This window comes from Streptomyces sp. XD-27 (genome assembly GCF_030553055.1).
In the GTDB taxonomy this organism is placed as follows: domain Bacteria; phylum Actinomycetota; class Actinomycetes; order Streptomycetales; family Streptomycetaceae; genus Streptomyces.
The window spans coordinates 1,608,730-1,722,991 of the sequence record NZ_CP130713.1 but is presented as its reverse complement, the minus strand read 5'-3'; the positions used below and the strand labels follow the sequence as shown (position 1 = coordinate 1,722,991).

Here is a 114,262-nt window from a genome sequence, read left to right as displayed (position 1 = left end):
GCGTACACGTCCCCGGCCTGGTTGCCGACCCAGCAGCGGTCCTCGCTGATGTGGATGCCGAAGGCGGCGGCGCCGGTGCGGAAGCGCCACAGCACCGGCGCGACGGCCCGCGCGGTCGACGGGGCCGAGGAGACCTGGCGGCGGGTGACCGGGCGGGCCGCGCGCCGCCCCTGGACAGCCGGGGCGTAGCCCTTGCGCACCTTCTCGCTGACCTTCTTGTCGGCCGCGGCCCGCGCCCTCGCGGCGGTCGGGAACGTGGAGGTCTGCACCTGCCCCGCCGCGCCGATCCGGCCGTAACGCACCGACACGGTGACGCCGTCCACGGTCACTTCGTAGAACTTGTGCGCACCGCTGCCCTCTTGCGACAGCTCCAGATACGTCTTCGATCCGGACACGGCAAGCCCCTCCCAAGGTGTCGGTGGTGGGTGACTCCCACTGATCAACACCGTAGGGCCGACCACTGACAACGGCCGGGCAAGCTCGGACTCCCCGGCGCCGGACACCGGACCCGCCGCGGTGTTCCCGATGAGTGGCGTCAGCCCCGGCGCTGTCCGCCGCAGTAGACGTCACAGACGGGTGAGCTTGCGCAGTCGTGGGAAGCGCTCCCGCTGCTCGCGCGCGCTGCGGTCCAGCTCCTCCATCAGGCGCGTCGTACGGTGCTCCAGGTCCAGCTCGTCCAGGATCCGGTCGACCTCCGACAGCAGCGCCCCGTGCAACTGCCACTGCTGGGGATGCTGCTGGACGCGCTGGAGCAGCAGACGCGCCGCGTGTTCGCGGCTGATGGCCGCCTCCTCCAGTTCGCTCGACAGCCGGGACTCCGCCTCTTCGGCGTTCTTGCTGATCTGGGTGGTGACCAGCATCGCGAAGCTCTCCACCGCTTTGGCGATGTGCGTGAACAGCTCCTGCAGCGCGTCGGCCACATCCGGCGGGAAGAGGGGCTCGTCCCTGCGGTGCTTGGCCAGGTCCGTAAGGCTGCGTGCCAGCACGCGGAGGACCACCGTGCAGATCTCCAGGGTGTCCAGGCCGGTGCGCAGGACGACCCGGTGGAGCAGGCCCTCCTTGACGCGGGGATTGAGGCGCAGACTGTCCTCGGCCTGGCGGAGGGCCGCGTCCACCTGGGCGACGTCGTTGTCCAGACGGCGGGCCTCGTGGAGGCGGGCGGCGGCGCGCTCGACGGGAGTGTGGGCGCCGAGTTCCTCGCCGATGAGGACCAGCAGGTCGCGCAGGCGGCGGGCGAGGTCCTGGATGGACTCGCCCGCGGTGTGCACCCACACCGGCGGGGCGAACAGGAGGTTGAACAGCATGCCCACCATGGCGCCGATGAGCGTCTCCAGGACCCGGTCCCAGGCCGTGTCCGCCACCTGGGTCACGCCGAGGACGAGCATGGCGCTGATCGCCACCTCGGGGACGAACTCGTCCACCCGCACGAGGTGCCCGGCGGCCAGTGACGCGAGGATGATCAGGCACAGGCTCCACCACGTCAGGCCCACCAGGGCGCTGAAACCGATGGCGATGAGGACTCCGGCCACCACCGAGTTCACCCTGCGGATGCCCGTGGTCAGTGTCGAATAGAGCGTCACCTGGACGACGAGCAGCGCGGTGAGCGGAGCGGTCAGCGGGGCCGGTTCGCTGCTGAGCTGGAGCGCGACGACGTACGAGATCGTCGCGGCCACGGTGGAGCGCAGCGCCTGGACGACGACGGGCTGGCGACCGCGTTTCCTCACCAGCTCGGTCATGGGCTCGGTTACATCACGCACCTTCTGCCCATTCCCGCTCCTGGGCGGGGGCAGACACCGCGAGCCCGGGCTGACACCTGCCTGGCGGTGCCTTCCACCCCTCGGCCGTTCAGGCGGCGTCGGCCAGTGCGAGCAGCTTGGTGACCGTGTTCCAGTTCCGCGCGGTGACCGTGACGCCCAGACGCATGCCGTTGATCTTCGCGGCGAGCTTGGAGCGGCCGACCCCGTTCGGGCACCAGAGGTAGATCTCCCGGCCCACGAGCCGGAACCGGTCCGGAGCGAAGGACGCCATGTCGAGCTCGTCCAGCGGGGCGGTGTCGGCGGGCACGTCGGACAGGAACACGACATGCAGCGTCTTCGGCTCGGCCGCTGCCTGCGGATACGGGTTCGCCGCCACCACCGCGGCGAGCTCCTCGCGCGTGCGCACCATCGCGGAGACCCGGAAACCGAGGTCGGCGGCGGTCCGCTCCTCGATGGCCCGGACGGTCTCCTCGGGCGGGGTGCCCGGGTCGGCCAGCACGATGTTGCCCGTCTGGAGGTGGACGGTGACCCGCTCGTACCCCAGGGCCCGCATCAGGTCGCGCTGCTCCGCCATGGAGAACTTGCGGTGGCCGCCGACGTTGATGCCACGCAGCAGGACGATCTGGGCTGCCATTTCTTCGGTCTCCTCGGGAGGAAGGGCGCGGCCCGGGGCCGGAAGCGCGCTGCATGGACAGGCATGATGGGGGAGTGCGGTGGGAGGCGATCACCTGGGAACGGCTGAGCGAGGTCCTCGCGGACCGTGTCACCGCTGCACGGACCGCCGACGGCGGCTCCTGGCTGCGCGTGGCCGTCGACGGCGCGCCCGCCGCGCGCACCGGCGACCTGGCCGAACGGCTGTCGCAGACCCTGCGTACGCGCGGCCGACCCGCGCTGGTCGTGGCGGCCCGCGGCTTCCTGAGGCCCGCCTCGCTGCGTTACGAGTACGGACGGCAGGACGTCGACTCGTACTACTCCGGGTGGACGGACACCGGTGCGCTGTGGAGGGAGGTCTTCACGCCGCTGGAGCCGGGCGGCACCGGCCTTGTGCTGCCCGACCTGTGGGACCCGGTCGCGGACCGGGCGACGCGCAGCCCGTACACCCGACTTCCGCCGGGTGGCGTGCTGGTGCTGCACGGACCGCTGCTGCTCGGCCACTGGTTCCCCTTCGACCTCTCGGTACATGTGCGGCTGTCCCCGTCCGCGCTCGCCCGGCGCACGGACGACGGCGAGCGGTGGACACTGCCCGCGTTCGCGCGCTACGAGGACGAGGTGCGGCCTGCCGAGACCGCCGACATCGTGGTGCGCGCCGACGACCCCCGGCATCCGGCGTGGAGCGGCACGGCTCGGTGAGCGGCGCGCGGGCGCAGTGGAGCTCTCAGAACAGCGGCTGCGGCAGGACGCCCTCCAGGGCGAGCAGGCGCCGCTTGGTCTCCAGGCCGCCGCCGAATCCGCCTATCCCGCCGTCGCTCTCCACCACGCGGTGGCAGGGGACGACGACCGGCAGCGGATTGCTGCCCATGGCTGTGCCGACCGCGCGGGCGGCGCCCGGCTCGGACACCCGGTCGGCGAGGTCCTGGTAGCCCACGACGGCCCCGTACGGCACATGGTCGGCGAGTTCACGCAGCACGCGGCGGTTGAAGCCGGCGCTCAGCGACCAGTCGAGGGGCGTGGTGAACACGCGCAGCTCCCCGCGGAAATACGCTTTCAGCTCGCGTATCGCCATGTCGAGCAGGTCCCGGCAGTCCGGGCCCGGAGCGGCGCCGAAGCGGCGCGTGAGCCGCGACACGGCCTCCGCCGCGGTCGCGTCGTCGGCGTGGAACACGACCTGGACCAGGCCACGGTCGGTGGCGGCGAGCAGCAGCGGCCCGATGGGGGTGTCCAGCACCGCCCAGGACCACGGGCGCGCCCCGTGCTGCTCAGCCGACTCGTTCGGCTCTGTGTTCGTCACGTGTTCAGACTAGGCGCGGGCACTGACAACGGGGCGTCGAGAGCTCGGGGCACGGGGAGCGCGGGGCACCGGGAGCGCGGGCGGCGCCGAGGGAAGGGAGCGTCCGCCCACCCCCGGCGCGCCGTCCCGCGCTGCCCGGCCGTCCCGGCGTCGTCAGCGCCTCATCGGGAACCCGCCATGACCGCGTGCCCGGCGTCCTCCAGGGCGTCGCGCACGACATCCGGCGTATTGGTGATGATGCCGTCCACGCCCATCCGCGCGACCTTGACGGCGGTGGGGGCGTCGTTCACGGTCCATGTGAAGACCTCGAACGGCTTGCCGTGCGCGCCGTTCACGGCGTGCACCGCCGCGACGTAGGCCTCGTCGATCGTCTTGTGACTCGGGTTGATCTGGTCGGCGAACTCCGCGTACTTCGGCAGGTCGGCGACGGACGGGGTGCCCAGGAAGCCGGTCTTCACATCGGGGCGCAGCTTGTGGACCGTCTCCATGGAAGTGGCGTTGAAGCTCTGCACGATCAGCCGGTGCTTGACATGCTGGTGGTTCAGCCAGCCCTGCCTGCGCAGCTGGCGCAGCGTCTGGCTCTCGATGCCGGGGTAGAGCTCGGGGGCCTTGAGCTCCATCAGCAGGCTCTGCCGGTTGTGCGAGACCCGCCTGATGTACTCCTTGAGCGTGGGCACCCGCTCGTTCGCGAACTCGGGACCGAACCAGCTGCCCGCGTCCAGCCGCTTGATCTCGTCGAGCGTGAAGTCGGCGATCTTCCACGGGGCCCGGCCGGGGAAGAGCTGCTCGACGTCCGTGGTCCGGTTCAGCGTGGTGTCGTGCATGACGATCAGCTCACCGTCCTTGGTGCGCTGGACGTCGTTCTCGACCCACTTGATCCCCAGGTCGTCGGCCGCGTCGACGGCCGCCAGGGTGTTCTCGGGGGCGTAGGCCGAGGCACCGCGGTGGGCGATGGTGATCGTTCTCTGTGGCTCGTCGGCGGCCTGTGCCGCCGAGGTGGGGAGGAAGAGCGCGGGCATTCCCAGGAGCGCGCCGGCGAGGGCAGCGGCAGTGCGGATGTGCATACGGACTCCTCGCATCGTCTGTCACGGCAGGTCGGTCACGGAGCATTTGTCACACAGCGTCTGTGACACAGCGTGGGCGATGGATCCTCTTCGGACGCGCTGAGGGTGCCAGCCGAGGTGCACCGGGGGATAGACATCGGACAGACAGATGATGAAATGACAAAGTCGCGGGCGTTCGGCCGATCGGGTCACGGGCGCCGTCTGTCAGTGGTCGGTCGTACGGTGGACCCATGCGGCCCGTATCCCAGATCGAACGCAAGGTGGCGCCCTTCGAGGTCGTCAGCCCCTACCAGCCCAGCGGCGACCAGCCGACGGCCATCACCGACCTCGAGCGGCGCATCCGCGCCGGTGAGAAGGACGTCGTGTTGCTCGGGGCGACCGGCACCGGCAAGTCCGCGACCACCGCGTGGATGATCGAGAAGCTCCAGCGGCCGACCCTCGTGATGGCGCCCAACAAGACGCTCGCCGCGCAGCTCGCCAACGAGTTCCGCGAGCTTCTGCCGAACAACGCGGTGGAGTACTTCGTCTCGTACTACGACTACTACCAGCCCGAGGCGTACGTCCCGCAGTCGGACACCTACATCGAGAAGGACTCCTCCATCAACGAGGAGGTCGAGCGGCTGCGCCACTCCGCCACGAACTCCCTGCTCACCCGGCGCGACGTCGTCGTGGTGGCCTCCGTCTCCTGCATCTACGGCCTGGGCACACCGCAGGAGTACGTCGACCGGATGGTGCCGCTCAAGGTCGGCGACGAGATCGACCGCGACCAGCTGCTGCGCAGATTCGTGGACATCCAGTACACGCGCAACGACGTGGCGTTCACCCGCGGCACCTTCCGGGTCCGCGGCGACACCATCGAGATCTTCCCGGTCTACGAGGAGCTCGCGGTCCGCATCGAGATGTTCGGCGACGAGATCGAGGCCCTGTCCACGCTCCACCCGCTGACCGGCGAGGTCATCTCCGACGACCAGGAGCTGTACGTCTTCCCGGCCACCCACTACGTCGCGGGACCCGAGCGCATGGAGCGGGCCATCGCCGGGATCGAGCGCGAGCTGGAGGAGACGCTGGCCCGGCTGGAGAAGCAGGGCAAGCTCCTCGAAGCCCAGCGACTGCGGATGCGGACGACCTACGACATCGAGATGATGCGCCAGATCGGCACCTGCTCCGGCATCGAGAACTACTCGCTGCACATCGACGGCCGCGAGTCCGGGACCCCGCCGCACACCCTGCTCGACTACTTCCCCGAGGACTTCCTCCTCGTCATCGACGAGTCGCACGTCACCGTCCCGCAGATCGGCGCCATGTACGAGGGCGACGCCTCCCGTAAGCGCACGCTGATCGAGCACGGCTTCCGGCTGCCCTCCGCCCTGGACAACCGCCCACTCAAGTGGGAGGAGTTCCTGGAGCGGGTCGACCAGACCGTGTACCTGTCCGCGACGCCCGGTCCGTACGAGCTCTCGCGCGGCGACGGCTTCGTCGAGCAGATCATCCGGCCCACCGGACTGGTCGACCCCGAGGTCGTGGTCAAGCCCACCGAGGGACAGATCGACGACCTCATCCACGAGATCCGCACGCGCACCGAGAAGGACGAGCGCGTCCTGGTGACCACCCTGACCAAGAAGATGGCCGAGGACCTCACCGACTACATGCTGGAACTCGGCATCCAGGTGCGCTATCTGCACAGCGACGTCGACACGCTGCGCCGCGTGGAACTGCTGCGCGAGCTGCGCGCCGGCGAGTACGACGTCCTGGTCGGCATCAACCTGCTGCGCGAGGGCCTGGACCTCCCGGAGGTCTCCCTGGTCGCGATCCTGGACGCCGACAAGGAAGGCTTCCTGCGCTCCGGGACCTCGCTGATCCAGACGATCGGACGTGCCGCCCGTAACGTCTCGGGCCAGGTCCACATGTACGCCGACAAGATCACCCCGGCGATGGAGAAGGCCATCGACGAGACCAACCGCCGCCGGGACAAGCAGATCGCCTACAACAAGGCGAACGGCATCGACCCGCAGCCGCTCCGAAAGAAGATCGGCGACATCGTCGCCACCATCGCGCGCGAGGAGATCGACACCAAGGAACTGCTGGGCAGCGGCTACCGGCAGCAGGAACAGGGCGGGGTCAAGGGCAAGGGCCAGGCCAAGGCGCCGGTGCCCGCGCTCGCCGCGCACAAGCAGGGGGCGAAGGGCGGCAAGCCGACCGACCGGCCCGCCACCGAACTCGCCGAGCTCATCGAGGAGATGACCGAGCGGATGCGCGCCGCGGCGGCGGAGCTGCAGTTCGAGGTCGCGGCCCGGCTGCGCGACGAGGTGGGGGAGTTGAAGAAGGAGCTCCGGCAGATGCGGGAAGCCGGGCTCGCCTGACCTCGGGGACCGGACACGCATGCGGTGTGTTGCAAGAACGACACAAAGCCGCCGCCGATTCCCGGTCCGCCCGCGGCAGTGCATAGGGTTTCAGGAAGGGCCGCACCGACGGGCGGCCGCGGGGATTCGAGAAATGAGAGTAGGGACAGCACGTGACGGTCAACATGACCAAGGGCCAGTCCATCAGCCTGCAGAAGGCCGACGGCGGAACCCTGACCGCGGTGCGCATGGGACTGGGGTGGCAGGCCGCCGCGCGCCGCGGGCTGTTCGGGTCCCGTACGCGGGAGATCGACCTCGACGCCTCGGCTGTGCTGTTCGCCGGACAGCAGCCGACGGACGTCGTCTTCTTCCGTCACCTGACGAGCGACGACGGTTCCGTCCGGCACACCGGTGACAACCTCGTGGGCGGCGTGGGCCAGGGCGGCGACGACGAGGCGATCCTGGTCGACCTGCAGCGCGTGCCGGTGCACATCGACCAGATCGTCTTCACCGTCAACTCCTTCACCGGCCAGACCTTCGCCGAGGTGCAGAACGCGTTCTGCCGTCTGGTGGACGAGACCAACGGCCAGGAACTGGCGCGCTACACCCTCACCGGCGGCGGTCAGTACACCGCCCAGATCATGGCGAAGGTGCAGCGTGCGGGGAACGGCTGGCAGATGAAGGCGCTCGGCGAGCCCGCCAACGGCCGCACCTTCCAGGACCTCATGCCCTTCATCGCCCCGCACCTGTGAGTGGTGCCGGCGGCCGGCTGACCGGCCGCTCGGCCCACGACATGTGACGGCCCGGCGGCGACGCGCCGCCGGGCCGACGGGTACACGCAACGATCGACGTAACAAGGGAGCGCACGCGATGACGGCCGAGCTGGTCCGAGGGCAGAACCACCCCCTGCCCCAGACCCGTTTGGAGGTCCGGGTCTCGGCCGGCGAGCCGGTCGTGGCCGGAGCGACACTGGGCGATGAACAGGGCACGGTCCGCGGAGCGGAATGGGTCGCGCACCCCGCCGCCCCCCAGCTCCCCGGCGTAGAGGTCTCCAAACAGGCCGCGGCCGACCACCGGCTCGCCGTCGACCTGGACGCGCTGCCCGACGGCGTCCACCGGGTCAATGTGCTGCTCGCGCTCCCGGTGGGGGTGGGCGGACCCGTCCGGTTCGGCGCCCTGCCCGCGCCGTTCATCGTGGTCACCGGCCTCGACGGAGCCGGGATCGCCGGGTACACCATCACCGATCTGGACTCCGAGTCCGCCGTGGTCGCCCTGGAGCTCTACCGCAGGCAGGACGTCTGGAAGGTGCGCGCCGTAGGCCAGGGGTACGCGGGCGGACTGGCCGCCATGCTCCAGGACCAGGGGCTGCCCGAGGCCGCCGAACTCGCCGCGCGGATCAACGATGCCGTCGCCCTGGGCATGGCGCGCTCCGTGGCCCAGCCCCCGCCCCGCTCCGGCGACTCCGGCCGGGTACGTACGGCGACGGCGGGCGGCAGTGCCCCGGCTCAGGGCGGGCCCGCCGCGCAGCCGTCCGGAGGTGCCCCGCAGCCCCCTGCCCAGTCGGGCGGATCCGTCAACTACCAGCACCCTGGCCGCCGTACCACGGCGCCGCCCACCCCGGCTCCCGTCGCCCCGCCCGCGCCTCCGGGGCAGCCCGCCGTGCCCGTCGCGGGCGACGCCTCCGGATGGACCATGGACGAGCGGCTCTACAACCAGGTCTGGGGCATGTTCGAGGACCTGGCGCGTACGACCGCCGCCTATCGCAGCGCCGTCGACTTCGCGGACTCCCGTATGGAGCAGGAGCTGGACCGGGTGCTGTCCGACCCGAGTACCCGCGTCGGGCCGGCCGCCGACTCCGCGCGCGCCGAGGCCCGGGCCAAGCACACCCAGCTCGTCGAACAGGCCCGAGTCGTCCTGGACCGGGACGTGGCGCAGCTGACGGCGGAGGCCGAGGTCGTCGAGCCCGCGCTGCCGCCCGCCTACGCCCGCTGGGACAACCCGGTATGGCAGGGCTACCAGGTGCCGATGGAGATGCCGATGGCGCTGCGCCTCGGCGACCTGCACCTTCCCGAGAGCACGGGGCTGCGCATTCCGATGCTCCTGCGGCTGCCGCTCGAACGCGGGCTGTGGATCGACAGCGGGCGCGACGGCTCCTCGGACGCCGCGCTGCTGGACTCCGCCGAACTGCGCCGCAAGGCCATGGACACCGCGGTCGCGCACGCCGCCCGGCTGCTCGCGGTCTATCCCGCGGGGGAGTTCACGGTGCACGTGATCGACCCGGCGGGATCCGCCGCGTCCTCACTCGCGCCGCTGACCCGCTCCGGTGTGCTGCGGGAGCCGCCCGCGGCGGGCGCGCAGGGCGTGAACGCGGTGCTGGCAGGGCTGACGCAGCGCGTCGACCTGGTGCAGATGGCCATCCGCAGCGGTGCCGCCGATGCGCTGCCGCCGGATCTGGACACCGCCCAGCAGCTTCTGATCGTCCATGACTTCCCGCACGGCTTCGACGACAGGGCGGTCACCCAGCTGCGCTACCTCGCGGACGAGGGCCCGGCCGTCGGTGTCCATCTGATGATGGTGGCCGACCGGCAGGACGCGCGGGCGTACGGGCCGGTGCTCGATCCGCTGTGGCGGGCGCTGCTGCGGATCACGCCGGTCCCGGACGACCACCTGGCCGACCCGTGGGTCGGCCATGCGTGGACGTACGAGCCGTCGCTCGCCCCGGTGGGCAGTCAGGTCCTCGACCAGGTCCTCTCGCAGGTGGCGCAGGCGCGGCGGGCCTATGGCAACTGACCCCATCTGACCAGGGGATTTACCCTTCTCTTTACTATTCCATGGGTGTTCCTGTACTCTCCTTCGTGCGGAGGGGAGTACTCCCGCTGCGACGTACCCGTCAATACGGGCCGGCCCGTGCCGGTCCCGGGGCGTCGGCCCGTGGTGCTTTCGCGGGTGGAAGAGACCTCCGGCAGCGACGACGCTGAAATTTGCCGTACGAATGCCGGAGGACCAGTGGATGTTTCTTTGACGTTGTGGGTGCTGACGATCGTCGGTCTGTGCGCCCTCATCGCCCTCGACTTCTTCATAGGCGGCCGCAAGCCGCACGAGGTCTCCCTCAAGGAGGCCGGGATCTGGACCGCGGTCTGGATCGCGCTGGCCGGGCTCTTCGGGCTCGGACTGCTGATCTTCGGCGGCGGCCAGCCGTCGGGCGAGTTCTTCGCGGGATTCATCACCGAGAAGTCGCTGAGCGTCGACAACCTCTTCGTCTTCGTCCTGATCATGGCGAAGTTCGCGGTGCCGTCGATCTATCAGCAGCGTGTGCTGATGGTGGGCGTGCTCATCGCGCTCGTCCTGCGCGCGGGGTTCATCGGCGCCGGTGCCGCGATCATTGCGAACTTCGCCTGGGTGTTCTACATCTTCGGCGCGTTCCTCATCTGGACGGCCTGGAAGCTCATCCAGGAGGCGCGGGCCGATGAGGAGGACGAGGAGTTCGAGGAGAACCGCTTCCTGAAGATGGTCGAGAAGCGCATCCCGTCCACCGACGCGTACCACGGCACCAAGCTGTTCATCGTCGAGAACGGCAAGCGCCTGATGACCCCGATGCTGATCGTCATGCTGGCGATCGGTACGACCGACGTCCTGTTCGCGCTGGACTCGATACCCGCGATCTTCGGCCTCACCCAGGACCCGTACATCGTCTTCACGGCCAACGCGTTCGCGCTGATGGGTCTGCGGCAGCTGTACTTCCTCATCGGCGGACTGCTGAAGAAGCTGGTCCACCTCTCCTACGGCCTGTCGGTCATCCTCGGTTTCATCGGGGTGAAGCTGGTGCTGCACGCGCTGCACGAAGGCGGCGTCCACGTCCCGGAGATCAGCATCCCGGTCTCGCTGGGCGTCATCTGCGTGGTGCTCGCCGTCACCACGGTCACCAGCCTGTACGCCTCGAAGAAGCAGGCCGCCGCGGAGGGCTCCCAGGAGACCGCTCAGAGCGGGGCCGACAGCAGGGAGAAGGACAGCGTCGAGGCCTGAGGGAACGCCGCCCCTCCTCGCAGCCGTCGCCGGCCGCGAGGAGGGGCGGCACCATGGTCACCAGCCGCGTTCGCGCCACTCGGCCAGGTGCGGACGCTCGGCGCCGAGCGTGGTGTCGTCGCCGTGGCCCGGGTAGACCCAGGTCTCGTCCGACAGGGCCTCGAAGAGCTTGGACTCGACGTCGTTGATCAGGCTGGTGAACGCGGCGGCGTCGTCATGGGTGTTGCCGACCCCGCCCGGGAACAGGCAGTCGCCGGTGAACACGTGCGCGTGGCCGTGCGGGTCGTCGTAGATCAGGGCGATGCTGCCCGGGGTGTGCCCGACCAGGTGCCGGGCGGTCAGCTCCACGCGGCCGACGCGGATCGTGTCGCCGTCCTCGACCGGCACCTGCGTCGGCACCGGAATGCCCTCGGCGTCGTACCGTCCGGCGTAGGTCGTGGCGCCGGTGGCGTCCACCACCTCACGCAGCGCGCCCCAGTGGTCGGCGTGCCGGTGGGTGGTGACCACGGACGCGATGCCGTCCTCGCCGATCAGGGTCAGCAGGGTATGGGGTTCGGCGGCGGCGTCGATCAGCAGCTGCTCATCGGTCGCGCGGCAGCGCAACAGATAGGCGTTGTTGTTCATGGGACCGACCGCGACCTTCGAGATCATCAGGTCGGGCAGCTCGTGCGTCTCCGCAGGCCCGCCGACCTTCACCGCTCCGCTGTACGTCATGGCCTCAGCCTAGCGGCGGGACGGTGGGCAGCGGGGTGTCGGAGGACAGTCCGGAGCCGTCCGCCCGCCCGGTGAGCCAGCCCAGCAGTCCGCCGGGGTGGCCGCTGACGGTGAGCCGCGGCCCCTCCGCACGGCCCGTCTCCCACACGCGGTCGCCGTCCGTGAGCCGCAGCGCGGGCAGCTCCGGGTGCCCGGCGAACTTCACCGCGGTGAGGAACGCCAGATGCTGCTCGACGAACGCGTCGGGCAGGTCCGCCATCGTGTAGCCGATGCCCAGGTCGACGTGGTGCAGCTCGACCTCCACCAGGCGCCGGAACGGCAGCCGCTCGGCACGCTCCGTGACGCCGTTGCGCATGGTCACCTCGAAGGTCCAGCGGTCCCGCGGGAGGGCCGCGGCCGCCGCGTTGAACCGGAAGGCGCTGGTGCGCAGATCGTCGAGGTGCACGGGCAGCGGGCGCGCGGCGTCACGCTCGATGTCGCGGTCGCGGGCGTCCTCGCTCGCGTACATAGGGGTCTCCTCGCCGGTGCGTGCCCAGGTGAGGAGATTGACCAGGGCGTCGGCGTTCCGGGCCAGGTGGGCGAGCACATGGCCGCGGGTCCAGCCGGGCAGCAGGGACGGCTGGTCGGCCGCCGCCTCGTCCAGGGCGGCGACCGCGGTGAGCAGCCGGTCGGTGGCCCCCTGGACCGCGGAGGCATCGCGTGCGTAGTCACTCATGTCCTGACCGTAACTCCTTGGCCACTCATTCGGGTGAAGGCGGCGGACTTCGCCCGCAATTCGAATGTGCGTGCTATAGGCTCGGAGTGCTGCATCCTTGAAGACAACGCCGTTCCGCCCCCTACCCTGGGTCGGGGGCATGCTCCGCTCCGCCTCTGCTCGTCAGCCTCCGCTGGTGAGACCAGCGAGACAGAGGATCCGAGAAGCAGAGACCGGCGCACCCCTCACTTCCTCACGAAAGGTGCCGACCGGCGTGGCCGACCGTCTCATCGTCCGTGGCGCTCGCGAGCACAACCTCAAGAACGTCTCGCTCGACCTTCCCCGGGACTCCCTGATCGTCTTCACCGGGCTTTCGGGATCGGGCAAGTCCTCCCTCGCGTTCGACACGATCTTCGCCGAGGGGCAGCGTCGCTACGTCGAGTCGCTCTCCTCCTACGCCCGGCAGTTCCTGGGACAGATGGACAAGCCCGACGTGGACTTCATCGAAGGGCTGTCCCCCGCCGTCTCCATCGACCAGAAGTCGACCTCGCGGAACCCGCGCTCGACCGTCGGCACCATCACGGAGGTCTACGACTACCTCCGGCTGCTCTTCGCCCGGATCGGCAAGCCGCACTGCCCCGAGTGCGGCCGCCCGATCGCCCGGCAGTCGCCGCAGGCCATCGTGGACCGGGTGCTGGAGCTGCCCGAAGGCAGCCGCTTCCAGGTGCTGTCGCCGCTGGTCCGCGAGCGCAAGGGCGAGTTCGTCGACCTCTTCTCCGACCTCCAGACCAAGGGCTACAGCCGGGCCCGGGTGGACGGCCAGACCATCCAGCTGTCCGATCCGCCCAAGCTGAAGAAGCAGGAGAAGCACACCATCGAGGTCGTCGTCGACCGCCTCACCGTCAAGGACAGCGCCAAGCGCCGGCTGACCGACTCGGTGGAGACCGCGCTCGGGCTCTCCGGCGGCATGGTGATCCTCGACTTCGTGGACCTCGACGAGGACGACCCGCAGCGCGAGCGGATGTTCTCCGAGCACCTCTACTGCCCGTACGACGACCTGTCCTTCGAGGAGCTGGAGCCCCGCTCCTTCTCCTTCAACTCGCCGTTCGGCGCCTGCCCGGACTGCACGGGCATCGGCACGCGGATGGAGGTCGACCCCGAGCTGATCGTCCCGGACGAGGAGCGCTCCCTGGACGAGGGCGCCATCCACCCCTGGTCCCACGGGCACACGAAGGACTACTTCGGCCGCCTGGTCGGGGCGCTCGCCGACGCGCTCGGCTTCCGTACCGACATCCCCTGGGCCGGGCTGCCCCAGCGGGCCAAGAAGGCGCTCCTCAACGGCCACAAGACGCAGATCGAGGTGCGCTACCGCAACCGGTACGGCCGGGAGCGGGCCTACACCACGGCCTTCGAAGGCGCCGTGCCGTTCGTCAAGCGGCGCCACTCCGAGGCGGAGAGCGACTCCAGCAGGGAGCGCTTCGAGGGGTACATGCGCGAGGTGCCCTGCCCCACCTGTGAGGGCACCCGCCTCAAGCCGATCGTCCTCGCGGTCACCGTGCAGGGCCGGTCCATCGCGGAGGTCTCCGCGATGTCGATCAGCGAATGCGCGGACTTCCTGCGGGGGATGAAGCTGAACGCCCGCGAGAAGACGATCGCCGAGCGCGTGCTGAAGGAGGTCAACGAACGGCTGCGCTTCCTGGTCGACGTCGGGCTCGACTACCTCTCGCTGAACCGGGCGGCGGGCACGCTGTCCGGCGGTGAGGCCCAGCGCATCCGGCTCGCCACCCAGATCGGCTCCGGCCTCGTCGGCGTGCTGTACGTGCTGGACGAGCCGTCGATCGGCCTGCACCAGCGCGACAACCACCGGCTCATCGAGACCCTGGTGCGCCTGCGCGACCTCGGCAACACGCTGATCGTCGTCGAGCACGACGAGGACACCATCAAGACCTCGGACTGGGTGGTGGACATCGGCCCGGGCGCGGGCGAGCACGGCGGCAAGGTGGTGCACAGCGGCCCCTTGAAGGAACTGCTGAGCAACAAGGACTCGATGACCGGGCAGTATCTGTCCGGCAAGAAGGCGATCGCGCTGCCGGCGTCGCGCCGGCCGGTGGACCGGGAGCGGCAGCTGACGGTGCACGGCGCCCGCGAGAACAACCTGCAGGACATCGACGTCTCCTTCCCCCTCGGTGTCCTCACCGCCGTCACCGGCGTCTCCGGATCGGGCAAGTCCACGCTGGTCAACGACATCCTCTACACCCACCTGGCGCGCGAGCTGAACGGCGCGCGGTCGGTGCCGGGCCGCCACACGCGGGTGGACGGCGACGACCTCGTCGACAAGGTCGTGCACGTCGACCAGTCGCCCATCGGCCGTACGCCCCGCTCCAACCCGGCGACGTACACCGGCGTCTTCGACCATGTGCGCAAGCTCTTCGCGGAGACGATGGAGGCCAAGGTCCGCGGCTATCTGCCCGGCCGGTTCTCCTTCAACGTGAAGGGCGGCCGATGCGAGAACTGCGCCGGTGACGGCACCATCAAGATCGAGATGAACTTCCTACCGGACGTGTACGTGCCGTGCGAGGTCTGCCACGGCGCGCGCTACAACCGGGAGACCCTGGAGGTGCACTACAAGGGCAAGTCCATCGCCGAGGTGCTGGACATGCCGATCGAGGAGGCGCTGGACTTCTTCGAGGCGGTGCCCACCATCGCCCGCCATCTGCGGACGCTCAACGAGGTCGGACTGGGCTATGTGCGGCTCGGGCAGTCGGCGCCGACGCTCTCCGGCGGCGAGGCGCAGCGGGTCAAGCTCGCCAGCGAGCTGCAGAAGCGCTCGACAGGGCGCACGGTCTACGTCCTGGACGAGCCGACGACCGGTCTGCACTTCGAGGACATCAGCAAGCTGATCGCGGTGCTGTCGGGCCTGGTCGACAAGGGCAACACGGTGATCGTCATCGAGCACAACCTCGATGTGATCAAGACGGCGGACTGGGTCGTGGACATGGGCCCGGAGGGCGGCAGCGGCGGTGGCCTGGTGGTCGCCGAGGGCACTCCGGAGCAGGTGGCCTCGGTGCCCGCCAGCCACACCGGCAAGTTCCTGCGGGAGCTGCTGGGGGAGCGGGTGAGCGACGCGGTGGTGCCCGCGGCCCGGCGGGGCAACGGGGCGGCTGCGGGGAGGAAGCCCGCCGCGAAGAAGGCCGCGGTGAAGAAGGCGAACTCCACCACGGTGAAGAAGGCCGCCGGGGCGACCGTGCCGGCCGCCGCCGCGGCCAAGAAGACGGCACGGGCGCGCCGGGCGTGACGCGGGCGGGCGACCGCCGCGTGGCGGTCGCCCGTCAGGAGCCGGTCCCGCCCTCCGGCGGATGTCGGACGGCGGCCGGGACCGGGTGGCTCGTTCGCCGGGCGCGTCGCCGTGTCACGTGAGCTCCGACGCGTACGGTGGCTGCGCGCCCGGGCGGGAGCAGGTGATCGCCGCGGCGCGGGCCGCGAAGCGCAGGATGTCCTGCCAGGCGGTCTCGTCCAGCGTCGCGGCCGCCGTCGGGGACAGCGCGCCGTGGGCGGCCAGCCGGTGTAGCAGCGCGGCGTTGACCGTGTCGCCCGCGCCGATGGTGTCGGCCACAGCGACCCGTTCGCCCGGTACGGTCACCGAGCCGCCCGCGCGGGTCAGCACGGTCAGCCCGTCCGCGCCATGGGTGAGGACGACCGCTGCCGGCCCCTCGGCCAGCCACTCCCGCGCTCGCGTCGGCACGGCGTCGAGGTCGCGGTCCGCGGTCCCGCCGGCCAGCCAGACGGCGTCCTCGACCGACAGCTTGAGCAGGCTCACGGAGGGCAGCCAGGACCGGAAGCGGGCGCGGTAGGCGTCCGCGTCGGCGATGAGACCGGGGCGGATGTTGGGGTCGAGCGCCGTGAACAGGCCCCGCGCGGCCTCGCGCCGCAGCAGCGCCTCGTAGGCGCTCGCGCCCGGCTCCAGCACCAGGGAGCAGGTGCCCACGGAGACGGCCGTGACCGACTCGGGCAGGGAACCGGGCAGCGCGAAGCGCCGGTCCGCGGTGCCCTCGGCGTAGAAGCCGTACCCCGCCGACCCGTCCGAGCCGATGTCGGCGACCGCGAGCGTGGTGGGTTCCGGTCCGCGCTGCACCAGCGTGGTGTCCACCCCGTCGGCGCGCAGTCCGGCCAGCAGCGCCTCGCCGAAGGCGTCGGTCGACACACGGGAGCAGAACGCGGTCGGAGAGCCGAGCCGCCCCAGCGCCACCGCGGTGTTGTACGGACCGCCGCCCCGGCGCGGCAGCAGGGCGGGCAGTCCGCCGCCCGTCCTGGCGCGGTCCGGCACGAGATCGATCAGGGCCTCTCCGGCAACGACGATCACGAGGGCCGGTCCTTTCGTCGGTCGTTCATCCCCCCCCCGGAGCGCCGGGCCACATCCACCATCGTCGTCGCCCGTCCCCCTTCGACGCCGAAACGTATCCCATCACCCCACGCGGCATAAGCGTTCGCGTCGGTGCTCGCGCGAACGTTCGCGTACGCCCGGCCACCGCCGTCCGAACGGCGCGCTCTGTGCCGGTATCGTCGGCCACGCACGCCCCACGCACAGGAGTCCCCATGAGCAGCCAGCCCGCCACCCGCCGAACAGTACTGCGAGGGGCCGCGCTGGCCGGTGCCGCCGGGTTCGGCGTCGCCGCCTGCGACCCCGGTGACGGCGGCCCGAAGGCCCCACCGACCCCGACCGCGCCGATCGACCTCGGCGCGCCCGGCGACGTCCCCGTGGGCGGGACCAAGCTCTACCGCGAGGACCGGGTCGTGGTCACGCAGCTCGCCAAGGGCGAGTACAAGGCGTTCGGGGCGGTCTGCACGCACGCCGGGTGCGTGGTGAGCTCGGTGGAGGACGAGCGGATCAAGTGCGCCTGCCACGGCAGCGAGTTCGACGCGCGGACCGGCAAGGTGCTGACGGGGCCGGCGGTGGCGCCACTGCCGGCCGTGCCCGTGCGCACCGAGGGCGGCAGGTTGATCGTCGGCCCGGAGGCCTGACCGCCGCCGACCGCCGCAGCGCACCGGGGCCGGCGGCATGACCTCGGAGGGCTGGACGCGGGCAGCCGTGGCGTGACGGTACGGGCGCCCCGGCGCCCGGCCGGTGCCGGCGGGGCCCCGGCCCCCGTACCCGCCGCTCCGCGCGCTCAGTTCCAGTCCCAGGCGATCCCCAGGATTCCCGGCCGCACATCGTGCTCGGCCACGTGCACCACCCGGTGCTGGCCGCTCAGCGTCAGTTCCCGCTGCCCGCCGCGCGGGGCGCCCGCCGAGGCGCGCGCGAAGCGGCGACAGCGTACGGGCAGTGCTGCCGCGTCGAACCGCACCTGGAGCACGTACTGCCCGCTCGCGAAGGGGAAGCCCCGCTCGTACTCCGTGCTCTGGCCGCCGGTGCCGTCCTCGAAGCCGTAACTGAAGAGGTACGTGTCCCCAGCACGCAGCCGCGCGTCGAACAGCAGCTCCGCGACGACCAGGTTGGCGGCCATGTCCCAGCGAACCCGCCCCAGGCGGCAGTTCTCCCAGGCCCGGACCGCGACCTGGGAGGGGTCGCCGCCGACCTCCCCGTGGTGGATGGCGATGTAGCGGTCGACGCCGTCCCGGTGCGCGCGGACGACGTGCTGGGAGTCGCGCCCCTGGAGCTCCCGGCGCGGGCCGATGCACACCCGCTCCATCTGGCAGACGGTGTGCAGCCCGCCGTCGGCCGGTGCCTCCAGCTCGGCGAGTATGCCCTCCAAGGCGCCGGAGTGCTCCAGCAGCGTGCGGTACGTGCGCGCGGCGGGGCGTTCCGCCTGGGGGCGGAAGCCGGGATCGAGCAGCCGGGTCAGCGCCTGGGCGGGCAGTTCCAGTACGTCCTCCAGGGCCCGTACCGCCCGGAGCGACTCGGCCCGCTGCGGCCGCCGCGCGCCCTGCTGCCAGTAACTGAGGCTGGTGACCCCGACCTTGATGCCGCGCTGGGCGAGCCGGTGCTGCACCCGGTGCAGGGCCAGGCCGCGGGCGGCCAGCGCCGCCCGCAGGGCGAGATGGAACGGGCCGGTGCGCAGGGCTTTCGCCAGTTCCGCTTCGGCCGCGTCCGCGTGAGCGGTGGTCTGCGCCATCAGCGAACTCCTCTGTGAACATTCACGATCGGACGCAGAGCACCACGTCCTCAAGAACGCCATGTTCCAGCGTTCAAGGGCACGCGTCGTTCACATCCGGTCCGGATCGTTCACATCGCGATGTCACCTCGCATTGAAGCGTGTTGACCGGATTCGAACAACACCTGATGCTCCAGACCAGCGTCCGGACGCGCTCCTCACCCCCCACGCCGGCCTCTTGGCGCCGACACCCCACGTCGGCCTCCCGCGCCGGCACCCCCCCCACGTCGGCCTCCCCACGCCGACACCCCCCACCCCACACCCCCCTCATCCATCGGCTCATTCGGGAGGAACGTCCATGTCTCTCGTTTCCCATGCATCGCGTATACGCGGAAGGCGCGGCAGACGGCTGTCCGTCGCCGCGCTGGCCGCCGCCGCGCTGCTCGCGCTGCCCACGGCGACCGCGAGCGCGGCACACGCGCCCGGCAGCGGCACCAAGGACACCAAGGCCGTCGCCGCGGAGGACCTCTACTACAACCAGCTCGACATCACCATGCAGGCGCAGCAGAAGACCAACTGGTGCTGGGCCGCGTCGGGCAACACCATCGCCACCTGGTACGGCCGCAACTACAGCCAGAACCAGTTCTGCAACGCCGCGTTCGACCGCGCCCAGGGCTACGACTGCCCCAACTGGCAGGCGACTCTCGGTAATGTGCAGACCGGGCTGAGATGGGCCGGTATATCCCCCGGCTCCTACGTGAACGGATGGCTGCGCTACTCCACCGTCGTGAGCGAGATCGACGCGGACCGTCCGATCGAGACCCGTATCCAGTGGTCGTCGGGAGGTGGGCACATGCACGTCGTGTACGGCTACGACGACGAGAACAGCCTGGTGTACTGGGGTGACCCGTGGCCGTCCAGCAACCGCTACAACTGGGCCTCTCACAGCTGGTACGTGAACAACAACCAGTTCTCCTGGACCCACTCGCTCTACCGGATCGGGGCGTGACACCGTGACCTTCGTCAACGCAACCCGCGCCCTCGCCGGTGGCGCGCTCGTCGCCGCCCTCGTCGGAGTCGCCGCGCCCGCGGCCCAGGCCGATCCGGCCCCGGTGGCCCCCGAGGCGCCCGCCGCGACGGCGGTCAGCGCCGCCCGCGACGCCGCGACCGCCCCCGCCACGCTCGACACCCTCTCCCGCTTCTTCACGCGGGACGGAGCGGCCGCCAAGGGGGACGGAAAGGCCGGCGCCAAGCGGACGGCCGCCCCGCGCATCGAGGGCGCCACCGTGCCCGTCTACATCCTCTCCGCCGCGTTCGTGGCAGCCGACCCGGCGGCCCGCGACGCGCTGCGCACGCCCGTCGCCGAACTGGAATTCCTCGCCAGCAAGGCCGTCTCCTCGGACGGCCAGGCGGCGTCGGTGTGGACCGTACGCCAGGGCGGGTCCTGGCAGGTCGTGAACATCGCGACCGGCGACGACGAGACCCGGTACGCCGCCAAGGGCGCGAAGAAGCTCAAGGGCGGCACCGTCTTCCGCGAGCCGCAGATCGACGCCTGGTACGTCCAGCGGGGCGACCGCGTCCTGCCGCTCGACGCCGACGCCACGCGCGCGATCGGCTCGGACGGCACCACGGTCCGCGCCTACCAGAAGCGGGTCCACACGGCGTACGGGGACAAGCTGCCCGGGTCGGCGTACGCCAAGAAGGGCAAGGCCGGCGGATACGGCCCGCAGCCGAAGCAGGAGCAGGAGCAGCAGGCGGCCGGCGGCAGCGGCGACGGGCTGCTCACCGCCACGTCCACCGTCGCCGGCGCCGGCGCGATCGTCGCGCTGGGCCTGTGCGGGGCCGCGGCCCTGCGCACCCGCCGCCGCGGGACTCTGTAAACGCGGGACTCTGTAAAAGAGGAAGCCCGCCGGCAGGCACCAGGAGAGCAGCCGCGGCCGTCCGGCCCCGGAGGGGGAATCCCCACCGGAGCCGGACGGCCCGGCCGCCGCCGCGGGACCGCGTCGTCTGCGGGACCGCGTTGTCACTGTCCGCCAGTAGGGTGGTGACCATGGCCGACCCCAGCAGCTACCGACCCAAGCCGGGACAGATCCCCGACTCGCCGGGGGTCTACAGGTTCCGGGACGAGCACGGCCGGGTGATCTACGTCGGAAAGGCGAAGAGCCTGCGCCAGCGGCTCTCCTCGTACTTCCAGGACCTGGCGAACCTCCACCCGCGCACCCGCACCATGGTCACCACCGCGGCGTCCGTGGAGTGGACCGTGGTCTCCACCGAGGTCGAGGCGCTGCAGCTCGAGTACTCCTGGATCAAGGAGTTCGACCCCCGGTTCAACGTCAAGTACCGGGACGACAAAAGCTATCCGTCCCTGGCGGTCACCATGGGCGAGGAGTTCCCCCGCGTCCAGGTGATGCGCGGCCCCAAGAAGAAGGGCGTGCGCTACTTCGGCCCGTACGCCCACGCCTGGGCCATCCGCGAGACCGTCGACCTCATGCTGCGGGTCTTCCCCGTACGGACCTGCTCCGCCGGGGTCTTCAAGCGTTCCCACCAGATCGGCCGGCCCTGCCTCCTCGGCTACATCGGCAAGTGCTCCGCCCCGTGCGTCGGCCGGGTCACCGCCGAAGAGCACCGCGAACTCGCCGAGGAGTTCTGCGACTTCATGGCCGGCCGCACCGGCACCTACCTGCGCCGCCTCGAACAGGAGATGCACCAGGCCGCCGAGGAGATGGAGTACGAGCGGGCGGCCCGGCTGCGCGACGACATCGAGGCGCTCAGGCGCGCCATGGAGAAGAACGCCGTCGTCCTCGCCGACGCCACCGACGCCGACCTGATCGCCGTCGCCGAGGACGAGCTCGAAGCCGCGGTCCAGATCTTCCACGTGCGCGGCGGCCGGGTCCGCGGCCAGCGCGGCTGGGTCACCGACAAGGTCGAGGCCGTGGACACCGCGGGCCTGGTCGAACACGCCCTCCAGCAGCTCTACGGCGAGGAGAAGGGCGACGCCGTGCCCAAGGAGGTCCTGGTGCCCGCCCTGCCGGACCCCGTCGCACCGGTCGCCCAGTGGCTCACCGAGCGCCGCGGCGCCCGCGTCGACCTGCGGATACCGCAGCGCGGCGACAAGAAGGACCTGATGGCGACGGTGCAGCGGAACGCCCAGCAGGCGCTCGTGCTGCACAAGACCAAGCGCGCCTCGGACCTGACCACCCGCTCCCGCGCGCTGGAGGAGATCGCCGAGGCCCTGGACCTGGACTCCGCGCCGCTGCGCATCGAGTGCTTCGACATCTCGCACTTCCAGGGCGACGACGTCGTGGCCTCCATGGTCGTCTTCGAGGACGGCCTGGCGCGCAAGAGCGAGTACCGCCGCTTCCAGGTCAAGAGCTTCGCAGGGCAGGACGACGTCCGCTCCATGCACGAGGTCGTCAGCCGCCGCTTCCGCCGGTATCTCCAGGAGAAGCAGAAGACGGGGGAGTGGCAGGAGGAAGACGCCACCGACGTCACCGAGGCGAACGGCGGGCCCATCGGCGAGGACGGCAGGCCGAAGAAGTTCGCCTACCCGCCCCAGCTGGTCGTCGTCGACGGCGGCGCGCCGCAGGTCGCCGCCGCCAAGAAGGCTCTGGAGGAGCTCGGCGTCGACGACGTCGCCGTCTGCGGCCTGGCCAAGCGCCTCGAAGAGGTCTGGCTGCCCGGCGAGCACGACCCCGTGGTGCTGCCCCGCAGCAGCGAGGGGCTCTACCTCCTCCAGCGGGTCCGCGACGAGGCCCACCGGTTCGCCATCACCTACCAGCGCAGCAAGCGCGCCAAGACCATGAAGGCCGGCCCGCTCGACGCGGTGCCGGGCCTGGGCGGCACCCGCCGCCAGGCGCTGCTGAAGCACTTCGGCTCGGTCAAGCGGCTGCGCGCGGCCACCGTCGACGAGATCTGCCAGGTCCCCGGCATCGGCCGCAAGACGGCCGAGACCGTCGCCGCGGCCCTGGCGCAGGCGGCTCCGGCCGCCCCGGCGGTCAACACCGCCACCGGCGAGATTCTCGACGGAGAAGAGGGCTGACATGGGACGCCGCCCGCGGGCGGGCCGCGGACGGGCAGACCACCCCCGCGGAGGTAGGACTATGGAAGGCGAGGCCGCAGCGGCGGCGTCGCCACTGACACGGGGGACAGCAGGATGAACGCGCATGACACCGACGGAGACGGAGCACAGGTGAGTACGGGCACGAACGGGGACACGGCCGAGACCTCGGCCATCCCCGAGCTGGTGATCATCTCTGGCATGTCCGGGGCGGGCCGCAGCACCGCCGCCAAGTGCCTGGAGGACCTCGGCTGGTTCGTCGTGGACAACCTGCCGCCCGCCCTGATCCCCACCATGGTGGACCTCGGCGCCCGCTCGCAGGGGAACGTGGCCCGGATCGCCGTCGTCGTGGACGTGCGCGGCCGCCGGTTCTTCGACAACCTCCGCGAGTCCCTGGCCGACCTGGAGGCCAAGCACGTCAAGCGCCGTGTGCTGTTCCTGGAGGCGTCCGACGACGCGCTGGTGCGCCGGTTCGAGTCCGTACGCCGCCCGCACCCGCTCCAGGGCGACGGGCGGATCGTGGACGGCATCGCCGCCGAGCGCGACCTGCTGCGCGAGCTGCGCGGCGACGCCGACCTGGTGATCGACACCTCCAGCCTCAACGTGCACGAGCTGCGCGCCAAGATGGACGCCCAGTTCGCCGGCGACGAGGAGCCGGAGCTGCGCGCCACCGTCATGTCGTTCGGCTACAAGTACGGCCTGCCGGTCGACGCCGACCTCGTGGTCGACTGCCGCTTCCTGCCGAACCCGCACTGGGTGCCGGAGCTGCGCCCCTTCACCGGGCTCAACGAGGAGGTGTCCGGCTACGTCTTCAACCAGCCCGGCGCCAAGGAGTTCCTCGACCGCTACGCCGAGCTGCTCCAGCTGATCGCCACGGGATACCGGCGCGAGGGCAAGCGCTATGTGACCATCGCCGTCGGGTGCACCGGCGGCAAGCACCGCAGCGTCGCGATGTCCGAGCGGCTCGCCGCCCGGCTCGCCGCCGAAGGCGTGGAGACCGTCGTCGTCCACCGCGACATGGGGCGCGAGTGAGCCTTCCGCCCTTCCGCACCCGGCGTCTGCGGCGGCTGGTCGGCGGCCGCTCGGGCCGTGGTGCCCAGCCCAAGGTCGTCGCGCTCGGCGGCGGCATGGGCCTGTCCGCCTCCCTCGCGGCGCTGCGCCGCATCACCGGAGACCTCACCGCCGTCGTCACCGTGGCCGACGACGGCGGCTCCAGCGGCCGGCTCCGCGACGAGCTGGGCGTCCTGCCCCCGGTGACCTGCGCAAGGCGCTGGCCGCACTGTGCGGCGACGACGACTGGGGCCAGACCTGGGCCCGGGTCATCCAGCACCGCTTCGCCAGCGAGGGCGAGCTGCACGGCCACGCCGTGGGCAACCTGCTGATCGTCGCCCTGTGGGAGCAGCTGGGCGATCCCGTCAAGGCGCTGGAGTGGGTCGGCAGGCTCCTGGGGGCGCACGGCCGGGTGCTGCCCATGTCCGCGGTCCCGCTGGAGCTCCAGGCGCTCGTACGGGGGCACGACCCGGACCGCCCCGACGAGATCTCCACCGTCCGCGGCCAGGCCACCGTGGCGCTGACCCCGGGCGAGGTGCAGTCCGTGCACGTGGTCCCGGAGGACCCGCCCGCCGTGCCCGAGGCCGTCGCCGCGGTGCTCGACGCCGACTGGGTGGTGCTCGGCCCGGGCTCCTGGTTCTCCTCGGTCATCCCGCACCTGCTGGTCCCCGAGCTGCTCGACGCGCTCGTCGAGACCAAGGCCCGGCGTGTCCTGTCGCTGAACCTCGCCCCCCAGCCCGGTGAAACCGAAGGCTTCTCCCCGCAGCGTCATTTGGAGGTTTTGGCCCGACACGCCCCTAAACTCGCCTTCGACGTGGTGCTGGCCGACGCCGCAGCGGTGCCCGACCAGAGCAGCCTGTGTGACGCCGCCGAGCGGTTGGGCGGCACGGTCGAGCTGGCCCCTGTGGCTGCGCCCGACGGGGCTCCCCGGCACGACCCGGAGCTGCTGGCCGCCGCGTACGACCGTATTTTTCGGATGCATGGAAGGATCGGCCCATGGCGATGACGCCAGCGGTGAAGGACGAAATCTCCCGGCTTCCCGTCACCCGGACGTGCTGCCGGAAGGCGGAAGTCTCGGCGATCCTGAGGTTCGCGGGTGGCCTGCACCTGGTCAGCGGACGCATCGTGATCGAGGCCGAACTGGACACCGGCATCGCCGCCCGGCGGCTGCGCAAGGACATCCTGGAGATCTTCGGGCACGCCTCCGACCTGGTGGTGATGGCCCCGGGCGGGCTGCGCCGCGGCAGCCGGTACGTGGTCCGGGTGGTCGCCGGCGGTGACCAGCTGGCCCGCCAGACCGGCCTGGTCGACGGCCGCGGCCGTCCCATCCGCGGCCTGCCCCCGCAGGTCGTCTCCGGCGCCACCTGCGACGCCGAGGCCGCCTGGCGCGGCGCCTTCCTCGCCCACGGCTCGCTCACCGAGCCCGGCCGCTCCTCCTCGCTGGAGGTCACCTGTCCGGGCCCCGAGGCCGCCCTCGCGCTGGTCGGCGCGGCCCGCCGCCTCCAGATCGCGGCCAAGGCGCGCGAGGTGCGCGGCGTGGACCGGGTGGTCGTCCGCGACGGTGACGCGATCGGCGCGCTGCTGACCCGGCTCGGGGCCCACGAGTCGGTCCTGGCCTGGGAGGAGCGGCGGATGCGCCGCGAGGTGCGGGCCACCGCCAACCGGCTGGCCAACTTCGACGACGCCAACCTGCGCCGCTCGGCGCGGGCCGCCGTCGCCGCGGGCGCGCGGGTGCAGCGCGCCCTGGAGATCCTCGGCGACGAGGTGCCGGAGCACCTCGCGGCGGCCGGGCGGCTGCGTATGGAGCACAAGCAGGCATCCCTGGAGGAGCTGGGGGCGCTCGCCGACCCGCCGCTGACCAAGGACGCCGTCGCGGGCCGTATCCGCCGGCTGCTGGCCATGGCCGACAAGCGCGCACAGGACCTCGGGATCCCCGGTACGGAATCCAGCCTGACCGAGGAGATGGCCGAGGGCATGGTCGGCTGACCCGGGTGGCGCCCCGCGAGCCGTCGGCCAGGCATGCCGAACGGGCAACCCCGCCTGTACGACGATCCGATGACCGACCGTGCGGCGCCTGGACGGCTGACGCGGCGGCCCGAACCACTCGATGGTGGTCGCGGGCCGCCGCCGCCAATGTCACGTAGGTCCCGTGCAGGCGGTAGGGTCGGAGGCGGTCGGGGACAACCCATACGCTCGCCGGCGTCCTGGCCGGCACACCAACGAGGAGATCGGTTCGTGACGATCCGCGTAGGCATCAACGGCTTCGGCCGCATCGGCCGCAACTACTTCCGCGCGCTCCTGGAGCAGGGCGCGGACATCGAGATCGTCGGTGTCAACGACCTGACCGACAACGCCACCCTGGTCCACCTCCTGAAGTACGACACCATCCTGGGTCGGCTGAAGCACGAGGTCAGCCACACCGACGACACCATCACCGTCGGCAACCAGACCTTCAAGACCCTCGCCGAGCGTGACCCGGCGAACCTTCCGTGGGCCGAGCTGGGCGCCGACATCGTCGTCGAGTCCACCGGCATCTTCACCAAGCGCGACGACGCGGCCAAGCACCTGGCCGCCGGCGCCAAGAAGGTCCTGATCTCCGCGCCCGCCAAGGGCGAGGACATCACGATCGTGATGGGCGTCAACCAGGACAAGTACGACGCGGCCAACCACCACGTCATCTCCAACGCCTCCTGCACCACCAACTGCGTGGCGCCGATGGCCAAGGTTCTCGACGAGAACTTCGGCATCACCAAGGGCCTGATGACGACCGTCCACGCGTACACCAACGACCAGCGCATCCTGGACTTCCCGCACAGCGACCTGCGCCGCGCGCGGGCCGCCGCGCAGAACATCATCCCGACCTCGACGGGTGCCGCCAAGGCCACCGCCCTGGTCCTGCCGCAGCTCAAGGGCAAGCTGGACGGCATCGCCATGCGCGTCCCGGTCCCGACCGGCTCGGTCACCGACCTCGTCCTGGAGCTCGACCGCGAGGTCACCAAGGAAGAGATCAACACCGCCTTCCAGAAGGCCGCCGAGGGCCAGCTCAAGGGCATCCTCGAGTACACCGAGGACGCCATCGTCTCGTCCGACATCGTCAACTGGCCGGCGTCCTGCACCTTCGACGCCTCGCTGACGATGGCCCAGGGCAAGCAGGTCAAGGTCGTCGGCTGGTACGACAACGAGTGGGGCTACTCCAACCGCCTGGTGGACCTGACCGTCTTCGTCGGCGGCCAGCTCTGAGCCTGATCCGGCACTGAGCGGCAATTCGATGTGAGCGACGGGGCTCGCACAGCGCACGCACAACGCGCAGGCGAGCCCTGTTGCTTGTCTCGACTCTAAGGAGAGTCCACAGTCATGAAGACGATCGCCGACCTCGAGGTCGCCGGTAAGCGGGTCTTCGTCCGCGCCGACCTCAACGTCCCGCTCGACGGCGACACCATCACCGACGACGGCCGGATCCGGGCCGTCGCGCCGACCATCGCCAAGCTGGCCGAGGCCGGTGCCAAGGTGATCGTCGCCTCCCACCTGGGCCGTCCCAAGGGCGCCCCGGACCCGCAGTTCTCGCTTCAGCCGGTCGCCAAGCGGCTCGGTGAGATCCTCGGCAAGCCGGTCGCCTTCGCGACCGACACCGTGGGGGACAGCGCGAAGGCCACCGTCGCCGCTCTCGGCGACGGCGAGGTCACGCTGCTGGAGAACCTCCGCTTCAACGCCGGCGAGACCAGCAAGGACGACGCCGAGCGGGCCGCCTTCGCCGACCAGCTCGCCGCGCTCGCGGACGTGTACGTCGGCGACGGCTTCGGCGCCGTGCACCGCAAGCACGCCTCGGTCTACGACCTCCCGGCCCGGCTGCCGCACGCCGCGGGCGACCTGATCGCCACCGAGGTCGGCGTCCTGAAGAAGCTCACCGAGGACGTCAAGCGCCCGTACGTGGTCGTGCTCGGCGGCGCCAAGGTCTCCGACAAGCTCGCCGTCATCGACGAGCTGCTCGGCAAGGCCGACCGCCTGCTGATCGGCGGCGGCATGGCGTACACCTTCCTCAAGGCCAAGGGCTACGAGGTCGGCATCTCCCTCCTTCAGGAGGACCAGATCCCGGCCGTCACCGAGTACATGGAGCGGGCCGAGCGGAACGGCGTCGAGCTGGTCCTGCCGGTCGACATCCTGGCCTCGGCCGACTTCCCGGACCTGAAGACGAAGGCCCCCGCGGACTTCGTCACCGTCGACGCCGACAAGATCCCCTCCGACAAGGAGGGCCTGGACATCGGCCCGAAGACCCGCGAGCTGTACGCGTCCAAGCTCGCCGACGCCGCGACCGTCTTCTGGAACGGACCGCTCGGTGTCTTCGAGCACCCGGACTACGCCGGTGGCACGACCGCCATCGCCCGGGCGCTCCTCGACACCGACGCCTTCACCGTCGTCGGCGGTGGCGACTCGGCCGCGGCCGTCCGCACGCTCGGCTTCGACGAGACCGCTTTCGGCCACATTTCGACCGGTGGCGGGGCCAGCCTCGAATACCTTGAGGGCAAGACCCTCCCCGGCCTCGCCGCACTGGAGGACTGAACACAGTGAGTGACCGCATCCCGCTGATGGCGGGCAACTGGAAGATGAACCTCAACCACCTCGAGGCCATCGCGCACGTCCAGAAGCTCGCCTTCGCGCTCGCCGACAAGGACTACGAGGCCGTCGAGGTCGCGGTCCTGCCGCCCTTCACCGACCTGCGCTCGGTGCAGACGCTGGTCGAGGGCGACAAGTTGAAGATCAAGTACGGTGCCCAGGACCTCTCGGCGCAGGACTCCGGGGCGTACACCGGCGAGGTCTCCGGCCCGATGCTCGCCAAGCTGAAGTGTGCCTACGTCGCCATCGGGCACTCCGAGCGGCGGCAGTACCACGCCGAGACCGACGAGCTGTGCAACGCCAAGGTGAAGGCCGCGTACCGGCACGGCCTCACCCCGATCCTGTGTGTCGGCGAGGGCCTGGACGTCCGCAAGGCCGGCAACCAGGTCGCGCACACCCTCGCGCAGGTCGACGGCGCTCTGAAGGACATCCCGGCCGAGCAGGCCGAGACGATCGTGATCGCCTACGAGCCGGTCTGGGCCATCGGCACCGGCGAGGTCGCCACGCCCGAGGACGCCCAGGAGGTCTGCGGTGCGATCCGCGGCCGGCTGGCCGAGCTGTACAGCCAGGAGCTGGCCGACAAGGTCCGCATCCAGTACGGCGGCTCGGTGAAGGCCGGGAACGTCGCGGCGATCATGGCGCAGCCGGACGTGGACGGCGCGCTGGTCGGCGGCGCGGCGCTGGACGCCGACGAGTTCGTCAAGATCGTCCGGTTCCGGGACCAGTAACGGCCCGCGGACACCGCGACGAGCTGCAGCTATGACGACGGGCACTCCCCGTCGTACGCTGTCGGGGCCGGGACCGGCGCACACGCGCCACCCGGCCCCGACGCTATTGTTCGCTGTTGTCTGGGTTTTTCGTCAGTTTTTGCACCCGAGAGAGTTGGTCCAGCCGTGGTCATGGGGTTCTCGATCGCCCTCATCATCTTCAGCGTTCTGTTGATGATGCTGGTGCTCATGCACAAGGGAAAGGGCGGCGGCCTGTCCGACATGTTCGGCGGCGGCATGCAGTCCTCCGTGGGTGGTTCTTCGGTCGCCGAGCGCAACCTCGACCGGATCACCGTCGTGGTGGGCATGCTCTGGTTCGTCTGCATCGTGACGCTCGGCCTGCTCATGAAGCTCGACTGATGTCCGCCAGCTGACGTACCGTCGTCTGTCCGGCCTATCATGGAGCTGGCGTCCTCGGGGGCGGGCGGTGTAACTCCTGCCACTGGACGCGCGTTGGGCCTTACGTAGACTGGGGCGCCCGCAGCGGAGCTGCTTACGACGCTTCGCGGCACCATCACGCAGGGAGTTACGACCGTGGCAAGTGGCAACGCGATCCGAGGAAGTCGGGTCGGAGCGGGGCCGATGGGAGAGGCCGAGCGAGGCGAGTCCGCGCCGCGTCTGCGCATCTCCTTCTGGTGCTCGAACGAGCACGAGACTCAGCCGAGCTTCGCCAGCGACGCGCAGATCCCGGACACTTGGGACTGCCCCCGCTGCGGCCTCCCGGCCGGCAAGGACCGGGACAACCCGCCGGACGCGCCGCGTACCGAGCCGTACAAGACGCATCTGGCGTATGTACGGGAGCGGCGGAGCGACGCCGACGGCGAGGCCATCCTCGCTGAGGCCCTCGCCAAGCTCCGGGGCGAGATCTAGCGGAACCCGATTCCGGCACAGCGGTAACACGGCCCGTCCGGGCACCCGTCGCGGGTGCGCGGACGGGCCGTTGTCAGTGCCCGGCCCTATGGTGACGTGAGGGTGATCCGCGGGACGTGGACGGGGGTGGCATGACCGCGCTGGAAGCAGGCGAGCCGGGCGCGCAGGGCCCGCGGGGCGGGCGGCGTGCCTGGCTCGGGGGCGCCGGGCCGGGAGCGGGCGGAGGCTTCGGGCGGCTGTGGTCCGCGGCCGTCGTGTCGCGCTTCGGCGACGCGCTGCGGGGCGCCGCGCTGCCGCTGCTCGCGGTGTCCCTGACCGACTCGGCGCTGCTGGTGTCGCTGGTGACCGCGTGCGGCTTCCTGCCGTGGCTGCTGTTCGGGCTGCTGGGCGGGGCCCTCGCGGACCGGGTGGACCAGCGGCGGGCGATGTGGGCGGTGGACGCCGCCCGCGGGGTGCTGATGGCCGGTTTCGCCGTCATGGTGTGGCTGGGCCAGGCCACGATCGCCTGGCTGATCGTGCTGGCCTTCGCTCTGACCACGCTCCAGACGCTCTTCGACAACGCCGCCACGGCGCTGCTGCCGTCCGTGGTGCCGCGCGAGTCGCTGAGCCGGGCCAACGCCCGGCTGATGACCGGCCAGGAGATCGCGGGCCGGTTCGTCGGGGCGCCGTTGGTCCCGGTGCTGCTCGGGCTCGGGGTGGCCATGCCCTACGCGGCCGATGCCGCCACCTACGGCGTCGCCGCCGTGCTCGTCGCGTCGCTGCGGGCGGACCCGCCGGAGCGCGAACCCCGCGCCGCGGGCGGCACGATACGACGCGACATCGCCGACGGCCTGCGCACGCTGTGGCGGGACAGGACCCTGCGAGCCCTGTGCGTCTCCACCACGCTGTGCAACGTCGGCATCGGCGGGCTCATCGCCACCCTCGTCCTGATGGTCACCGGCTGGCTGGGCGCCGGCGAGGCCGGTTACGCGGCCGTCATCACCGTCTACGGCATAGGCAGCGTCCTCGGCGGGCTGGCGGCACCGCGTGTCGTGGAACGGCTGGGCCAGGCCCGCGCGCTCGCCGTGTGCGGCACGGCGCAGGTCGGGGCGCTGGCCGCGCTCGGGTCGGTCCGCAGCCTGCCCGTCGCCGTCGCCGCCCTCGGTGTCTTCGGCTTCGCCGGAATGATCTGGAATGTCACGGAAGTGACGATGGTGCAGGAGCGCAGCCCGGCGGAGACCCTCGGCCGGGTCAGCGCGGCGTTCCGCACGATGTCGATGGGCGGCGCACCGCTGGGCGCGCTGCTCGGCGGGGGAGCGGCCGCGGCCTGGGGAGGCGGCGCCCCGGCGCTGCTGTGTGCGGTGACCATCCTGCTCGGCGTGCTGGCGATGGTTCCCGGCCTCAGGGGCGTCGCCGGCGGGTCTCCCGGGAAGCGACCGGCCACCTGACGGCCTTAAGGTTGGTGGCGGCGGGGTGCAGGCACGAGAAGAAGTGGGCTGATGTCCGAGATGAACAAGGAAGGCCGCGGCAGGCTGGACCAGATGCCTGAGTGGCACGCGCTGGCCAAACACCGTCAGGAGCTCGGCGGGACCCATCTGCGTGAGTTGTTCGCCGACGACCCCGACCGCGCGAGCCGGTTCACCCTCCGGGTCGGTGACCTCCATCTGGACTACTCCAAGCACCTGGTGACGGACGAGACGCTGCGGCTGCTGCGCGAGCTGGCCGCGGCCGCCGGGGTGGCCGAGCTGCGGGAGGCGATGTTCCGCGGGGAGCGGATCAACACCACCGAGGACCGCGCGGTGCTGCACACGGCCCTGCGGGCACCGCGGTCGGCGGTCATCAAGGCCGGTGGCAAGGACGTGGTGCCGGACGTGCACGCCGTCCTCACCAAGATGGCGACGTTCGCCGACCGCGTGCGTTCGGGCCAGTGGACCGGCCACACCGGCAAGCGCATCACGACGGTGGTGAACATCGGGATCGGCGGCTCCGACCTCGGCCCGGCGATGGCGTACGAGGTGCTGCGCGCCTACACCGCACGCGACATGGACTTCCGTTTCGTGTCCAACGTGGACGGCGCCGATCTGCACGAGGCGGTGCACGACCTCGACCCGGCCGAGACGCTGTTCATCGTCGCCTCCAAGACGTTCACCACCATCGAGACCGTCACCAACGCCATCTCCGCCCGCAATTGGCTGCTGACCGGGCTGGGGGCGGGCCCCGAGGCCGTCGCCAAGCACTTCGTGGCGCTGTCGACGAACGCCGAGAAGGTCGCGGAGTTCGGTATCGACACGGCGAACATGTTCGAGTTCTGGGACTGGGTCGGCGGCCGCTACTCGTACGACTCGGCGATCGGCCTGTCGCTGATGATCGCCATCGGCCCCGACCACTTCCGGGAGATGCTGGCGGGCTTCCACGAGGTGGATGAGCACTTCCGGTGCGCTCCCCCGGAGGAGAACGCGCCGCTGCTGCTCGGCCTGCTGGGCGTCTGGTACAACAACTTCCACGACGCGCAGTCGCACGCGGTCCTGCCGTACAGCCACTACCTGTCGAAGTTCACCGCCTACCTCCAGCAGCTGGACATGGAGTCCAACGGCAAGTCGGTGGACCGGCAGGGGAATCCGGTGGCCTGGCAGACCGGGCCGGTGGTCTGGGGCACGCCCGGCACCAACGGCCAGCACGCCTACTACCAGCTGCTCCACCAGGGCACCAAGGTCATCCCGGCGGATCTGATCGGCTTCGCGAACCCGGTGCCGGGCCTCCTTCCGGGGCTGGCCGAGCAGCACGACCTGCTGATGGCCAATCTCTTCGCGCAGGGCCAGGCGCTGGCGTTCGGCAAGACCGCCGAAGAGGTCGCCGCCGAAGGCGTGCCCGCCGAGCTGGTGCCGCACAAGACGTTCCGCGGCAACCACCCGACGACCACGATCCTGGCCAAGGAGCTCACCCCGTCCGTGCTGGGCCAGTTGGTCGCGCTGTACGAGCACAAGGTGTTCGTCCAGGGCGCCGTCTGGAACATCGACTCCTTCGACCAGTGGGGCGTGGAGCTCGGCAAGGTGCTGGCCAAGCGAGTGGAGCCGGCGCTGACCGAGGGCGCGGACGTGCCGGGCCTGGACGCCTCCACGGCCGGACTGGTCGCCGCGTACCGCGAGATGCGCGGCCGCTGACCTCTGACCGCACCCGGAGACGCGACGACGCCCGGCCGGATTCTCCGGCCGGGCGTCGTCGCGTCAATCGGGCGTGAACACGGATCCCGTGGGCGGCCTCAGGGTGACGCCGGCGGGTACAGGCTCCGCGGCAGCCCCGCGGCGGCGGCCTGGTCGAGCAGCCACAGCGTCCTGCTGCGGCCCTGGGCCCCCGCCGCCGGGGCCTGGATCTCGCCGGCCCCCGACAGCGCGATGGTCACGGCCTTGGCCTTGTCCTCGCCCGCCGCCAGCAGCCACACCTCGCGGGCGGCGCGGATCGCGGGCAGCGTCAGCGAGATCCGGTTCGGCGGCGGCTTCGGCGCGCCCCGCACCCCGACCACGGTCCGCTCCGTCTCCCGTACCGCGGGCAGTTCCGGGAAGAGCGAGGCCACATGGGTGTCCGGCCCGACGCCCAGCAGCAGCACGTCGAAGGACGGCACCGACGAGCGGTTCTCCGGTCCCGCCGCGGCCGCCAGCTCGGCGGCATACGCCTCGGCGGCGGCCTCCGCGTCGCTGCCGAAGGGGCCGTTGGACGCGGGCATCGGGTGCACGCGGGCCGGGTCGAGCGGCACCGAGTCCAGCAGTGCCTCCCTGGCCTGGGTGGCGTTCCGCTCCGGGTGGCCCTCCGGCAGGTACCGCTCGTCGCCCCACCACAGGTCCAGCCGCGACCAGTCCACGGCGTCCCGCGCGGGCGCCGCGGCGAGCGCGGCCAGCAGGCCGTTGCCGTTGCGCCCGCCGGTGAGGACCACGGAGGCGGAGCCCCGTGCGGCCTGGGCGTCCACGATCTTCGTGATCAGCCGGGCGGCCGCGGCCTGCGCCATCAGCTCCTTGTCCCGGTGCACCACGATCTGAGGGGTGGTCACTTCGCCGCCTTCTTGGCCGTCGTCTTCTTGGCGGTGCCGGAGGCGGTGTTCCCGGAAGCAGGGCTCCCGGAACTGCCGGTGCCGGCCTCGGAGGCATCCGCACCGGATATGGCGGTCGCGGACGGCGTCCCCTCAGCGGACGCCCCCTGGCTCCTGGCGAGCTTGGCGACCCCGAACTTCACCGCGGACGCGTACGTCTCGTCCGGGTCCAGCCGGCGCAGCTCCTCCGCGATCAGCTCGGACGTGTCGCGCCGGTGCAGCGCGACATGGCGGTCGGGCTGCCCCGGCATCGCCAGCTCGGCCAGCGAACCGTCCGCCCGGTCCAGGCAGATCGTGCCGTCGGCCGTCTGCAGCCGCACGGCGGTCAGCCCGGGACCCCGCGAGACCTGGCGCTCGACCGGCACCCGCAGCCGCTCGGCGAGCCACAGCGCGAGCAGCTCGCTGCTCGGGTTGTACGCCTCACCCTCGACGACGGCGGACGTGATGGCCGAGTGCTTCTGGTCGAGCGCGGCCGCCAGCACACTGCGCCAGGGGGTGATCCGGGTCCAGGCCAGGTCGGTGTCGCCCGGCGTGTACGCCTGGGCGCGCAGGCCCAGCGTCGCCACCGGGTCCTCGGTGGCCTGCGCGTCGGTGATCCGGCGCGCCGCGAGCTGTCCGAGCAGGTCCTCGCTGGGGTTGTCGGGCGCGTCCTCCGGCCACCACACGACCACCGGGGCGTCCGGCAGCAGCAGCGGCAGGACGACCGAGTGGTCATGGTTGGCCAGTTCGCCGTGGAGCCGCAGCAGCACCGTCTCACCGGTGCCGGTCTCCCCGCCGACCCGGACCTCCGCGTCCAGGCGGGCGATCTTGCGGTCGCGCGGCGAGCGGCCCGGCCGCTTGATGACGACGAGGATGCGGGACGGATGCTCCTTGGACGCCTCGCTGGCGGCCTTGAGCGCGTCGTAGTGGTTTCCCTCGTCGGTCACGATGACGAGGGTGAGCACCATGCCGACGGCGGGCGTGCCGGTCGCCCGGCGGGCCCGCACCAGAGCCGCGTTGATCTGGCTGGACGTGGTGTCCGTGAGATCGATGTTCATGGCCGGCGCCAGCTCCGTCCGTCTCGTGCGAGCATCTCGTCCGCCGCCTTCGGCCCCCAGGTCCCGGCGGTGTACTGCTCGGGCTTGCCGTGCTTGTCCCAGTACTCCTCGATCGGGTCGAGGATCCGCCAGGACTCCTCCACCTCCTGGTGGCGCGGGAAGAGGTTCGCGTCGCCCAGCAGGACGTCCAGCAGCAGCCGCTCGTACGCCTCCGGGCTGGACTCGGTGAAGGACTCGCCGTACGCGAAGTCCATCGTCACGTCCCGGATCTCCATCGAGGTGCCGGGCACCTTGGAGCCGAACCTGATCGTGATGCCCTCGTCCGGCTGCACCCGGATGACCAGGGCGTTCTGCCCCAACTCCTGGGTGTCGGTGGTGTCGAAGGGGGAGTGCGGGGCGCGCTGGAAGACCACCGCGATCTCGGTGACCCGGCGGCCGAGCCGCTTGCCGGTGCGCAGATAGAAGGGGACGCCCGCCCACCGGCGGTTGTCGATCTCCAGCTTGATGGCGGCGAAGGTGTCGGTCTTCGACTGCGGGTCGATGCCCTCTTCCTCCAGGTAGCCCAGCACCTCCTCGCCGCCCTGCCAGCCGTGCGCGTACTGTCCGCGCACGGTGTGCTTGCCCAGCTCCCGCGGCAGCTTGACGGCCTTGAGGACCTTGAGCTTCTCGGTGACCAGGGCCTTGGCGTCGAAGGAGGAGGGCTCCTCCATGGCGGTCAGGGCCAGCAGCTGGAGCAGGTGGTTCTGGATGACGTCGCGGGCGGCGCCGATGCCGTCGTAGTAGCCGGCACGGCCGCCGATGCCGATGTCCTCCGCCATGGTGATCTGCACATGGTCGACGTAGGACCGGTTCCACAGCGGCTCGAACATCGTGTTGGCGAAGCGCAGCGCCAGGATGTTCTGGACCGTCTCCTTGCCCAGGTAGTGGTCGATACGGAACACGTCGCTGGGCGGGAAGACCTGGTGGACGACCTGGTTGAGCTCCTGGGCGCTGGCCAGGTCGTGGCCGAAGGGCTTCTCGATGACCGCGCGCCGCCAGGAGTCGCCCGGCCCGTCCGACAGGCCGTGCTTCTTGAGCTGCTGCACGACCGTGGGGAAGAACTTCGGCGGGACCGAGAGGTAGAAGGCGAAGTTGCCGCCGGTGCCGCGCGCCTTGTCGAGGTCCTCGATCGTCGCCTTGAGGGTCTCGAAGGCCTCGTCGTCGGAGAACTCGCCGGGGACGAAGCGGAAGCCTTCGGCAAGCTGCTGCCAGACCTCCTCGCGGAACGGCGTGCGGGCGTGTTCCTTCACCGCGTCGTGGACGACCTGGGCGAAGTCCTCCTGCTCCCAGTCGCGGCGGGCGAAGCCGACGAGCGAGAAGCCCGGCGGCAGCAGGCCGCGATTGGCCAGGTCGTAAACGGCCGGCATCAGCTTCTTGCGTGACAAATCGCCCGTGACGCCGAAGATCACCAGGCCCGACGGCCCCGCGATGCGCGGGAGCCGACGGTCCTGGGCGTCACGGAGCGGGTTCGCCCCGTTGACGAAAGAAGACAATTTCATGCCTCCGAAGGAGCGAGGCGCTTGAGCTCCGCCTCGGTGGACTCCAGCAGGTCGTTCCAGGACGCCTCGAACTTCTCGACGCCCTCGTCCTCCAGCAGCTGCACGACGTCGTCGTAGGAGACGCCGAGCTTCGCCAGCGCGTCGAGGTCGGCCTTGGCCTGCTCGTACGTGCCGCGCACGGTGTCGCCGGTGATCTGGCCGTGGTCGCCCGTGGCCTGGAGCGTGGCCTCCGGCATGGTGTTCACCGTGCCCGGGGCGACCAGCTCGTCCACGTACAGCGTGTCCTTGTAGGCCGGGTCCTTGACGCCGGTCGAGGCCCACAGCGGACGCTGCTTGTGGGCGCCCGCCTTGTCCAGCGCGGCCCAGCGGTCGCCGGAGAACACCTCCTCGTACGCCTGGTAGGCCAGCCGGGCGTTGGCGAGTGCTGCCTTGCCGCGCAGCGCCTTCGCCTCTTCGCCGTCGATCTTCTCCAGGCGCTTGTCGATCTCGGTGTCCACGCGGGACACGAAGAAGGACGCCACGGAACGGATCTTGGTCAGGTCCAGGCCCGCGGCCTTGGCCTTCTCCAGACCGGCCAGGTAGGCGTCCATCACCTCGCGGTAGCGCTCCAGCGAGAAGATCAGCGTGACGTTGACGCTGATGCCCAGGCCGATCACCTCGGTGATCGCGGGCAGGCCCGCCTTGGTGGCCGGGATCTTGATCAGGGTGTTCGGCCGGTCGACCAGCCAGGCGAGCTGCTTGGCCTCGGCGATCGTCGCGGCGGTGTTGTGCGCCAGCCGCGGGTCGACCTCGATGGAGACCCGGCCGTCCTGGCCGCCGGTGGCGTCGAACACCGGGCGCAGAATGTCGGCGGCGTCCCGGACGTCCGCCGTGGTGATCATCCGGACGGCCTCGTCGACGGTGACCTTGCGGGCCGCGAGGTCGGCGAGCTGCTGCTCGTACCCGTCACCGCCGGAGATCGCCTTCTGGAAGATCGACGGGTTGGTCGTGACGCCGACGACGTGCTGCTGGTCGATCAGTTCGGACAGGTTGCCGGAGGTGATCCGCTTGCGCGAGAGGTCGTCGAGCCAGATCGCGACGCCTTCTTCGGAGAGGCGCTTGAGTGCGTCGGTCATGAAATCTGCAACTCCTACTTGTTCTTACGAGTGTCAGCGCTCGGCGGCGGCGAGAGATTCCCGAGCGGCCTGCGCCACCGCGTCGGCGGTCAGCCCGAACTCACGGAAGAGCACCTTGTAGTCGGCGCTCGCGCCGAAGTGCTCCAGCGACACGATGCGGCCGGCCTCGCCCACGTAGCGGTACCAGGTCAGGCCGATGCCGGCCTCGACGGCGACGCGCGCCTTGACCGACGGCGGCAGCACGCTGTCGCGGTACTCCCGGTCCTGCTCCTCGAACCACTCGACGGACGGCATCGACACCACCCGGGTCGGCACGCCCGCGGCCTGGAGCTGCTCGCGCGCCTCGACGGCGAGCTGCACCTCGGAGCCGGTGCCGATGAGGATGACCTGCGGCTCGCCGCCCTCGGCCTCGAACAGGACGTAGCCGCCCTTCGCCGCGCCCTCGTTGTACTCGTACGTCGGCACGTTCTGGCGGGTCAGCGCGATGCCGTGCGGGGCCGGGTTCGCGCTGTGCCGGCGGACGATCTCGCGCCAGGCGATCGCCGTCTCGTTGGCGTCGGCCGGGCGGACCATGTTCAGGCCCGGAATGGCGCGCAGCGCGGCGAGGTGCTCGACCGGCTGGTGCGTCGGACCGTCCTCGCCCAGACCGATGGAGTCGTGCGTCCACACGTACGTGACCGGCAGCTTCATCAGCGCGGCCAGCCGCACGGCCGGGCGCATGTAGTCGGAGAAGACCAGGAACGTGCCGCCGTAGACCCGGGTGTTGCCGTGCAGCGCGATGCCGTTCATGGTCGAACCCATGGCGTGCTCGCGGATGCCGAAGTGGATCGTGCGGCCGTAGGGGTCGGCCTCCGGCAGCGGGTTGTCCTTCGGCAGGAAGGACGACGACGGGTCGATGGTGGTGTTGTTCGAGCCGGCCAGGTCGGCGGAGCCGCCCCACAGCTCGGGCAGCACCCCGCCCAGCGCCTGCAGGACCTTGCCCGACGCCTTGCGGGTCGCGACGTCCTTGCCCGCCTCGAAGACGGGCAGCGCCGCCTCCCAGCCCTCGGGCAGCTCGCCCGCGCTGATCCGGTCGAACTCGGTGGCGCGCTGCGGGTTGTTGTCCCGCCACTCCTGGAGCTGCTTCTCCCAGGTGGCGCGGGCCTCGCGGCCGCGGTCGACGACGGCGCGGGCGTGGGCCAGCACCGCGTCCTCGACCGGGAAGTCCTGCTCGGGGTCGAAGCCCAGCACGCGCTTGGTGGCCGCGACCTCCTCGGCGCCGAGCGCCGAGCCGTGCGACGCCTCGGTGTTCTGCGCGTTCGGCGCGGGCCAGGCGATGATCGTGCGCGCCGCGATGATCGAGGGGCGCTCGGTCTCCTCCTGCGCCGCCTTGAGCGCCGCGTACAGCGCGTGGACGTCGAAGTCGCCGTTCTCGCCCTGCTCGATGCGCTGGACGTGCCAGCCGTACGCCTCGTACCGCTTGAGGACGTCCTCGGACAGCGCGGTGGCGGTGTCGCCCTCGATCGAGATGTGGTTGTCGTCGTACAGCGCGACGATGTTGCCCAGCTTCTGGTGGCCGGCCAGCGAGGACGCCTCGGCGGAGATGCCCTCCTCCAGGTCGCCGTCGGAGACGATCGCCCAGATGGTGTGGTCGAACGGGGAGGCACCCTCGGGCGCCTCCGGGTCGAACAGGCCACGCTCGTACCGCGCGGCCATCGCCATGCCCACGGCGTTGGCGATGCCCTGGCCCAGCGGCCCGGTCGTCGTCTCGACGCCCACGGTGTGCCCGTGCTCCGGGTGGCCGGGGGTCAGGCTGCCCCAGGTGCGGAACGCCTTGAGGTCGTCCAGCTCCAGGCCGTAGCCCGACAGGAACAGCTGGACGTACAGCGTCAGGCTGGTGTGGCCGGGGGACAGGACGAACCGGTCGCGGCCGACCCACTGGGCGTCCGACGGGTCGTGCCGCATCAGCTTCTGGAAGAGCAGGTACGCGGCGGGCGCGAGACTCATGGCCGTGCCAGGGTGGCCGTTACCGACCTTCTGCACGGAGTCCATGGCCAGGACGCGGGCGGTATCGACGGCCCGCTGGTCCAGTTCGGTCCACTCGAGGTCTGTGGTGGTCGGCTTGGTGCTCACCCTGGGTCAGGGCTCCTCTCCACATGTCGAATGCCGGTGACGATGTGCACACCGGGCGCTTTGAGCCTACCCCTGGAATCACGGTCATTTTTTCGAGCGCCGAATGCCGGACATGCGGCCATTCCATTGAGCGGCACGCCATTCCTATGAGCGGAGCGTGAGCGCCATGTCATTCCATTGAGCGGCGGCGCGTCGGACATTCCCAGCGTGCCGGGGGACGCCCGACTTCGCCTCCCGGAACGGCTGCCAACACGACCCACCCCCGCGATGGGCCGGGTACCCGCTACGTCTAGAGTGGCGTGGTACGCGCAAGTCTTTATCGGACGTTCACGTCCCGGGCTTGCTGGTTCTGCTGCTTCCACCAGGGGTGTGCGTGACGGCCGTCGAATCCCGTCCTGCGGGGTGCTCGCTGCGAGCCCGAGCTCCGGCCACCGGCCGTTCGGGGCCCGTGTCAAGGCGTTCGTGGCCCTGACCAAGCCCCGCGTCATCGAGCTGCTGCTCATGACGACGATCCCGGTGATGTTCCTGGCCGCCGAGGGCGTCCCCGACCTGTGGCTGGTCCTGGCCACCTGCGTCGGCGGCTACCTCTCCGCCGGTGGCGCGGGCGCGTTCAACATGTACCTCGACCGCGACATCGACGCGCTGATGGACCGGACGTCGCAGCGCCCGCTGGTCACCGGCATGGTCAGCCCGCGGGAGTGCCTGGTCTTCGCCTACGCACTGGCCGTCGTGTCCACCGTGTGGTTCTGGACGCTGGTCAACCCGCTGTCGGCGATGCTGTCGCTCGGCGCGCTGCTGTTCTACGTCGTCGTCTACACGATGTGGCTCAAGCGGCGGACCGCGCAGAACATCGTCTGGGGCGGCATCGCCGGCTGCATGCCGGTCTTCATCGGCTGGTCGTCGGTGACCGACTCGGTCTCCTGGGCCGCGGTGGTGCTGTTCCTCGTCATCTTCTTCTGGACGCCTCCGCACTACTGGCCTCTTTCCATGAAGGTGAAGGACGACTACGAGCGCGTGGGCGTGCCCATGCTCCCGGTCGTCGCGGGCAACAAGGCCGTGGCCCGGCAGATCGTCGCGTACAGCTGGGTCATGGTGGGCGTCTCGCTGCTGCTGTGGCCGCTGGGCTACACCGGCTGGTTCTACCCGGCGGTCGCGGCGGTGCTCGGGGCGTTCTGGCTCAAGGAGGCGCACGCGCTCCAGGCGCGCGCCAAGGCCGGGGTGACGGGCCCCAAGCTCAAGGAGATGCGGCTGTTCCACTGGTCCATCACCTATGTGTCGCTGCTCTTCGTCGCCGTCGCGGTGGACCCCTTCCTGCGGTGATCAGCGGACCCCTCTTCCGTTGAGCGGCTGACCCTTCCTCCGTTGATTACCGACGGGTAGCATCGGCCTTATGGCAGACACGAAGCAGGCGGACGCCGTCCAGCAGCCCGGCACGGACAAGCGCGCCGAGAAGCGCGCCAAGCGCCTCGCCGACCAGATCACGGCCTTCGCCAAGAGCCACGGCGGAAGCGCCGAGGGCCAGCTCGCGCACATCGCCCGCGGCAGCACCCGGATCGCCCTGGTCGGCGCCAACGGCGAGTGGGGCAACCTCGTCGCTCCCTCGTACGAGACCGCCCAGCGCGCCGCCGAGCTCGCCGGACTCACCCTCCAGGACGACTTCGACGGCGAGCTGGCCGCCAAGGTGCGCACCGGCCCGTACGAGTGGACGCGCATGGCCGGGATCCAGATCGGCGGGCCCGGCAACGGCTGAGCCGACGGCCGACACCTGACGGCGTCCGGCCCGTTAGACCCCACGAGGGGCCGGACGGGCAGGGAGACGCGGATGAGCTGCGGCACGGACTCCGGAACGCCCCTGCCGCCGCTCGTCGACCAGCACAGCCACGGAGTGCTGCACACCGAGCTCGGGCTGGGGTCGTTCGAGACCCATCTCGCCGCTGCCGCCGGAGCGCGCGGCACGACGGCGCCCACGGGCACCACGTTCTTCGACAGCTGGACCGGGCTGGCGGTGCGCCGCTGGTGCCCGCCGCTGCTCGGCCTCGAGGCCCACTGCCCGCCGGTCCGCTATCTCGCCCGGCGCCGGGAACTGGGCGCGTACCGCGCCGGACGTCTGCTGCTGCGCGGCGCGGACATCGGCACCTTCCTCCTGGAGGCCGGCACCTTTCTGCTCGATTCCGGGGCCCCGGGCGAGCTGACCTCGGCCGCCGAGCTGGCCGCCGCCGCGGACGGCCGCGGCCACGAGATCGTCCGGCTGGAGCCGCTGGCCGGGCAGGTCGCGGACACCTCCGGCGGGGTCGACGCCTTCATGGGGAACACCGCCGAGGCGCTGTACGCCGCCGCACAGCACGCCACCGCCTTCGCCTGCGGCGTCACCTTCGCCGACGGCGCTCCGCCGGACCCGCGCCAGGTGCGGCGGGCGGCGGGGGACTGGCTGAGCGGCCGCCCCACCGGCGCCCGGCCGACCGACCCGGATCTGCTCCGCCATCTGCTGTGGAGCGCGGTCGCGACCGGCCTGCCGGTACAGCTGCACTGCGCCGACCCGCGGTCGCTGGCCGGCTTCCTGCGAGCCACCGTCGGGCTCGGCACCGACCTGGTGCTGCTGTCCCGCGAACCGCACCACCGCCACGGCGCCCAGCTGGCGGCCGCCTTCCCGCACGTGTACGCCGACGTCGGGCCGCGTCCGGAGGAGACCCTGCGCCGGGCCCCGTTCGGGAAGCTGCTGTTCTCCACAGGGGCGCGGGCCCTGCCCGAGCTCTACGTGACCGGCGCCCGGCTGTTCGTACGGGCGATGTCCCGGCTGGCCGCCGAATGGATCGCCGACGGGGTCTGCTCACCGGCCGAGGCGCGGCGGATCGCCGGCCTGGTCGCGGCCGGCACGGCCCACCGCGTCTACCGGCTGGACGCGGACGCCTCGACCACCGGGGCCGCCGACTCCACGGCCTGAACCGCCTCGTGCTCGCCGCCCGGCCCGGGCACGGCGGGCAGCTCGACGCGCTCGCGCTGGGCGAGGAACACCCGCAGCACGGCGATCCACACCAGGCACGAGCCGAACATGTGGGCGCCGACGACGATCTCCGGCAGGTGCGTGAAGTACTGGACGTAGCCGATCACGCCCTGGCAGAGCAGCACGCCGAACAGCTCCAGCACGGGACGGCGGGTGGCCGCCGGAGCGCCCACGGCCCGCAGCGCGAACCACAGCGCGACGGTCAGGCCCACCACGACGTAGACGAAGTCCACGTGCAGCTGGGTGATCTCCTGCCAGTCCAGCGGGATGCGGTCCACCTTCTTCGCGTCGCCCGCGTGCGGCCCGGCGCCGGTCACCACGGTGCCGATCACGATCAGCGCGGCGGACGCGGCGACCAGCAGCCAGGTGAGCTGCCGGAGGGGCCGGGCGACCAGGTCGCGGACCGGGGCGTCGCCCTCCCGGGCGCGCTGCCAGGTCACCACGGCCACCGTCAGCAGGGCCGTGGAGAGCAGGAAGTGCGAACTGACGATGTACGGGTTGAGCCCGGTGAGCACGGTGACGCCGCCGACGACGGCGTTGCCCATGACGATCCAGAACTGCACCCAGCCGAGCCGGGTGAGGCTGGTGCGTACGGGCGTACGGGCGCGGGCGGCGACGATCACCAGGCCGACGACGGCGCACAGGACGTACGTCAGCATGCGGTTGCCGAACTCGATGACACCGTAGATACCCATCTCGGAGGTGGGCGTCAGACTGTCGTCGGTGCACTTCGGCCAGGTCTCGCAGCCGAGCCCGGACTGGGTCAGCCGCACCGCGCCGCCCGTCACGACGATGACGACGGCCATCACCACGGAGGCGAGCGCGGCCTGCCGCACGAAGCGCGCGGAGGGCTGCCAGCGGCGGGCGATGAGCTCGAAGGGATTCAGCGAATTCGGCACGGGCACCATCGTAGGCCGGAGCTTGTGCAGCTTTTCACGAGGGGTCTGGGCCCGCGGCGCCAGCCGCCGATCACATCACTCCCAGCGGAAGAACCGCGCCGCCGCGCCCAGCCCCAGGACCGCCCACGCCGCGAGGATCCCCAGGTCCGCCCACGGCGTCCCGGCGCCGTCGCGCAGCACGTCCCGCAGCCCGTCCGACAGCGCCGCGATGGGCAGCAGCTGGAGCACGCTCTGCGCGGCGTCGGGGAACTTCTCCAGCGGCACCATGACCCCGCCGCCGACCAGGAGCAGCAGGAAGACCAGGTTGGCGGCGGCCAGGGTCGCCTCCGCCCGGAGCGTGCCGGCCATCAGCAGCCCGAGCCCGGAGAACGCCGCCGTCCCCAGCACCAGCAGCAGGCCGACGGACACCGGATCGCCGTGCGGCGACCAGCCGAGCCCGAACGCGATGCCGATCAGCAGCGCGACCTGCAGGACCTCGGTGACCAGGACCGAGGCGGTCTTCGCGGTCATCAGTGCCCAGCGCGGCAGCGGCGAGGTGCCCAGCCGCTTGAGGACGCCGTACCGCCGCTCGAAGCCGGTCGCGATGGCCTGCCCGGTGAAGGCGGTGGAGAGCACGGCCAGCGCGAGCACGCCGGGCGCGAGGAAGTCGACCGCCTCGCCGTCGCCGGTGTCGATGACGTCGACGGTGCTGAAGAGGACGAGCACGAGCGCCGGGATCACGACGGTCAGTAGCAGCTGCTCGCCGTTGCGCAGCAGCATGCGGGTCTCCAGCGCCGCCTGGGCGCGGATCATCCGGGGCAGCGGTGCCGCGCCGGGCTTCGGGGAGAAGGTGCCGGTGGCGGTCATGATCGCAGCTCCTTGCCGGTGAGCTCGAGGAAGACGTCCTCCAGGGTGTGCCGTTCGACCGAGATCCGGTCGGGCATGACGCCGTTCTGCGCGCACCAGGAGGTGACGGTGGCCAGCAGTTGCGGGTCGACCCTGCCGACGACGCGGTACGAGCCGGGGGTCAGCTCGGCGGCCGCGGTGTCGTCGGGCAGCGCCTTGAGGAGGGAGACGAGGTCGAGGGCGGGGCGGCCGGTGAACCGCAGGGTGTTCTCGGCGCCGCCGCGGCACAGCTCCTCCGGGCTGCCCTGGGCGATCACTCGGCCGCCGTCGATGATGGCGACGTCGTCGGCGAGCTGCTCGGCCTCGTCCATGTGGTGGGTGGTGAGGACGACGGTGACGCCGTCGTCGCGCAGGTCCCGCACCAGGTCCCAGGTGGCGCGGCGGGCCTGCGGGTCGAGGCCGGCCGTCGGCTCGTCGAGGAAGACCAGCTCGGGGCGGCCGACGACGGCCATGGCCAGCGCGAGCCGCTGCTGCTGGCCGCCCGAGAGCCGCCGGTAGGTCGTACGGCCGCAGGAGCCGAGGCCCAGGCGCTCGACGAGCATGCCGACGTCCAAAGGATGGGCGTGCAGCGTGGCGGTGTGCCGCAGCATCTCCTCCGCGCGGGCGCCGGAGTAGACCCCGCCGGACTGGAGCATCACGCCGATGCGCGGGCGCAGGGCCGCGGCGTCGGCGACCGGGTCGAGGCCGAGGACGCGCACGGTGCCCGCGTCCGGCCGGCGGTAGCCCTCGCAGGTCTCGACGGTGGTGGTCTTCCCCGCTCCGTTGGGGCCGAGTACGGCGGTCACGGTGCCGCGCGCGACGGTGAGGTCGAGCCCGTCCACCGCGGTCTTCGTTCCGTACCGCTTGACCAGGCCGACGACCTCGACCGCGGGCTCATTACGCATGCCGGGCAGTCTACGAAGCGTGGGGCACCGCCGGGGCGGCAGGGCGGAAAGAGGCCGCTCCCGTGATCGTTTCCGCAGGTCAGGTTAGGTGTACCTAAGTGATGCACCCCACCGTTCACCTCTTCGATCACGGCTTGTATCCGTTCCGAGAATTACGCAACAATGGCGTTGTGAAATACGCGAGCGAGGATCAGAAGGAGCCCGCGACCGAGTCGGCCGCGCGTCCCGCTCTGCCCGCGCCCGCGGGGGCGTCCGCCGCACACGACGAGCAGCACGGCACCCGCAGCCGCGTGGCCCGCTCCATTCTCGACCACGGCCCGTCCACCGCGGCCGAGCTCGCCCTCCGGCTGGAGCTCACCCAGGCCGCGGTCCGCCGCCACCTCGACGCGCTGGTCGCCGACCGAGTCGTCGAGCCGCGCGAGAAGCGGGTCTACGGAGCACGCAGCCGCGGCCGTCCCGCCAAGGTCTTCGCGCTCACCGACTGCGGGCGCGACGCCTTCGACCAGGCATACGACAAGCTGGCCGTGGACGCGCTGCGCTGGATCGCGCAGAGCGCCGGCGGCGGCGAGCAGGGCGAGGCGGCCGTCGCCGCGTTCGCCCGCGCCCGGTTCGCCGCCCAGGCCGAGGCGTACCGCGAGGCGGTCGAGGCGGCGGTCCCCGAGGAGCGGGCGGAGGTACTCGCCAAGGCCCTCACCGCGGAGGGGTACGCTGCCACCGCGCGCAGCGCGCCCGGCCCCCGATGGGGCGAACAGCTCTGCCAGCACCACTGCCCGGTCGCCCATGTCGCCGAGCGGTATCCGCAGCTGTGCGAGGCGGAGACCGAGGTCTTCTCCCGCCTGCTCGGAACCCATGTGCAGCGTCTGGCCACCATCGCCCACGGCGACGGGGTGTGCACGACGTTCATTCCGCGCGGCGGAGCGCAGCACAGAACCACCCATCAGACCAGCACAGCACCATCTACCAGCACGGCCGGGAGGAACCCCGAATGACTCTCCCCACGGAGACTGCTCACCCTGAGCTCGAGGGGCTGGGCAACTACGAGTACGGCTGGGCCGACTCCGACGCGGCCGGTGCCGCGGCCAAGCGCGGCCTGTCGGAGGAGGTCGTCCGCGACATCTCGGCCAAGAAGTCCGAGCCGGAGTGGATGCTCAAGCTGCGTCTGAAGGGCCTCAGGCTCTTCGACAAGAAGCCCATGCCGACCTGGGGCTCGGACCTGACCGGCATCGACTTCGACAACATCAAGTACTTCGTGCGGTCCACGGAGAAGCAGGCGGAGTCCTGGGAGGACCTGCCCGAGGACATCAAGAACACGTACGACAAGCTGGGCATCCCCGAGGCGGAGAAGCAGCGCCTCGTCGCCGGTGTCGCCGCGCAGTACGAGTCCGAGGTCGTCTACCACCAGATCCGCGAGGACCTGGAGGAGCAGGGCGTCATCTTCCTCGACACCGACACCGCGCTCAAGGAGCACCCGGAGCTCTTCAAGGAGTACTTCGGCACGGTCATCCCGGCCGGTGACAACAAGTTCGCCGCGCTGAACACGGCCGTGTGGTCCGGTGGCTCGTTCATCTACGTGCCGAAGGGCGTGCACGTGGAGATCCCGCTCCAGGCCTACTTCCGGATCAACACCGAGAACATGGGCCAGTTCGAGCGGACGCTGATCATCGTCGACGAGGACGCCTACGTCCACTACGTCGAGGGCTGCACGGCGCCGATCTACAAGTCGGACTCGCTGCACTCCGCGGTCGTCGAGATCATCGTCAAGAAGGGCGCCCGCTGCCGTTACACGACCATCCAGAACTGGTCGAACAACGTCTACAACCTGGTCACCAAGCGCGCCGTGGCGTACGAGGGCGCGACCATGGAGTGGGTCGACGGCAACATCGGCTCCAAGGTCACCATGAAGTACCCGGCCGTCTACCTGATGGGCGAGCACGCCAAGGGCGAGACCCTGTCCATCGCCTTCGCGGGTGAGGGCCAGCACCAGGACGCCGGCGCCAAGATGGTCCACATGGCCCCGAACACCTCCTCCAACATCGTCTCCAAGTCGGTGGCGCGAGGCGGTGGCCGGACCTCCTACCGGGGTCTGATCGAGATCGGCGAGGGCGCCGAGGGCTCCAAGTCCAACGTCCTGTGCGACGCCCTGCTGGTGGACACCATCTCGCGCTCGGACACCTACCCGTACGTGGACGTCCGCGAGGACGACGTGTCCATGGGCCACGAGGCGACCGTCTCCAAGGTCAGCGACGACCAGCTCTTCTACCTGATGAGCCGCGGTATGACCGAGTTCGAGGCCATGGCGATGATCGTGCGCGGCTTCGTGGAGCCGATCGCCCGCGAGCTGCCCATGGAGTACGCACTGGAGCTCAACCGGCTGATCGAGCTGCAGATGGAAGGCGCGGTCGGCTAACGCCGGTCCGCATCCCGTTCCGCGACGACGTTCCCCAGAAAGCGAGCAGTACGACAGCCATGGCTGAAACCATTCCGGCCGGCAGCACCACAGACGGTGCGATCGAGGTGGGCCAGCCCGCCGACGCGCGGGTCAGTGCCCCCGCCTCGTACGACGTGGCCGACTTCCCGGTCCCGCACGGGCGCGAAGAGGAGTGGCGCTTCACTCCGCTGGAGCGCCTGCGCGGTCTGCACGACGGCACCGCCGTCGCCGACGGCGGCATCAAGGTCGAGGTGACCGCCCCCGAGGGCGTCGCCGTCGAGACCGTCGGCCGCGACGACGCGCGCCTGGGCAAGGCCGGCAAGCCGGTGGACCGGGTCGCGGCCCAGGCGTACAGCTCCTTCGAGAAGGCGTCGGTCGTCTCCATCGCCAAGGACGCGGTGCTCAGCGAGCCGGTGCGGGTCTCCGTGCACGGCGAGGGCGGCACCGCCTTCGGCCACCTGGTCGTCGAGGTCGGCGCCTTCGCCGAGGCCGTCGTGGTCATCGACCACACCGGCGACGCGACGGTGGCCGCCAACGTCGAGTACCTCATCGGCGACGGCGCCAAGCTGACCGTGGTCTCCGTCCAGGACTGGGACCGCACGGCCGTGCACGTCGCCCAGCACACCGCGCTGGTCGGCCGCGACGCCACCTTCAAGTCCGTCGTGGTCACCTTCGGCGGCGACCTGGTCCGGCTCCACCCGCGGGTCGTCTACGGCGCCCCGGGCGGTGAGGCCGAGCTCTACGGCCTGTACTTCACCGACAACGGCCAGCACCAGGAGCACCGGCTCTTCATCGACCACGACACCCCGCACTGCCGCAGCAACGTCGCCTACAAGGGCGCGTTGCAGGGCCAGGACGCGCACGCCGTCTGGATCGGCGACGTCCTCATCCGGGCCGCCGCCGAGGGCACCGACACCTACGAGCTCAACCGCAACCTCGTCCTCACCGACGGCGCGCGGGTCGACTCCGTGCCGAACCTGGAGATCGAGACCGGCGAGATCGTCGGCGCCGGCCACGCCTCGGCCACCGGCCGGTTCGAGGACGAGCAGCTGTTCTACCTGATGGCGCGCGGCATCCCGGCCGACGAGGCCCGGCGCCTGGTGGTGCGCGGCTTCTTCGCCGAGCTGGTCCAGCAGATCGGCCTGCCGGACGTCGAGGAGCGTCTGCTCGCCAAGATCGAGGCAGAGCTGGAGGCGTCCGTAGCATGACCGCAGCCTTTGTCCGCGTCTGCGCGCTGAGCGAGCTGGAGGAGGACACGCCCAAGCGTGTCGAGATCGACGGCACGCCGGTCTCGCTCGTCCGCACCGAGGGCGAGGTGTTCGCGATCAACGACATCTGCTCGCACGCGAACGTCTCCCTCTCCGAGGGCGAGGTCGAGGACTGCGCCATCGAGTGCTGGCTGCACGGCTCCAGCTTCGACCTGCGCACCGGCAAGCCGTCCGGCCTGCCCGCGACGCGCCCCGTCCCCGTTTACCCCGTAAAGATCGAAGGGGACGACGTGCTCGTCTCCGTCACCCAGGAGTCCTGAGGCACCCATGGCAACGCTTGAGATCCACGACCTGCACGTCTCCGTCGAGGCCGAGAACGGTCCGCGCGAGATCCTGCGCGGCGTCGACCTGACCGTGAAGCAGGGCGAGACCCACGCCATCATGGGCCCCAACGGCTCCGGCAAGTCCACCCTCGCGTACTCGCTGGCGGGTCACCCGAAGTACACCGTCACCGGTGGCACCGTCACCCTCGACGGCGAGGACGTCCTGGAGATGTCCGTCGACGAGCGCGCCCGCGCCGGCGTCTTCCTCGCCATGCAGTACCCGGTCGAGGTGCCCGGCGTCTCCGTCTCCAACTTCCTGCGCACCTCCGCCACCGCCATCCGCGGCGAGGCCCCGAAGCTGCGCACCTGGGTGAAGGAGGTCAAGGAGGCCATGGAGCGTCTCCACATGGACCCCGCCTTCGCCGAGCGCAACGTCAACGAGGGCTTCTCCGGCGGTGAGAAGAAGCGCCACGAGATCCTCCAGCTGGAGCTGCTCAAGCCGAAGATCGCGATCCTCGACGAGACCGACTCCGGCCTGGACGTCGACGCGCTGCGCATCGTCTCCGAGGGCGTCAACCGCGTCCGCGAGACCGGCGAGGTCGGCACCCTGCTGATCACCCACTACACGCGCATCCTGCGCTACATCAAGCCGGACCACGTCCACGTCTTCGCGGCCGGACGTATCGCCGAGTCCGGCGGCCCTGAGCTCGCCGACAAGCTGGAGGCCGAGGGCTACGAGGCATATGTGAAGGGCGGCGCAACCCTGTGACAAAGCTGCCGGGCCTCCTCGACACCGAGGCGATTCGCAAGGACTTCCCGATCCTGGACCGCGTGGTCCACGACGGCAAGAAGATCGTGTACCTGGACAACGCGGCGACCTCGCAGAAGCCGCGCCAGATGCTCGACGCGCTCAACGAGTACTACGAGCGGCACAACGCCAACGTCCACCGCGGCGTGCACGTCCTCGCCGAGGAGGCCACGGCGCTGTACGAAGGCGCCCGCGACAAGGTCGCCGCCTTCATCAACGCGCCCAGCCGCGACGAGGTGATCTTCACCAAGAACGCCTCGGAGTCGCTCAACCTCGTGGCGAACATGCTCGGCTGGGCCGACGAGCCGTACCGGGTGAACCACGAGACCGAGATCGTCATCACGGAGATGGAGCACCACTCCAACATCGTTCCGTGGCAGCTGCTCGCGCAGCGCACCGGCGCGAAGCTGAAGTGGTTCGGCCTCACCGACGACGGCCGTCTCGACCTGTCCAACATCGACGAGATCATCACCGAGAAGACCAAGGTCGTCTCGTTCGTGCTGGTCTCCAACATCCTGGGCACGGTCAACCCGGTCGAGGAGATCGTGCGCCGCGCCCAGGAGGTCGGGGCGCTCGTGGTCGTCGACGCCTCGCAGGCCGCGCCGCACATGCCGCTGGACGTCCAGGCGCTCCAGGCCGACTTCGTGGCCTTCACCGGCCACAAGATGTGCGCCCCGGACGGCATCGGCGTGCTGTGGGGCCGCCAGGAGCTGCTGGAGGACCTGCCGCCGTTCCTCGGTGGCGGCGAGATGATCGAGACCGTCTCGATGCACTCCTCCACCTACGCCCCGGCGCCGCACAAGTTCGAGGCCGGTACGCCCCCGATCGCCCAGGCCGTCGGCCTCGGCGCGGCCGTGGACTACCTCACCGCGATCGGCATGGAGAACATCCAGGCCCATGAGCACGCGCTGACGGAGTACGCCGTCCGCCGCCTGCTGGAGGTCCCCGACCTGCGGATCATCGGCCCCACCACGGCCGAGGACCGCGGCGCCGCGATCTCCTTCACGCTCGGCGACATCCACCCGCACGACGTGGGCCAGGTGCTCGACGAGCAGGGCATCGCGGTCCGGGTGGGCCACCACTGCGCCCGGCCGGTCTGCCTGCGGTACGGAATTCCGGCGACCACGCGAGCGTCTTTCTATCTGTACTCCACGCCGGCCGAGGTGGACGCCTTGGTCGAGGGCCTGGAGCACGTACGGGACTTCTTCGGGTAGGGGCTGCTTCGTGAAGCTGGATTCGATGTACCAGGACGTCATCCTGGACCACTACAAGCACCCGCACGGGCGCGGTCTGCGGGATGGCGACGCCGAGGTGCACCACGTCAACCCGACCTGCGGCGATGAGATCACGCTGCGTGTCCGGCTCGACGACGGCACCATCGCGGACGTCAGTTACGAGGGCCAGGGCTGCTCCATCAGCCAGGCCAGCGCCTCCGTGCTGAACGAGCTCCTGGTCGGCAAGGAGCTCGAGGAGGCGCGCAGGATCCAGGAGACCTTCCTGGAGCTGATGCAGTCCAAGGGCCGGATCGAGCCGGACGACGCGATGGAGGAGGTGCTGGAGGACGCGGTCGCGTTCGCCGGCGTCTCGAAGTACCCCGCACGCGTGAAGTGCGCGCTGCTGAGCTGGATGGCCTGGAAGGACGCGACCGCCCAGGCGCTGGGCGAGAACGCTGCGAGGAAGAGCGCATGAGCGAGAACGTAGACGAGACGGTGGAGACCACCGTGGACGCCACCACCACGACCAAGCCCGCCAGCGAGGACGAGATCCGCGAGGCGCTGTACGACGTCGTCGACCCCGAGCTGGGCATTGACGTCGTCAACCTCGGCCTGATCTACGGCGTCCATGTCGACGACGCCAACATCGCCACCGTCGACATGACGCTGACCTCCGCGGCCTGCCCGCTGACCGACGTCATCGAGGACCAGGCGAAGTCGGCCACCGACGGCATCGTCAACGAGCTGCGGATCAACTGGGTCTGGATGCCGCCGTGGGGCCCGGACAAGATCACGGACGAGGGCCGCGAGCAGCTGCGCGCGCTCGGCTTCAACGTCTGAGACAGGCTGCGACGCCTGAGACAGCCTTCGACGCCTGAAGACACGGCTGAACGCCTGGGCCCCCGGCACGCGCCGGGGGCCTTCGCGTGCCCGCGGACGCGTCGGCGTGCCCGGTCGGCGAGACCGGTTCGCCTGATCGGGGGCACTCCGGTTAGCGTTCGGACATGACCGACGCAGCAACCACCACCCCTGACACCCGCACCACCGGCGCCGTCGCCGCAGGGCTCGCCACCCTCGCCGCCGACGGCACCGTTCTGGACACCTGGTTCCCGGCCCCCGAGCTGGTCGCCGCACCGGGCCCGGCCGGGACCGAGCGGCTCGACGCCGAGCGCGCCGCCGAACTGCTGGGCGAGGCCGCCCCGCGCGCCCTGGGCCCCGACCCGCGCCGCGGAGTCGAGGTCGTCGCCGTCCGCACGGTCATCGCCTCCCTGGACGACAAGCCGCTCGACGCGCACGACGCCTACCTGCGCCTGCACCTGCTCAGCCACCGCCTGGTGCGGCCGCACGGCCAGAGCCTCGACGGCATCTTCGGGCTGCTGGCCAACGTCGCCTGGACCAATCTCGGCCCCGTCGCCGTGGACCAGGTGGAGCGGGTCCGGCTCGCCGCGCGCGCCGAGGGCCTGGCCCTGAACGTCACCAGCATCGACAAGTTCCCGCGCATGACCGACTACGTCGCCCCGGCCGGGGTGCGGATCGGCGACGCCGACCGGGTCCGGCTCGGCGCCCACCTGGCGTCCGGGACCACCGTCATGCACGAGGGCTTCGTCAACTTCAACGCCGGAACGCTCGGCACCTCCATGGTCGAGGGCCGGATCAGCGCGGGCGTCGTGGTCGGCGACGGCTCCGACATCGGCGGCGGCGCCTCGATCATGGGCACGCTGTCCGGCGGCGGCAAGCAGACCATCTCCATCGGCGAGCGCTGCCTGCTCGGCGCGGAGGCCGGCATCGGTATCTCGCTCGGCGACGACTGCATCGTCGAGGCGGGCCTGTACGTCACCGCGGGTACCCGGGTCACGCTGCCGGACGGCCAGGTCGTCAAGGCGGTGGAGCTCTCCGGCGCCACCAACCTCCTCTTCCGCCGCAACTCGACCACCGGCGCGGTCGAGGCGCTGCCGCGCAGCGGTTCGTGGGGCGGTCTCAACGAGGCCCTGCACAGCCACAACTGAGCCCGGCGCCCCGCGCACGTGGAAAGGCCCGCACCACACTCCGGCGCGGGCCTTTCCACGTCTCCCCGTCAGCCGGCGCCGACCAACTCCCGGTAGGCGCGGACGAGCCCGTCGGCAGTCTCCTGGCCCGCGGGCCGCAGCGGGGCCCGGACCGGGCCCGCGGGAAGGCCGAGCGCGCCCAGCAGCGCCTTGGCGGTGACCGTCCCCGGCAGGCCGTCGGCCATCATCCGCCGGGTCAGGGGCATCAGGAGCCGGTGCAGCCGGGCCGCCTCGGCGTTCGCGCCCCGGTCGTGGGCGTCGAGGACGGCCCGCGCCCGCGGACCGGCGACGTTGGCGACCGTGCTGACGAATCCGGCGCCGCCCACCGCGTACAGCGGCAGGTTCATCTCCTCGCAGCCCGAGTAGAACGCCAGGGAGGTCCGCTCGATGACGGTGGCGCTGTGCAGCAGGTCGTAGGCGCAGTCCTTCACCCCGGCGATGCGCGGGTGGTCCGCCAGCGCCAGCATCGTCTCGGTCTCGATGCGGGTGCCGGTGCGGCCGGGGATGTCGTACAGCATGACGGGCAGGCCGACCGCGTCGGCGACGGTGCGGAAGTGCTCCGCCACGGCCTCCTGGGGCGGGCGGCTGTAGTACGGGGTGACGACCAGCAGGCCGTGTGCGCCCGCCTTCTCGGCCGCCAGGGCCAGCTCCACGGTGTGCGCGGTGTCGCTTGTGCCGACCCCGGCGGTGATCACGGCGCGGTCGCCGACCGCCTCCACCACCGCCCGGACCAGCGCTTCCTTCTCGGCGTCGGTCGTCGTCGGCGACTCGCCGGTGGTCCCGCTGAGGACCAGGCCGTCGCAGCCGCCGTCGTCGACGAGCCGGGTGGCCAGCGCCTGCGCGCCGTCGAGGTCGAGCGCGCCGTCGGTGGTGAACGGGGTGATCATTGCGGCGGCCGTACGGCCGAACGGGCCCAGAGACATGACGTCATTCTGGGCCCGCTCACAGGTCACGTCCAGGTAAATGTTCTGGCGGTGACCCTTTAGCAGCGCTACGGCTTGATGCGGACGACCTGCGGGTCGTGGTCGCTGGCCTGGTCGGCGAACTCCGCGTTGACGTGCACGATGTCGTAGTCCGCCCGCCGGATGTGACGGCTCGTCAGCATGTGGTCGAGCACCTGGGCGTTGCCGTTGAAGACGTAACCGTAGCGCTCGGCGCGCGGCAGCCTGTCGACCAGGTCGGTCAGCACCCCGCCGTCGGTGAGCGTCTTCAGCGCGGGCGAGAACTGGTAGTCGTTGAGGTCTCCGGCGACGACCACGTCGGCGCGCGGGTCGGCCGCCAGCAGCTCCTTGACGAAGGTGTTGACCGCCTTCGCCTGCTCGCCGCGCTGCTGCTCGGAGCTGCGGGCGGGCGGCTGGAACCGGCTGTCCAGCGCCTGGTCCCCGCCCTTGGAGTTGAAGTGGTTGGCCACGATGAAGACCGGGTGGCCGCGGAAGGAGAACTGGCCGGCCAGCGGCTTGCGGCTGGTGTGCCATGCGGCGTTCGCCGGGTCGATCCGGCCCGGCGAGGCGGACAGCGCCGCCCGGCCGCCGTCGCCGACGACCCGTACCGGGGTGGTGGCGTCGCCGCCGGGGACGTCGGTGAACGAGACCCGCTCGGGGTTGAAGAGGAACGCCACCCGGATGTTGCCGCCCGGCTGGCCGCCGTCCTGGTCGTCGGCCGGGTCGATCTGCCGCCACTGGTAGGCGGGGCCGCCCGCCGCCGCGATGGCGTCGGTGAGCTTCTTCAGCGTGGCGTCGGCGCTGACCACCGCGTCGTTGGTGGGGCCGTTGTCGTCCTGCACCTCTTCCAGGACCACGACGTCGGGCGAGGCCAGGTTGGTCACCAGCGCCGAGGCGAGCCGGTCGAACTTCGCCTGCGGGGTCTTGGGGGAGAGGTTCTCGACGTTGTAGGTCGCCACGGACAGCTCGTCCGAGGACTGCTTGCGGGTCGTCTCGCGCGGCAGCTTCCGGTCGTTCAGCTCGCCGAGCTCGGTGGCCTGGATCTCGTAGCCGCCGAAGTTGTCGTAGTCCAGCGGCCCGGCGGTGGTGCCGGTCAGCTCGTCGCCCACGTTCGCCACGGGGAACGGGCGCTGGGCGTACGGGATGAGGGAGGCGACCTTCACCCGGCCCGGGTTCGGGTCGCGGTACGAGCCGTAGAGCACGCCGCCGCGCTTGGTGCGGTTGTGGCCGGGCTCGGCGGTGACCCACAGCTCGTTGTGCTCGCTGGTCGCACCGGTCACCGGGGCGTCGGTCACGGCGACCCGCATGCCCTCCACGGACTCGTAGCGGTCCAGCGCGTAGGAGCCGGGACGCAGCCGCAGCCCCTCGATGCTGCCGCCGCCGGCGTCCGGGGCGTAACGATTCGGCACCGTCGACGGCTTGAGGGCGAAGGCGGCCGGGAGCGGGTTGCCCGAGGACGTCACCGTCCATGTGGCCTTGGTGATCTGGGTGACCGACTGCAGACCGCGGTCGGCGCCACCGGGGTAGTACTCCGCGACGGTGCCGGAGACCGTCACCGCGTCGCCGACGGCGACCTGCGGGGTGGTCGAACCGGTGTAGACGAAGATCCCTTCGCTGGTCGCCGGGTCGTTGTCGGGCCGGGCGTCCTGGATCCAGAAGCCGCGGGCCGACCCGAAGGCGCGGATCGCGGTGACCGTCCCCGGTACGTCGCCGACCTGCTTCCCGGCCAGCGGGGAGACCCGGGTGCGGCCCTGGATGTCGTGGACCCGGACCTCGTCGGCGGCCGCGGACTGCGGGACGGCGAGCAGTCCGGCCGCGACCGCGGAGGCGACGACGGCGGTGACGGCGGCGGATCTGCGCAGCGCGCGTGGGGACATGGAATGGCCTCCGAGGAGTGTGGGGAGTGGTGGATATGTCATGTCTACGCGCGTGAATCTCTTGCTTGGGCATGGACATTGTCAAGAGGCGCCGGGTGAACGCTCCCTGAAAGTGATCTACGGAACGCGGCCAACCCTGAGGCGCGGAGGAAGCGCGCCGGGGCCGCCTCGGCACCTCCTCGGCACCGCGCCCGGCGGCAACCGCCACAACGGGACGAAACCGTCGTGGCATTCCGTCTACGCTTGGACACAGTCCGTCCGTGACGACGAGGAGCTGAACGCCCACATGCCCGCAGACCGTCCCACCATGCCGCCGGTGCGGCTGCACACCGACGCGGAACTCGCTCGGGACGCGCTCGCCGCGCCGCTGTTCGCCGACGCGGTGCGACTGGCCCGCTGGACCGCACCGCACAGGGAGGTCGGGGCGGACGGGGAACTGCCGGACGACGCCCTGCGGGAAGCCGCCGCGCACCTGGACCTCGCGGACTCCGAGGACGGGCCCGGATACGCGGAGGAGGCCTGGCAACTGGCCCTGGACACCGGCCTGGTCGAGTTCACCGAAGCGCATGGCGACGGCGCCGATGCGGAGGGCGCCGCGGGGACCGCCGGGGGACCGGAGGCCGCCGCGGAGTCCGGGACCGCCGACGTGGTGTCGGAGGCCGCCGCGGGGATCGCGACGCCCGGTGAGGAGCTGCGCGCCGTCACCGGCGGCAGCCCGCAGGACGTCCTCGACATCTGGCTCGCCGGACTGGAGACCGTCCTCGCCGACGCCGCCACCCCCGACCTGAGCGAGATCGCCGACCGGATCAGCGCGGGCGGCGAGGTCGACCTCGACGGGCTGGAATGGAATCCCGAGGAGGAGGCCGACTTCCTCGACGGAGTGCTGGGCAACCTCTACCTGCTCACCGCCCTGGACCCCGACGCCGGACGCGCGGTGCCGCTGCCCGCGCTCGCCGCCTCCGTGATCGTCCCCGAGGACATGGACGAACCCACCGACGATGTCCTCGAAGAGGTCTCGGAGGCGATGATGCGCCTCGACGACCAGTTCCGGATGCTGGCGCCCACCGGTCTCGTCGAGTACCAGCCGGTCGACGAGGCGCTGATCGAGGAGGTCGACGGCGACGGGGCCGACGGGGCGGGGGCCGACGGCGGGGGAGCCGACGGCGGGGTGGCCGATGCCGCGGGCGGGAACGGTGAACCGGGCCTCCCGGCCGCCGACCTCGACGAGGAGGACGTCTCCCGCTACGGCCTGGTGCGGCTCACGCCGCTCGGCGTCTACGCCGTACGGGCCCGGCTGCTGGACGCGGGCGTCGACGCCCCGGCCGTCGGCGACCTGTCCGACAAGGGCGCGGACGCCCTCCTCGACGCCCTGCCCGGGCACCCCCGGCACGCGGCCCGCGCCGAGGCCGAAGCGTGGCTCGCGCGCCGCGCCCCGGAGGCCGCCGCCCGCGAACTCCTCGCCGCCGCCCACGGCGACGACGAGCACGCGCCGCTGCGCCGGCTGATCTGCCAGCAGACCCTCACCCTGCTCGGCCCGGAGGCCGAGCCCGCCCTGCGCGAGGTGCTCGACGACCGGCAACTGGGCGGGCTGGCGCGGGTCTGGCTGGCCGAGCACGGCGCGGCCGAGGTGCCGGAGCCGCCGGAGGACATGGTCTTCTGGCTGACCATCGACACCATCGCGGCACAACTCGCCGCCGACGGCGACTCGGCGGAGCTCCGCGACCTGGTGGCCGGGCTCGTCGGCCGCTCGGAGGGCTTCTTCGACACGGCCTGGCGTGTCGACCACCCGGCCACCGCCGAGGTGCTGGAGGCGATGGGCCGACTGCACCCGGACAAGAAGACCGCCAAGGAGGCCCGCAAGGCGGCGTTCAAGGCCCGCTCACGCGCCTGACGAACCGGGCCCCGGGGGCGGGCGCCGGGTGGTCCGTGACCGAACCGGATCGGACCGGGCGCCGGGTGGTCCGCCCCCCGGTGGCACCGGGTGCGGCTGGGCGGGGCGGCGATGGTCGGCGGTTCGCCCGCCCGATGGCGCTGGGGGCGCGCCCGACCGCCGACCGCCGCCCGGGGCAATCCGCTCTTCGATGTCGCGCCGCGTTCAACTCCTGTTCGGCCGGAGGCGGGACCGTATGGCCGCACTCGGACGACCCGTTCCGGCCATCCAGGAGATGACAATGCCGCTCAGCCGCAGAGACTTCGCCAAGCGTTCCGCGTACACCGGGGCCGGGGTCGCCCTCGCCGGGAGTGCCGGCGTGCTCGCCACCGCGCCCGGTGCGATCGCCGGGGACGACGCCGACTCCGGCGGGCAGGACCTGGCGCACGGCGGCCACGGGTTCGGCTACGGGCCGCTCGTGCCGGACCCGGACGGCATCCTCGCGCTGCCGGCCGGGTTCTCGTACCGCGTCATCACCCACTCCGGCGTCACCACCCTGGAGTCGGGCGAGTCCACCCCCTCCAACCACGACGGCACCGCCACCTTCGAGGGCCCGCGCGGGACGACGCTGCTGGTCAACAACCACGAGTTGAAGGGGCCGCGGTCGAAGTGGAAGCACCCGGTGCCGCTCGCCGAGGGCCTGGTGTACGACCCGGCGGCCTCCGGCGGCTGCACCGTCGTGGAGGTCTCCAAGCACGGCGACCACGTCACCGAGTGGGTGGGCATCGCCGGCACGTCCACCAACTGCGCGGGCGGCCGCACCCCCTGGGGCACCTGGCTGACCTGCGAGGAGAACGTGGACCGGGCCGGGCAGAACGGCATGACCAAGGACCACGGCTACGTCTTCGAGGTCGACCCGCACGACCGCCGCGCCAACCGCGACCCCAAGCCCATCAAGGCACTCGGGCGCTACGAGCACGAGGCCGTCGTCGTCGACACCAGGCGCGGCCACCTCTACCTCACCGAGGACGCCTCCGGCCCCAACGGGCTGCTCTACCGCTGGACCCCGCCGCGCGACTTCGAGCACGGGCGCGGCAGGCTGCGCGGGCTCGCCGACGACGCGGGGGTCCTCAAGGCGGCCCAGTGCTTCGACTCCGGGGGCAACTTCGTCGACGACCTGTCGCGCGCGACGAAGACCGGCACCGTCTACGGCGTCGACTGGGTGGAGGTCCCGGACCGGGACGCGAAGACAGTGCCGGTGCGCAAGCAGTTCGGCGAGGGCGAGGTCACCCGCGGCCGCAAGCTGGAGGGCATGTGGTGGGCCGACGGCGGCGCGTACATCGTCTCCAGCTACGCCCGTGAGGAGAGCCCGGTCGCCCACGACGGCCAGGTGTGGTTCTACGACCCCAAGCGGCGCACCCTCACGCTGAAGGTGCTGCTCAAGGTCAACGCCGACCCGGCGAAGGACGGCGCGCTCGACGGCCCGGACAACATCACCGTCTCGCCGTACGGCGGCCTGATCATCGCCGAGGACGGCGAGGGTGTCCAGCACCTGTTCGGGGCCACCGGAGACGGGCGCACGTACCCGATCGCGCGCAACGACCTGAACATAGGCACCGCGGAGGAGCCGGAGTACAGCGAGTTCACCGGGGTCGTGTTCTCGCCCGACGGGGCGACGCTGTACGCCAACATCCAGGACCCGGGGATCATGGTCGCGATCACCGGCCCGTGGCGGCGGCAGCGCACCCGCGGCTGACGCCTACTCCCGTACGCACGGGGAGTTCCCGCAGCTCGCCCCGGCCGGGACGGTGCGCCGCCGTCCCGGCCGGAACCGGCTCTTCCGTAAGGCCGGTCAAGGCCGGTCAAGATCGGTCAGAGGGCCTTGCCCGCGGGCTTGACCATGCCGCGCACGGTGCGCGAGTCCACGTACTCGCCCATCGCGGTCATCTCCCACTCGCCCGAGAACTGGCGGATCAGCTTCGCCATCATCACGCCCGTCCGCGGCTCCGCTTGGGTGAGGTCGAAGCGCACCAGTTCTTCGTTGGTCCCGGCGTCCACCAGGCGGCAGTACGCCTTGGCGACCTCGGTGAACCGCTGGCCGGAGAAGGAGTTGACGGTGAAGACCAGGCCGGTGACCTCCGGCGGCAGGCCGCCGAGGTGCACGGTGATCACCTCGTCGTCGCCACCGCCCTCGCCGGTGAGGTTGTCGCCCGAGTGCTGGATCGTGCCGCCCAGGATGCTGAGCTTGCCGAAGAAGCAGTTGTCGATCTTCTTGCGGTCCACGCCGAAGGCGATCACGGACGCGTCGAGGTCGATGTCCTTCCCGCGGAACGCGGGCTCCCAGCCCAGGCCCATCTTCACGGAGGTCAGTAGCGGCTTGCCGCCCTTGACCAGGGAGACCGTCTGGTTCTTCTGGAGGTTCACCCGGCCCTTGTCGAGATTGATCTTGCCCGCGCCGGCGGCGGGGGCGGGGGCCGGGGGAGCGGCGGGCGGCGCGGGCGGGGTCTGCGGGGCCTGTACGCCGCCGGGCGCGGGCAGCGGGGCCGCCGGGCCGGTGGGCGGGGCCATCTGCGGCGCGGCCGGGGCGGCGGGCGCGGCGGGCTCCTCGACGCTCACCCCGAAGTCGGTGGCGATGCCCGCCAGACCGTTGGCGTACCCCTGCCCGACGGCGCGGACCTTCCAGGCGCCGCCACGCCGGTAGATCTCGACGACCACGAGGGCGGTCTCGGTGCCCAGCCGGGGCGGGGTGAAGGTGGCGATGACGGCGCCGTCGTCGGCGCCGCGCACGGTGGCCGTCGGCTCCGTGCCGGCGAAGGTGGCGCCCGGGGCGTCCAGGCTCGCGGTGACCACGACCTTGTCGATGTCCGCGGGCACGGCGGCCGTGTCGACGGTGATCGTGTCCCCGCCGCCGGGAGCCGAGGCGGAGTGGGCCACACCCGGCCCGGTCGGCTGGTTGTAGAAGACGAAGTCGTCGTCGGAGCGCACTTTGCCGTCGGCGGTGAGGAGCAGGCCCGACACGTCGAGCCGCACCGGGGCGGTGACGTCCACCGCCACGCGCGCGACGGGGAGCGGGAGGTTCGAGCCGGGAGTCATAGCGGTCATGTTCGGGCTAACGAACGACCACGGTTTGCGGTTCCTTGACCGTAGGTCACCGAGGTGGCAGGCCGCAGGGCGCCAGGTCGCCGACCGCAGGTCCCTCCGGCTCTACCGCGCCGGACTCGCCTCCGGCCAGGACCTGGGCGGCGAGGTGCGCGGCGCGCTGGAAGTCCTTGATTCGCAACGGTGGGATGAAGCGCCGTCAGACGGAGAACAATAGGGAGTGTGGGCGCCGCGCCCACGTACGGTCCGTACGCCGCCCGAAGACCGGGAGGCCGGGCGTTACCTGGCCCCGCCCGGCCTCCCTTCCCTGACGTGCGGCGCCACCCCGAACAGGGGGAGTGGTTCCAACTCGTGGACGCGAACCGGCCACCGCGCGGCCGCTCGCGCGTAACATGTGCCCCACGCAGAACGCGAGCGCACGGCACCCCTCGCCGCACTGACAGGAGCTGCCATGAGACGCCGCCGCCGTTACCGTGGCCGCCATCGCAAGGACCGTACGCTGCCGCTGGGCACGATGGTCATCGTGGCGTCGGCCGCCGCGGGGGTCTATCTGACGACCGCTCCCGGCGGGGCGAACGCCGCGTCCACCACCGTGTACGTCGCGACCGCCGGCAGCGACAGCGCCGCCGGTACCCGCGTCGCCCCGTACCGCACCCTGGAGAAGGCGCTCTCCGTCGCCGAGGCGGGCACCACCATCACCGTGCGCGGCGGCACCTACCGCCCGTCCGCGCCGCTGACCGGCCGCACCGACGGCGCCGCGGACGACCGCGTCGTCCTCACGGCGTACCGTTCGGAACCGGTCACCGTGGACGGGTCACGGCTCCCTTCCGGTTCGCCGCTGCTGACGGTGCGCGCCGACTATTGGACCGTGCGGGGCATCGAATTCCGCAATGCCCCGGGCGACGGTGTCGTCTGCGCCTCCTGTACCGGCGCTGTCTTCGAAAACATCAGCACGCACGGCAATGGCGGCCGCGGTCTGACGCTGCGCGGCGGGGACACCCGCACCAATGTCGTCCGAAATGTCGATGCCTATGGCAACGGGCGCTAAGTCCCTCGTGGATGGGGTCAGTTGAGCCCGGCTGTCCAGTGCCGGGCCGGTGTTGGAGTGATCTCGTAATACACCGTAAACCTGATCGATTCCTCTGGCGAGCACAATTCAGCTCAAGCCCGCCCGCCGTCATCGAGGATTCGAGGAGCAGCGCGTGTCACGACACATTGTCGACAAGCCGCACATGCCGCCCGCAGCAGCGTCCAATGGAATCGACCGGTTCTTCCGGATAACAGAACGAGGGTCGGATTTCGGCCGGGAGATACGCGGCGGACTCGCCACGTTCTTCACCATGGCGTACATCCTCGTCCTCAACCCGATCATCCTGGGCGGCGCCGAGGACAAGTACGGTCACCATCTCTCGCACACCCAACTGGCCACCGCCACCGCGCTGGTGGCCTGTGTCATGACGGTCATCATGGGCGTCGCGGGCAACCTGCCGCTGGCCCTCGCGGCCGGTCTCGGCCTGAACGCCGTCGTGGCCTTCCAGATCGCCCCCCAGATGAGCTGGGACGACGCCATGGGCGTGGTGGTCCTGGAAGGGCTCATCATCTGCGTCCTGGTGCTCACCGGTCTGCGTGAGGCGGTCATGCACGCCATTCCGCAGCCGCTGAAGCAGGCCATCAGCGTCGGCATCGGACTGTTCATCGCGTTCATCGGCTTCATCGACGCCGGGTTCGTCACCCGCATCCCGGGCGCGATCGGCGAGAGTTCCGTCCCGGTCCAGATGGGCGGCGACGGCCAGCTGTCCGGCTGGCCGGTGCTGGTGTTCTGCCTCGGCGTGCTGCTGACGATCGCGCTGATGGCCCGCGGCCTCAAGGGCGCCATCCTGATCGGCATCGTCACCACCACCGTGCTCGCCATCGCGATCAACGAGATCGCCGACATCAAGCCCGCGGCCTGGGGCCTGACCGTGCCCAAGATGCCGGACGACGTCGTCGCCTCCCCCGACTTCGGGCTGCTCGGCGACTTCGACCTCTTCGGGGCCTGGAACGAGGTCGGCGCGCTCACCCTGGTGCTGATCATCTTCACGCTGATCCTGTCCGACTTCTTCGACACCATGGGCACGGTCGTCGGCGTGACCAACGAGGCCGGGCTGCTGGACGCCCAGGGCAACGTCCCCAACCTCGGCCGCGTGCTGTTCATCGACAGCGTCGCGGCGGTCGCGGGCGGCGCGGCCTCCGCCTCGTCCAGCACCACGTACATCGAGTCCGCGGCGGGCGTCGGCGAAGGCGCCAGGACCGGTTTCGCCAACCTCGTCACCGGCGGCCTCTTCGGCCTCGCGCTGTTCCTCACCCCGCTGGCGACGGTCGTCCCCGCGCAGGCGGCCGCCCCCGCCCTGATCGCCGTCGGCTTCCTGATGATGAGCCAGGTGCGGCACATCGAGTGGGAGCGCTACGAGATCGCCATCCCGGCGTTCCTCACCGTCTCCGTGATGCCGTTCACGTACTCCATCACCAACGGCATCGGCGCCGGGTTCGTCTCCTACGTCGTCATCAAGCTGGTGCTGGGCAAGGCCCGCGAGGTGCACTGGCTGCTGTGGGGCACCGCCGCCCTGTTCCTGGCGTACTTCGCGATCGACCCGATCGAGCAGCTGCTCACCTGAGGCCGGGCACCGGGTCCACTACGGGGGGCCCGGCCCCGGGCGGCCCGATCACCCCGGCGTCACGAATCCGCATTCGTACGCGGTGATCACCGCCTGGGTCCGGTCCCGGACCCCCAGCTTGGCCAGGACGGCGGCCACATGGCTCTTCACCGTGGCCGCCCCCACCGCCATCCGCTCGGCGATCTCGGCGTTGGACAGCCCCGCGGCCATGTGCCGCAGCACCTCGGCCTCCCGGTCCGAGAGCCGGCCCCTCAGCGCCCGCGCCGCGTCCTCGTCGGCGCGGGCGTCCGCGTGCCGGGCGGCGAGCGCCCGCACGGCGGCGGGGAACAGCAGCGAGTCGGTGCGGGCCACCAGCCGCACCGCCTGCACCAGTTCGTCGGCGCCCGCCCGCTTGAGCAGGAACCCGGCGGCGCCCACGCGCAGCGCGTCGTACACGTAGGAGTCGTTCTCGAAGGTCGTCAGGACCAGCACCCGGGGCGGCTCGTCCATCGTCCGCAGGATCTGCTCGGTGGCCCGGATCCCGTCGATCTCCGGCATCCGCACATCCATCAGCACCAGGTCCGGGCGCAGTTCGCGGACCAGCGGCACCACCTGGGCGCCGGTCCGCGCCTCGCCCACCACCTCCAGGTCCGGCTCGCACGACAGGATCGCCCGCACCGCCGTGCGCACCATCTGCTCGTCGTCGGCGAGCACGATCCGCAGCTTCACCGGGGCCCCTCCGCGCTCAGCGGGATACGGACCACCAGCCGCCATGTGCCGCCGTGCGCGCCCCAGTCGGAGCTGCCGCGCAGCAGGGCCGCCCGCTCGGCGATGCCCCGCAGGCCGCGGCCGCCGCCGGACCGCCGACCGCGCGTCGCCTCGCGCACCGGGTTCTCCATCTCGATCTCCAACTCCTCTTTCCTGGGTACGGCGATCCGCAGCCGCACCGGGACCTGCCCGGCGTGCCGCAGCGCGTTGCTGAGCCCTTCCTGCACGATGCGGTACGCCTCGCGGGAGACCACCGGCGGCAGCCGGTCCAGTGCCCCGGAGCGCGACAGTTCGACGCCGACGCCCGCCGCGCGCGTACGGGACAGCAGCCCGTCCAGGTCGGCCAGGGTGGGGGTGGGGGCGGCGGTCCGCCCCGGGGCGCCTTCGCCGTCCACCCGCAGCAGGCCCAGCACGCTGTCGAGTTCGCCGACGGCGGCGCGGGTGGTCTCCTCGATGGCGGTCAGCGCCTGCCGGGCGAACTCCGGGTCGGAGTCGAGCACCCGCCGCGCCGCCGAGGCCTGGAGCGACACGGCGCTGAGCGCGTGCCCCACCGAGTCGTGCAGTTCGCGGGCGAGCCGGTTGCGGGAGGCCAGGGCGGCGGCCCGGGCCTCGGCGGCGGCCAGCCGGTCGGCGGGCGCGGGCCCCAGCAGCAGCGGCGCGCACCGGGCCAGCAGCGCGCCGGCGGCAGCCGTCACCAGCACGACCAGGGCCGCCACGGCGACGCCGAGGACCGGCCCCAGCGGGGCATGCCGCCCCACGGCCTTCATCCACCCCGGATCGCCGTCACCCGGTGCCCCGATGACCGGCAGCAGCATCAGGTAGGCGGCGAACGGGTAGAGGGCGAGCGTCGCCCCGCTGACCAGGCCGCCGACCCCGAGGTGGAGGGTGAACCACTGCGCCGTACGCGTGCGCGCGTCCCAGGACGCGGCGGGCTCGGCGGCCAGCTCGGCGTCGTCCGGCAGCCCGCACAGCGAGCGGGCCGCCGTCGCCGACAGCGGGCGGACCAGCGGGAAGAGCGCGGTGGCGGCGGCGAGCGGCAGCGCCGTCAGATAGGCGATGAACTGCCAGAGCAGCGACCGGAACGGATCGGTGCCCCGGTCCAGGGAGGCGATCAGCACGCTCGTCAGGAGGAAGTACGGCATCAACAGCGCGCCGCCGAGGACGAGATGGATCCAGCGGCGCCGGGACCGCTGCCCCAGCAGCGCCCGGAGCCGGCGGCGCACCACCGCCGACGCGACAGCGGACGTCACCGGGCGGCCTGCCCGTCGGCGCGTACCGCGACGAGTCCTCCGGTGTGCTCAGGGCCGGGCCCCGCGGTGTGCGACGTTGCAAGCTGCCCGGCGCGTTCGGCGAAGAAGAACGCGCCGACGGCGACCAGAAGACCCCCGATGATCATCTGTACAGCGTAGGTCAGATCCACGACCCGGCCCGGCGCGTCGGGGTCGTCCGGAGCCACGCCCAGCGCCGCCAGCGTCATCCAGCCGCCCCAGCAGGCGGGCGCGCCCGAGCCGAGCCAGCCCAGCGCGAGCGGCACCCGCAGCGGGACCCGGCGGCCCAGCCGGAAGGCGACCATGAGCACACCCGCCGCGGCCGCCGCCGAGAACAGGGCGTACACCACGTCCAGACAGGCCATGTCGCTCGTGTGCTCCTTCGCCTGCTGCTCGCCGAGTCCGGCCGTCACCCCCGACGCCCACATCAGGTGCATCACGACGGGCAGGACGGCGAGCAGCGCGGTCACCGCCGCCACCACCCGGTACGCCGGGCCGGTGGCGCCGTCGGGCAGCTCGCCGAGCCGCCCGCGCCACAGCGGGGCCCAGCGGTCCCGGGCGTAGAGGACGAACAGGGCGCCCAGGGCGAGCCCCTGGACGATGAATCCGCCGTAGACGACGCCGTACACCCACTCGTCCAGGAAGGGTTCGGCGTCGTCCGCGTCCTTCCTGGTCGACCCGCCGAGCGCCCGGACCAGCAGTTGCAGCGGGAAGCCGGTCATGATCGGGGCGAGCAGCCCGGTCGCACCCCACATGGGCAGGGCCAGCAGCCAGGCCGGGACCCGGCGGCCCCAGGGCTGGGTGAGCAGCAGTGCCAGGACCACCACGGCACCGTCCAAGAGGACCGTGGCGGCGTTGACGAGCGCCATCCCGACGCCCGCGTCGCGCAGTTGGCTGCCCTCGGGGATACCGACGTGGCTGCCGCAGATCCAGGCGGCCTTGAGGGTGAGATACGGCAGGCAGGCGGCGATGGCCACGGCGCGCAGGACGGGGCGCGGTGCGATGCGGCGCGGGGCGATGGTGCGGAGTGACATGCCTCAACCTTCCCGGCCGCGCGCCGGGTGCGCCTCGGCCACGGCGACGATCCGGCTCCGCCGCACGGCGGAGCCGGCCACCCCGGGCGGAGGACCTGGCCAGGGCCTAGAGGCGGCGGGTCGCGAGCGCGAGCCGGTCCCGCGCGTCGAACAGCGCGTCCTTGATCGTCTGCTCGTGCGCCGGGGTCAGCCGGGCCACCGGCACCGAGCAGCTGATGGCGTCCCGCGCCGGGGTGCGGTAGGGGATCGCGACGCCGAAGCAGCGCAGCCCCAGGGTGTTCTCCTCGCGGTCCACCGCGTACCCCTGCTCGCGGACGAGGTGCAGCTCCTCGATGAGCTGTTCGCGGTCGGTGATGGTGTGTTCGGTGAGCGCGTCGAGCTTCTCCGGCAGCATGGCGCGGACCTGCCCGTCGGTGTACGTGGCCAGCAGCGCCTTGCCCAGCGAGGTGGAGTGGGCGGGCAGCCTGCGGCCCACGCGCGTGAAGGGCCGCAGATAGTGCTGCGACTGGCGGGTCGCGAGGTAGACGACGTTGGTGCCGTCGAGCCGCGCGAGGTGGATCGTCTCGGTGGTGTCGTCCGAGAGCCGGTCCAGCGTCGGGCGGGCGGCCGCCACCACCTCGTCGCCGTCGATGTACGAGGTGCCGACCAGCAGCGCGCGCACCCCGATGCCGTACCGGGTGCCGGTCGCGTCCGTCTCCACCCACCCCAGCTCCACCAGGGTGCGCAGCAGCATGTACAGGCTCGACTTGGGGTAGCCGACGGCTTCCTGGACGTCCGCCAGGCTGTGCATGCCCGGCCGCCCGGCGAAGAACTCCAGCAGTTCGACCGTGCGGACCGCCGACTTGACCTGCGCTCCCCCTGCCTCGGCAGCTGCCATCGCCCTTGACCCCTCTGTTCGATCAGCCATACAGTCCCGGAGAAAGTTCACTACCAGGAACATTGTTCAGCATATCGAACAGCGGGCCGCGGGGCGCAAGCCGCGACCTGGCCATGTTGTCGACCTGAGCGCGAGCCGTCAGGAGGACCCGCCGTGCCGGCACCAGTCTGGAGCGTCGACCCCCGCACCGGGAAGCAGCGGGAGCAGGTCGCCGTCGAAGCGACCGCCGAGGACGTCGACCGCGTCGTACGCGCCGCGCACGCCGCCCGCGGCACGCTCGCGGACCGCACCGTACGCGCCGCCCTGCTGCGCACCGCCGCCGAACTGCTGGAGGCGGAGACCGAGAAGCTGGTGGCGACCGCCGACGCGGAGACCGCGCTCGGGACCGCCCGCCTCACCGGCGAACTCGGCCGCACCACCTACCAGCTGCGGGCCTTCGCCGACCTCGTCGACGACGGCGGCTACCTCGACGTCCGCATCGACCACGCCGATCCGACTCTCGCCCCGCCCCGCCCCGACCTGCGCCGCTACAAGGTGCCGCTCGGCGTCGTCGCCGTCTACAGCGCCAGCAACTTCCCGCTGGCCTTCTCGGTGCCCGGTGGCGACACCGCCAGCGCACTGGCCGCGGGCTGCCCCGTCGTGGTCAAGGCGCACCCCGACCACCCCGCCACCTCCGAGCTGGCCGCCGCCGCGCTGCGCGCCGCCGCCGAGCGCGTCGGACTGCCCGCCGACGTCGTCGGCCTGGTCCACGGCTTCGAGGCGGGCGTCGCCCTCGTGCGCCACGAACTCGTCGCCGCCGCCGGCTTCACCGGCTCCATCCGCGGCGGCCGCGCCCTGTTCGACGCGGCGGCCGCCCGCCCGCGGCCCATCCCCTTCCACGGCGAACTCGGCAGCCTCAACCCCGTGGTCGTCACCGCCGCCGCGGCCGACGAGCGGGCCGAGCAGATCGGCGCCGGGCTCGCGGCGTCCATGACCCTGGGCACCGGCCAGTTCTGCGTCAAGCCCGGCCTGGTCCTCGCCCCGGCGGGGGAGTCCGGCGACCGGCTGGTCGCCTCCCTGGCCGAGGCGGTCGACGCCACCGCCGACGGCGTCCTGCTCGACAGCCGGATGCGGGACGCCTTCGTCGCGGGCGCGCGGGAACGCGCCGAGCTTCCCGGCGTCGAGGCACCGGTGCCGCCCGGACCGGGCGGCGAGCACACCGTCAGCGCCGGTTTCCTCACCGTGCCCGCCGCCCGGCTGGCCGAGGGCGGGCCGTACGACCTGCTGCTGGAGGAGTGCTTCGGACCGGTCACCGTCATCGCCCGCTATACCGACGACAGCGAGGTCGGCGCGGCCCTCGGCCGCCTCGCCGGCAACCTCACGGCCACCGTCCAGCTCGGCGCCGACGAGTGCGCCGGGACCGACGCGGCGGGGCGCGGCGCGCGGCTGCTGGCCGACCTCACCCCGCTCGCCGGGCGGCTGCTGGTCAACGGCTGGCCGACCGGCGTCGCCGTAGCGCCCGCGCAGCACCACGGTGGCCCGTACCCGGCGACCACCTCCACCTCCACCTCGGTCGGCGGCACCGCCATCGAACGCTGGCTGCGCCCGGTCGTCTACCAGGACACCCCCGACGCGCTGCTCCCCGAGGAACTCCGCGAGGCCAACCCCCAGGGCCTGCCCCGCCAGGTGGACGGCGCCCGGGAGGACGGCTGCCAGGCCGTGCAGGGGTGGGCAGGCGCCTGAGGCGGAGGCGGACGCCACCGGCTAGGCGCGGCGCGCCACCAGTTGGATCCGGGTGACGGTGTGGCCGTCGAGGGTGGGGACCTCGTCCCGCCGCTCCTCGGCCACCTCGAACCCGGACCGCTCCAGCAGCCCGCGCAGCCGCTCCGGGTCCTGGTGCCGGAACACCCCGCCGTCGGCGATGGCGAAGACGCCGTACGCCGCGCCGTCCGGCCGTGCCTCCCGGTAGCGCGCCAGGTGCCGCTCGTCGCTCTGCAGCGGTACGTCGCTGAGATACAGCGCCCCGCCGGGGCGCACCAGCCGGGCCAGCTCCGCCACCGTCGCGGCCTGCGTCTCCTCCTCGGGCACGCACGTCAGCACGGCGAACAGCAGCGCCGCGTCGAACGACCCGTCCGGGAACGGCAGCGGCAGCCCCTCCACGGCGGACAGCCTCAGCTCCGGACGCATCGAGCGCCCCCGCGCGACGAGCGCCGCCGACAGGTCCACGCCCTCCACGTCGCCGTACCCGAGGTCGGCCAGCTCCGCCACCAGCCGGCCGTACCCGCAGCCGTAGTCCAGGATCCGCGCGTCGGCCGGCACCCGGCGGGCGAGCAGCTCGCGGTCCAGCGGATGCGTGAACGTGTGCGCCGCGCCGGTGGTCTCCCAGTACTCCCGCAGCCCGTGTGAATGTGTCATGAACGCACGTTACCCGCGGTCCGCCGAGACCACATCGCCGCAGTTCACGGCCGACGTATAAGCATCGCTTGAAGCAGGACTCCACGGATGTACGATGGACGCGGCGATCATCCACGCCCATAGTGGATGGGCATGGAGAGCCTCGCAGGGGCGGAGTTCACGCCCAAGACGACGTACCTCAACACCGCATCCGCCGGTCTGCTCCCGGCACGCGCGGTAGCCCTCATGAAGGACACTCTCGACGCCGCCGCGTCCGGAGGCGGATACGTCGACGCCGCCTTCGCGTCGGTGGAACAGGCCCGCGCCACCTACGCCGGACTCGTGGACCTGCCCGTGCGGCGCGTCGCGGCGGGCGCCTCCGTCGCGGTGTACGCCGGACTGATCGCCGCCGCCCTGCCCTCCGGCGCGGAAGTCCTCGTCGCCGAAGGGGACTTCGCCTCCCTGGTCAACCCCTTCGCGGTCCGCGGCGACCTCCGGCTGCGGAGCGTCCCGCTGGCCGAGCTGGCCGAGGCGGTACGCCCCGAGACGGCGCTGGTCGCCGTCAGCGCCGTCCAGTCGGCGGACGGCCGGCTCGCCGACCTCGACGCCATCGCGGCGGCGGCCCGCGCGCACGGGGCCCGTACGCTCGTCGACACCAGCCAGTCCGCCGGATGGCTGCCGCTGCGCGCCGACGCCTACGACTTCACCGTGTGCGTGGCCTACAAGTGGCTGCTGTGCCCGCGCGGGGTGGCCTTCATGACCGTCCCCGACGATCTCGGCGAGCTCACCCCGATCTTCGGGGGCTGGGTCGCGGGCGAGAAACCGTGGGACAGCTGCTACGGGCCCGTCACCGAACTCGCGCACTCCGCCCGCCGCTTCGACGAGGCCCCCGCACTCCTGTCGTACGTCGCCGCCGACCACTCGCTCGAACTGGTCGCCGAGCTCGGCCCGGAGACCATCGGCGCGCACGACCGCGCCCTCGCCGACCGCTTCCGCGCCGGGCTCGCCGACCTGGGCCACACACCCGTGGCCGCGCCCGGCTCCGCGATCGTCGCGGTACCGGGACTCGGCCACGCGGCCGAGCGGCTCGCCGAGGCGGAGGTGCACGTCTCGGCCCGCGCGGGCAACCTGCGCGCCGCGTTCCACCTGTACAACACGGCGGCCGATGTGGACCACCTGCTGGAGGTGCTCGCCGGCCTGCCCGGCTAGGGCCGCCGCGGGTGTGCGACCGGCCGGGGCCGGCATGAAGCGTGCGGGAGGAGCCGGGGCGACGCGGCCCGGCTCCTCCCGCACGGCTGTGTCAGGACCTCACCGCACCGGTGTGAAGTCCCGCGCCCCGATGAACTCCGGCCGCGGGACCGGTGCCGCGAACGGCTCCACCGCCGCGTTCTCCACGCTGTTGAAGACGATGAAGACGTTGCTGCGCGGGTAGGGCGTGATGTTGTCCCCGGACCCGTGCATGCAGTTGCAGTCGAACCAGGTCGCGGAGCCGGCCGGGCCGGTGAACAGCCGGATGCCGTGCCGGTCGGCCAGGTCGGTGAGGGCCTTGTCCGACGGGGTGCCCGCCTCCTGCATCTTCAGCGACTGCTTGTAGTTGTCCTTCGGAGTCTCGCCCGCGCAGCCGAGGAACGTCCGGTGCGAGCCCGGCATGATCATCAGGCCGCCGTTGGTGTCGTGGTTCTCCGTCAGCGCGATGGAGACCGACACCGTGCGCATCCGCGGCAGCCCGTCCTCCGCGTGCCAGGTCTCGAAGTCCGAGTGCCAGTAGAAGCCGCTGGCACCGAACCCCGGCTTGACGTTGATCCGCGACTGGTGGACGTACACGTCCGAGCCCAGGATCTGCCGGGCCCGGCCCACCACCCGCGGGTCGCGCACCAGGGCGGCGAAGACCTCGCTGATGCGGTGCACCTCGAACACCGACCGCACGTCCTGCGACGTGGGCTCGATGATGGAGCGTTCGTCGGCCCGTACCGCCGGATCCGCGATCAGCCGGTCCAGCTCGGCGCGGTAGACCGCGACCTCGTCCGGGGTGATCAACCGGTCGACGGTGAGGAAGCCGTCCCGGTCGAAGTCCCGCAGCCCGGAGGGGGCGATGGGGCCTTCGGCGCCGGGCGCGGACCACACCACCGGATCCTGGCGCGGGGTGATCACCTCGGCGGCGCCCCGGGTGGGGTACAGGTCAGTGATCGAGGTCATGGTCAGCCCTCCTCCGTCAGCAGCGGGTAGACGCCGTTCTCGTCGTGGTCCTCCCGTCCCGTGACCGGCGGGTTGAACACGCAGATGCAGCGGAAGTCCTCCTTGACCCGCAAGGTGTGCCGCTCGTGCCCGTCCAGCAGGTACATGGTGCCGGGCGTGATGGCGTGCTTCTCGCCGGTCTCGTCGTTGGTCAGCTCGGCCTCGCCCTCGGTGCAGACGACCGCCTCGATGTGGTTGGCGTACCACATCGACGTCTCCGTGCCCGCGTAGAGGACGGTCTCGTGCAGGGAGAAGCCGACGCGCTCCTTGGCGAGCACGATCCGCTTGCTCTCCCAGGTGCCGGACTTGGCCTTCACATGCCGGTCGGTGCCCTCGATGTCCTTGAAGGATCGGACGATCACGGTGAGTTCTTGCCTTTCTCTTATACGGAAGGGGTGGTGGCGCGGTCTGTGGGACCGGGTGTTACGCGGTCTTCCGGCCCGGGGTCACGCGGTCTCCCGATCGGGGGTCACGCGGTCTCCCGGACCGCGCGGGCGAGGGTCCGCAGGCCCTCGTCCAGCTCTTCCTGGGACACGGTCAGCGCCGGCAGCAGCTTGACGACCTCGCCCTCCGGGCCCGAGGTCTCGATCAGCAGACCCAGCTCGAACGCCCGCTTGGCGATGCGGCCCGCCCGCTCCTTGTCGGCGAACTCCAGGCCCCAGACCAGGCCGCGGCCGCGGTACTCGGCGCCGAGCGCGGTGTGCTCCTCGCAGATGGCGCGCAGCGCCGCCTCCACCTGCTCGCCGCGGGCCAGCGTCTGCTTCTCCATGCCGCCGTCGGCCCAATAGGTGTCCAGCGCGGCGGTGGCGGTGACGAAGGCCGGGTTGTTGCCGCGGAAGGTGCCGTTGTGCTCGCCCGGCTCCCAGAGGTCCAGCTCGGGGCGGAACAGCGTCAGGGACATCGGCAGCCCGTAGCCTCCGATGGACTTCGACAGCGTCACGATGTCCGGGGTGATGCCCGCCTCCTCGAAGGAGAAGAAGGCGCCGGTGCGGCCGCAGCCCATCTGGATGTCGTCGACGATCAGCAGCATGTCGCGGCGCCGGCACAGGTCGGCCAGGCCGCGCAGCCACTCCGGGCGCGCGACGTTGATGCCGCCCTCGCCCTGGACCGTCTCGACGATGACGGCCGCCGGGTGGTTGAGCCCGGAGCCCTGGTCCCCCAGCAGCCGCTCGAACCACAGGAAGTCCGGGACCTGGCCGTCCAGGTAGTTGTCGAACGGCATCGGCGTGCCGTGCACCAGCGGGATGCCGGCGCCCGCCCGCTTGAACGCGTTGCCGGTCACGGCGAGGGCGCCCAGCGACATGCCGTGGAAGGCGTTGGTGAAGGAGACGACCGCCTCCCGGCCCTTGACCTTCCGGGCCAGCTTCAGCGCGGCTTCGACGGCGTTGGTGCCGGTCGGGCCGGGGAACATGACCTTGTACGGCAGGTCGCGCGGGCGCAGCACGGTGTTCTGGAACGACTCCAGGAACGCCCGCTTGGCGGTGGTGCCCATGTCGAGGCCGTGGGTGACGCCGTCGCGCTCGATGTAGTCCAGCAGGGCGCGTTTGAGGACCGGGTTGTTGTGGCCGTAGTTGAGCGCCCCGGCACCGGAGAAGAAGTCGAGGTACGTGTGGCCGTCCTCGTCGTACATGTAGCTGCCCTGGGCCCGGTCGAAGACGGCGGGCCAGCCACGGCAGTAGCTGCGCACCTCGGACTCCAGGGTCTCGAAGACACTCAGGGCGGGCGGGGTGATGGTCACAGCATTCTCCTGGGAGATGAGTGGCAGGGGGGTGAGGAGTGATGAACGCGGTGGTGCTGGTGGATCTGGTGGATCTGGTGGATCTGGTGGATCTGGTGGGGGTGGTGGGGGTGGTGGTTCTTGTGGGGGTGCGGACGGTGGACCCGGTCGGGCGTCATGCGCCCAGGGGGCCGATGCGGTACAGCACCTCGGGCTCGTGCCCGCCGTCGGGGAACAGCCCGCCGTCGAACAGCACCTCGCGTTCGACGGCCGCGCCGTGCCGGTCGGCGAAGGAGGTGAACAGCCGGTTGGACGCGGTGTTGTCCGGCGTGATGGTGGTCTCGATCCCCTCGATGCCCGCACTCTTCGCGACCCGGGCGGTCAGCCCGTCCAGCAGGGCCGCCGCCAGTCCCCGGCCGCGGTGCGCGTGGTCGACGGCGACCTGCCAGACGACCAGGATCCGGGGGCGTTCGGGGCGGATGTAGCCGGTGACGAAGGCGACCGGCGCTTCCTGGGAGTCGCGCGCCACCACCGAGGTGGCCGCGAAGTCGCGGCACCACAGCAGGTAGCTGTACGACGAGTTGAGGTCCAGGGCCTTGGAGTCGCGGGCTATGCGCCAGATCGCGGCTCCGTCCGCCACCCGGGGGTGTCCAGCCGCAGTCCCTCCGGCATTTCTGTGAATTCGTTGCGGGCACGTGCAAGGTCTGCTTGTGCGGGGGTCATGGAAATTGAATTTACCCAGCAGGGCTTTGGATTGCATCGTCGGAGGGGGTTACGTGGGAAGGGGGAGTTGTGTTATCGCGCGGGCCGCGCGTGCGTGCGAGCCGACGCCGAAAAGGTGCGATTTGACCGGCACTTATGGGGCAAATTCATGGAGTGTGTGGAGTGTGTCACATCTGTGTAACGTCGGCGAGGCCGGCTCGAATTACCCTCCTCGGGGCTAACAAAATCTTGGCGTTTAAGAATCGCGAAACCGGGCAGACGAATATGGGAAGCTGCAATGAAAAGGCCGTGAATAACCCCGGAATTTAATCCCGGAACTACGCGTGCGGGCCGGACCCGGCGCGGACCGGCCGGCTGCCGCTCCGGGCTCCCGCCGCCTGCCCCTCCGGTCTCCCGGAGGGGCTCGTACAGTGCGGACCATGACTGAGAGCGCGGTGCTGCACATCAAGGGACGGGTGCTGGTCGGGCCGGACCCGGAGGAAGGGGTGCGTGACGAGCTGTGGGTGGTCGGCGGGCGGATCTCGTACGACCGGCCCACCGGGGTCCCGGCCCGCGACGTCACGCGCATCGAGGGCTGGGTGCTGCCCGGCCTGGTCGACGCCCACTGCCATGTCGGACTCGACGCCCACGGCCCGGTCGAGGCCGCGGTCAGCGAGAGCCAGGCCCTGCGCGAGCGCGAGATCGGCGCGCTGCTGCTGCGTGACGCGGGGTCACCGTCCGACACCCGCTGGATCGACGACCGCGAGGACCTGCCGCGCGTCATCCGCGCCGGCCGCCACATCGCCCGTACCAAGCGCTACATCCGCAACTACGCCCACGAGGTCGAGCCGGAGGACCTCGCGGCGTACGTCGCCCAGGAGGCGCGGCGCGGCGACGGCTGGGTCAAGCTCGTCGGCGACTGGCTGGACCGCGACACGGGCGACCTGGGGTTCTGCTGGCCGCGCGGCGCGGTGGCGGCGGCCATCGCCGAGGCGCACCGGCTGGGCGCGCGGGTCACCGCGCACTGCTTCGCCGAGGAGTCCCTCGCCCCGCTGGTGGAGGCGGGCATCGACTGCGTCGAGCACGCCACCGGCCTCACCGAGGAGACCATTCCGCTGTTCGCCGAGCGCGGCGTGGCGATCGTGCCGACCCTCGTCAACATCGCCACGTTCCCCACGCTGGCGGTCCGCGGCGAGGGCAAGTTCCCGCGCTGGGCCGACCACATGCGCAGGCTCCACGCGCGCCGTTACGACACCGTGCGCGCCGCGTTCGACGCGGGGGTCCCGATCTACGCCGGTACGGACGCGGGCGGCTCGCTCCCGCACGGGCTCATCGCGCGGGAGGTCGCCGAGCTGACCAAGGCGGGCATTCCGGCGTCGGCCGCGCTGTCGGCGGCGACCTGGGGCGCCCGGGACTGGCTCGGCCGCCCCGGACTCACCGAGGGCGCCTCGGCGGACTTCGTGGTCTACGACGCCGACCCGCGGGCGGACGTCCGGGTGCTGGAGGACCCGCGCCGGGTGGTGCTGCGGGGGCGCGTGGTGAGCTGATCGCAGTGTGCTGATCATTTCTTCGAACGGGACGGTTGAAGCTCACTCGTTGGTGTGAAGCGGTCCCCAAGTGGCTGTTGGTTCACCCTCCGTAGGTCAACGATGGCGGAGTCGAGGCCGTCGGCGCCCGTGATGTCCCCCGTGGCGATGCGTCGGCGGCTCCAACTCTCTTGTGGGGGTTCCACACTCGTGTCCTGTTCCACCAACTCTGTGTTCGGCGTGCCCGCGCGCCGACTGGCCGCCGCCGCTGCTGTCACCGCCACCACGGCGGTGCTGCTCGGCGCCGCGCCCGCGCACGCCACCGGCAGCGCGAACGGCTCCACCGCCGCCACCGGTCAGAAGGGCACCGCCGACGCGGTCGTCCTCCGTGCCGGGCTTGATGTCTCGCTCCTGAACAAGAAGGTCAACGCGCCGCTGGACGCCGTGCTCAACGAGGTCCACGCGCCGGCCAACGCGAACAAGACCGCGCTCAGCGTCACCCTGGACGGCGTCGACGGGGGCCGCCCCGTCCAGGTGGCGCGGGCCGACGTGGCCAACGCCCGCGCCGCGGTCGACGGGAAGAAGTCGGAGGGCAGCGCCAAGCTCCTGCACGCCAAGGTCTACGTGCCGGGCCTGCCGCTCGTGCCGCTGATCGAGGTCGACCAGGTCACGGCCAAGGCGACGTGCGAAACGGGCAAGCGCCCCAAGGCCGCCGCCAGCATCCCGGGCAGCGTGACCGTGCTCGGCAAGAAGGTCACGCTCAGCTCGTCCGGTACGACGAAGGTCAACGTGCCCGGACTCGGGGACGTCAAGCTCGACCTGGCCCGCACCGCCACCACGGCCCGCACGGCGGCCGCGACCGCGCTCGACCTGAAGGTCGCGGTCAACCCGCTCAAGCTGAACGTGGCGGAGGTCGAGGGGCGCGTCACGCTCGTCGAGGCGAACTGCCGCACGGCGGGCTCGGGAGCGGCCGAGCCGGGCCCGGGCAAGCCCGGTGGCGGTGAGCAGCCCGGCGGCGGCGAGAAGCCGGGCGAGAAGCCCGGCGAGGGCGGCGACTCGGCCAAGGGCGGCTCGGGCACCGGCGTCCAGGCGGGCAAGGGCTCCGGCCCGGGCTCGGAGAACCTCGCCGAGACCGGCGGCAGCTCCACCACCCCGTACATCGCGGGCGGCGCGGCCGCACTGGTCGCCGCCGGCGCGGGCGCGCTCGTCCTGGCCCGCAGGCGCAAGGCGGCCGCGCAGATCGACTAGCGCCTGCTGCGGGCGGGAGCCTGCGGCGCGCGGGTGATCCGCGGGAGCCTTGCACCTGCGGGTGCGGGTGTCCCGCGGGGGCCCGGCGGCGCGGGCGGTCCGTGGAAGCCTGCGGGTGTGGGTGGCCCGCGGGTGGTCCGCGGCGCGCGGTGGTCCATGGTGCGGGCCGGTTGGTGGGGGTGACCTCCGGTCCGCGGCCCGCGCCGCGGACCTTCCCTCCCGGGGCCTCCAGAGATCCCGGAGCCCATGGGCTACCGGGACTCCACGGGATCCGCGAGCTCACGGGGCACTGTGCGCCCCATCCCGTACGCCGGGGTACGGCGGTCGCGTGTATCGGTCGTGACCGCCGCACCCCGGCGTATCCGCGTTACAGGTCCGCGAGAACCTTCGCCAGCGCCTCCGTGAAGCGGTCCGTCGTCGCGCGGTCCCGGACGGCGATCCGCAGCCAGTCCGGGCCGAGGCCCGGGAACGTGTCGCCGCGGCGCACCGCGAATCCGCGGTCGCGCAGCCGGGCGCGGACCGCGGCCGCCCGGGGAAGCCGGATCAGCAGGAACGGCCCCGCCGCCGGCCCGCACACCCGTATCTGCGCGAACTCCGCCAGCCGGCCCAGCAGATGGGCGCGGTCCGCGCCGATCTGCGCGGCAGCCGCCTCGGCCTCCGCCAGCGCCTCCGCCGAACAGCACGCCTCCGCCGCCGCCAGGGCGGGCGTCGACACCGGCCACAGCGGCTGGGCGTGTTCCAGCGCCGCGATCGTCTCGGGGCCGGCCAGCACGTACCCGATCCGCAGACCCGCCAGCCCCCACGTCTTCGTGAGGCTGCGCAGTACGACGAGCCCCGGCAGGTCCGTCACGGAGGCGAGCGACTCCCGCTCGCCGGGCACCGCGTCCATGAACGCCTCGTCCACCACCACGGTGCGCCCGGGGCGGGCCAGCGCGGCCAAGTCCGCGGCGGGGTGCAGCACGGATGTGGGGTTGGTCGGGTTGCCGACCACCACCAGGTCGGCGGCCTCGGGCACCCGCTCCGGGCGCAGCCGGAAGCCGTCGCGCTCGTCGAGGAGCAGCCGTTCGACCGGCCGCCCGGCGTCGCGCAGCGCCGCCTCCGGCTCGGTGAACTGCGGATGCACCACGACCGCCCGCCGGGCGGGCAGCGCGCGGGCGATCAGGACGAACGCCTCCGCCGCGCCCGCCGTCAGCAGCACCCGGCCGGGCGGCAGCCCGTGCCGCGCCGCGACCGCCTCGCGCGCCGCCCGCCCGTCCGGATAGGCGGCGAGCCCGTCGAGGGAGTCGGTGATGCGGGCCTTGAGCCAGGCCGGCGGCGTGCCGGTGCGGACGTTGACCGCGAGATCGGTCAACGCCGCGCCGGGGCCCCGTACTTCGGCGTCACCGTGGTGCCGCAGGTCGAACTCGGTGGGTGTTCCGGCAGGCGGCCCGGCAGGCGATGCGGCGGGCATGGGCGCACGTGGGGGAGCGGCTGGGCGTTTCCCGGTGGATGCGGGCGTGCCCGGTGACCCGGCTGGGCGTCTCTCAGCGGACATGGGCGGGTTCCCCCGTACCGCGGACGCAGCGGCAGTCGCAGGCCGCGTCCGTGCGCGGTGCGGCCTCACCGACCAGCTCCGCGTACCGCTCCATGACCGTCTCCACCAGCTCCGCCACCGGCCCGACGGGCCGCGCGCGCACCACCGCCACCTCCGGGTGCGCCAGCGACCAGCCCTCGGCCTGCTGCCACGCCCGGTCGGTCAGCGCCCCCGCGAACAGTTCGTACGGTGCGACGACGACCCGGCGCGCGCCGAGCCTCGCGCACCGGTCGAGGCCCGACGCCACGTCGGGGGCGGCCAAGGAGACGAACGCCGTCTCCACGCCCGCGAACCCCCGGCCCTCCCACAGCAGCCGGGCGGCGCGGTGCACCTCGGCGTTGGCGGCCGGGTCGGTCGACCCCTTGCCGACCAGCAGCACCGTCGTCCCGGCCCGGTCGGAGGGCCGGCGTGCGACGTTGCCCAGCGCCTCGTCCAGGCGCTGTTCGAGTGCGGTGAGCAGCTTGGGGCGCGGGCCCAGCGGACCCGCGTAGGCGTGCCGGAGACCGGGGTGCCGCGGCAGCGCGTCGGCCAGTTCCGCCGCGACCGCGCGCTCCGCCCGCGCGTCCCCCACCAGGCTCACCGAGACGACCGCCAACCGCTCCGCCCCGCGCCCGGCGAGCCGGGCCACCGCGTCCGCGATCGAGGGCGCCCCCGGCTCGATCAGGCCGCCGGCGACGGGGACATGGGGGTGCTGGGCCGCCACCTCCTCGATGAAGGAGCGGAACACCGCGGCGGCGGAATCGTCTTGGGTGCCGTGGCCTGCGAGGAGCAGCGCGGGCGGCGTGGTCACGGGATCTCCCTGTACGTGGTGCGGGTGGTGCCGGACGGAAGCGGGGCGCGGCGGCGTGGGGCTGTGGGGGCGCCGGGCCGTCGTCCCTCCGAGACGTTACTGACGCCCGCCGTTGTAGGGCCACGCGGGGTGACCCGGGCCACCGTTGTTTCGGCCACGAGCCTCAGGCCGGCGGGCCGGAGCGGAGCGGACTGCGAACGCCTCGTGCGCGGAGCACGGGCCCGGCGCGTGGGCGCGGGCCTGGGGGCGTATGCCCGTCGTGACGGACTGCCGGTCACTGCGGAGTCGTCCCGGCCGCCCTGTTTCGGCCACGAGCGCAGGTCAGTGGGCCGGACCGGGGGTCGCTGATCCGTTGTGCGCGGCGCGCCCGGCGCGTCAGTCGCCCGGCGGCTGCGGCACCGGTCGTGCCGACGCGTCGGCGGTTTGGCTCGGGGCGGCTCCCCAGGCGCCCTCCCATGGGCGGGCCGCATGCCTGCTGAGGCGGGGAGGCTGCCGCCAGGGGGCGCCGAGGTGCGGCCTTCGCATCGCGCCGACGGGGGCGAGGCCCGGTCACCCGAGTGGGGCGGGCCCGACGGGGCCAGGGGCCGGAGGCGTTCGGCGGCGGGCCACCGCGCAGGTTGCCATCGCGGGGCGGCCGCCGCGTCCTTCGGACTTCCGTTTCGGTACGAGCAGTTCGCCGCTCGCCGCGCCGGCCGCCAGCAGGGCGGCGGCCTCCGCCACGCTCGGCGTGCCGAGGGCCGCGTGCGCCGCGGTGGACGGGCCCGGTACCGGGACGGCCGCCAGCGCCCCCGGCTCGTACGCCACCAGCGGTACGCCAAGATCGGCCGCCGCCGCCACCAGGCCCGGCTCCGCGGCCTTCGGCGCGGCGGTCGCCAGGACGACGACGTCGGCGGCGGACAGGTCCGCGTCGGCGAGCGTGCGCCGGATGAGCCCGAGGACCTCCTGGGCGGTCGCGCCACGGCGCGCGCCCACCCCCACCGTGAGGCCCTCGGGGCCAGGGTCGACCGGGGCCGGAGCGGTCTCGGCGGAGGCGGTCTCGGGCGGGGCGGTGTCGGCCGGGGCCGGAGCCGGCCCGGCGCGTTCGCCGCGCCGTGGAGTCTCGGCCGGGGCGGTGTCGGCCGGGGTCGTGCCGTCCGGGGCCGCGGCCGTGCCGCCCAGGACTGGGGCCGGGGCCCTGGGCATCGGCGGCAGCCCGCTCACGTCTGGCACGCGGCGGCGAACCGGGCCGCCGTGGCAGGCGTCGCCGCCCAGTGCACGTGCAGGTACGACGCGTGCACCGCGCCCTGGACGAACCCCTCGACCCGGCGCTCGGGGTGCACCAAGCCCCAAGCGGGCTCGGCGCCCGCGCCCGGTTCCACGGTCGTGCGGTGGAACTCGTGCCCGCGCGTCCGGGTCCCCGCGGCGGCCAGCGCGTTGTCCGTCAGCGCGACGCCCTCCCGGTAGCCCAGCGTCAGCCGCTCCGTCATCCGCGCCCGCGCGGGCAGCACCCCGCACATCGGGTTGCCGTCCAGCGACCGCGCCAGATACAGCAGGCCCGCGCACTCGGCGGCGATCGGCGCACCGGACGCGGCCAGCCGCGCCACGGCGGCCCGCAGCGGCTCGTTCGCGGACAGCTCGGGGCCGTACACCTCGGGGAAGCCGCCGCCGATCACCAGACCGCCGGTGCCGGGCGGCAGCTTCTCGTCCCGCAGCGGGTCAAAGCCCACCACCTCCGCCCCCGCGGCCGCCAGCAGCTCGGTGTGCTCGGCGTACGAGAACGTGAACGCGGCACCGCCCGCGACGGCGACCACCGGTCGCCGTGCCTCCGGCCGCTTCCCGCTCGGCTGTTGCTCGTCCGGCTGCTGCCTCTCAGCGCCGCGCGCCTCAGCGCCGCGCGCCTCAGCGCCGCGCGCCTCCGCGCGGCGGCCCTCCGCGTGGCGCACCTCCTCCGCCGGGTCCCACGCCGCCCCCGCCAGCGGCGGCGCGCTGCGCGCCAGCGCCAGCAGCCCCTCCAGGTCGCAGCCCGCGCGCACCTGCGCCGCCAGCGCGGCCACCGAGTCCACCGCGTCCGCCCGGCGTTCGGCCACCGGTACCAGGCCCAGGTGCCGACTGGGCGCGCGCACCGCCTGGACGCGCCGCAGCGCGCCCAGCACCGGGACGCCCGAGCCCTCCAGCGCGTCCCGCAGCAGCGCCTCGTGCCGGTCCGAGCCGACCTTGTTGAGGATCACCCCGGCGAGCCGGACCTCCGGGTCCCAGGACGCGAAGCCGTGCACCAGCGCCGCCACGGAACGCGACTGCGACGACGCGTCGACCACCAGCACCACCGGCGCGCGCAGCAGCTTCGCCACATGCGCCGTGGACGCCAGCTCGCCCAGCCCGCTCGCCCCGTCGTACAGCCCCATCACGCCCTCGACCAGGGCGAGATCGCAGCCCGCCGCCCCGTGCAGGAACAGCGGCGCGATCCGCTCGGGGCCGCACAGATAGGCGTCGAGGTTCCGGCCGGGCCGCCCGGTCGCGAGCGCGTGGTAGCCCGGGTCGATGTAGTCCGGGCCCACCTTGTGCGGGGACACCGCGAGACCCGCCTCGGTGAACGCGGCCATCAGCCCCGTGGCGACGGTGGTCTTGCCGCTGCCGGACGCCGGGGCGGCGATGACCAGACGGGGGACGTTCATCGCGCGCTCACCACTCGATGCCCCGCTGGCCCTTCTGGCCGGCGTCCATCGGGTGCTTGACCTTGGACATGTCGGTGACCAGATCGGCGAAGTCCAGCAGCGGCTGCGGCGCGTTGCGGCCGGTGATGACGACGTGCTGGGTGCCCGGGCGGTCGCGCAGGACCGAGACCACCTCGTCGGTGTCCACCCAGCCCCAGTGCATCGGGTACGCGAACTCGTCGAGCACGTACAGCTTGTACGTCTCCTCGGCCAGGCAGCGCTTGACCTGCTCCCAGCCCTCGCGCGCCTTCTCCTCGTTGGACATCTCCCCGTCGCGCTGGATCCAGGACCAGCCCTCGCCCATCTTGTGCCAGTCGACGGTGCCGCCCTCGCCGGAGGCGCCCAGCACCTTCAGCGCGTTCTCCTCGCCGACCTTCCACTTCGCCGACTTGACGAACTGGAACACCCCGATCGGCCAGCCCTGGTTCCAGGCCCGCAGCGCCAGTCCGAACGCGGCGGTCGACTTGCCCTTGCCGATGCCCGTGTGCACCAGCACCAGCGGGCGGTTGCGGCGCTGGCGGGTGGTGAGCCCGTCGTCGGGGACGGTGGTGGGTTGTCCTTGCGGCATTACGCGGCCCTCCTGGTCTGCTGAGCGGTCCGTACATCCCGTACCAACGCGGTCACGTTGTCCGCGCGGAGTTCATCGAGGGTGAGCGCGGTGGCGCCCAGCCCGCGGGCCAGCTCCGCCGCCAGCCCCAGTCGTACCGGGCCCGCCTCGCAGTCCACGACCACGGACGCGACGCCCTCGCCCGCCAGCAGCCCGGCGGCCTGCCCGGCCCGCGCGACCGCGCCCCGGCCGCCGGTCGCCCGACCATCGGTCACCACGACCAGCAGCGGGCGGCGCGCCGGATCCCGCATCCGCTCGATCCGCAGTACCTCGCGGGCCCTGAGCAGGCCGGCGGCCAGCGGCGTGCGGCCGCCGGTGGGCAGCTTCTCCAGCCGGGCCGCGGCCGCGTCCACCGACGAGGTGGGCGGCAGCGCCAGCTCCGCGTCCGAGCCCCGGAAGGTGATCAGCCCGACCTTGTCCCGCCGCTGGTAGGCGTCCAGCAGCAGCGACAGGACGGCGCCCTTGACAGCGCTCATCCGCTTGCGGGCCGCCATGGAGCCGGAGGCGTCCACGACGAACAGGACCAGGTTGCCCTCGCGGCCCTCGCGCACCGCCTCCCGCAGATCGTCCCGGCGGATCACCAGACCGGGGCCGCGCCGACCGCGCGCCCGCTGGTGCGGGGCGGCGGCGTGCACGGTCGCCGACAGGTGCAGCGCCGTCAGGGAGCCGCGCGGGACGCGGGCGCCGGTGGTGCGGCCGTGCGCGGTACGGGCGCGCGAGCGGCGCCCGGCCGCCCCCTCGCCCAGCCCCGGGACGTCGAGCTTCCGGGCCTTGAACGGGGCCGCCGCACCGACCGCGCGCTGCTCGGGCGCGGCACCGGCGGGCGGGACACCGGCGCCCTGACCGTCCCCTCCGTCGGCCGCCCCGGCCGGGGTCTCCGTGCTCGTACGCGGGCCCGGTACGGACGGGTCCGGCGCGCCCTCGGAGATCTCACCGGACGGCGGTGCCTGGTCCGGCGTCCGTCCGTCGGGGCTGCCCCCCGGGCCGCCGCCGGGACCGCCGTCCGGGCCCCCGTCCGGATCGTTGCCGGGACCGCCGTCCGGATCGTGGTCCGGATCGCCGTCCGGCCCCTCCGGTTCGGGGTCCGGCTCCGGGCCCTCGTCCTCGTCGGCGAACTGCCGCAGTGTCTCGTCGAGCTTCTCCTCGTCCAGCCCCGGCGCGTCGAACGGGTTGCGCCGCCGCCGGTGCGGCAACGCCAGCAGCGCCGCCTGCCGTACGTCCTCGGTCGTGACGTCCGTACGCCCCGCCCAGGCGGCCAGCGCCGTCGCCGTACGCGCCGTGACGATGTCCGCGCGCATGCCGTCCACCTCGAACGCCGCGCACACGGCGGCGATCTGGCGCAGCGCGCCGTCGCCGAGCCGCACCTGCGGCAGCAGCGCGCGGGCGGCGGCGATCCGCTCCCGCAGCTCGCTCTCGTCCGCCGCCCAGCGCGCCCGGAACCCGCCCGGGTCCTCGTCGTAGGCCAGCCGCCGCCGCACCACCTCGACCCGCTCGTCCGGCACCCGCGACGCCGCGACCTCCACGGTCAGCCCGAAGCGGTCCAGCAACTGCGGCCGCAGCTCGCCCTCTTCGGGGTTCATCGTGCCGACCAGGAGGAACCGCGCCGCGTGCCGCACGGAGACGCCTTCGCGCTCCACGTAGGACGCGCCCATGGCCGCCGCGTCCAGCAGCAGGTCGATGAGATGGTCGTGCAGCAGGTTGACCTCGTCGACGTACAGGATGCCCCGGTGCGCGTCCGCCAGCAGCCCCGGCTGGTACGCCTTGACGCCCTCCGACAGCGCGCGCTCGATGTCGAGCGCGCCCACGAGCCGGTCCTCGGAGGCGCCCACGGGCAGCTCCACCATGCGCGCGGGGCGCGCCGTCCCGCTCCCGGGCTCGTGCGGGCCGTCCGGGCAGCCGGGGTCCGGCGCGGCGGGGTCGCACGAGAACCGGCAGCCTGGGACGGTGCCGATGTCCGGCAGCAGCGCCGAAAGCGCCCGCACCATGGTGCTCTTGGCGGTGCCCTTCTCGCCGCGTACGAGCACACCGCCGATCGCCGGTGAGATGGCGTTCAGCAGCAGGCCGAGCCGCATGTCGGCCATGCCGACGATCGCGGTGAACGGATAGGGGGTGGGGCTCATACGGTCGTACCTCCAAAAATCCAGCCCGTCCTGGGGGTACCTCCCATGCGCGAAGCGCTATGGGGGAGCTTGAGGACGAAGCGAGAAGGTGGGGGTCCCCCCACGCCCCCAAGGGCGTAGGGGGAGGGTAGGGGAACAAGCCTCGGGTGCCGCGCGACGCACTCGCTCACGGCGCCCCCGGTGGAACGAAGCGCAGCCCCGGCGGCACGCCGTCCTCGATCAACCGCAGCAGCGCGTCCGTGTCCGCGTGCTCCTCGATCAGATCGCCCAGCCGGTCCAACTGCTCCTCGCGCAGCGCGCCGAAGGACGTGTCGGGCGCCGGGACGAAGGCCCGGCCCGCGTCCGCCGCGACGCGCCGCAGGAACGCCCGGCGGAAGCCGTCGCTCTCCAGCGAGCCGTGCCAGTGCGTCCCCCACACCGGGCCGACCCGGCAGCCGTCCAGGAACTCCTCGTCGCCGCCGCCCACTTCCGCGACGCCGTGGTGGATCTCGTACCCCTCCACCGGCTCGCCCAGGGCCTCCCCGACCGGCCGCGCGAGGGTCTTCCCGGCGGCGAACCGGATCCGCGCCGGCAGCAGGCCGAGCCCGTCGACCGTCCCGGCCCGCGACTCGACGTCGTCCTCGATCCGTTCGGCGAGCATCTGGAAGCCGCCGCAGATGCCCAGCACCGGCCGCCCCTCGGCGGCGCGCCGTACGACCGCGTCGGCCAGGCCGCGCTCCCGCAGCCACGCCAGCGCCCGTACGGTGCCGCGGGTGCCCGGCAGCACCACCAGGTCGGCGTCGGCCAGCTCCTCCGGCCGGTCCACGAACCGTACGATCACGCCGGGTTCGGCGGCCAGCGCGTCCACGTCCGTGAAGTTCGACATCAGGGGGACGGCGGCGACCGCGACCCGCAGCACGTCCGCGCCGTGCGGCGGCGCGACGACGCTCTCCCGGACCGCCCCGCGCATCGAGACGCGCAGCCCGTCCTCCTCGTCGATGCCGAGCCCGTGCGCGTACGGCAGTACGCCGAGCGTGGGGCGCCCGGTCAGGTCGCGGAGCATGTCCAAGCCCGGCTCCAGCAGCGTCACGTCGCCGCGGAACTTGTTCACCAGATAGCCCGCCACGTGCCGCTGGTCCTCGGCCGACAGCAGCGCCGTCGTACCGAAGAAGGACGCGAACACCCCGCCCCGGTCGATGTCGCCCACGACGACCACGGGCAGCGAAGCGGCCCGCGCGATGCCCATGTTGACGATGTCGGTGCGCCGCAGGTTGATCTCGGCCGGGCTGCCCGCCCCCTCGCAGATCACCGCGTCATGGGTGCGGCGCAGCTCCTCCAGGCACTCGGTGACGGTGCCGAACAGCGCCTCCTGGCGCCCCTGGTGGTAGCCGCGCGCGCTCAGCTCGCCCACCGGCTTGCCCAGCAGCACCACCTGGCTGCTGCGGTCGCCGCCCGGCTTGAGCAGGACGGGGTTCATCAGGGCGCTCGGCTCCACGCGCGCGGCCGCGGCCTGCATCGCCTGCGCCCGCCCGATCTCGGCGCCGTCGCGGGTGACGAACGAGTTCAGCGACATGTTCTGCGCCTTGAACGGCGCCACGGACACGCCCTTGCGGGACAGCCACCGGCAGATGCCCGCCGTCACCACGCTCTTGCCCGCGTCCGAGGTCGTCCCCGCGACCAGCAGGCCACCGCCGAGGCGGCTTCGGCCGCCGCTCATAGGGTCCCCCTTCCCGCGGCCGCCGGCCGCGCTGTGTGCGGGGCGCCGCCCGCGGTAGACCATGCCCGGCGCGGCATCGCGGCACGCGGCCCGGACGCGTACTGCGTGAGCGCGGCGTTCGCCTGCGCGGCGCGCGTACAAGAGGCGTACGGCGCGTGCGAGGCGTACGGCGCGCCCCACTGCGCGGGGCGCCTGGGTCGGACGGCGCGAGCGCGCGGAGCGCGCCGCGCCCCGTTGCGGGCGGACCATGAGGCCGCCCGCGCCCGCGCATACGCGTTGGCCGACGGGGCGGCGTACGGCCTGCTCCCGGCGCCTGTGCGGGGCTCGGGACGGCACCGCGCCGCATCGCCGGGGCCGCTCGGGCCGCGTCCTTCCCGGCGGCCGCTCGCCGCCACCTGCCGTGGCCGGGCGACCGCTCCTCGCGGTCGCCGCGTCCGTCGGGAGAGGCACGCCCCGCCGGACGCCTGCCCGACGCGGGCGCCGGTGCTCTGGCGCGCGTCCTGGTGCGCGTGGCCGCTCATCCGGCGGCCCCCGGTCCAGCCGCCTTCGGCCGTACCGTTCGTCGGCCGCCGTCCGAGAGGGCCGACCGCAGGGCGCAGACCGCCAGCCGTCCCGCGACGGACGTGGCCAGCGCCAGCGCTCCCACCCGGCGCGACAGTCGGGCCGCGCGCGCGATGTCGGGGACCTCCACCGGCCGCCCGTGGGCGTTCAGTACGGGCCGGTGCTCCACCCGGCCGCCGTAGGCGAGGGTGCCACCGAGCCGCACCCCCAGCGCGCCCGCGAAGGACGCCTCCACGGGGCCCGCGTTGGGGCTCGGGTGCGTGCCGCCGTCCGCGCGCCACACGCGCCGCGCGCCGCGCGGGTCCGGCCCGGCGACGGTGGCCAGCGCCGCGGTGAGCCGGGCGCCCGGCCACCCGGCGACGTCGTCCAGCCGGGCCGACGCCCAGCCGAACCGCCGGTGGCGCGGCGACTTGTGGCCCACCATGGCGTCCAGGGTGTTGACGGCGCGGAAGCCCACCAGCCCCGGTACGCCGCCGATCGCCCCCCACACCAGGGCGCCGACGACCGCGTCGGAGGTGTTCTCGGCCACCGACTCCACAACCGCGCGCGCGATCTGCTGCCCGTCCAGCGCCTGCGGGTCGCGCCCGCACAGGTGCGGCAGCCGCGCCCGGGCGGCGGCCAGGTCGCCGGCGGCGAGCGCGTCACCGATGGCGAGGGCCTCGCGGCGCAGCGACGTGCCGCCCAGCACGGACCAGGTGGCGGCGGCGGTCAGCGCGATGTCGGCGGCCCGGGACAGGGACCGTGCGGCGGGGGAGGAGGAAGGGCCGGGGGTGGCGGTGCGCCCCGGTCCGGTGGCGGTGCGGGCCGGTCCGGCGGCGGGCAGCCGTACGGTACGGGTCAGCAACGCGGCACCGGCGGCCGCCCCGCCCGCGCACAGCAGCGTGTGGAGCGCCCCGTAGCCCCGGTGGTCGTGCCAGAGCCGCCGCTCGACGGCGGCGGCGGCCCGTCCGAAGGCGGCCACGGGATGGCCGCGGCGCGGATCGCCGAAGGCCAGGTCGCACGCGAAGCCGAGGGCGGCGCCGCTCGCGAAGGACACGGCGTGGTCGGCGCGCATCGCCTCAGCCCGCCGTCACGCCTCGGTGGGCCGCTCGGCAGGAGGCGGCGCCGGATACCAGGGGCGTGAGGACCGCGGCGGAGAGAGTCCCGGTCGGGAGGTCCGCGGTCGTGAACGCCGTGGCCGGGAGCGCCGAGGTCGGGAAGCCCGAGGCCGAGAAGGCCGCGGTCGGCGGAGCCGCGCAGGCGGGCGGCGGCATGACGGTGCCGGGCATGGCGTTGTGTCCTCACTCAGGGTCCGCGCCCTGGCTCGACGTAACCGGCGGTGAGAGTCTCCTGGCTCCCGGATCGGCGCTTCCCCCGGCCTTCCGGCCCGCGTGACGCGGACCGCGCGTGGCGGTCCCGTAACGACGAGCCGTGACCTGTGGCCTGTGACCTCGGCTCACGGTGGGGGAGCGCTCCCCGGTGACAGTGGCGGGACCGCGCCGGACTCGCACCGGCTTCCTCTCCTGCCGCCGTTTGGCCTCGGCAGTCCACCATGCTGCGGGAACGGCCGTCAACTCACTCTTGACCTGGGCATCTCGCCCGCGGCCCGGCATGCGGGTGTGCCCCGGGACGGGTGTCCCGGGGCACGAGGGGCTGCGGCGCGGGTGGCCGTCAGCCGTTGACGATGAGGTTGATGCCGTAGGCGACGACCGCCGCGCACACCGCGTAGCAGGCGTACCCGAGGGTGCGTGCGACGGCGGACGTGCCGGCGGAGCCGGAGGTCGCGGCCACCGCGCCCTCCGGCTGCCCTTCGCGCTGCGGCGTGCGGGAGGTGCCGACGATGCCGAGGGTGAAGACCCCGACCATCGCCACGGTCACCACGAGGCTGACGCCGAAGACCTGGCCGAGAGCCGCCCAGTCGATGTTCATGGAAGCTTCCTTACCTTGCCGAGGGGCGTCAGGCCGTCGCCTGCGCGGCGGGGGCGGGAGAGACCGGCTCGGCGGGTGCCGGGGCCTCGGACGGCTGGTCCGCGGCGGCCGGGGCCACCGGCCCGGCCGGCGGCGGGGCGACCGCCTGGAGCGCGGTGGTGACGACGCCCGCGGGCTCGGCCGCGTCCACACCGGTGTCGTTGACGTTGGTGTGGTCCACCGGCTTGCGGCGCGAGGCCACCCAGATCGCGGCGCAGGCGGCGCCCGCCAGGATCGCGACGGCGGTGACGCCCCAGTCGCCCTGCTTCGCCAGCAGTGCGGCCGCGGCACCGACCAGACCGGCGGCCGGCAGGGTCAGCACCCAGGCGGCGGCCATCCGGCCCGCGGTCGACCAGCGCACCACACCGCCCTTGCGGCCGAGCCCCGCGCCCATCACGGCGCCGGAGCAGACCTGGGTGGTGGAGAGCGCGAACCCGATGTGGGAGGAGGCCAGGATGGTCACCGCGGCGCCGGACTGGGCGGCGAAGCCCTGCGGCGGCTGGATGTCCGTGATGCCCTTGCCCATCGTGCGGATGATCCGCCAGCCGCCCAGGTACGTACCGAGCGCGATGGCGATACCGGCCGAGGCGATGACCCACAGCGGCGGGTCCGAGTCCGGGGCCAGCGCGCCGCCGGTGATCAGCGCCAGGGTCATCACACCCATGGTCTTCTGCGCGTCATTGGTGCCGTGGGCCAGGGAGACCAGCCCGGCCGAGGCGATCTGCCCGGCCCGGTAGCCCTTTGCGCTGGCCTCGGGGTCGGTCTTCCGGGACGCGGCGTAGGTCAGCCGGGTGGCCAGCAGGGTGGCGAGGCCCGCCACGACCGGCGCGGCGACGGCCGGGATCAGGACCTTCATGACGACCTCGTCGCCGTGCACGGCACCGAAGCCGACCGAGGCGACGGTCGCGCCGATCAGACCGCCGAACAGTGCGTGGGAGGAACTGGAGGGGAGCCCCGCGAGCCAGGTCAGCAGGTTCCAGATGATCGCACCCACCAACCCGGCGAAGATCACTTCGGGCTGGATCCCGGATTCGTCGATGATGCCCTTGGAGATGGTCGCGGCGACTTCGACGGACAGGAAGGCGCCGACGAGGTTCAGCACCGCCGACATCGCGACCGCCGTCTTGGGCTTGAGCGCGCCCGTGGAGATGGTGGTGGCCATGGCGTTGGCCGTGTCGTGGAAGCCGTTCGTAAAGTCGAACACCAAGGCCGTGATGATCACGATCCCGATGAGAAGCGTGATGTGTTCCATTCACCCAGGCAATCGTTCGGTGTCAGTGGCACGGCGACCGTAGGGATACAGGGTGAACGGAAGGTGAACTGGGTCGGGCCTGGTGGTGACGCGGCCGAGGGGGCGTGCGACAGATCACGTGCGCCTGCGGTAATCCGGGGCGGAAGTGACGCATGTGACATAGGTGACGGCGCCTCGCGGGCCGGGCGGAGCCTGACGATCCTGGCGGGTCTGACTGGCCGGGCGGGCCGGTGCGCGGTCCCGGCGCGCGGTCCCGGTGCCCGCGGCGTCACCCGCGCGGGGACGTCGAGCGCCCCGTACGGCCGAAGCCGGTGGCGAGACCGCGCCGTCACCCGCGCGGGGACGTCCGCTGGCCGCTTCCCCCGTCCGCGCCCACACTGATGTGGTGCGCCTGCGTACCGCGGCGGCCGCGGCCGCCACCACCCTGATCGGTGCCGGAGCGGCCGCGCTGGCGGCCGGACGGTACGCCGGCGACGCCGCGCTCAGGCCCACCCCGGACCGGCCCCTGCCCCACGACCCGCCGCTCACCGTGCACGCCGCCGGTGACGGCCGGATCACCCTGACCCGCAGCTTCGCCGCGCAGCGCCCCGGGCGCTACGGGATCACCGGGCAGGACGTCCACGCCGTCGTCGGCCCGGTCCTCACCGACGTCCCGCACCCCGTCGACTGCGTGGTCCGCCGCCTGGAGCGGATCACCCACGGCGCGCTGGCCCCCGGCGCCCGGGTGCGGCTGACCCCGCAGGTGTACGCCGGCAACCCCCGCGACGCCCTCGGCCTGGACCACGCCGACGTCGACGTCCCCGGCGAACTCGGCGCGCTGCCCGCCTGGTTCGTCCCCGGCGCCCGCGCCACCTGGGTGATCACCGTGCACGGCCTGGGCGCCACCCGCGAACACCCCATGGTGGTCCTGCCCTTCCTGCACCGGCACCGCTTCCCCGTCCTCGACCTCGCCTACCGCGGCGACCCCGGCGCCCCCCGTACCTCCCAGGGCGCCGGCTACCTCGGCGACGCCGAGTGGCACGACGTGGACGCCGCCGTCCGCTACGCCGTGCGGTACGGCGCCCGGCGCGTGGTCCTCTACGGCTGGTCCACCGGCGCCTCGATGGCGCTGCGCACCGCCGCCGACTCCGCGCTGCGGCACCGGATCACCGGGCTGGTGCTGGATTCGCCGGTGCTCGACTGGCAGGCCACCGTGCGCGCCCTCGCCGCCTACCGGGTCCCCACCGCGCTGCTGCCGCTGGCGGTCCGGGCCGCCCACGGGCGCCTCCGGCCGCGGGGCCGCGCCGGGCACGCGGGCCCGCAGCCCCCCGGCTCCGACCACGTGGACCCCGGGCAGCTGTCCGTGCCGACGCTGATCCTGCACGGGCCGGACGACACCCTCGCGCCCTGGGGTCCGTCGCGCCAACTGGCCCGGCTCCGCACCGACCTGGTCACCCTTCACACCGTTCCGCACGCTCCGCACGCCGCCATGTGGAACGCCGACCCGCCCGGCTACGAAGAGACGCTGAGGCGGTTCCTGACACCGCTGATGTAGCGTGCGCGAACCGCGGGCGCGGCCGGCGCGCACACGGGCCCGGCGCGGCGACCGCGGATCGGCCGTAGCGTCCCGGCGGCGGCCGGGAAATCCGCCGGACGGGTTCCGATTGGGCTTTCGGGCCGTCAGCGGCGAGACTGAGCCCGTGACGTCCCGTACTCCGCGCGACTCCCGGCTCCGACTCGTCCCCCACCAGCCGATCGCCGCTGCCCGCCGGGGCATGGCACCCCGCGGCGCCAAGCGCCCGGCCCCGCGCCCGCCCGAGGGCACCCCGCTGCCGGGGGAACTCGCCCGGCAGGCCCGGGCGCAACTCGCCGGTGCGGTACGGGTCGCCCGCTGGGCCACAGAGCGGGGCGCGCCCGGCACGCTCTCCGCCGAGGCCGCCGAACGGGCCGCCGCCGCCCTGGGCGGCACCCCGGAGCAGGTGCGGGCCGAGTGGGACCGCGCCCGGCTCGTCGGGCTCGTGGAACCGCACGGGAACACCGCCCGCCCCGGCTGGCGGCTCCGGGCGTGGGACCGCGACGACACCGCCGTGCTGCGCGGCTGGGTGGCGCTCCTGGACGCCTGGTCCCTGGCCCGTCCCGCGCCGGAGGACGCCGAACCCGCCGCGGTGGCGGAAGTGGTCGAGGCCGTACCGCAGTTGCTCTCCCTGCTCCAGTTGTCGGCGGGCCCGGTACAACTGCCGGTCCTGCTGGACATGCTGGAACAGCGGGTCGCGGAACTCCGTACGGAGCGCTGCGAGGTGCCGTACGCCGCGGCTCCCGCACCCGGCGGCGAGGGCGGCGAGGGCGGCAGGGCGGGCGCCGAAGCCGCGCCGGCCGCGGCCCCCCGCGCGGGTGACTCCCCGGCGGCCCCGCGCCCGGATGGCGGTGAGCCCGCGGCGCCCGGTGACGCGGCCGGAACCCTGGCCGCGCTCCTGGACTGGGCCCTGGACGCGCTGGCCTCCGTCGGCTCCCTCGTGGTCCGCCCGGTCCCCGGCCCCGGCACGGCCCATGATCGGCGCGAGGCCGTGCTCACCCCGCTCGGCAACTGGGCGGTGTGGGTCAAGCTGGAGCAGATCTGCGTCGCCGCGCAGAGCCCCGCCGGAAACATCGAGCAGTCCGCCGCCGACATGCTCCGCGGCTGCGCCCGGCTCACCCCGGGCCCCGCCCGCGCCGAGTACCGGGCCTGGCTCGCGGCCCGCCCGGCGGGCAGCGCCGTCACCGAGCTCCTCGACGCCGCGCGCGGCGATGACGCGCTGCTGCGCGGCCTCGCCTTCGAAGCGCTGCGTGTGGTCGGCGCGCCCGCCGAGCCCGCCGTGCGCGCCGTCGTCGACGAGCCGTTCCTGCGCCCGTACGCGCTGCTCTGGCTCGCCGAGCTCGAAGGCGGCGACCCGGAGGACACCCTGCGGGTGCTCACCCGCGAGGAGGCCACCTGGCTGTGGGTGGACACCGCGGCGGCCGTCGCCGACCACGGGGAGAGCCCGTTGCTGGTCCGGCACCTGGAGAGCGCCGTGCAGGGCACCGTCCCCGCGCTTCTGGAGGAGGTACGCGCCGTCGGCCACCCGCGCACCGTGCAGGTGCTGGTGGCCCTCGCCGCCGCGCACCCGGACCCGGTGCTCGCCAAGGCGGTCCGCCGCGCGGCGTTCCAGGTGCACACCGGCGGTTCCTGACACGCCGGCCACCGGCCCCTTGTGATTCGTCCCACATCGTCGAGCGGGGGGCCGGACGTGACCTGGGGGTGGCCCCGCCGCCCAGAAAATCTGCTTGCCCGCCCCGGTAAACTGCTCCGTATGGCAATTCTCCTCGTGCATTAGGCGGCGTGGCCCGCGTCCCGTCAGTCCGTCCCGCCGTCCATCTGCCCAGGAGTAATTCCCGTGATCACCGCCTCCGGCATCGAGTTGCGCGCCGGCGCCCGCGTCCTCATCGAGTCCGCCTCCTTCCGTATCGCCAAGGGCGACCGCGTCGGTCTCGTCGGCCGCAACGGCGCGGGCAAGACCACCCTCACCAAATGCCTCGCGGGCGAGGGCATCCCGGCCGCCGGCACCATCACCCGCTCCGGCGAGGTCGGCTATCTGCCGCAGGACCCGCGCACCGGCGACCTCGACGTGCTGGCCCGCGACCGCGTCCTGTCCGCGCGCGGCCTCGACACCGTGCTCCGCAAGATGCGCGAGAACGAGGACCGGATGGCGAACGGCAAGGGCGCCACCCGCGACAAGGCGATGAAGAAGTACGAGCGCCTGGAGACCGAGTTCCTCACCAAGGGCGGATACGCCGCCGAGGCCGAGGCCGCGACCATCGCCGCCAGCCTCGGCCTGCCCGACCGGGTCCTCGGCCAGCCGCTGCACACCCTCTCCGGTGGTCAGCGGCGCCGCGTGGAGCTGGCCCGGATCCTCTTCTCCGACGCCGACACCCTGCTGCTGGACGAGCCGACCAACCACCTCGACGCCGACTCGATCTTCTGGCTGCGCGACTACCTCAAGACCTACCGCGGCGGCTTCATCGTCATCTCCCACGACGTCGACCTGGTCGAGACGGTCGTGAACAAGGTCTTCTACCTCGACGCCAACCGCTCGGTCATCGACATCTACAACATGGGCTGGAAGCTCTACCAGGCCCAGCGCGAGGCCGACGAGAAGCGCCGCAAGCGCGAGCGCGCCAACGCCGAGAAGAAGGCCGCCGCGCTCAACTCCCAGGCCGACAAGATGCGGGCCAAGGCCACCAAGACGGTTGCCGCGCAGAACATGGCCCGCCGGGCCGAGAAGCTGCTGTCCGGCCTGGAGGCGGTGCGGGCCTCCGACAAGGTCGCCAAGCTGCGCTTCCCGGACCCCGCCCCGTGCGGCAAGACCCCGCTGACCGCCGAGGGGCTGTCCAAGTCCTACGGCTCGCTGGAGATCTTCACCGATGTGAACCTCGCCATCGACAAGGGCTCCCGGGTGGTCATCCTCGGCCTCAACGGCGCGGGCAAGACCACCCTCCTGCGGCTGCTCGCCGGCGTCGAGAAGGCCGACACCGGCGAGGTCGTCCCCGGCCACGGCCTCAAGCTCGGCTACTACGCGCAGGAGCACGAGACGCTCGACGCCGACCGCACCGTCCTGGAGAACATGCGCTCCGCCGCGCCGGACATGGACCTGGTCGACATCCGCAAGACGCTCGGGTCGTTCCTGTTCTCCGGCGACGACGTCGACAAGCCCGCCGGCGTGCTCTCCGGCGGCGAGAAGACGCGGCTCGCCCTGGCCACCCTCGTGGTCTCCTCGGCCAACGTCCTGCTCCTGGACGAGCCGACCAACAACCTCGACCCCGCCAGCCGCGAGGAGATCCTCGGCGCGCTGCGCACCTTCTCCGGCGCCGTCGTCCTCGTCACCCACGACGAGGGCGCGGTCGACGCTCTGCAGCCGGAGCGCATCATCCTGCTCCCGGACGGTGTCGAGGACCTGTGGGGCGAGGACTACGCCGATCTGGTCGCGCTCGCCTGACCCCCTGATCAAGCCGGGTGATCACGGTGCGGTGGATCATTCGGCCGATGCGTGATCCATCATCTGAGTGAGAACGGCTCGTACCGCGGCGCGCCGCACCCACCCGGCGCACGCCGGGTGGCACGCGCCGCCCGGAGCCCCGTGCCCGCCGTGGGGCCCTCTCTGACCTGCCGCTTCGTCCGCGATACCGGACGAAAGAGCGGACGGAACGCGCTGGAATCTCGCGTTCCGGAGCCGCGCGGCCCGTCATTTCGGGGAAGTCTCCTCCCACGGACCTTGTCGAATGGGTGGCCAGGAACGCGCGGAGGGGTGATCATGAGAGTCCAGAGCGCACTTCCCATGAGGAGGCACGGGTGGCCGAGACTCTGAAGAAGGGCAGCCGGGTGACCGGCGCCGCGCGCGAAAAGCTCGCGGCAGACCTGAAGAAGAAGTACGACGCCGGTGCGAGTATCCGGGCGCTGGCCGAGGAGACCGGCCGGTCGTACGGGTTCGTCCACCGGATGCTGACTGAATCCGGCGTGGTGCTGCGTGGCCGCGGAGGAGCGACGCGGGGCAAGAAAGTCGCCGCGGCCTGAGCCGTCCCACCGACGGGTAAGGGCAGTGCCACCCGGTTGATCAGCCGGTCGGCCGGGTGGTTACTGTGCAGTCAACTTCACTTGACTGCGGCCGACCGGAGGCTCCCTGTGACCCTGCTCGACAAGGACGGCGTACACCTCACCGTCGACGACGCGGTTGCCACCGTAACCCTGTCCAACCCCACCAAGCGCAACGCTCAGACGCCGGCGCTGTGGCGGGCACTGGTCGAGGCCGGGCAGCTGCTGCCCGGCAGCGTACGGGTGGTCGTGCTGCGCGGCGAAGGGAAGTCCTTCTCCGCCGGACTCGACCGTCAGGCATTCACGCCTGAGGGCTTCGACGGCGAGCCGTCCTTCCTGGACCTGGCCCGCGGCTCGGACGCCGACCTGGATCGCACGATCGCGGAGTACCAGGACGCGTTCACCTGGTGGCGGCGGAACGACATCATCTCCATCGCCGCCGTCCAGGGACACGCCATCGGCGCCGGGTTCCAGCTCGCGCTCGCCTGCGATCTGCGGGTGTGCGCGGACGACGCGCAGTTCGCGATGCGCGAGACCAGCCTCGGGCTGGTCCCGGACCTCACCGGCACGCATCCGCTGGTCGGCCTGGTCGGATACGCGCGCGCCCTGGAGATCTGCGCCACGGGCCGCTTCGTGCACGCGGCCGAGGCCGAACGCATCGGACTGGCCAACCTGGTCGTGCCCACCGCGGAACTCGACGCCGCCGTCGCGGACCTGTCGGCGGCGCTCCTCGCGGCGCCCAGGAGCGCGGTGATCGAGACCAAGGCGCTGCTGCGCGGTGCCGTCGACCGCACGTACGAGGACCAGCGCACCGCCGAACGGGCAGCGCAGGCGCGCCGCCTCCGCGACCTGGCGGGCCTGTCGGACTGACCGCCCGCCACCCACGCGCCGCCGCCCCGGCGGCCTTTCGCCCCGCTGGTCCGCGTGCGCGGGGCCGGGTCCGCGACCCGACTGCTTCCGCCCACGCCGCGGAGCCGCACATCGACGCAGCGGGAAGGGGCGGGCTAAGGCAGACGGACGTCTGTGACCAGCACCGCCACCGTCACCGGCGCCGAGACGGTCCGCGCCACCGCCGCGCGTACGGCACAGGCCACGTCCAGCGCGCGGTGGCCCGGTGCCACCGCCACCTGCACCTGGACGTGGCGACCCGCCGGGGCGCCGTCCGGGGTGGCGCGGTCCTCGATCCGTACCGGCTGCCGTGATCCGCCGAGCGCGGACGTGAGCGCGGCCACCCCGGGGACGGCATGTGCCGCGGCGGCGGCCGCCACCGCGCCCGGAGGCAGATCCGGGCCCTGCGGACCGTCGTCCGTCCGGCTCTCCAGCCGGTCCTCCGCCCCTTCCTCCGCCCGGCCGTCCATCCGGTCGGGCTCTTCCGCGGCACCGCCCTCCGGCGCGGGCGGGACCTCCGCCGCATCCGCGGACACCGGCTCGTCGAGCAGCGCCGTCACCCGTACGTCGACCGCCTCGATCAGCAGCCCCAGCCGGTCCCCCGCCGCCCCGGCCAGCGCCGTCCGCAGCGCGTCGGCCACCAACGGCAGCGGCTCCCGGGTCGCGGCGGCCGCGCAGGTCGCCTCGATCCGCAGCCGGCCCGGCGGCAGGGCGCTGGGCGGTGGCGGCACCTCGGGCCGCGCCACCGCCGCCGGATCGGCCAGACCGATCCGCAGCGTGGCCAGCCGCGCGTCCGGCACCGCCGCCGCGGCGCGCCGCAGCACCCGGTCCGCCGCACGCTCGGTGAGCCACGCGCCGTCCCCGGGACCGCCCAGCGGGAGCAGGCGGCCGAGCCCCAGTTGCTCCCGTACCGCACGCGCCAGCCGGTCCACGACCACAGCCGTCTCCCCTTCGTCCTCGGTCTGTCCAGCCTGCCGCATGTCCCGGCGGCGGCGCCGTACGACCCACCCGACCCGGCGCGATCGGATCGCCGCGTCGCACATCTGCCCCGCTCCGCAAGCGGCAGCCCAAAGAGCTCCATAAAGTAATAAATGAGCCGAAAGTCACTCCACCGTCCGGAAAGGATGATCGGCGATGACGGAGACCACACAGCGGGGCCGGACCGAAGCCGTCACGACGGAGACGGAGCGGAAGCCCTCCGGAACCCGGCGCGGCGGTGGAGAACCCGGGGTCCGCGGCCGGACCACCATCGCCGACGGGGTCGTGGAGAAGATCGCCGGGCTGGCCGCCCGGGACGTGGTCGGCGTCCACGCCATGGGCAGCGGCTTCGCCCGCACCTTCGGCGCCGTACGCGACCGGGTCCCCGGCGGCCGCGTGGCCGCCGCCACGCGCGGCGTGAAGGCCGAGGTCGGCGAGGTGCAGACGGCCCTGGACCTGGAGATCGTCGTCGACTACGGGGTGTCGATCGCCGACGTGGCGCGCGCCGTACGGGAGAACGTGGTCGTTGCCGTCGAGCGGATGACCGGCTTGGAGGTCGTCGAGGTCAACATCGCCGTCAGCGATGTGAAGCTGCCCGACGAGGAGGAAGAGGAGCAGGAGCTGCGGGTCCAGTAGCGCCGGGCAGGGCTCGGCAAGGCCGGGTTCGGCAAGGCCGGTCGGCCGGGGCCACGTCCACACCCATACGGAGCATGCGACAAACGGAGTGCGCGATGAGCAACGCGGTCATCGGACTGATCGCCGGTATGGGGCTCGCCTTCGCCGGCTACTTTGGCGGCTTCGGGGCCTTTCTGTTGGTGGCGGCGCTGGGCGCCATCGGGTTCGTGGTCGGCCGGTTCCTCGACGGCGACCTGGACCCCGGCGACTTCCTCCGCGGCCGCGACCGCGGCGAGCGACGGCGGTGAGCGTGCCGGTCGAGCCCGCCGAGCGCGGCGCGATCCGGATCGCGGACCGCGTCGTCGCCAAGATCGCCTCGCAGGCGGCGTGGGAGGCGCTGGCCGGTGCCCCGGGCCCGGGGAAGCGGCGCCGCCCGCGCGCCGTGGTCGCCGTCCGCGACCAGGCCGTACGGGTCCGGGTAGCGGTCGAACTCGACTATCCGTCGGACATCGGCGCCCAGTGCGGCGCGGTCCGCCGCCGCGTCGGGGAGCGGGTCACCGGGCTGGCGGGCATGGAGGTCCCCGCCGTCGCGGTCACGGTCGAGCGCCTGCACTTGCCCCACCTGACGGACACCGGGCGGGTGGGTCCTCCACGCCCTCAAGGGCGTAGGGGGCGGGTGCGGTGAGCGACGCCGAACCGGGCACGGGACCGCCCTCCGAGCCGCCCTCCGGATCAGACTCGGGACCGCCCTCCGAGCCGCGCCCCGGACCAGACTCGGGTCCGCGCCCCGGACCGCCTGCCTCACGCGTGGACCTGACGAAGCCGACGAGGCCGACGCCCCCCGGCGCGGTGCGAGGCTCGGAGGCGGCCCCCGCCCCGTCCGGGCCGGCCGGCGGCGTACCGTACGAGCCCGCCGCCGGAGCCGGGGACGCGCCGGAGCAGGCCGGTCCGCACGCCCACGCGGGCCGCTTCTGGTCCGTGCGGCGGGTCCCCGCGGGCATCGTCGCCGCCGTGCTGCTCGGCGCGACCGGGCTGCTGCTCTACGACGTCTCCGCGGTCCGCGCCGACCAGCCCGCGATGCGCTGGCGGCGGCGGCTCGCCGACGAACTGGCGACCCGGCCCCTGGACGACACCTGGGTGATCGCGGGCGCCGCGGTGGCGATGGCCCTCGGCCTCTGGCTGCTGGTCCTCGCCGTGACCCCGGGCCTGCGGCGGGTGCTCCCCATGCGGCACGACGGCGCCGACCTGCGCGCCGGGCTCGACCGGTTCGCCGCCGGGCTCGTGCTCCGCGACCGGGCCATGGAGATCGCCGGGGTGCGCTCCGTCCGCGTCGACGTGGGCCGCCGCAAGGTCGTCGCCCGCGCCCGGTCGCACTTCCGGGACCTGGACGAGGTGCGGGACGACCTGGACACCGTGCTGCGGGACGGTGTCCGGCGGCTGGGCCTGGCCCGGCAGCCCCGCGTCTCGGTCTCCGTACGCCGCCCCCCGAAGGGGTGAGCGCGGGTGCTGCGGACCGTCAACCGGGTGCTGCTGGCGCTGACCGGCCTGGCGCTGCTCGCGCTGGGCGGCGCGGTGCTGGTGCCCGGCCTCGACCTGCCGCGCCACTGGGGCTTCGACCTGCCGTCGTGGTGGCCGTTCGATGGGCCGCGCGACGTGCTGCTCACCCGCGCCGACCGGCGGCGTTGGCGCGACGAGGGCTGGTGGTGGCCGACCGTCCTCGCGGCCCTGGCCGTGCTCGTGCTGCTCATGTTGTGGTGGCTGCTGGCCCAAGTGCGGCGGCGCAGGCTCGGCGAGGTGCTCGTGCCGAACGGCGACGGGGTGGAGGCGGCCCTGCGCTGCCGCGCGCTGGAGGCGGCCCTGGAGGGCGAGGCGGAGTCGCTCGACGGCGTCGACCGGGCCTGGGCGAGGCTGCTCGGGCGGCGTACCGCGCCGGAGGTGGAGATGGGGCTGCTGCTGGCGCCGCACGCGGAGCCGGCGGTGGCGCTGGAGCGGATCCGCGGCGAGGTGCTGGAACACGCGCGCGGCTCGGCGGGCCTGGCCCGGCTGCCGGCCGAGGTACGGCTGCGGGCGGTGCGGCACGAGGCGGAACGGGTGAGCTAGGCGATGCCCCGGCGGATTCCGCCCCGCACACCGGTCCAGCGGAGAAGGGGGCGGGGCGGAGGGGCCGTCAGAAGCCGTGCAGCGCCCCGCCGTCCACCGGCAGCATCAGCCCGGTGAGATAGGACGCCGCAGGCGAGAGCAGGAACGCGGCGGCCTTGCCGAACTCCTCGGGCGAGCCGTAGCGGCGCAGCGGGATCGCCTCGCTGTGGCGGCGGCGGGCCTCGTCCACGTCACCGGACAGCGCGTCGAGTTCGCGGACCCGGTCGGTGTCGATACGGGACGGCAGCAGCCCGACGACGCGGATCCCGCGCGGTCCCAGCTCCACCGAGAGGGACTTGGCGAGGCCCGCCAGGCCGGGGCGCAGCCCGTTGGAGATGGTCAGGCCCGGGATCGGCTCGTGGACGGAGGCCGAGAGGACGAAGCCGATCACCCCGCCGGAGTCGAGCGACGCGGCCGCCGCGCGCGCCATGCGCACCGCGCCCAGGAAGACCGCGTCGAACGCCGCCCGCCACTGCTCGTCGGTGTTGTCCGCGAGCAGCCCGGCCGGCGGGCCGCCGACGCTGATGAGGACGCCGTCGAAGCGGCCGAAGCGCTCGCGGGCGAGGGCGATCACCCGGTCGGAGGTGGTGGGGTCGGCGTTGTCCGCGGGGACACCCACGGCGTTCGGGCCGAGTTCGGCGGCGGCCCGCACCACGGCGTCCTCGTCGCGGCCGGTGATCACCACCTTGGCGCCGTCGGCGACCAGTTCCCGGGCCGCCGCGTGGCCCAGCCCGCGGCTCGCTCCGGTGATGACGTACACACGGTCCTTGAGTCCGAGATCCATGGGATCAGTCTGCCGTGGCGGAGTCAGGCCGTCGTGGCCGGGGTGAACAGGGTGCAGGCGGCACTGACCAGGGCGATGTGGCTGAACGCCTGCGGGAAGTTGCCCAGCAGCCGACCGGCCGCCGGGTCGTACTCCTCGGCCAGCAGCCCCACGTCGTTGCGGAGCGCCAGCAGCCGCTCGAACAGGTCGCGGGCCTCCTCCGCCCGACCGGTCAGCCGCAGGGCCTCCACCAGCCAGAACGAGCAGGCGATGAAGGCGCCTTCGGTGCCGGGCAGGCCGTCGACCCGGGTGCCGCCGCTGTAGCGGCGGATCAGGCCGCCGCAGTCCAACTCGCGTCGTACCGCCTCGACCGTGCCGGTCACCCGCGGGTCGTCGGGCGGCAGGAAGCCGAGGCGGGGGATGAGGAGGGCCGCCGCGTCGAGTTCGGCGGAGCCGTAGGACTGGGTGAAGGTGCGGCGGGCGCTGTCATAGCCGCGGGCGCAGACCTCCTGGTGGATGGCGTCGCGCGTCGCCCGCCAGCGCGCGGCGTCCCCGCCCAGGCGCGGATGAGTCTCGACGGCCCGCACCGCCCGGTCGGCCGCTACCCAGGCCATCACCTTGGAGTGCACGAAGTGGCGGCGGGGGCCGCGCACCTCCCACAGCCCCTCGTCGGGGTCGCGCCAGGCCGACTCCAGGAAGTCCATCAGCGCCCGCTGGAGGTTCCAGGCGTGCGGTTTGGGCGGCAGGTCGTGGCTGCGGGCGACCTGGAAGGTGTCGAGGACCTCGCCGTAGACGTCGAGCTGGAGCTGGCCGACGGCGGCGTTGCCGACCCGGACGGGAACCGAGTCCTCGTAGCCCGGCAGCCAGGGCAGCTCGTACTCGGGCAGCCGCCGCTCGCCCGCCAGGCCGTACATGATCTGGAGGTCGGCGGGGTCCCCGGCGATGGCCCGCAGCAGCCAGTCGCGCCAGGCGGCCGCCTCCGTGCGGCAGCCGGCTTCGAGCAGGGCCCGGAGGGTGAGCGAGGAGTCGCGCAGCCAGCAGTAGCGGTAGTCCCAGTTCCGCACCCCGCGGATCTCCTCGGGCAGGGAGGTGGTGGGGGCGGCGACGATGCCGCCGGTGGGGGCGTAGGTGAGGGCCTTGAGAGTGATCAGGGAGCGGACGACGGCGTCGCGGTGGGGGCCGTCGTAGCGGCAGCGCGCGGTCCACGCCCGCCAGTCGCGCAGGCTCTGCGCGAGGGCGTGGTACGGGTCCACCAGCGGTGGCCGGGCCTCGTGGGAGGGGTGCCAGGTGAGGACGAAGGCCACCCGGTCCCCGGCGGCCACGGTGAACTCCGAGCGGGTGCTGAAATCCCTCCCGTAGGTGTGGACGTCGGGCTCGGAGCGCAGCCAGACGGAGTCGGGCCCGGCGACGGCGACCCGGTGGCCGTCGCTGCGGCGCACCCACGGCACGACGTGTCCGTAGTCGAAGCGCAGCCGCAGCACGCCGAGCATGTCGACGCGGCCCGAGACGCCTTCGGCGATCCGGACGACATCGGGGGTGCGGTCGCGCTGCGGCATGAAGTCGGTGACCTTGACGGTGCCCGAGGCGGTCTCCCAGACGGACTCCAGGACCAGGGTGCCGGGGCGGTACACGCGCCGGGTGCAGGCTCCGGCCCCGGCGGGAGCGAGCCGCCAGTGGCCGTTCTCACGGTCCCCGAGCAGCGCGGCGAAGCAGGCGGCGGAGTCGAAGCGGGGCAGGCACAGCCAGTCGATCGAGCCGTCCCGGCCGACCAGAGCGGCGGTCTGGTGGTCGCCGATGAGCGCGTAGTCCTCGATGCGTCGTGCCACGTCGGACGTGTGCCCCCGGCGGCCGGGCGCTAGTCCGGGGCGGCAGCCGTCCGGGCGATGTCGCGGTCGTCGGTACCGGCCGGCTCGGCGGGGTCCGTGGCGGGCGCTGCTTCGGCGGGATCCGCGGCGGCGGGGTCGGCAGCCGCCTCGGCGGACTCGGATGCGGTCTTCGCGGACGCGGACGCGGACGCGGACGCGGACGCGGGCGTGGCCTTCGCGGACGCGGGCGCGGACGTGGGCGCGGTCTTCGCGGGCGCGGCCTTCGCCTTCGCCTCGGCCTCGGCCCGGTCGCGGCGCTCGCGGCGGACCAGGACGATCCAGCCCGCGGGCACGCCCGCGGCGAACAGCCACCACTGGATCGCGTACGCCATGTGCGGGCCGATGCCGCTGTGGTCCGGGGCGGCCACCGGTGTCGGCTGCCCGGTGCCCTTCGGGGACGACGACGTCAGCTCGATGTAGCCGCCGAGGACCGGGCGGGAGAGCGCCTTCGCGGTCTGGGCGCTGTTGATGAGCATGACCTGGCGGTCGGGCAGGCCCTTCTTGTCCTTGATGCCGCTGCTGCCGGTGGTCTCGTCGGCCCGCAGGCGGCCGGTGACGGTGACCTCGCCGCCGGGGGCGGCCGGCACCTTCGGGAACCGGGTGAGGTCCTCGCCCGCGGGGATCCAGCCGCGGTTGACCAGCACCGCCTTGCCGTCAGAGGTGAGCAGCGGGGTCACGACGAAGTAGCCGACACGTTCGTCCGCGCCGGTGCGCTGCCGGACCACGACCTCGTGCCCGGTGTCGTACCGGCCGGTGGCGGTCACCGTGCGCCAGGTGGCGTCGCGGGGGACGGCGCGGGCGGGAGCCGTGAGCGTGCCGACCGGGACGGCCGGGGCGTTCAGGCTGTCGGCGATCAGCTTGTTGTGCGCTACCCGGTCTTCGTGGCGGTGGAGCTGCCAGAAGCCCAGCTTGATCATGACAGGGATCAGGACGAGCCCCAGGAGCGTGAGGATCACCCACTGCCGGGACAACAGGAAGCGGTACACCCCACGACGGTACAACTCCGTCACGGGGCGCTCGCGCGGAGGGGTGGCCCCCGGGCTCCGGCCGGCGCGGACGGTCTCAGCGGACGTGCCTCAGCCGTGCCGGAGCGGCGGGCCCCCGGCGGTGGCGGATCCGGGGTTGTCAGACGTGGTCGACGATGCCCACTTTCCCCTCGGCGCGGGCGCAGTGCGCGCCGCAGTAGAAGTGGCCGTCGGCCTGCACTCCCTGGCCGATGATCTGGCAGCGGCAGTGCTCGCAGATCGGCGCCATCCGGTGGATCGCGCAGGAGAAGCAGTCGAAGACGTGCACCGCGCCCTGCGCGTGCACCTCGAACGTCATCCCGTACTCGTTTCCGCACACCTCGCAACAGCCCATGCGCCACAGCGTGCGGGGCGCGGTCGCGCGGGGCGAGCGGCGGGTGCGGCGCGTCGTCGTGACTTCACCTGATCGCCCGACGGCCAGGGCCAGGCGCCCCCAGGTGGACGTCAGCCGGGCACCGGCGCCGGCACCACATGCTGCAGCAGCTGCATGAAGGCCGCCTCGTCGATGACCGGGGTGCCGAAGGAGCGGGCCTTGGTGACCTTGGAGGTGGGGGAGTCGGGGTCGTTGGTGACCAGGACGCTGGTGAGCCGCGAGACGCTGGTGGCGACGTGCAGCCCGGCCTCGATGGCGCGGTCCTCCAGCAGGTCGCGGTCGATGGACGTGTCACCGGAGAACGCCACCCGCATGCCCTGGACGAGCTGTTCACCCGGTTCGTAACGCCCGGGGTTGGGATACGGGCAGGCGGGGCGCTTGCGGCTGGGGCGCCAGCTGTTCGACTGGTACGACCGCTGGTGGCCGATGGTCCGGCCCTGGCCGCCCGGCGCGGCTGTCGGGCCGTCCGACCACTGGGTGAGCGGCTGGCAGGCGAGCAGCGGCAGGCGCAGCCCGGACCGGGCCGCCAGGTGGAGGCTGGGCCGGAAGGTCTCGGCGAGCACCCGGGCGTCGTCGAGTGCGTGGTGGGCGCGCTGCTGGACCACGCCGTAGTGGGCGGCGAGGGACTCCAGCTTGTGGTTGGGCAGCGGCAGGCCGAGCTCCTTGGAGAGCGCGATGGTGCACAGCCGCTGCCGGACGGGCGCGGCGTCGCGGGCCCGCGCGTACTCACGGGCGATCATCGACCAGTCGAAGGCGGCGTTGTGGGCGACCAGCACCCGGTCGGCCAGCCGCGCGGACAGCTCGCCGGCGACCTCCGGGAAGAGCGGGGCGTGCTCCAGCGTCTCGGTGGTCAGCCCGTGGATCCAGACCGGTCCGGGGTCGCGCTGCGGGTTGACCAATGTGTACCAGTGGTCCTGGACCTCGCCCCGGGCGTCCAGCTGGTAGACGGCGGCTGAGATGATCCGGTCGTCGCGGCCGAGTCCGGTGGTCTCCACGTCGACGACGGCATACCCCTCCGGGTAGGTGTCCGGCCACGGGCTCGGCGGTGCGGCCGCCAGATGGTCTTCGAGCATGGTCCATGAGGATACGGGCCACCGCTGACAGTCACCGTGCCGACCCGGGGGTTAAGTGACGGTGTGAAAGGTGAGGGGGCTTTTGTGCGGTGCCCGGCGGTAACCCGGGCCGCTTGCTGACACCATGTCTTTCTTACTTCGGGGTAACTACCTCTAGTCAGGGCGCCGGGAGCGGCTCTATGTTGCGGGCATGCCGCACCTGCCCGATGTCGTGCTGTGGTCCGTACCGGCCTTCGTGCTGCTCACCGTCGTGGAGATGGTGAGCTACCGCCTGCGCCCCGACGAGGAGGCCGAGGGGTACGAGGCCAAGGACGCCGCGACCAGCGTCACCATGGGACTCGGCAGTCTGGGCTTCGACTTGCTGTGGAAGGCCCCGATTGTCGCGATTTATGCAGCGATATACGAGCTCACCCCGCTCCGCATCCCGGTGCTGTGGTGGACGCTGCCCCTGATGCTGCTCGCGCAGGACTTCTTCTACTACTGGTCGCACCGCGGACACCATGTGATCCGCATCCTGTGGGCGTGCCACGTGGTGCACCACTCCAGCCGGAAGTTCAACCTCACCACCGCGCTCCGGCAGCCCTGGACGACGTGGACCGTCTGGCCGTTCTACGTGCCGATGATCGCCCTCGGCGTGCACCCGGCCGCGGTCTTCTTCTGCTCGTCGGCGAACCTCGTCTACCAGTTCTGGGTCCACACCGAGCGGGTCGGAAAACTGCCCCGGCCCCTCGAGTTCGTCTTCAACACGCCTTCGCACCACCGCGTCCACCACGCTTCCCAGGGCGGCTATCTGGACCGCAACTTCGGCGGCATCCTCATCGTCTGGGACCGGCTCTTCGGCTCCTTCGTCGCCGAGACCGAACGCCCGGTCTACGGTCTGACCAAGAACATCGACACGTACAACCCGCTGCGCGTCGCCACCCATGAGTACGCCGCGATCGCACGCGACGTGCGCGCGGCGAGCGGCTGGCGGGAGCGGGCGGGGCGCGTCTTCCGCGGGCCGGGCTGGCAGCCGCGACCTGCGGGGCCGCTGGCGGGCGAGCCGGTGGCACAGCCGGTGGGGCAGTCGGTCGGCGAGCCGGTGGGACGAACTGCGGGGCCGTCGGCGGGCGAGCCGGTGGGACGAACTACGGGGCCGTCGGCCGGTGAGCTGGTGGGACAGCCTGCCGGGCCGTCGGCCGGCGAGCCGGTGGCGCGGCCGGTGGGGGAGAGCGCCACGTGACCGCCGAGCCCCTGACGAACCGTTCGGCACCCCCGGCGCGGCACCTCGCGACGCACCCCCGGACCACCGCCGCGCTACTCGCCGCCTTCGCCGCGCTGGCGGCCGTCCACCTCGGCGCGCTGCTCGCCGGGGCCGAGACGGCCGAGCACCTCACCAAACCCGCCCTGATGCCGGTGCTGGCCGCGCATGTCCTCACCCGCGGCGGCCCGCGACTCCTCGCCGCGGCGCTGATCTTCGGCTGCGGCGGCGACACCCTGCTCCAGATCGGCGGTGACACCGTCTTCCTGGCAGGAATGGGCTCCTTCGCGGCCGGACACGTCTGCTATCTGCTGCTGTTCGTGCGGGGCGGTGGCGGCCGCGTCCCGGTGGCCGCCGCGGCCGGATACGGGATCGCCTGGCTCGGCACCGTGGCCCTGCTGTGGCCCGACCTCCCGGCGGGCATGCGGATCCCCGTGGCGGGCTACAGCCTGCTCCTCATCGGCATGGCGCTCGGCGCCCTGCGCGCGGGCCCGCTCGCCGCGGCCGGCGGCGCGCTGTTCGTCCTCTCCGACACCCTCATCGCCACCGGGATCGCCGAGTGGCCGCAGGCACCGGTGCCGCAGCTCTGGATCATGCTGACCTATCTCGGCGCGCAGTACGCGCTGGCCGCGGCGCTCACGCGGGCACCGACAGCTTCCGCAACCTGACCACCGTGAGCGGGTCCGAGGCCCGGTCGTGGCTCAGGTCCCACCCCCGTGCGCGGGCGGCGTGCACGACATAACCGGCGCCGATGCCTCGGTACATGCGCGCCGGTACGTCATGCGCGGACCTGCTCCGCAGAAAGCGACCGATGTGCCTGTCGACCCGCGCCTGGTAATAAGCCGCGTCCCCCTCGTGCCCGAGCTGGCCCGGCGTGACACACCAGCCCGGGACCAGGGGGACGGCTTCCGCGAATCGGTCCATGACGCGCTCGAAGCCCTTCTCGAGGGGCGGGACCACGACGGAGAGGACCTCGACCACGAGCCCGACGGCGAGGAACCCGAGGAAGACCGCAAGGATCACCGCCCACCAGAGCGGCAGGAACAGCAGCGAGAGCAGACACAGTGCCCACAGCTGCCCGGCCGGGCGGTTGGGCAGGGGCCCCAGGGGTCGTGTTGATGTTGGTGCATGAGGGCGGAGGGTAGCGGCTGTGGGGTTGTCATGTCCCGGCGGGGCGTTGGCCGGGACGGATGATTCGCTCGGGCGGGAAGAGGTGCTCGTTGCGGACCGGGGTGTTGCTTAGACGGATGGTCAGGCCCGGCAGTTCTCGCAGCGGCGCGAGGTCGATGGGGCCGGGTGCCGTGCACCGGAACAGGCCCAGTTCTTCAAGCGCGGGCAGCTGACCTAGAGCGGCCAGGCCGTTGGCCGGTTCGCACTCCGTCAACCAGAGCGTCTTGAGCTGCTGAAGCGCGGTGACTCGTTCCAGGTTCAGCGTCGAAGGCTGAATGAGCTGCAGGAACTCCAGCTTCGGCAAGGCGCTGAGGAGGTGCAGTTCATCGCAGAGGGTGGCGCCTGAGAGGCTGACGTGCTTCATCTGGGGCCAGCGCTCGATGCCGTGCAGGTGGGTCGCAGAAGCGTGCCAGCCCAAAATGAGCCTGATGAGCTGCTCCCCTACGGGGAGCGATTCCAGGCTTGTGAGACCGAGCGGGAAGCTCAGGTTCAACGTGTTCAAAAGGGGCAAGTCGCCGAGCGGTGCGAGTGAGAGTCCCTGCCTCATGTCCATGAGCTGGAGGGTGTCGAGACTCCTTCCAGCGAGTGGGGAAAGGTCGCTGACGTTGGGGCAGTTGAAGAGTCCGAGGTGCTGGAGATCGGGCAGTTTCCGGATCGGGGACAGATCAGCGGACTGCGTGTCCTTCAGCCACAGCGCTTTGGTGTGGTTGCTCAGTCGGCCGAACGGAACCAGGTCGCCGGCGACGGTGACCTGGGCCACCTGCGGCAGTCTGGGCAGAGCAGCCAGCTTCTCTGCCGAATCGACCCGCAGATGCATGCGATGCAGACCAGCAGCATGCGTGAGCACAGTGCTGACGTACTCGTCTGTGTTGAAATGACCCCAAGCGTCGCCCACTTGGTAGGCCACCATCCCGCGCTCGTCGGCCGCGAACCGGGCGATGAACGCCATGGCCGCCGGACCGCCGATCAAGCCCGCCGTGTGCACGACGAAGGCGGCACACACGTCCTCCAACTCCGCCTCCGGCCCCGGCAGCAGATCCAGCACCAACTCACCCGCCCGCGCCAGCTCTTCCGCCTCCTGCCGGTTCCACGGCGGAATCAGCCGCGCCATCCGCTCCTCCACCTCCTCCCGCACCGCCGGATCCAACTGCGGCGCCTGCTCCAGACACGCCGCCGCCAGCAGGTTCAGCCGGTTCCGCGCCCGCTTGACCCGATCCGCCCGCCGCAGGATCCCGCGGAGCAGCCGCACCCGCTCCTCCGGGCGGGCGTGGCCCACCGCCATCCGTACGACGTCCTCCCACTGGTCGTCGTGGGCCTTGCTCACCAGCAGGCCGAAGTCCCGGGCCTCGACCGCCGCCTTGGCGGCCAGGTAGTCCTGGAAGGTCCGGTGGACGAAGTCGACCGTGCCCGGCGTCGGCTCCCGCAGCAGCCCGCTGCGGATCAGCAGGTGGCGGAAGACCTGTTCCGCGTCGCCCTGGGCCCGTACCTGCGGCATGGCCGCCAGCGCCCCGTCGACCATCTCGACCGCCTCGGCCCGGTCCGCCTGGACCTGGTCGTTCCGGATCAGCCAGTACGCCAGCTCCTGGAGCAGCAGCGTCTGTTCGTCCCGGGTCAGCTCCACGCCCTCGACCGCGCAGATGTCCCGCTCGGTGTCGCGCCGGACCAGCAGCAGCTCCAGCGCCGCGTCGTACAGGTCCTTGCGGGCTCGGGGCAGGTGCATCCGGCGGTCGCGGTTGAGCGCGCACAGCAGGGCGCACATCAGCGGGTTGGTCGACAGGCGCGACAGCTCGCGGCGGGTCGAGACCGCCTGGAGCATCGCCGCCTCATACGTGTCCAGGGACTCCGCCCGGCCGGTACGCGCCGCCTCCTGCCGTGCCGCCTCGTGCCAGTGCCGGATGAAGCTCCGTACGTCCTCACGGCTCATGGGCAGCAGCGAGTGCGCCCGGAAGCTCTGCGCGGCAAGCCAGTTCTCCGTGACGGCGGACGGGCGGGTCGTGACGACGTACCGTGCGTCGGGGAACGCCGTGACCAGCTGCCGCAGCCAGTCCTCCGTCCGCTTGCGCAGCCGCTGCGGGACCTCGTCCACGCCGTCGACCAGCACCAGCGCCCGGCCCGACGCCATCAGGCCCTCCACCCACCCCGCCGGGGCCGCGCCCGCGAGCGGGTTGCCCATGCTGCTCAGGAACTCGTGGGGGAGTGGCAGTGCTTCACGGGCGGTGAGGGCGCGCAGGCGCAGGACGAACGGGACGCAGACGTTCCAGTCCGCGAGTTCCGGTCCGAACGAGCGGCGGGCCGCGTTCGTGGCGAGCCACTGGACGAGCGTGCTCTTGCCGGAGCCGGCCGGGCCGCGCAGCAGCAGCCGTGAGCAGCCTGCCAGGGCATGATCGATCCGGACCGGGCCGGGTGCGACGCCTTCATCGGGTGCGATGCCGCCGAAGGCCGCGTGGTCCATACGGTCCGCGAGCTCCGCGCCTCCGCCGCTGACCCCCAGGCTGATGTACGCCGTGTCCAGCGCCCACTCCGCCTCCGTGCTGCCGAGCGTCACCCCGAACAGCTGGAGCCTGCTGTGCGTGGCGCGGACGAAGTCGGTGTAGCGGGACTCGAACGCGGCGGCGGCGCGCTCCGGTCCCGGCCCGAGGCGGCGGCGTACGTCATCCAGCGCCTCGCCCGTACGTCCCGCCCGCCGGACCAGCTCCACCTGCGACCGCGCCGGAAACTCCGGCAGCGCCGTCACGTACGCGACGATGTGCTCGCAGCACAGGTCCAGAAGGCGGTCGAACAGCGCCTCTCCGGCGTCGCCGAGCGCCGCGCCCACCCGTACCGCCGGCGCCTGCCCCAGCACGTGCGCGCGCAGGGCCCCCGGCTCCAGGTCCAGGGTGAGCAGCAGCTCCGGGTCCAGCGGTCCGGCCGCCGCGAAGGCGTCGGCCACGGCGGCGACGGCCGCCGCCCGTTCATGGTCCGCTGCCGACCCGGCCGCCTCGCCCAGCCGCCCCACCAGCTTGTCGACAAGCCGACCTGTCTCCTTGTCGGTCAGCTTCCGCGGCTGCCGCTCCGTCCGCCACTTCTCCAGCAGCGACTTCGCGATCGCCGACACGACCGTGGTGGCCAGCCGTAAGACGGCTCCCTCGACCCCGTTCACCTCGCAACTCCCCCTCATCCACGCAGCGTTGACGGGCGGCACCCCGAATCCCGCAGGGTACCGCCCGTCACAGGAACGTCGCGCTAGGCGATCACTCCGGGGTCACTCGGTGACCGCGTCCAGCGCGTCCACGATCCCGTAGCCGTAGAAGCTGTTCACGTGCGCGGTGCCGGTGCACGTGGCGTCTACCGTTCCGTCACCGTTCGGGTCGTACGGCGCGGTCGGGCAGCCCGGGTTGTCCGCCTGCTGCTTCAGCAGCCACTGGATCTCCTGCGGGCTGGCCTTGGGGTGCGCGCTCTTGACCAGCGCGGCGACACCGGCGACATGCGGGCCGGCCATCGACGTGCCCTGCAGGTAGGCGTAGTCCCCGTCGGGCATGGTGGACAGGATGCGGCCGTCCTTGGCGGGCAGCTCGGGCACCTGGTACTTGTCGCCGCCCGGCCCGGCCACGTCGATCTGGCCCTGGCCGTAGTTGGAGTAGTACGACTTCAGCGACTTCACGCCGGTCGCGGCGACGGTGACGACACCCGGGAGCTGGGTCGGCACGTCGAGGCAGTTCGCCGGGTCGATGGTGCGCTCCACCGGGGTGCTGTCGTTCGGGCTCGACTTGTCGACGATCGACTTGGCGGCGAGGTCGAAGTTCGAGTTACCCGCGGAGGCGACGTTGATCGCGCCCTTGCGCTGCGCGTACTTCGCCGCCCGGCCGACCGCGTCAAGGATGGCCTTCTGGTCCAGGTCATCCTTGCAGTTGAACATCCACGGGTCGACGTAGTAGCTGTTGTTCGTCACCTCGACGCCCTTGTCGGCGGCGAAGACGAACGCGCAGACCACGTTCTCCGCGTAGAACAGCCCGTCCTTCGGGTCGCTCACCTTGATGCCGGAGATCTTCGCGCCCGGTGCGACACCGGCGACGCCGACCCCGTTGCGCGCGGCGGCGATCGAGCCCGCCACGTGCGTGCCGTGGTAGTCCTCCTCGGTGTACGGACGCCACGCGCCGGCGCTGGTGTCCGCGACACCGCCGACGCAGTTGGCCGACTGCTTGGCCGAGAAGTTCGGGGCGAGGTCCGGGTGGGTGTCGTCCACGCCGGTGTCGATGACCGCGACGGTCACGTTCTTGCTGCCCGGGTTCACCTTGGCGGCCTTGTCGGCCTTGATGGCGGGCAGGTCCCACTGGAGGGGCTCCAGCGGCTCCTTGCCCGCGGCCAGGGCCTTGGCCGCGCTGCGGGCCGAGGTGCGCGGCGCCGGCACCTTCTCGGGCTTGCCGACCTCGGTGGTCGCGACCGGCTTCAGCGGCGCGGTGCGGGTGGCGCCGGCCGACTGCACGCCCGGCACGGCGCGGATCGCCGCGGCGAACTCCGGGTTGGCCGAGTGCGCGACGATCACGCCGATCTGCTGGTGGGCGGTGACGACCTTGCCGCCGGCCGTCTTGATCGCCTTCTTCACCGAGTCGACCGTGGTCTTGTCGGCGGTCGTGTTCACCACGTACGACAGCAGCGGCCCCTCCGCCGCTGTGGTCGCCGTGGGAGCCTGCGGGGCGGCCGAAGCGCCCTGGGAGAGCAGGCCGAGCGACGCGGTGAGCGCCAGTCCGACCGGCACGGCCAGCACGGCGCGCCGTCGTCTGGATCTCGGATGAGCCATGGGATCTCCACATCATCAGTGGGTCCGACCGCGCCCCCTGTGCGCGGTCGGGTACATGACGAGTGAAGCTAGCGCCGATCAAGCTCGCGCATCAATGGATTCTGGAAGAAATCCCGCGCAGGTTTCCGAATCGGGAGTCAATCCCGGAGCAGGTCGTTCTCTCTTTCAACCACCGACCTCTGTCGGATGGCGCCCCACCGCCCTACGATGCGTGACCTGGATCACTCGGCCCCGTCCCCTTGCTGACCTTATTCACCAGGAGAGACCGTGGACACCGCACCGCCCAACCAACGAGGGCAGCAGCATCCGCCGTACGCGGAGGTGCAATCGAGCCCCGAGTTCGGCGAACTGCGCCATGCGCACCGTTCGTTCGCCTTTCCCCTCACGGTCGCGTTCGTCAGCTGGTACCTGCTGTACGTGCTGCTGTCCAACTACGCCGGCGGCTTCATGGACACCAAGCTCGCGGGCAACATCAACGTCGCGTTCGTGTTCGGTCTGGCCCAGTTCCTGACCACGTTCCTCATCGCGTGGTGGTACGCGCGGCACGCCGCCGCGAAGCTCGACCCGCGCGCCAAGGCGATCAAGTCGGGTCTGGAGGGGGAGTCGTGAGCGACACCGCCCTCCTGCTCGCCGCCGGAAGCGGCCACGGCAACCGGCCGCTGATCATCACGCTCTTCGCGGTCTTCGTCGCCGCGACCCTCGCCATCACCGTATGGGCGGGCCGGCAGACCAAGGACGCCACCGACTTCTACGCAGGCGGCCGCCAGTTCTCCGGCTTCCAGAACGGACTCGCCATCTCCGGCGACTACATGTCCGCCGCGTCCTTCCTCG

Annotated in this window: 101 protein-coding genes, 3 pseudogenes and 1 riboswitch (2 of these 105 running past the window's edge); of the genes and pseudogenes, 54 read left to right on the top strand and 50 right to left on the bottom strand. The window is 72.4% G+C overall.

The genetic code is table 11. The features are described from left to right. The 3 genes from Q3Y56_RS07330 to Q3Y56_RS07320 form a co-directional block, all read right to left on the bottom strand. A protein-coding gene (locus tag Q3Y56_RS07330) for a WGR domain-containing protein (RefSeq protein ID WP_304461143.1) crosses the window boundary here: on the bottom strand, nt 1-395 show its beginning. 1,042 nt of this gene lie to the left of the window's left edge; 395 of the gene's 1,437 nt are visible here — the first part of the coding sequence; it begins with the start codon at nt 393-395; its stop codon lies beyond the left edge, outside the window. A 171-nt stretch (nt 396-566) separates the two neighbouring features. Continuing rightward, entirely contained in the window at nt 567-1,736 is a 1,170-nt protein-coding gene (locus tag Q3Y56_RS07325) for an aromatic acid exporter family protein (RefSeq protein WP_304461142.1), read from the bottom strand. A 109-nt stretch (nt 1,737-1,845) separates the two neighbouring features. Continuing rightward, a complete protein-coding gene (locus Q3Y56_RS07320) occupies nt 1,846-2,391 on the bottom strand; it encodes a DUF1697 domain-containing protein (protein ID WP_304461141.1) in 546 nt (181 codons plus the stop codon). A 74-nt stretch (nt 2,392-2,465) separates the two neighbouring features. Between Q3Y56_RS07320 and Q3Y56_RS07315 the strand changes: the two genes are divergently transcribed. Beyond that, nucleotides 2,466-3,107, top strand: coding sequence for a uridine kinase (locus tag Q3Y56_RS07315; protein ID WP_304465503.1), 642 nt, complete (start codon nt 2,466-2,468; stop codon nt 3,105-3,107). 25 nt (nt 3,108-3,132) lie between these two features. Here Q3Y56_RS07315 and Q3Y56_RS07310 read toward each other — a convergent pair whose 3' ends face one another. Both Q3Y56_RS07310 and Q3Y56_RS07305 read right to left on the bottom strand, forming a co-directional pair. Beyond that, a complete protein-coding gene (locus tag Q3Y56_RS07310) occupies nt 3,133-3,705 on the bottom strand; it encodes a methylated-DNA--[protein]-cysteine S-methyltransferase (RefSeq protein WP_304461140.1) in 573 nt (190 codons plus the stop codon). 161 nt (nt 3,706-3,866) lie between these two features. Continuing rightward, complete coding sequence (locus tag Q3Y56_RS07305) at nt 3,867-4,769, bottom strand: glycerophosphodiester phosphodiesterase family protein (protein WP_304461139.1); 903 nt, start codon at nt 4,767-4,769, stop codon at nt 3,867-3,869. Nucleotides 4,770-4,999: 230 nt separating this feature from the next. On the opposite strand from Q3Y56_RS07305, the gene uvrB reads away from it, so the two are divergent. From uvrB to Q3Y56_RS07285, 4 genes are all read left to right on the top strand, one after another. Continuing rightward, entirely contained in the window at nt 5,000-7,129 is a 2,130-nt protein-coding gene (gene uvrB, locus Q3Y56_RS07300) for an excinuclease ABC subunit UvrB (protein WP_304461138.1), read from the top strand. Between the two features lie 152 nt (nt 7,130-7,281). Continuing rightward, entirely contained in the window at nt 7,282-7,860 is a 579-nt protein-coding gene (locus Q3Y56_RS07295) for a TerD family protein (RefSeq protein WP_304461137.1), read from the top strand. 118 nt (nt 7,861-7,978) lie between these two features. Further along, nucleotides 7,979-9,898, top strand: a complete 1,920-nt coding sequence (locus tag Q3Y56_RS07290) for a TerD family protein (RefSeq protein ID WP_304461136.1) — start codon at nt 7,979-7,981, stop codon at nt 9,896-9,898. A 216-nt stretch (nt 9,899-10,114) separates the two neighbouring features. Next, entirely contained in the window at nt 10,115-11,131 is a 1,017-nt protein-coding gene (locus Q3Y56_RS07285; protein ID WP_304461135.1) for a TerC family protein, read from the top strand. 57 nt (nt 11,132-11,188) lie between these two features. On the opposite strand, the gene Q3Y56_RS07280 is transcribed toward Q3Y56_RS07285, so the two are convergent. Together Q3Y56_RS07280 and Q3Y56_RS07275 are read right to left on the bottom strand one after the other, a co-directional pair. Next, on the bottom strand, nt 11,189-11,845 hold the full coding sequence (locus Q3Y56_RS07280; protein WP_304461134.1) for an MBL fold metallo-hydrolase: 657 nt from the start codon (nt 11,843-11,845) through the stop codon (nt 11,189-11,191). A 4-nt stretch (nt 11,846-11,849) separates the two neighbouring features. After that, the gene (locus Q3Y56_RS07275) at nt 11,850-12,560 is read right to left on the bottom strand and encodes a maleylpyruvate isomerase family mycothiol-dependent enzyme (protein WP_304461133.1); all 711 of its coding nucleotides are present in this window, start codon (nt 12,558-12,560) and stop codon (nt 11,850-11,852) included. Between the two features lie 253 nt (nt 12,561-12,813). Between Q3Y56_RS07275 and uvrA the strand changes: the two genes are divergently transcribed. Further along, a complete protein-coding gene (gene uvrA / locus Q3Y56_RS07270) occupies nt 12,814-15,834 on the top strand; it encodes an excinuclease ABC subunit UvrA (RefSeq protein WP_304461132.1) in 3,021 nt (1,006 codons plus the stop codon). Nucleotides 15,835-15,948: 114 nt separating this feature from the next. Here uvrA and Q3Y56_RS07265 read toward each other — a convergent pair whose 3' ends face one another. Continuing rightward, nucleotides 15,949-16,899, bottom strand: a complete 951-nt coding sequence (locus Q3Y56_RS07265; protein WP_304461131.1) for a carbohydrate kinase — start codon at nt 16,897-16,899, stop codon at nt 15,949-15,951. Nucleotides 16,900-17,132: 233 nt separating this feature from the next. On the opposite strand from Q3Y56_RS07265, the gene Q3Y56_RS07260 reads away from it, so the two are divergent. Then, the gene (locus Q3Y56_RS07260) at nt 17,133-17,558 is read left to right on the top strand and encodes a ubiquinol-cytochrome c reductase iron-sulfur subunit (RefSeq protein WP_304461130.1); all 426 of its coding nucleotides are present in this window, start codon (nt 17,133-17,135) and stop codon (nt 17,556-17,558) included. A gap of 146 nt (nt 17,559-17,704) precedes the next feature. On the opposite strand, the gene Q3Y56_RS07255 is transcribed toward Q3Y56_RS07260, so the two are convergent. Continuing rightward, nucleotides 17,705-18,649, bottom strand: coding sequence for a hypothetical protein (locus tag Q3Y56_RS07255; RefSeq protein WP_304461129.1), 945 nt, complete (start codon nt 18,647-18,649; stop codon nt 17,705-17,707). Nucleotides 18,650-18,986: 337 nt separating this feature from the next. Here Q3Y56_RS07255 and Q3Y56_RS07250 point away from each other — a divergent pair, with 337 nt between their 5' ends. The 13 genes and pseudogenes from Q3Y56_RS07250 to pgi all read left to right on the top strand — a co-directional run bounded on the left by Q3Y56_RS07250 (nt 18,987) and on the right by pgi (nt 33,123). Then, nucleotides 18,987-19,637: a papain-like cysteine protease family protein gene (locus tag Q3Y56_RS07250; RefSeq protein WP_304461128.1), complete on the top strand. Its 651-nt coding sequence runs from the start codon at nt 18,987-18,989 to the stop codon at nt 19,635-19,637. Nucleotides 19,638-19,641: 4 nt separating this feature from the next. Continuing rightward, on the top strand, nt 19,642-20,508 hold the full coding sequence (locus Q3Y56_RS07245) for a hypothetical protein (RefSeq protein ID WP_304461127.1): 867 nt from the start codon (nt 19,642-19,644) through the stop codon (nt 20,506-20,508). A gap of 170 nt (nt 20,509-20,678) precedes the next feature. Beyond that, nucleotides 20,679-22,667 carry an excinuclease ABC subunit UvrC gene (uvrC, locus tag Q3Y56_RS07240; protein WP_304461126.1) on the top strand — a complete coding sequence of 663 codons (1,989 nt, stop codon included), beginning with the start codon at nt 20,679-20,681 and terminating at the stop codon, nt 22,665-22,667. 114 nt (nt 22,668-22,781) lie between these two features. Continuing rightward, complete coding sequence (gene rapZ / locus Q3Y56_RS07235) at nt 22,782-23,717, top strand: RNase adapter RapZ (protein WP_304461125.1); 936 nt, start codon at nt 22,782-22,784, stop codon at nt 23,715-23,717. Beyond that, a pseudogene (yvcK, locus tag Q3Y56_RS07230) lies at nt 23,714-24,741 on the top strand (uridine diphosphate-N-acetylglucosamine-binding protein YvcK). The gene rapZ and the pseudogene yvcK overlap by 4 nt, the downstream one beginning before the upstream one ends. Then, entirely contained in the window at nt 24,732-25,721 is a 990-nt protein-coding gene (whiA, locus tag Q3Y56_RS07225; protein WP_304461124.1) for a DNA-binding protein WhiA, read from the top strand. Before yvcK ends, whiA begins: the two are co-directional and overlap by 10 nt. Nucleotides 25,722-25,970: 249 nt before the next feature. Beyond that, complete coding sequence (gap, locus tag Q3Y56_RS07220; RefSeq protein WP_304461123.1) at nt 25,971-26,975, top strand: type I glyceraldehyde-3-phosphate dehydrogenase; 1,005 nt, start codon at nt 25,971-25,973, stop codon at nt 26,973-26,975. Between the two features lie 114 nt (nt 26,976-27,089). After that, nucleotides 27,090-28,292, top strand: coding sequence for a phosphoglycerate kinase (gene pgk, locus Q3Y56_RS07215; protein WP_304461122.1), 1,203 nt, complete (start codon nt 27,090-27,092; stop codon nt 28,290-28,292). A 5-nt stretch (nt 28,293-28,297) separates the two neighbouring features. After that, complete coding sequence (gene tpiA, locus Q3Y56_RS07210) at nt 28,298-29,074, top strand: triose-phosphate isomerase (RefSeq protein WP_304461121.1); 777 nt, start codon at nt 28,298-28,300, stop codon at nt 29,072-29,074. Nucleotides 29,075-29,245: 171 nt separating this feature from the next. Next, nucleotides 29,246-29,473 carry a preprotein translocase subunit SecG gene (secG, locus tag Q3Y56_RS07205; protein WP_304461120.1) on the top strand — a complete coding sequence of 76 codons (228 nt, stop codon included), beginning with the start codon at nt 29,246-29,248 and terminating at the stop codon, nt 29,471-29,473. A gap of 174 nt (nt 29,474-29,647) precedes the next feature. After that, the gene (locus Q3Y56_RS07200) at nt 29,648-29,983 is read left to right on the top strand and encodes an RNA polymerase-binding protein RbpA (protein WP_304461119.1); all 336 of its coding nucleotides are present in this window, start codon (nt 29,648-29,650) and stop codon (nt 29,981-29,983) included. A gap of 131 nt (nt 29,984-30,114) precedes the next feature. Further along, the gene (locus Q3Y56_RS07195) at nt 30,115-31,410 is read left to right on the top strand and encodes an MFS transporter (RefSeq protein WP_304461118.1); all 1,296 of its coding nucleotides are present in this window, start codon (nt 30,115-30,117) and stop codon (nt 31,408-31,410) included. A gap of 60 nt (nt 31,411-31,470) precedes the next feature. Continuing rightward, the gene (gene pgi / locus Q3Y56_RS07190) at nt 31,471-33,123 is read left to right on the top strand and encodes a glucose-6-phosphate isomerase (protein ID WP_304465502.1); all 1,653 of its coding nucleotides are present in this window, start codon (nt 31,471-31,473) and stop codon (nt 33,121-33,123) included. Nucleotides 33,124-33,221: 98 nt separating this feature from the next. On the opposite strand, the gene pgl is transcribed toward pgi, so the two are convergent. The 5 genes from pgl to tkt are packed head-to-tail and all read right to left on the bottom strand — an operon-like array spanning nt 33,222 to nt 39,845. After that, nucleotides 33,222-34,004, bottom strand: coding sequence for a 6-phosphogluconolactonase (gene pgl, locus Q3Y56_RS07185; protein WP_304461117.1), 783 nt, complete (start codon nt 34,002-34,004; stop codon nt 33,222-33,224). Continuing rightward, on the bottom strand, nt 34,001-35,080 hold the full coding sequence (gene opcA / locus Q3Y56_RS07180; protein WP_304461116.1) for a glucose-6-phosphate dehydrogenase assembly protein OpcA: 1,080 nt from the start codon (nt 35,078-35,080) through the stop codon (nt 34,001-34,003). Before opcA ends, pgl begins: the two co-directional genes overlap by 4 nt. Continuing rightward, nucleotides 35,077-36,618 carry a glucose-6-phosphate dehydrogenase gene (zwf, locus tag Q3Y56_RS07175; protein ID WP_304461115.1) on the bottom strand — a complete coding sequence of 514 codons (1,542 nt, stop codon included), beginning with the start codon at nt 36,616-36,618 and terminating at the stop codon, nt 35,077-35,079. Before zwf ends, opcA begins: the two co-directional genes overlap by 4 nt. Then, a complete protein-coding gene (tal, locus tag Q3Y56_RS07170) occupies nt 36,615-37,733 on the bottom strand; it encodes a transaldolase (RefSeq protein ID WP_304461114.1) in 1,119 nt (372 codons plus the stop codon). The genes zwf and tal overlap by 4 nt, the downstream gene beginning before the upstream one ends. A gap of 33 nt (nt 37,734-37,766) precedes the next feature. Continuing rightward, nucleotides 37,767-39,845, bottom strand: a complete 2,079-nt coding sequence (gene tkt / locus Q3Y56_RS07165) for a transketolase (protein ID WP_304461113.1) — start codon at nt 39,843-39,845, stop codon at nt 37,767-37,769. A 373-nt stretch (nt 39,846-40,218) separates the two neighbouring features. On the opposite strand from tkt, the pseudogene Q3Y56_RS07160 reads away from it, so the two are divergent. The 3 genes and pseudogenes from Q3Y56_RS07160 to Q3Y56_RS07150 all read left to right on the top strand — a co-directional run bounded on the left by Q3Y56_RS07160 (nt 40,219) and on the right by Q3Y56_RS07150 (nt 42,786). Beyond that, a pseudogene (locus Q3Y56_RS07160) lies at nt 40,219-41,165 on the top strand (heme o synthase). 70 nt (nt 41,166-41,235) lie between these two features. Beyond that, entirely contained in the window at nt 41,236-41,595 is a 360-nt protein-coding gene (locus Q3Y56_RS07155; protein WP_304461112.1) for a hypothetical protein, read from the top strand. 72 nt (nt 41,596-41,667) lie between these two features. Then, entirely contained in the window at nt 41,668-42,786 is a 1,119-nt protein-coding gene (locus Q3Y56_RS07150) for an amidohydrolase (RefSeq protein WP_304461111.1), read from the top strand. Here Q3Y56_RS07150 and Q3Y56_RS07145 read toward each other — a convergent pair. From Q3Y56_RS07145 to Q3Y56_RS07135, 3 genes are all read right to left on the bottom strand, one after another. Further along, on the bottom strand, nt 42,732-43,745 hold the full coding sequence (locus Q3Y56_RS07145; RefSeq protein ID WP_304461110.1) for a heme A synthase: 1,014 nt from the start codon (nt 43,743-43,745) through the stop codon (nt 42,732-42,734). The two genes, Q3Y56_RS07150 and Q3Y56_RS07145, sit on opposite strands and share 55 nt — an antisense overlap. A 75-nt stretch (nt 43,746-43,820) precedes the next feature. Continuing rightward, complete coding sequence (locus Q3Y56_RS07140; protein WP_304461109.1) at nt 43,821-44,591, bottom strand: ABC transporter permease; 771 nt, start codon at nt 44,589-44,591, stop codon at nt 43,821-43,823. Further along, on the bottom strand, nt 44,588-45,514 hold the full coding sequence (locus tag Q3Y56_RS07135) for an ABC transporter ATP-binding protein (RefSeq protein WP_304461108.1): 927 nt from the start codon (nt 45,512-45,514) through the stop codon (nt 44,588-44,590). The genes Q3Y56_RS07140 and Q3Y56_RS07135 overlap by 4 nt, the downstream gene beginning before the upstream one ends. 170 nt (nt 45,515-45,684) lie before the next feature. On the opposite strand from Q3Y56_RS07135, the gene Q3Y56_RS07130 reads away from it, so the two are divergent. From Q3Y56_RS07130 to dapD, 9 genes are all read left to right on the top strand, one after another. Further along, nucleotides 45,685-46,503: a metalloregulator ArsR/SmtB family transcription factor gene (locus Q3Y56_RS07130; RefSeq protein ID WP_304461107.1), complete on the top strand. Its 819-nt coding sequence runs from the start codon at nt 45,685-45,687 to the stop codon at nt 46,501-46,503. Then, nucleotides 46,500-47,921, top strand: a complete 1,422-nt coding sequence (gene sufB, locus Q3Y56_RS07125; RefSeq protein ID WP_304461106.1) for a Fe-S cluster assembly protein SufB — start codon at nt 46,500-46,502, stop codon at nt 47,919-47,921. The genes Q3Y56_RS07130 and sufB overlap by 4 nt, the downstream gene beginning before the upstream one ends. 59 nt (nt 47,922-47,980) lie before the next feature. Then, the gene (gene sufD, locus Q3Y56_RS07120; protein WP_304461105.1) at nt 47,981-49,150 is read left to right on the top strand and encodes a Fe-S cluster assembly protein SufD; all 1,170 of its coding nucleotides are present in this window, start codon (nt 47,981-47,983) and stop codon (nt 49,148-49,150) included. Next, nucleotides 49,147-49,470 carry a bifunctional 3-phenylpropionate/cinnamic acid dioxygenase ferredoxin subunit gene (locus tag Q3Y56_RS07115; RefSeq protein ID WP_304461104.1) on the top strand — a complete coding sequence of 108 codons (324 nt, stop codon included), beginning with the start codon at nt 49,147-49,149 and terminating at the stop codon, nt 49,468-49,470. The genes sufD and Q3Y56_RS07115 overlap by 4 nt, the downstream gene beginning before the upstream one ends. Before the next feature lie 7 nt (nt 49,471-49,477). After that, nucleotides 49,478-50,242, top strand: a complete 765-nt coding sequence (sufC, locus tag Q3Y56_RS07110; RefSeq protein ID WP_304461103.1) for a Fe-S cluster assembly ATPase SufC — start codon at nt 49,478-49,480, stop codon at nt 50,240-50,242. Beyond that, nucleotides 50,239-51,495, top strand: coding sequence for a cysteine desulfurase (locus Q3Y56_RS07105; protein ID WP_304461102.1), 1,257 nt, complete (start codon nt 50,239-50,241; stop codon nt 51,493-51,495). Before sufC ends, Q3Y56_RS07105 begins: the two co-directional genes overlap by 4 nt. Before the next feature lie 10 nt (nt 51,496-51,505). Next, nucleotides 51,506-51,970, top strand: coding sequence for a Fe-S cluster assembly sulfur transfer protein SufU (gene sufU / locus Q3Y56_RS07100; RefSeq protein WP_304461101.1), 465 nt, complete (start codon nt 51,506-51,508; stop codon nt 51,968-51,970). Continuing rightward, entirely contained in the window at nt 51,967-52,335 is a 369-nt protein-coding gene (locus Q3Y56_RS07095) for a metal-sulfur cluster assembly factor (RefSeq protein ID WP_304461100.1), read from the top strand. The genes sufU and Q3Y56_RS07095 overlap by 4 nt, the downstream gene beginning before the upstream one ends. Nucleotides 52,336-52,499: 164 nt before the next feature. Continuing rightward, entirely contained in the window at nt 52,500-53,501 is a 1,002-nt protein-coding gene (gene dapD / locus Q3Y56_RS07090) for a 2,3,4,5-tetrahydropyridine-2,6-dicarboxylate N-succinyltransferase (protein ID WP_304461099.1), read from the top strand. Between the two features lie 68 nt (nt 53,502-53,569). Here the strand turns inward: dapD and dapA are convergent, their stop codons facing one another. Continuing rightward, entirely contained in the window at nt 53,570-54,463 is an 894-nt protein-coding gene (gene dapA / locus Q3Y56_RS07085; RefSeq protein WP_304461098.1) for a 4-hydroxy-tetrahydrodipicolinate synthase, read from the bottom strand. Between the two features lie 68 nt (nt 54,464-54,531). Then, nucleotides 54,532-56,358, bottom strand: a complete 1,827-nt coding sequence (locus tag Q3Y56_RS07080; protein WP_304461097.1) for an endonuclease/exonuclease/phosphatase family protein — start codon at nt 56,356-56,358, stop codon at nt 54,532-54,534. A gap of 286 nt (nt 56,359-56,644) precedes the next feature. On the opposite strand from Q3Y56_RS07080, the gene Q3Y56_RS07075 reads away from it, so the two are divergent. Next, entirely contained in the window at nt 56,645-58,249 is a 1,605-nt protein-coding gene (locus tag Q3Y56_RS07075) for a hypothetical protein (protein ID WP_304461096.1), read from the top strand. A gap of 280 nt (nt 58,250-58,529) precedes the next feature. Beyond that, entirely contained in the window at nt 58,530-59,984 is a 1,455-nt protein-coding gene (locus Q3Y56_RS07070) for an alkaline phosphatase PhoX (RefSeq protein ID WP_304461095.1), read from the top strand. 116 nt (nt 59,985-60,100) lie between these two features. Here the strand turns inward: Q3Y56_RS07070 and Q3Y56_RS07065 are convergent, their stop codons facing one another. Next, nucleotides 60,101-61,321, bottom strand: coding sequence for a TerD family protein (locus tag Q3Y56_RS07065; RefSeq protein WP_304461094.1), 1,221 nt, complete (start codon nt 61,319-61,321; stop codon nt 60,101-60,103). Between the two features lie 55 nt (nt 61,322-61,376). Beyond that, on the bottom strand, nt 61,377-61,508 hold the full coding sequence (locus Q3Y56_RS07060) for a hypothetical protein (protein WP_304461093.1): 132 nt from the start codon (nt 61,506-61,508) through the stop codon (nt 61,377-61,379). Nucleotides 61,509-61,778: 270 nt separating this feature from the next. Here Q3Y56_RS07060 and Q3Y56_RS07055 point away from each other — a divergent pair, with 270 nt between their 5' ends. After that, the gene (locus Q3Y56_RS07055) at nt 61,779-62,375 is read left to right on the top strand and encodes a DUF1565 domain-containing protein (RefSeq protein WP_304461092.1); all 597 of its coding nucleotides are present in this window, start codon (nt 61,779-61,781) and stop codon (nt 62,373-62,375) included. A gap of 184 nt (nt 62,376-62,559) precedes the next feature. Further along, the gene (locus Q3Y56_RS07050) at nt 62,560-63,981 is read left to right on the top strand and encodes an NCS2 family permease (RefSeq protein ID WP_304465501.1); all 1,422 of its coding nucleotides are present in this window, start codon (nt 62,560-62,562) and stop codon (nt 63,979-63,981) included. 48 nt (nt 63,982-64,029) lie between these two features. On the opposite strand, the gene Q3Y56_RS07045 is transcribed toward Q3Y56_RS07050, so the two are convergent. The 4 genes from Q3Y56_RS07045 to Q3Y56_RS07030 all read right to left on the bottom strand — a co-directional run bounded on the left by Q3Y56_RS07045 (nt 64,030) and on the right by Q3Y56_RS07030 (nt 67,907). Continuing rightward, the gene (locus Q3Y56_RS07045; protein WP_304461091.1) at nt 64,030-64,734 is read right to left on the bottom strand and encodes a response regulator transcription factor; all 705 of its coding nucleotides are present in this window, start codon (nt 64,732-64,734) and stop codon (nt 64,030-64,032) included. Then, nucleotides 64,686-65,978, bottom strand: a complete 1,293-nt coding sequence (locus Q3Y56_RS07040) for a histidine kinase (protein WP_304461090.1) — start codon at nt 65,976-65,978, stop codon at nt 64,686-64,688. The genes Q3Y56_RS07045 and Q3Y56_RS07040 overlap by 49 nt, the downstream gene beginning before the upstream one ends. Next, nucleotides 65,975-67,030: a hypothetical protein gene (locus Q3Y56_RS07035; protein ID WP_304461089.1), complete on the bottom strand. Its 1,056-nt coding sequence runs from the start codon at nt 67,028-67,030 to the stop codon at nt 65,975-65,977. The genes Q3Y56_RS07040 and Q3Y56_RS07035 overlap by 4 nt, the downstream gene beginning before the upstream one ends. A 106-nt stretch (nt 67,031-67,136) precedes the next feature. Next, entirely contained in the window at nt 67,137-67,907 is a 771-nt protein-coding gene (locus Q3Y56_RS07030; RefSeq protein ID WP_304461088.1) for an IclR family transcriptional regulator, read from the bottom strand. A 153-nt stretch (nt 67,908-68,060) separates the two neighbouring features. Here Q3Y56_RS07030 and Q3Y56_RS07025 point away from each other — a divergent pair, with 153 nt between their 5' ends. Beyond that, nucleotides 68,061-69,629, top strand: coding sequence for an aldehyde dehydrogenase (NADP(+)) (locus tag Q3Y56_RS07025; RefSeq protein WP_304461087.1), 1,569 nt, complete (start codon nt 68,061-68,063; stop codon nt 69,627-69,629). Nucleotides 69,630-69,650: 21 nt separating this feature from the next. Here Q3Y56_RS07025 and Q3Y56_RS07020 read toward each other — a convergent pair whose 3' ends face one another. Beyond that, nucleotides 69,651-70,301: a bifunctional 2-polyprenyl-6-hydroxyphenol methylase/3-demethylubiquinol 3-O-methyltransferase UbiG gene (locus Q3Y56_RS07020; protein ID WP_304461086.1), complete on the bottom strand. Its 651-nt coding sequence runs from the start codon at nt 70,299-70,301 to the stop codon at nt 69,651-69,653. 132 nt (nt 70,302-70,433) lie between these two features. Between Q3Y56_RS07020 and Q3Y56_RS07015 the strand changes: the two genes are divergently transcribed. Further along, on the top strand, nt 70,434-71,489 hold the full coding sequence (locus Q3Y56_RS07015) for an aminotransferase class V-fold PLP-dependent enzyme (RefSeq protein ID WP_304461085.1): 1,056 nt from the start codon (nt 70,434-70,436) through the stop codon (nt 71,487-71,489). A 99-nt stretch (nt 71,490-71,588) separates the two neighbouring features. Here the strand turns inward: Q3Y56_RS07015 and thpD are convergent, their stop codons facing one another. From thpD to ectA, 4 genes are all read right to left on the bottom strand, one after another. Further along, nucleotides 71,589-72,476, bottom strand: coding sequence for an ectoine hydroxylase (gene thpD / locus Q3Y56_RS07010; RefSeq protein WP_304461084.1), 888 nt, complete (start codon nt 72,474-72,476; stop codon nt 71,589-71,591). Between the two features lie 2 nt (nt 72,477-72,478). Beyond that, entirely contained in the window at nt 72,479-72,877 is a 399-nt protein-coding gene (locus Q3Y56_RS07005; RefSeq protein ID WP_304461083.1) for an ectoine synthase, read from the bottom strand. Between the two features lie 107 nt (nt 72,878-72,984). Further along, nucleotides 72,985-74,253 (bottom strand): diaminobutyrate--2-oxoglutarate transaminase, encoded by a 1,269-nt coding sequence (gene ectB, locus Q3Y56_RS07000; RefSeq protein ID WP_304461082.1) that lies wholly within the window; start codon nt 74,251-74,253, stop codon nt 72,985-72,987. A gap of 154 nt (nt 74,254-74,407) precedes the next feature. After that, the gene (gene ectA, locus Q3Y56_RS06995; protein ID WP_369696719.1) at nt 74,408-74,872 is read right to left on the bottom strand and encodes a diaminobutyrate acetyltransferase; all 465 of its coding nucleotides are present in this window, start codon (nt 74,870-74,872) and stop codon (nt 74,408-74,410) included. Between the two features lie 502 nt (nt 74,873-75,374). Here ectA and Q3Y56_RS06990 point away from each other — a divergent pair. Continuing rightward, nucleotides 75,375-76,481, top strand: a complete 1,107-nt coding sequence (locus Q3Y56_RS06990; RefSeq protein ID WP_304461081.1) for an amidohydrolase family protein — start codon at nt 75,375-75,377, stop codon at nt 76,479-76,481. A 219-nt stretch (nt 76,482-76,700) separates the two neighbouring features. Further along, nucleotides 76,701-77,708, top strand: coding sequence for an SCO1860 family LAETG-anchored protein (locus tag Q3Y56_RS06985; RefSeq protein ID WP_304461080.1), 1,008 nt, complete (start codon nt 76,701-76,703; stop codon nt 77,706-77,708). A 367-nt stretch (nt 77,709-78,075) separates the two neighbouring features. Here Q3Y56_RS06985 and cobC read toward each other — a convergent pair whose 3' ends face one another. From cobC to Q3Y56_RS06930, 11 genes and pseudogenes are all read right to left on the bottom strand, one after another. After that, the gene (gene cobC / locus Q3Y56_RS06980; RefSeq protein ID WP_304461079.1) at nt 78,076-79,158 is read right to left on the bottom strand and encodes an Rv2231c family pyridoxal phosphate-dependent protein CobC; all 1,083 of its coding nucleotides are present in this window, start codon (nt 79,156-79,158) and stop codon (nt 78,076-78,078) included. Nucleotides 79,159-79,231: 73 nt separating this feature from the next. Continuing rightward, nucleotides 79,232-80,071, bottom strand: a complete 840-nt coding sequence (locus Q3Y56_RS06975) for a sirohydrochlorin chelatase (protein WP_304461078.1) — start codon at nt 80,069-80,071, stop codon at nt 79,232-79,234. 597 nt (nt 80,072-80,668) lie between these two features. Continuing rightward, a pseudogene (locus tag Q3Y56_RS06970) lies at nt 80,669-81,055 on the bottom strand (cobalamin biosynthesis protein); the annotation flags it as partial. A 212-nt stretch (nt 81,056-81,267) separates the two neighbouring features. Further along, nucleotides 81,268-82,722: a cobyrinate a,c-diamide synthase gene (locus Q3Y56_RS06965; protein ID WP_304461077.1), complete on the bottom strand. Its 1,455-nt coding sequence runs from the start codon at nt 82,720-82,722 to the stop codon at nt 81,268-81,270. A gap of 7 nt (nt 82,723-82,729) precedes the next feature. After that, a complete protein-coding gene (cobO, locus tag Q3Y56_RS06960) occupies nt 82,730-83,329 on the bottom strand; it encodes a cob(I)yrinic acid a,c-diamide adenosyltransferase (RefSeq protein ID WP_304461076.1) in 600 nt (199 codons plus the stop codon). Continuing rightward, nucleotides 83,329-85,488, bottom strand: coding sequence for a putative cobaltochelatase (locus Q3Y56_RS06955; protein ID WP_304461075.1), 2,160 nt, complete (start codon nt 85,486-85,488; stop codon nt 83,329-83,331). The genes cobO and Q3Y56_RS06955 overlap by 1 nt, the downstream gene beginning before the upstream one ends. A 166-nt stretch (nt 85,489-85,654) precedes the next feature. After that, nucleotides 85,655-87,184 (bottom strand): cobyric acid synthase, encoded by a 1,530-nt coding sequence (locus Q3Y56_RS06950; RefSeq protein WP_304461074.1) that lies wholly within the window; start codon nt 87,182-87,184, stop codon nt 85,655-85,657. Between the two features lie 517 nt (nt 87,185-87,701). Continuing rightward, nucleotides 87,702-88,799: a cobalamin biosynthesis protein gene (locus tag Q3Y56_RS06945; RefSeq protein ID WP_304461073.1), complete on the bottom strand. Its 1,098-nt coding sequence runs from the start codon at nt 88,797-88,799 to the stop codon at nt 87,702-87,704. Nucleotides 88,800-88,803: 4 nt separating this feature from the next. Beyond that, entirely contained in the window at nt 88,804-89,013 is a 210-nt protein-coding gene (locus Q3Y56_RS06940) for a hypothetical protein (protein ID WP_304461072.1), read from the bottom strand. 54 nt (nt 89,014-89,067) lie between these two features. Next, nucleotides 89,068-89,246, bottom strand: a riboswitch (cobalamin riboswitch). Nucleotides 89,247-89,395: 149 nt separating this feature from the next. After that, nucleotides 89,396-89,653, bottom strand: a complete 258-nt coding sequence (locus Q3Y56_RS06935; RefSeq protein ID WP_304461071.1) for a hypothetical protein — start codon at nt 89,651-89,653, stop codon at nt 89,396-89,398. Nucleotides 89,654-89,681: 28 nt separating this feature from the next. Continuing rightward, nucleotides 89,682-90,944, bottom strand: coding sequence for an inorganic phosphate transporter (locus tag Q3Y56_RS06930; protein ID WP_304461070.1), 1,263 nt, complete (start codon nt 90,942-90,944; stop codon nt 89,682-89,684). Between the two features lie 385 nt (nt 90,945-91,329). Between Q3Y56_RS06930 and Q3Y56_RS06925 the strand changes: the two genes are divergently transcribed. The 5 genes from Q3Y56_RS06925 (at nt 91,330) to Q3Y56_RS06905 (ending at nt 97,395) form a co-directional block, all read left to right on the top strand. Next, nucleotides 91,330-92,478, top strand: a complete 1,149-nt coding sequence (locus Q3Y56_RS06925; protein WP_304461069.1) for an alpha/beta hydrolase — start codon at nt 91,330-91,332, stop codon at nt 92,476-92,478. A 145-nt stretch (nt 92,479-92,623) separates the two neighbouring features. Continuing rightward, nucleotides 92,624-94,129, top strand: coding sequence for a hypothetical protein (locus tag Q3Y56_RS06920; protein WP_304461068.1), 1,506 nt, complete (start codon nt 92,624-92,626; stop codon nt 94,127-94,129). A 204-nt stretch (nt 94,130-94,333) separates the two neighbouring features. Then, nucleotides 94,334-95,932 (top strand): ribosomal protection-like ABC-F family protein, encoded by a 1,599-nt coding sequence (abc-f, locus tag Q3Y56_RS06915; protein ID WP_304461067.1) that lies wholly within the window; start codon nt 94,334-94,336, stop codon nt 95,930-95,932. Between the two features lie 353 nt (nt 95,933-96,285). Then, on the top strand, nt 96,286-96,507 hold the full coding sequence (locus Q3Y56_RS06910; protein ID WP_304461066.1) for a helix-turn-helix domain-containing protein: 222 nt from the start codon (nt 96,286-96,288) through the stop codon (nt 96,505-96,507). A gap of 108 nt (nt 96,508-96,615) precedes the next feature. Further along, a complete protein-coding gene (locus Q3Y56_RS06905) occupies nt 96,616-97,395 on the top strand; it encodes an enoyl-CoA hydratase/isomerase family protein (protein ID WP_304461065.1) in 780 nt (259 codons plus the stop codon). A 134-nt stretch (nt 97,396-97,529) separates the two neighbouring features. On the opposite strand, the gene Q3Y56_RS06900 is transcribed toward Q3Y56_RS06905, so the two are convergent. Beyond that, nucleotides 97,530-98,393, bottom strand: a complete 864-nt coding sequence (locus Q3Y56_RS06900; protein WP_304461064.1) for a nucleopolyhedrovirus P10 family protein — start codon at nt 98,391-98,393, stop codon at nt 97,530-97,532. A 154-nt stretch (nt 98,394-98,547) separates the two neighbouring features. On the opposite strand from Q3Y56_RS06900, the gene Q3Y56_RS06895 reads away from it, so the two are divergent. The 5 genes from Q3Y56_RS06895 (at nt 98,548) to amaP (ending at nt 101,106) form a co-directional block, all read left to right on the top strand. After that, complete coding sequence (locus tag Q3Y56_RS06895) at nt 98,548-99,027, top strand: Asp23/Gls24 family envelope stress response protein (RefSeq protein WP_304461063.1); 480 nt, start codon at nt 98,548-98,550, stop codon at nt 99,025-99,027. A 95-nt stretch (nt 99,028-99,122) separates the two neighbouring features. Further along, a complete protein-coding gene (locus Q3Y56_RS06890) occupies nt 99,123-99,314 on the top strand; it encodes a hypothetical protein (RefSeq protein WP_304461062.1) in 192 nt (63 codons plus the stop codon). Further along, complete coding sequence (locus Q3Y56_RS06885; protein WP_304461061.1) at nt 99,311-99,691, top strand: hypothetical protein; 381 nt, start codon at nt 99,311-99,313, stop codon at nt 99,689-99,691. Before Q3Y56_RS06890 ends, Q3Y56_RS06885 begins: the two co-directional genes overlap by 4 nt. A gap of 122 nt (nt 99,692-99,813) precedes the next feature. Next, nucleotides 99,814-100,503, top strand: a complete 690-nt coding sequence (locus tag Q3Y56_RS06880; protein ID WP_304461060.1) for a DUF6286 domain-containing protein — start codon at nt 99,814-99,816, stop codon at nt 100,501-100,503. A gap of 6 nt (nt 100,504-100,509) precedes the next feature. Beyond that, nucleotides 100,510-101,106, top strand: a complete 597-nt coding sequence (gene amaP, locus Q3Y56_RS06875) for an alkaline shock response membrane anchor protein AmaP (RefSeq protein ID WP_304461059.1) — start codon at nt 100,510-100,512, stop codon at nt 101,104-101,106. A gap of 67 nt (nt 101,107-101,173) precedes the next feature. Here amaP and Q3Y56_RS06870 read toward each other — a convergent pair whose 3' ends face one another. From Q3Y56_RS06870 to Q3Y56_RS06850, 5 genes are all read right to left on the bottom strand, one after another. Then, entirely contained in the window at nt 101,174-101,929 is a 756-nt protein-coding gene (locus Q3Y56_RS06870; RefSeq protein WP_304461058.1) for an SDR family oxidoreductase, read from the bottom strand. Between the two features lie 23 nt (nt 101,930-101,952). Continuing rightward, nucleotides 101,953-103,734: a glycoside hydrolase family 15 protein gene (locus tag Q3Y56_RS06865; RefSeq protein WP_304461057.1), complete on the bottom strand. Its 1,782-nt coding sequence runs from the start codon at nt 103,732-103,734 to the stop codon at nt 101,953-101,955. A 29-nt stretch (nt 103,735-103,763) separates the two neighbouring features. Next, nucleotides 103,764-104,759, bottom strand: a complete 996-nt coding sequence (locus tag Q3Y56_RS06860; protein ID WP_304461056.1) for an SURF1 family protein — start codon at nt 104,757-104,759, stop codon at nt 103,764-103,766. A 139-nt stretch (nt 104,760-104,898) separates the two neighbouring features. Next, nucleotides 104,899-105,132 carry a hypothetical protein gene (locus tag Q3Y56_RS06855; RefSeq protein WP_304461055.1) on the bottom strand — a complete coding sequence of 78 codons (234 nt, stop codon included), beginning with the start codon at nt 105,130-105,132 and terminating at the stop codon, nt 104,899-104,901. A 110-nt stretch (nt 105,133-105,242) separates the two neighbouring features. Further along, nucleotides 105,243-106,244, bottom strand: a complete 1,002-nt coding sequence (locus Q3Y56_RS06850; protein WP_304461054.1) for a DEDDh family exonuclease — start codon at nt 106,242-106,244, stop codon at nt 105,243-105,245. A 190-nt stretch (nt 106,245-106,434) separates the two neighbouring features. Here Q3Y56_RS06850 and Q3Y56_RS06845 point away from each other — a divergent pair, with 190 nt between their 5' ends. Together Q3Y56_RS06845 and Q3Y56_RS06840 are read left to right on the top strand one after the other, a co-directional pair. After that, entirely contained in the window at nt 106,435-107,466 is a 1,032-nt protein-coding gene (locus Q3Y56_RS06845) for a sterol desaturase family protein (protein WP_304461053.1), read from the top strand. A 95-nt stretch (nt 107,467-107,561) separates the two neighbouring features. Beyond that, nucleotides 107,562-108,152 carry a lysoplasmalogenase gene (locus Q3Y56_RS06840; RefSeq protein ID WP_304465500.1) on the top strand — a complete coding sequence of 197 codons (591 nt, stop codon included), beginning with the start codon at nt 107,562-107,564 and terminating at the stop codon, nt 108,150-108,152. Here the strand turns inward: Q3Y56_RS06840 and Q3Y56_RS06835 are convergent. The 3 genes from Q3Y56_RS06835 to Q3Y56_RS06825 form a co-directional block, all read right to left on the bottom strand. Next, nucleotides 108,121-108,507 (bottom strand): hypothetical protein, encoded by a 387-nt coding sequence (locus Q3Y56_RS06835; RefSeq protein ID WP_304461052.1) that lies wholly within the window; start codon nt 108,505-108,507, stop codon nt 108,121-108,123. The genes Q3Y56_RS06840 and Q3Y56_RS06835 overlap by 32 nt on opposite strands. Nucleotides 108,508-108,643: 136 nt before the next feature. Further along, nucleotides 108,644-111,793: an NACHT domain-containing NTPase gene (locus tag Q3Y56_RS06830; protein WP_304461051.1), complete on the bottom strand. Its 3,150-nt coding sequence runs from the start codon at nt 111,791-111,793 to the stop codon at nt 108,644-108,646. 102 nt (nt 111,794-111,895) lie between these two features. Continuing rightward, the gene (locus Q3Y56_RS06825; protein WP_304461050.1) at nt 111,896-113,431 is read right to left on the bottom strand and encodes a S8 family serine peptidase; all 1,536 of its coding nucleotides are present in this window, start codon (nt 113,429-113,431) and stop codon (nt 111,896-111,898) included. A 267-nt stretch (nt 113,432-113,698) separates the two neighbouring features. Between Q3Y56_RS06825 and Q3Y56_RS06820 the strand changes: the two genes are divergently transcribed. Together Q3Y56_RS06820 and Q3Y56_RS06815 are read left to right on the top strand one after the other, a co-directional pair. Then, nucleotides 113,699-114,040 carry a DUF485 domain-containing protein gene (locus tag Q3Y56_RS06820; protein ID WP_304461049.1) on the top strand — a complete coding sequence of 114 codons (342 nt, stop codon included), beginning with the start codon at nt 113,699-113,701 and terminating at the stop codon, nt 114,038-114,040. Further along, nucleotides 114,037-114,262 carry the start of a cation acetate symporter gene (locus Q3Y56_RS06815; protein ID WP_304461048.1) on the top strand. It continues 1,400 nt past the right edge of the window, so 226 of the gene's 1,626 nt are visible here — the first part of the coding sequence; its start codon is at nt 114,037-114,039; the stop codon falls past the right edge of the window. The genes Q3Y56_RS06820 and Q3Y56_RS06815 overlap by 4 nt, the downstream gene beginning before the upstream one ends.

What these genes read in the sequence shown, in the direction of transcription:
- Q3Y56_RS07035 (WP_304461089.1), bottom strand. Translation starts at nt 67,030, where the DNA reads ATGTCACTCCGCACCATCGCCCCGCGCCGCATCGCACCGCGCCCCGTC.
- Q3Y56_RS07095 (WP_304461100.1), top strand. Translation starts at nt 51,967, where the DNA reads ATGAGCGAGAACGTAGACGAGACGGTGGAGACCACCGTGGACGCCACC.
- Q3Y56_RS07020 (WP_304461086.1), bottom strand. Translation starts at nt 70,301, where the DNA reads ATGACACATTCACACGGGCTGCGGGAGTACTGGGAGACCACCGGCGCG.
- Q3Y56_RS07260 (WP_304461130.1), top strand. Translation starts at nt 17,133, where the DNA reads ATGAGCAGCCAGCCCGCCACCCGCCGAACAGTACTGCGAGGGGCCGCG.
- Q3Y56_RS06895 (WP_304461063.1), top strand. Translation starts at nt 98,548, where the DNA reads ATGACGGAGACCACACAGCGGGGCCGGACCGAAGCCGTCACGACGGAG.
- Q3Y56_RS07055 (WP_304461092.1), top strand. Translation starts at nt 61,779, where the DNA reads ATGAGACGCCGCCGCCGTTACCGTGGCCGCCATCGCAAGGACCGTACG.
- cobC (WP_304461079.1), bottom strand. Translation starts at nt 79,158, where the DNA reads ATGCCCGCCGCATCGCCTGCCGGGCCGCCTGCCGGAACACCCACCGAG.
- uvrB (WP_304461138.1), top strand. Translation starts at nt 5,000, where the DNA reads ATGCGGCCCGTATCCCAGATCGAACGCAAGGTGGCGCCCTTCGAGGTC.
- Q3Y56_RS06870 (WP_304461058.1), bottom strand. Translation starts at nt 101,929, where the DNA reads ATGGATCTCGGACTCAAGGACCGTGTGTACGTCATCACCGGAGCGAGC.
- Q3Y56_RS07320 (WP_304461141.1), bottom strand. Translation starts at nt 2,391, where the DNA reads ATGGCAGCCCAGATCGTCCTGCTGCGTGGCATCAACGTCGGCGGCCAC.
- Q3Y56_RS07030 (WP_304461088.1), bottom strand. Translation starts at nt 67,907, where the DNA reads ATGGCAGCTGCCGAGGCAGGGGGAGCGCAGGTCAAGTCGGCGGTCCGC.
- Q3Y56_RS06935 (WP_304461071.1), bottom strand. Translation starts at nt 89,653, where the DNA reads ATGAACATCGACTGGGCGGCTCTCGGCCAGGTCTTCGGCGTCAGCCTC.
- Q3Y56_RS06825 (WP_304461050.1), bottom strand. Translation starts at nt 113,431, where the DNA reads ATGGCTCATCCGAGATCCAGACGACGGCGCGCCGTGCTGGCCGTGCCG.
- Q3Y56_RS07255 (WP_304461129.1), bottom strand. Translation starts at nt 18,649, where the DNA reads ATGGCGCAGACCACCGCTCACGCGGACGCGGCCGAAGCGGAACTGGCG.
- Q3Y56_RS06955 (WP_304461075.1), bottom strand. Translation starts at nt 85,488, where the DNA reads ATGAGCCCCACCCCCTATCCGTTCACCGCGATCGTCGGCATGGCCGAC.
- whiA (WP_304461124.1), top strand. Translation starts at nt 24,732, where the DNA reads ATGGCGATGACGCCAGCGGTGAAGGACGAAATCTCCCGGCTTCCCGTC.
- Q3Y56_RS06950 (WP_304461074.1), bottom strand. Translation starts at nt 87,184, where the DNA reads ATGAGCGGCGGCCGAAGCCGCCTCGGCGGTGGCCTGCTGGTCGCGGGG.
- pgi (WP_304465502.1), top strand. Translation starts at nt 31,471, where the DNA reads ATGAACAAGGAAGGCCGCGGCAGGCTGGACCAGATGCCTGAGTGGCAC.
- Q3Y56_RS07195 (WP_304461118.1), top strand. Translation starts at nt 30,115, where the DNA reads ATGACCGCGCTGGAAGCAGGCGAGCCGGGCGCGCAGGGCCCGCGGGGC.
- Q3Y56_RS06890 (WP_304461062.1), top strand. Translation starts at nt 99,123, where the DNA reads ATGAGCAACGCGGTCATCGGACTGATCGCCGGTATGGGGCTCGCCTTC.
- Q3Y56_RS07305 (WP_304461139.1), bottom strand. Translation starts at nt 4,769, where the DNA reads ATGCACATCCGCACTGCCGCTGCCCTCGCCGGCGCGCTCCTGGGAATG.
- Q3Y56_RS07050 (WP_304465501.1), top strand. Translation starts at nt 62,560, where the DNA reads ATGCCGCCCGCAGCAGCGTCCAATGGAATCGACCGGTTCTTCCGGATA.
- sufD (WP_304461105.1), top strand. Translation starts at nt 47,981, where the DNA reads ATGGCTGAAACCATTCCGGCCGGCAGCACCACAGACGGTGCGATCGAG.
- Q3Y56_RS06930 (WP_304461070.1), bottom strand. Translation starts at nt 90,944, where the DNA reads ATGGAACACATCACGCTTCTCATCGGGATCGTGATCATCACGGCCTTG.
- secG (WP_304461120.1), top strand. Translation starts at nt 29,246, where the DNA reads ATGGGGTTCTCGATCGCCCTCATCATCTTCAGCGTTCTGTTGATGATG.
- Q3Y56_RS07150 (WP_304461111.1), top strand. Translation starts at nt 41,668, where the DNA reads ATGAGCTGCGGCACGGACTCCGGAACGCCCCTGCCGCCGCTCGTCGAC.
- Q3Y56_RS07135 (WP_304461108.1), bottom strand. Translation starts at nt 45,514, where the DNA reads ATGCGTAATGAGCCCGCGGTCGAGGTCGTCGGCCTGGTCAAGCGGTAC.
- Q3Y56_RS07290 (WP_304461136.1), top strand. Translation starts at nt 7,979, where the DNA reads ATGACGGCCGAGCTGGTCCGAGGGCAGAACCACCCCCTGCCCCAGACC.
- pgk (WP_304461122.1), top strand. Translation starts at nt 27,090, where the DNA reads ATGAAGACGATCGCCGACCTCGAGGTCGCCGGTAAGCGGGTCTTCGTC.
- thpD (WP_304461084.1), bottom strand. Translation starts at nt 72,476, where the DNA reads ATGACCTCGATCACTGACCTGTACCCCACCCGGGGCGCCGCCGAGGTG.
- uvrC (WP_304461126.1), top strand. Translation starts at nt 20,679, where the DNA reads ATGGCCGACCCCAGCAGCTACCGACCCAAGCCGGGACAGATCCCCGAC.
- sufB (WP_304461106.1), top strand. Translation starts at nt 46,500, where the DNA reads ATGACTCTCCCCACGGAGACTGCTCACCCTGAGCTCGAGGGGCTGGGC.
- Q3Y56_RS07155 (WP_304461112.1), top strand. Translation starts at nt 41,236, where the DNA reads ATGGCAGACACGAAGCAGGCGGACGCCGTCCAGCAGCCCGGCACGGAC.
- Q3Y56_RS07015 (WP_304461085.1), top strand. Translation starts at nt 70,434, where the DNA reads ATGGAGAGCCTCGCAGGGGCGGAGTTCACGCCCAAGACGACGTACCTC.
- dapD (WP_304461099.1), top strand. Translation starts at nt 52,500, where the DNA reads ATGACCGACGCAGCAACCACCACCCCTGACACCCGCACCACCGGCGCC.
- Q3Y56_RS07080 (WP_304461097.1), bottom strand. Translation starts at nt 56,358, where the DNA reads ATGTCCCCACGCGCGCTGCGCAGATCCGCCGCCGTCACCGCCGTCGTC.
- Q3Y56_RS07140 (WP_304461109.1), bottom strand. Translation starts at nt 44,591, where the DNA reads ATGACCGCCACCGGCACCTTCTCCCCGAAGCCCGGCGCGGCACCGCTG.
- Q3Y56_RS07325 (WP_304461142.1), bottom strand. Translation starts at nt 1,736, where the DNA reads ATGACCGAGCTGGTGAGGAAACGCGGTCGCCAGCCCGTCGTCGTCCAG.
- Q3Y56_RS07280 (WP_304461134.1), bottom strand. Translation starts at nt 11,845, where the DNA reads ATGACGTACAGCGGAGCGGTGAAGGTCGGCGGGCCTGCGGAGACGCAC.
- Q3Y56_RS06945 (WP_304461073.1), bottom strand. Translation starts at nt 88,799, where the DNA reads ATGCGCGCCGACCACGCCGTGTCCTTCGCGAGCGGCGCCGCCCTCGGC.
- Q3Y56_RS07075 (WP_304461096.1), top strand. Translation starts at nt 56,645, where the DNA reads ATGCCCGCAGACCGTCCCACCATGCCGCCGGTGCGGCTGCACACCGAC.
- tal (WP_304461114.1), bottom strand. Translation starts at nt 37,733, where the DNA reads ATGACCGACGCACTCAAGCGCCTCTCCGAAGAAGGCGTCGCGATCTGG.
- Q3Y56_RS07275 (WP_304461133.1), bottom strand. Translation starts at nt 12,560, where the DNA reads ATGAGTGACTACGCACGCGATGCCTCCGCGGTCCAGGGGGCCACCGAC.
- Q3Y56_RS07115 (WP_304461104.1), top strand. Translation starts at nt 49,147, where the DNA reads ATGACCGCAGCCTTTGTCCGCGTCTGCGCGCTGAGCGAGCTGGAGGAG.
- Q3Y56_RS06845 (WP_304461053.1), top strand. Translation starts at nt 106,435, where the DNA reads ATGCCGCACCTGCCCGATGTCGTGCTGTGGTCCGTACCGGCCTTCGTG.
- Q3Y56_RS06855 (WP_304461055.1), bottom strand. Translation starts at nt 105,132, where the DNA reads ATGGGCTGTTGCGAGGTGTGCGGAAACGAGTACGGGATGACGTTCGAG.
- opcA (WP_304461116.1), bottom strand. Translation starts at nt 35,080, where the DNA reads ATGAACATCGATCTCACGGACACCACGTCCAGCCAGATCAACGCGGCT.
- Q3Y56_RS07070 (WP_304461095.1), top strand. Translation starts at nt 58,530, where the DNA reads ATGCCGCTCAGCCGCAGAGACTTCGCCAAGCGTTCCGCGTACACCGGG.
- Q3Y56_RS06900 (WP_304461064.1), bottom strand. Translation starts at nt 98,393, where the DNA reads ATGCGGCAGGCTGGACAGACCGAGGACGAAGGGGAGACGGCTGTGGTC.
- cobO (WP_304461076.1), bottom strand. Translation starts at nt 83,329, where the DNA reads ATGCCGCAAGGACAACCCACCACCGTCCCCGACGACGGGCTCACCACC.
- zwf (WP_304461115.1), bottom strand. Translation starts at nt 36,618, where the DNA reads ATGAAATTGTCTTCTTTCGTCAACGGGGCGAACCCGCTCCGTGACGCC.
- sufC (WP_304461103.1), top strand. Translation starts at nt 49,478, where the DNA reads ATGGCAACGCTTGAGATCCACGACCTGCACGTCTCCGTCGAGGCCGAG.
- dapA (WP_304461098.1), bottom strand. Translation starts at nt 54,463, where the DNA reads ATGTCTCTGGGCCCGTTCGGCCGTACGGCCGCCGCAATGATCACCCCG.
- Q3Y56_RS06940 (WP_304461072.1), bottom strand. Translation starts at nt 89,013, where the DNA reads ATGCCCGGCACCGTCATGCCGCCGCCCGCCTGCGCGGCTCCGCCGACC.
- Q3Y56_RS07250 (WP_304461128.1), top strand. Translation starts at nt 18,987, where the DNA reads ATGTCTCTCGTTTCCCATGCATCGCGTATACGCGGAAGGCGCGGCAGA.
- Q3Y56_RS06990 (WP_304461081.1), top strand. Translation starts at nt 75,375, where the DNA reads ATGACTGAGAGCGCGGTGCTGCACATCAAGGGACGGGTGCTGGTCGGG.
- Q3Y56_RS07065 (WP_304461094.1), bottom strand. Translation starts at nt 61,321, where the DNA reads ATGACTCCCGGCTCGAACCTCCCGCTCCCCGTCGCGCGCGTGGCGGTG.
- rapZ (WP_304461125.1), top strand. Translation starts at nt 22,782, where the DNA reads ATGAACGCGCATGACACCGACGGAGACGGAGCACAGGTGAGTACGGGC.
- Q3Y56_RS06850 (WP_304461054.1), bottom strand. Translation starts at nt 106,244, where the DNA reads ATGCTCGAAGACCATCTGGCGGCCGCACCGCCGAGCCCGTGGCCGGAC.
- Q3Y56_RS07045 (WP_304461091.1), bottom strand. Translation starts at nt 64,734, where the DNA reads ATGGCGGCTGGTGGTCCGTATCCCGCTGAGCGCGGAGGGGCCCCGGTG.
- Q3Y56_RS06965 (WP_304461077.1), bottom strand. Translation starts at nt 82,722, where the DNA reads ATGAACGTCCCCCGTCTGGTCATCGCCGCCCCGGCGTCCGGCAGCGGC.